This is a genomic window from Stenotrophomonas sp. Ker107b (genome assembly GCF_053847245.1).
Genome location: NZ_JBSPHX010000004.1, coordinates 1 through 115,343 on the forward strand (window position 1 = coordinate 1; position 115,343 = coordinate 115,343).

Annotated in this window: 92 protein-coding genes and 2 riboswitches (1 of these 94 running past the window's edge); of the genes, 39 read left to right on the top strand and 53 right to left on the bottom strand. The window is 67.0% G+C overall.

All coding sequences use genetic code 11. The annotated features are described in order from the left end of the window. The first annotated feature begins 133 nt into the window (after positions 1-133). Positions 134-2,128, top strand: a complete 1,995-nt coding sequence (locus tag ACWV8V_RS17325; protein ID WP_455900313.1) for a M2 family metallopeptidase — start codon at positions 134-136, stop codon at positions 2,126-2,128. A 139-nt stretch (positions 2,129-2,267) separates the two neighbouring features. Here the strand turns inward: ACWV8V_RS17325 and ACWV8V_RS17330 are convergent, their stop codons facing one another. Then, a complete protein-coding gene (locus ACWV8V_RS17330; protein ID WP_259259515.1) occupies positions 2,268-2,654 on the bottom strand; it encodes a hypothetical protein in 387 nt (128 codons plus the stop codon). Positions 2,655-2,726: 72 nt separating this feature from the next. Next, positions 2,727-3,950, bottom strand: a complete 1,224-nt coding sequence (locus ACWV8V_RS17335) for a multidrug effflux MFS transporter (protein WP_123730504.1) — start codon at positions 3,948-3,950, stop codon at positions 2,727-2,729. Positions 3,951-4,230: 280 nt separating this feature from the next. After that, positions 4,231-4,332, top strand: a riboswitch (glycine riboswitch). A gap of 89 nt (positions 4,333-4,421) precedes the next feature. On the opposite strand from ACWV8V_RS17335, the gene gcvP reads away from it, so the two are divergent. Further along, entirely contained in the window at positions 4,422-7,301 is a 2,880-nt protein-coding gene (gcvP, locus tag ACWV8V_RS17340; protein WP_259259513.1) for an aminomethyl-transferring glycine dehydrogenase, read from the top strand. A gap of 761 nt (positions 7,302-8,062) precedes the next feature. Here the strand turns inward: gcvP and ACWV8V_RS17345 are convergent. Together ACWV8V_RS17345 and ACWV8V_RS17350 are read right to left on the bottom strand one after the other, a co-directional pair. Next, positions 8,063-9,454: an amino acid permease gene (locus ACWV8V_RS17345; protein ID WP_455900314.1), complete on the bottom strand. Its 1,392-nt coding sequence runs from the start codon at positions 9,452-9,454 to the stop codon at positions 8,063-8,065. An 81-nt stretch (positions 9,455-9,535) separates the two neighbouring features. Further along, positions 9,536-10,246: an AraC family transcriptional regulator gene (locus ACWV8V_RS17350; RefSeq protein WP_123730501.1), complete on the bottom strand. Its 711-nt coding sequence runs from the start codon at positions 10,244-10,246 to the stop codon at positions 9,536-9,538. 182 nt (positions 10,247-10,428) lie between these two features. Between ACWV8V_RS17350 and ACWV8V_RS17355 the strand changes: the two genes are divergently transcribed. Beyond that, on the top strand, positions 10,429-12,519 hold the full coding sequence (locus tag ACWV8V_RS17355) for a catalase (protein WP_455900315.1): 2,091 nt from the start codon (positions 10,429-10,431) through the stop codon (positions 12,517-12,519). Positions 12,520-12,544: 25 nt separating this feature from the next. Here the strand turns inward: ACWV8V_RS17355 and ACWV8V_RS17360 are convergent, their stop codons facing one another. From ACWV8V_RS17360 to ACWV8V_RS17375, 4 genes are all read right to left on the bottom strand, one after another. Further along, a complete protein-coding gene (locus ACWV8V_RS17360; RefSeq protein WP_259259510.1) occupies positions 12,545-13,339 on the bottom strand; it encodes a hypothetical protein in 795 nt (264 codons plus the stop codon). A 94-nt stretch (positions 13,340-13,433) separates the two neighbouring features. Further along, the gene (locus ACWV8V_RS17365; RefSeq protein WP_455900316.1) at positions 13,434-14,699 is read right to left on the bottom strand and encodes a sensor histidine kinase; all 1,266 of its coding nucleotides are present in this window, start codon (positions 14,697-14,699) and stop codon (positions 13,434-13,436) included. Further along, positions 14,696-15,382 carry a response regulator transcription factor gene (locus tag ACWV8V_RS17370; RefSeq protein WP_455900317.1) on the bottom strand — a complete coding sequence of 229 codons (687 nt, stop codon included), beginning with the start codon at positions 15,380-15,382 and terminating at the stop codon, positions 14,696-14,698. The genes ACWV8V_RS17365 and ACWV8V_RS17370 overlap by 4 nt, the downstream gene beginning before the upstream one ends. A 4-nt stretch (positions 15,383-15,386) precedes the next feature. Beyond that, complete coding sequence (locus ACWV8V_RS17375; protein WP_455900318.1) at positions 15,387-16,514, bottom strand: DJ-1/PfpI family protein; 1,128 nt, start codon at positions 16,512-16,514, stop codon at positions 15,387-15,389. A gap of 189 nt (positions 16,515-16,703) precedes the next feature. Here ACWV8V_RS17375 and ACWV8V_RS17380 point away from each other — a divergent pair, with 189 nt between their 5' ends. Next, positions 16,704-17,564, top strand: coding sequence for a PA4780 family RIO1-like protein kinase (locus ACWV8V_RS17380; RefSeq protein WP_123730495.1), 861 nt, complete (start codon positions 16,704-16,706; stop codon positions 17,562-17,564). Positions 17,565-17,655: 91 nt separating this feature from the next. Here ACWV8V_RS17380 and ACWV8V_RS17385 read toward each other — a convergent pair whose 3' ends face one another. Then, a complete protein-coding gene (locus tag ACWV8V_RS17385) occupies positions 17,656-19,788 on the bottom strand; it encodes a methyl-accepting chemotaxis protein (protein WP_455900319.1) in 2,133 nt (710 codons plus the stop codon). A gap of 233 nt (positions 19,789-20,021) precedes the next feature. On the opposite strand from ACWV8V_RS17385, the gene ACWV8V_RS17390 reads away from it, so the two are divergent. Next, positions 20,022-20,966, top strand: coding sequence for a L,D-transpeptidase family protein (locus ACWV8V_RS17390; RefSeq protein ID WP_429000513.1), 945 nt, complete (start codon positions 20,022-20,024; stop codon positions 20,964-20,966). A gap of 4 nt (positions 20,967-20,970) precedes the next feature. Next, positions 20,971-21,666 (top strand): M23 family metallopeptidase, encoded by a 696-nt coding sequence (locus tag ACWV8V_RS17395; protein WP_455900320.1) that lies wholly within the window; start codon positions 20,971-20,973, stop codon positions 21,664-21,666. On the opposite strand, the gene ACWV8V_RS17400 is transcribed toward ACWV8V_RS17395, so the two are convergent. Then, complete coding sequence (locus tag ACWV8V_RS17400) at positions 21,667-21,993, bottom strand: DUF6966 domain-containing protein (protein WP_259259503.1); 327 nt, start codon at positions 21,991-21,993, stop codon at positions 21,667-21,669. A 230-nt stretch (positions 21,994-22,223) separates the two neighbouring features. Between ACWV8V_RS17400 and ACWV8V_RS17405 the strand changes: the two genes are divergently transcribed. Continuing rightward, a complete protein-coding gene (locus ACWV8V_RS17405) occupies positions 22,224-22,637 on the top strand; it encodes an EF-hand domain-containing protein (protein ID WP_455900321.1) in 414 nt (137 codons plus the stop codon). A gap of 98 nt (positions 22,638-22,735) precedes the next feature. Here ACWV8V_RS17405 and ACWV8V_RS17410 read toward each other — a convergent pair whose 3' ends face one another. From ACWV8V_RS17410 to hflK, 4 genes are all read right to left on the bottom strand, one after another. Further along, positions 22,736-24,028 (bottom strand): adenylosuccinate synthase, encoded by a 1,293-nt coding sequence (locus tag ACWV8V_RS17410; protein WP_088432983.1) that lies wholly within the window; start codon positions 24,026-24,028, stop codon positions 22,736-22,738. 305 nt (positions 24,029-24,333) lie between these two features. Further along, entirely contained in the window at positions 24,334-24,519 is a 186-nt protein-coding gene (locus ACWV8V_RS17415; RefSeq protein WP_121038863.1) for a DUF2065 domain-containing protein, read from the bottom strand. Positions 24,520-24,588: 69 nt separating this feature from the next. After that, entirely contained in the window at positions 24,589-25,452 is an 864-nt protein-coding gene (gene hflC, locus ACWV8V_RS17420) for a protease modulator HflC (protein ID WP_019186091.1), read from the bottom strand. Then, complete coding sequence (hflK, locus tag ACWV8V_RS17425; protein ID WP_259259501.1) at positions 25,449-26,570, bottom strand: FtsH protease activity modulator HflK; 1,122 nt, start codon at positions 26,568-26,570, stop codon at positions 25,449-25,451. Before hflK ends, hflC begins: the two co-directional genes overlap by 4 nt. 213 nt (positions 26,571-26,783) lie before the next feature. Here hflK and ACWV8V_RS17430 point away from each other — a divergent pair, with 213 nt between their 5' ends. Both ACWV8V_RS17430 and pilH read left to right on the top strand, forming a co-directional pair. Next, positions 26,784-27,779: a YhdH/YhfP family quinone oxidoreductase gene (locus ACWV8V_RS17430; RefSeq protein WP_455900322.1), complete on the top strand. Its 996-nt coding sequence runs from the start codon at positions 26,784-26,786 to the stop codon at positions 27,777-27,779. An 89-nt stretch (positions 27,780-27,868) separates the two neighbouring features. Next, entirely contained in the window at positions 27,869-28,252 is a 384-nt protein-coding gene (pilH, locus tag ACWV8V_RS17435) for a twitching motility response regulator PilH (protein WP_121038872.1), read from the top strand. A gap of 123 nt (positions 28,253-28,375) precedes the next feature. On the opposite strand, the gene ACWV8V_RS17440 is transcribed toward pilH, so the two are convergent. Further along, the gene (locus ACWV8V_RS17440; protein WP_282262356.1) at positions 28,376-29,272 is read right to left on the bottom strand and encodes a DnaJ C-terminal domain-containing protein; all 897 of its coding nucleotides are present in this window, start codon (positions 29,270-29,272) and stop codon (positions 28,376-28,378) included. Between the two features lie 250 nt (positions 29,273-29,522). Between ACWV8V_RS17440 and ACWV8V_RS17445 the strand changes: the two genes are divergently transcribed. Both ACWV8V_RS17445 and ACWV8V_RS17450 read left to right on the top strand, forming a co-directional pair. Beyond that, positions 29,523-30,005, top strand: a complete 483-nt coding sequence (locus ACWV8V_RS17445) for a peroxiredoxin (protein WP_102788119.1) — start codon at positions 29,523-29,525, stop codon at positions 30,003-30,005. Positions 30,006-30,034: 29 nt separating this feature from the next. Beyond that, on the top strand, positions 30,035-30,619 hold the full coding sequence (locus tag ACWV8V_RS17450; RefSeq protein WP_455900323.1) for a ferritin-like domain-containing protein: 585 nt from the start codon (positions 30,035-30,037) through the stop codon (positions 30,617-30,619). 57 nt (positions 30,620-30,676) lie between these two features. Here ACWV8V_RS17450 and pbpC read toward each other — a convergent pair whose 3' ends face one another. The 10 genes from pbpC to prpB all read right to left on the bottom strand — a co-directional run bounded on the left by pbpC (position 30,677) and on the right by prpB (position 47,166). Continuing rightward, positions 30,677-33,052, bottom strand: a complete 2,376-nt coding sequence (pbpC, locus tag ACWV8V_RS17455) for a penicillin-binding protein 1C (RefSeq protein ID WP_455900324.1) — start codon at positions 33,050-33,052, stop codon at positions 30,677-30,679. Between the two features lie 53 nt (positions 33,053-33,105). Further along, positions 33,106-38,025, bottom strand: a complete 4,920-nt coding sequence (locus tag ACWV8V_RS17460) for an alpha-2-macroglobulin family protein (protein ID WP_455900325.1) — start codon at positions 38,023-38,025, stop codon at positions 33,106-33,108. A gap of 140 nt (positions 38,026-38,165) precedes the next feature. After that, positions 38,166-39,623, bottom strand: coding sequence for a bifunctional 2-methylcitrate dehydratase/aconitate hydratase (locus tag ACWV8V_RS17465; RefSeq protein ID WP_455900326.1), 1,458 nt, complete (start codon positions 39,621-39,623; stop codon positions 38,166-38,168). 20 nt (positions 39,624-39,643) lie between these two features. Next, the gene (prpF, locus tag ACWV8V_RS17470) at positions 39,644-40,828 is read right to left on the bottom strand and encodes a 2-methylaconitate cis-trans isomerase PrpF (RefSeq protein ID WP_259259494.1); all 1,185 of its coding nucleotides are present in this window, start codon (positions 40,826-40,828) and stop codon (positions 39,644-39,646) included. A gap of 80 nt (positions 40,829-40,908) precedes the next feature. Then, a complete protein-coding gene (locus tag ACWV8V_RS17475) occupies positions 40,909-41,235 on the bottom strand; it encodes a type II toxin-antitoxin system RelE/ParE family toxin (protein WP_455900327.1) in 327 nt (108 codons plus the stop codon). After that, entirely contained in the window at positions 41,222-41,479 is a 258-nt protein-coding gene (locus tag ACWV8V_RS17480) for a type II toxin-antitoxin system ParD family antitoxin (RefSeq protein WP_455900328.1), read from the bottom strand. Before ACWV8V_RS17480 ends, ACWV8V_RS17475 begins: the two co-directional genes overlap by 14 nt. Positions 41,480-41,551: 72 nt before the next feature. Continuing rightward, the gene (locus tag ACWV8V_RS17485; RefSeq protein WP_455900329.1) at positions 41,552-42,226 is read right to left on the bottom strand and encodes a hypothetical protein; all 675 of its coding nucleotides are present in this window, start codon (positions 42,224-42,226) and stop codon (positions 41,552-41,554) included. 109 nt (positions 42,227-42,335) lie between these two features. Further along, complete coding sequence (gene acnD, locus ACWV8V_RS17490; RefSeq protein WP_455900330.1) at positions 42,336-44,951, bottom strand: Fe/S-dependent 2-methylisocitrate dehydratase AcnD; 2,616 nt, start codon at positions 44,949-44,951, stop codon at positions 42,336-42,338. Between the two features lie 139 nt (positions 44,952-45,090). Beyond that, positions 45,091-46,248: a bifunctional 2-methylcitrate synthase/citrate synthase gene (prpC, locus tag ACWV8V_RS17495; RefSeq protein WP_123730477.1), complete on the bottom strand. Its 1,158-nt coding sequence runs from the start codon at positions 46,246-46,248 to the stop codon at positions 45,091-45,093. A gap of 27 nt (positions 46,249-46,275) precedes the next feature. Further along, positions 46,276-47,166, bottom strand: coding sequence for a methylisocitrate lyase (gene prpB, locus ACWV8V_RS17500; protein WP_123730476.1), 891 nt, complete (start codon positions 47,164-47,166; stop codon positions 46,276-46,278). 163 nt (positions 47,167-47,329) lie between these two features. Between prpB and prpR the strand changes: the two genes are divergently transcribed. Beyond that, entirely contained in the window at positions 47,330-48,946 is a 1,617-nt protein-coding gene (prpR, locus tag ACWV8V_RS17505) for a propionate catabolism operon regulatory protein PrpR (RefSeq protein ID WP_455900434.1), read from the top strand. A gap of 1 nt (position 48,947) precedes the next feature. Here the strand turns inward: prpR and pdxH are convergent, their stop codons facing one another. Continuing rightward, entirely contained in the window at positions 48,948-49,547 is a 600-nt protein-coding gene (pdxH, locus tag ACWV8V_RS17510) for a pyridoxamine 5'-phosphate oxidase (protein WP_455900331.1), read from the bottom strand. Positions 49,548-49,588: 41 nt separating this feature from the next. Here pdxH and ACWV8V_RS17515 point away from each other — a divergent pair, with 41 nt between their 5' ends. Beyond that, a complete protein-coding gene (locus ACWV8V_RS17515; protein WP_455900332.1) occupies positions 49,589-50,416 on the top strand; it encodes a kinase in 828 nt (275 codons plus the stop codon). 27 nt (positions 50,417-50,443) lie between these two features. Here ACWV8V_RS17515 and ACWV8V_RS17520 read toward each other — a convergent pair whose 3' ends face one another. After that, entirely contained in the window at positions 50,444-50,647 is a 204-nt protein-coding gene (locus tag ACWV8V_RS17520) for a dodecin family protein (protein ID WP_123730473.1), read from the bottom strand. 95 nt (positions 50,648-50,742) lie between these two features. Between ACWV8V_RS17520 and ACWV8V_RS17525 the strand changes: the two genes are divergently transcribed. The 5 genes from ACWV8V_RS17525 (at position 50,743) to mdtD (ending at position 55,771) form a co-directional block, all read left to right on the top strand. Beyond that, the gene (locus ACWV8V_RS17525; protein WP_455900333.1) at positions 50,743-51,285 is read left to right on the top strand and encodes a shikimate kinase; all 543 of its coding nucleotides are present in this window, start codon (positions 50,743-50,745) and stop codon (positions 51,283-51,285) included. Next, positions 51,282-52,391, top strand: coding sequence for a 3-dehydroquinate synthase (aroB, locus tag ACWV8V_RS17530; protein ID WP_455900334.1), 1,110 nt, complete (start codon positions 51,282-51,284; stop codon positions 52,389-52,391). Before ACWV8V_RS17525 ends, aroB begins: the two co-directional genes overlap by 4 nt. Before the next feature lie 70 nt (positions 52,392-52,461). Further along, positions 52,462-52,713: a WGR domain-containing protein gene (locus tag ACWV8V_RS17535; RefSeq protein ID WP_259259483.1), complete on the top strand. Its 252-nt coding sequence runs from the start codon at positions 52,462-52,464 to the stop codon at positions 52,711-52,713. A gap of 77 nt (positions 52,714-52,790) precedes the next feature. Beyond that, positions 52,791-53,864, top strand: a complete 1,074-nt coding sequence (gene hemE / locus ACWV8V_RS17540; protein WP_455900335.1) for a uroporphyrinogen decarboxylase — start codon at positions 52,791-52,793, stop codon at positions 53,862-53,864. A gap of 503 nt (positions 53,865-54,367) precedes the next feature. Further along, a complete protein-coding gene (gene mdtD / locus ACWV8V_RS17545; protein ID WP_455900336.1) occupies positions 54,368-55,771 on the top strand; it encodes a multidrug transporter subunit MdtD in 1,404 nt (467 codons plus the stop codon). A 10-nt stretch (positions 55,772-55,781) separates the two neighbouring features. Here the strand turns inward: mdtD and ACWV8V_RS17550 are convergent, their stop codons facing one another. The 4 genes from ACWV8V_RS17550 to ACWV8V_RS17565 form a co-directional block, all read right to left on the bottom strand. Beyond that, entirely contained in the window at positions 55,782-59,312 is a 3,531-nt protein-coding gene (locus tag ACWV8V_RS17550) for an ATP-binding protein (protein ID WP_455900337.1), read from the bottom strand. Between the two features lie 87 nt (positions 59,313-59,399). Further along, entirely contained in the window at positions 59,400-62,807 is a 3,408-nt protein-coding gene (locus ACWV8V_RS17555) for a response regulator (protein ID WP_455900338.1), read from the bottom strand. Continuing rightward, on the bottom strand, positions 62,807-66,208 hold the full coding sequence (locus ACWV8V_RS17560; RefSeq protein WP_455900339.1) for an ATP-binding protein: 3,402 nt from the start codon (positions 66,206-66,208) through the stop codon (positions 62,807-62,809). The genes ACWV8V_RS17555 and ACWV8V_RS17560 overlap by 1 nt, the downstream gene beginning before the upstream one ends. A gap of 300 nt (positions 66,209-66,508) precedes the next feature. Next, positions 66,509-70,057, bottom strand: a complete 3,549-nt coding sequence (locus ACWV8V_RS17565; RefSeq protein WP_455900340.1) for a hybrid sensor histidine kinase/response regulator — start codon at positions 70,055-70,057, stop codon at positions 66,509-66,511. Between the two features lie 196 nt (positions 70,058-70,253). On the opposite strand from ACWV8V_RS17565, the gene ACWV8V_RS17570 reads away from it, so the two are divergent. Genes ACWV8V_RS17570 through ACWV8V_RS17580 form a run of 3 tightly spaced genes read left to right on the top strand, consistent with a single transcriptional unit; the run spans position 70,254 to position 72,105 of the window. Next, positions 70,254-70,967: a YceI family protein gene (locus tag ACWV8V_RS17570; RefSeq protein WP_455900341.1), complete on the top strand. Its 714-nt coding sequence runs from the start codon at positions 70,254-70,256 to the stop codon at positions 70,965-70,967. Further along, positions 70,964-71,536 (top strand): cytochrome b, encoded by a 573-nt coding sequence (locus ACWV8V_RS17575; RefSeq protein WP_455900342.1) that lies wholly within the window; start codon positions 70,964-70,966, stop codon positions 71,534-71,536. The genes ACWV8V_RS17570 and ACWV8V_RS17575 overlap by 4 nt, the downstream gene beginning before the upstream one ends. Positions 71,537-71,538: 2 nt before the next feature. After that, positions 71,539-72,105, top strand: coding sequence for a YceI family protein (locus ACWV8V_RS17580; RefSeq protein ID WP_019186059.1), 567 nt, complete (start codon positions 71,539-71,541; stop codon positions 72,103-72,105). 114 nt (positions 72,106-72,219) lie between these two features. On the opposite strand, the gene ACWV8V_RS17585 is transcribed toward ACWV8V_RS17580, so the two are convergent. Beyond that, positions 72,220-72,438: a glutaredoxin family protein gene (locus ACWV8V_RS17585; protein ID WP_455900343.1), complete on the bottom strand. Its 219-nt coding sequence runs from the start codon at positions 72,436-72,438 to the stop codon at positions 72,220-72,222. Positions 72,439-72,535: 97 nt separating this feature from the next. Between ACWV8V_RS17585 and ACWV8V_RS17590 the strand changes: the two genes are divergently transcribed. Beyond that, positions 72,536-73,918 (top strand): L-serine ammonia-lyase, encoded by a 1,383-nt coding sequence (locus ACWV8V_RS17590; RefSeq protein ID WP_123730460.1) that lies wholly within the window; start codon positions 72,536-72,538, stop codon positions 73,916-73,918. Between the two features lie 121 nt (positions 73,919-74,039). Beyond that, a complete protein-coding gene (locus tag ACWV8V_RS17595) occupies positions 74,040-75,041 on the top strand; it encodes an alpha/beta fold hydrolase (RefSeq protein WP_455900344.1) in 1,002 nt (333 codons plus the stop codon). A gap of 120 nt (positions 75,042-75,161) precedes the next feature. On the opposite strand, the gene ACWV8V_RS17600 is transcribed toward ACWV8V_RS17595, so the two are convergent. From ACWV8V_RS17600 to metX, 3 genes are read right to left on the bottom strand one after another with little or no spacing between them, the layout of a single operon-like run. Continuing rightward, positions 75,162-76,229, bottom strand: a complete 1,068-nt coding sequence (locus ACWV8V_RS17600) for a homoserine dehydrogenase (protein ID WP_455900345.1) — start codon at positions 76,227-76,229, stop codon at positions 75,162-75,164. Continuing rightward, the gene (locus ACWV8V_RS17605; RefSeq protein ID WP_259259471.1) at positions 76,226-77,470 is read right to left on the bottom strand and encodes an O-succinylhomoserine (thiol)-lyase; all 1,245 of its coding nucleotides are present in this window, start codon (positions 77,468-77,470) and stop codon (positions 76,226-76,228) included. Before ACWV8V_RS17605 ends, ACWV8V_RS17600 begins: the two co-directional genes overlap by 4 nt. Next, positions 77,467-78,498, bottom strand: a complete 1,032-nt coding sequence (metX, locus tag ACWV8V_RS17610; protein ID WP_455900346.1) for a homoserine O-succinyltransferase MetX — start codon at positions 78,496-78,498, stop codon at positions 77,467-77,469. The genes ACWV8V_RS17605 and metX overlap by 4 nt, the downstream gene beginning before the upstream one ends. A 78-nt stretch (positions 78,499-78,576) precedes the next feature. After that, positions 78,577-78,697: riboswitch (SAM riboswitch) on the bottom strand. 150 nt (positions 78,698-78,847) lie between these two features. On the opposite strand from metX, the gene ACWV8V_RS17615 reads away from it, so the two are divergent. From ACWV8V_RS17615 to ACWV8V_RS17630, 4 genes are all read left to right on the top strand, one after another. After that, positions 78,848-79,717 (top strand): M23 family metallopeptidase, encoded by an 870-nt coding sequence (locus tag ACWV8V_RS17615; RefSeq protein WP_455900435.1) that lies wholly within the window; start codon positions 78,848-78,850, stop codon positions 79,715-79,717. Between the two features lie 75 nt (positions 79,718-79,792). Then, positions 79,793-81,397, top strand: a complete 1,605-nt coding sequence (locus ACWV8V_RS17620; RefSeq protein ID WP_123730457.1) for a peptide chain release factor 3 — start codon at positions 79,793-79,795, stop codon at positions 81,395-81,397. Positions 81,398-81,503: 106 nt separating this feature from the next. Beyond that, the gene (trhA, locus tag ACWV8V_RS17625; RefSeq protein ID WP_088432947.1) at positions 81,504-82,139 is read left to right on the top strand and encodes a PAQR family membrane homeostasis protein TrhA; all 636 of its coding nucleotides are present in this window, start codon (positions 81,504-81,506) and stop codon (positions 82,137-82,139) included. A gap of 376 nt (positions 82,140-82,515) precedes the next feature. Beyond that, positions 82,516-84,498, top strand: a complete 1,983-nt coding sequence (locus ACWV8V_RS17630; protein WP_455900347.1) for an AsmA family protein — start codon at positions 82,516-82,518, stop codon at positions 84,496-84,498. 63 nt (positions 84,499-84,561) lie between these two features. Here the strand turns inward: ACWV8V_RS17630 and ACWV8V_RS17635 are convergent, their stop codons facing one another. The 3 genes from ACWV8V_RS17635 to mtgA are packed head-to-tail and all read right to left on the bottom strand — an operon-like array spanning position 84,562 to position 86,761. Beyond that, positions 84,562-84,993, bottom strand: coding sequence for a CBS domain-containing protein (locus ACWV8V_RS17635; RefSeq protein WP_123730455.1), 432 nt, complete (start codon positions 84,991-84,993; stop codon positions 84,562-84,564). Next, positions 84,953-85,972, bottom strand: a complete 1,020-nt coding sequence (locus ACWV8V_RS17640; RefSeq protein ID WP_455900348.1) for a glycosyltransferase family 2 protein — start codon at positions 85,970-85,972, stop codon at positions 84,953-84,955. The genes ACWV8V_RS17635 and ACWV8V_RS17640 overlap by 41 nt, the downstream gene beginning before the upstream one ends. A gap of 39 nt (positions 85,973-86,011) precedes the next feature. After that, positions 86,012-86,761, bottom strand: a complete 750-nt coding sequence (gene mtgA, locus ACWV8V_RS17645) for a monofunctional biosynthetic peptidoglycan transglycosylase (protein WP_455900349.1) — start codon at positions 86,759-86,761, stop codon at positions 86,012-86,014. Positions 86,762-86,840: 79 nt separating this feature from the next. Between mtgA and hslO the strand changes: the two genes are divergently transcribed. From hslO to ACWV8V_RS17665, 4 genes are all read left to right on the top strand, one after another. Further along, the gene (gene hslO, locus ACWV8V_RS17650) at positions 86,841-87,737 is read left to right on the top strand and encodes an Hsp33 family molecular chaperone HslO (protein ID WP_259259465.1); all 897 of its coding nucleotides are present in this window, start codon (positions 86,841-86,843) and stop codon (positions 87,735-87,737) included. A gap of 152 nt (positions 87,738-87,889) precedes the next feature. Beyond that, complete coding sequence (locus ACWV8V_RS17655; RefSeq protein WP_259259644.1) at positions 87,890-88,714, top strand: XOO1806 family protein; 825 nt, start codon at positions 87,890-87,892, stop codon at positions 88,712-88,714. 531 nt (positions 88,715-89,245) lie between these two features. After that, entirely contained in the window at positions 89,246-92,020 is a 2,775-nt protein-coding gene (locus tag ACWV8V_RS17660; protein WP_259259464.1) for a TonB-dependent receptor, read from the top strand. 85 nt (positions 92,021-92,105) lie between these two features. Further along, entirely contained in the window at positions 92,106-92,570 is a 465-nt protein-coding gene (locus ACWV8V_RS17665) for a hypothetical protein (protein ID WP_455900350.1), read from the top strand. A 91-nt stretch (positions 92,571-92,661) separates the two neighbouring features. Here the strand turns inward: ACWV8V_RS17665 and ACWV8V_RS17670 are convergent, their stop codons facing one another. Next, positions 92,662-93,264 (bottom strand): TetR/AcrR family transcriptional regulator, encoded by a 603-nt coding sequence (locus ACWV8V_RS17670; RefSeq protein ID WP_123730448.1) that lies wholly within the window; start codon positions 93,262-93,264, stop codon positions 92,662-92,664. Between the two features lie 139 nt (positions 93,265-93,403). On the opposite strand from ACWV8V_RS17670, the gene ACWV8V_RS17675 reads away from it, so the two are divergent. The 3 genes from ACWV8V_RS17675 to ACWV8V_RS17685 all read left to right on the top strand — a co-directional run bounded on the left by ACWV8V_RS17675 (position 93,404) and on the right by ACWV8V_RS17685 (position 97,338). Continuing rightward, positions 93,404-94,324 carry an alpha/beta fold hydrolase gene (locus ACWV8V_RS17675; RefSeq protein ID WP_455900351.1) on the top strand — a complete coding sequence of 307 codons (921 nt, stop codon included), beginning with the start codon at positions 93,404-93,406 and terminating at the stop codon, positions 94,322-94,324. Further along, a complete protein-coding gene (locus tag ACWV8V_RS17680) occupies positions 94,321-96,798 on the top strand; it encodes an acyl-CoA dehydrogenase (RefSeq protein WP_455900352.1) in 2,478 nt (825 codons plus the stop codon). Before ACWV8V_RS17675 ends, ACWV8V_RS17680 begins: the two co-directional genes overlap by 4 nt. 69 nt (positions 96,799-96,867) lie before the next feature. Continuing rightward, a complete protein-coding gene (locus tag ACWV8V_RS17685; RefSeq protein WP_455900353.1) occupies positions 96,868-97,338 on the top strand; it encodes a hotdog fold domain-containing protein in 471 nt (156 codons plus the stop codon). Positions 97,339-97,422: 84 nt separating this feature from the next. Here the strand turns inward: ACWV8V_RS17685 and ACWV8V_RS17690 are convergent, their stop codons facing one another. Together ACWV8V_RS17690 and ACWV8V_RS17695 are read right to left on the bottom strand one after the other, a co-directional pair. Continuing rightward, positions 97,423-97,779 carry a DUF1304 domain-containing protein gene (locus ACWV8V_RS17690; protein ID WP_121038995.1) on the bottom strand — a complete coding sequence of 119 codons (357 nt, stop codon included), beginning with the start codon at positions 97,777-97,779 and terminating at the stop codon, positions 97,423-97,425. A gap of 31 nt (positions 97,780-97,810) precedes the next feature. After that, positions 97,811-99,145, bottom strand: a complete 1,335-nt coding sequence (locus ACWV8V_RS17695) for an NTP/NDP exchange transporter (RefSeq protein WP_455900354.1) — start codon at positions 99,143-99,145, stop codon at positions 97,811-97,813. A gap of 200 nt (positions 99,146-99,345) precedes the next feature. Between ACWV8V_RS17695 and ACWV8V_RS17700 the strand changes: the two genes are divergently transcribed. After that, positions 99,346-100,935: a GMC family oxidoreductase gene (locus ACWV8V_RS17700; protein ID WP_455900355.1), complete on the top strand. Its 1,590-nt coding sequence runs from the start codon at positions 99,346-99,348 to the stop codon at positions 100,933-100,935. Positions 100,936-101,101: 166 nt separating this feature from the next. Then, a complete protein-coding gene (locus ACWV8V_RS17705) occupies positions 101,102-102,496 on the top strand; it encodes a serine hydrolase domain-containing protein (protein ID WP_123730442.1) in 1,395 nt (464 codons plus the stop codon). 135 nt (positions 102,497-102,631) lie between these two features. On the opposite strand, the gene ACWV8V_RS17710 is transcribed toward ACWV8V_RS17705, so the two are convergent. Next, positions 102,632-103,222, bottom strand: coding sequence for a histone (locus ACWV8V_RS17710; protein WP_123730441.1), 591 nt, complete (start codon positions 103,220-103,222; stop codon positions 102,632-102,634). A gap of 90 nt (positions 103,223-103,312) precedes the next feature. Here ACWV8V_RS17710 and ACWV8V_RS17715 point away from each other — a divergent pair, with 90 nt between their 5' ends. Continuing rightward, on the top strand, positions 103,313-103,504 hold the full coding sequence (locus ACWV8V_RS17715) for a hypothetical protein (RefSeq protein ID WP_020424295.1): 192 nt from the start codon (positions 103,313-103,315) through the stop codon (positions 103,502-103,504). 645 nt (positions 103,505-104,149) lie between these two features. Here the strand turns inward: ACWV8V_RS17715 and gcvH are convergent. The 8 genes from gcvH to nudE all read right to left on the bottom strand — a co-directional run bounded on the left by gcvH (position 104,150) and on the right by nudE (position 109,830). Next, the gene (gene gcvH / locus ACWV8V_RS17720; RefSeq protein WP_123730439.1) at positions 104,150-104,545 is read right to left on the bottom strand and encodes a glycine cleavage system protein GcvH; all 396 of its coding nucleotides are present in this window, start codon (positions 104,543-104,545) and stop codon (positions 104,150-104,152) included. 97 nt (positions 104,546-104,642) lie between these two features. After that, entirely contained in the window at positions 104,643-105,755 is a 1,113-nt protein-coding gene (gcvT, locus tag ACWV8V_RS17725; protein WP_455900356.1) for a glycine cleavage system aminomethyltransferase GcvT, read from the bottom strand. Positions 105,756-105,840: 85 nt separating this feature from the next. Beyond that, a complete protein-coding gene (locus ACWV8V_RS17730; RefSeq protein WP_259259452.1) occupies positions 105,841-106,272 on the bottom strand; it encodes an NfeD family protein in 432 nt (143 codons plus the stop codon). Between the two features lies 1 nt (position 106,273). Further along, positions 106,274-107,236: an SPFH domain-containing protein gene (locus tag ACWV8V_RS17735; protein WP_046272684.1), complete on the bottom strand. Its 963-nt coding sequence runs from the start codon at positions 107,234-107,236 to the stop codon at positions 106,274-106,276. Positions 107,237-107,332: 96 nt separating this feature from the next. Further along, entirely contained in the window at positions 107,333-107,656 is a 324-nt protein-coding gene (locus tag ACWV8V_RS17740) for a YnfA family protein (protein WP_259259448.1), read from the bottom strand. After that, complete coding sequence (gene mazG, locus ACWV8V_RS17745) at positions 107,653-108,465, bottom strand: nucleoside triphosphate pyrophosphohydrolase (protein WP_455900357.1); 813 nt, start codon at positions 108,463-108,465, stop codon at positions 107,653-107,655. The genes ACWV8V_RS17740 and mazG overlap by 4 nt, the downstream gene beginning before the upstream one ends. 16 nt (positions 108,466-108,481) lie before the next feature. Next, positions 108,482-109,285: a 3'(2'),5'-bisphosphate nucleotidase CysQ gene (gene cysQ, locus ACWV8V_RS17750; protein ID WP_121039024.1), complete on the bottom strand. Its 804-nt coding sequence runs from the start codon at positions 109,283-109,285 to the stop codon at positions 108,482-108,484. Further along, the gene (gene nudE / locus ACWV8V_RS17755) at positions 109,282-109,830 is read right to left on the bottom strand and encodes an ADP compounds hydrolase NudE (RefSeq protein ID WP_121039027.1); all 549 of its coding nucleotides are present in this window, start codon (positions 109,828-109,830) and stop codon (positions 109,282-109,284) included. The genes cysQ and nudE overlap by 4 nt, the downstream gene beginning before the upstream one ends. A gap of 50 nt (positions 109,831-109,880) precedes the next feature. Between nudE and bioA the strand changes: the two genes are divergently transcribed. Further along, positions 109,881-111,272 (top strand): adenosylmethionine--8-amino-7-oxononanoate transaminase, encoded by a 1,392-nt coding sequence (bioA, locus tag ACWV8V_RS17760; RefSeq protein WP_455900358.1) that lies wholly within the window; start codon positions 109,881-109,883, stop codon positions 111,270-111,272. Next, positions 111,263-112,000: a 16S rRNA (uracil(1498)-N(3))-methyltransferase gene (locus tag ACWV8V_RS17765; protein WP_455900359.1), complete on the top strand. Its 738-nt coding sequence runs from the start codon at positions 111,263-111,265 to the stop codon at positions 111,998-112,000. Before bioA ends, ACWV8V_RS17765 begins: the two co-directional genes overlap by 10 nt. 87 nt (positions 112,001-112,087) lie before the next feature. Here ACWV8V_RS17765 and ACWV8V_RS17770 read toward each other — a convergent pair whose 3' ends face one another. The 3 genes in view from ACWV8V_RS17770 to ACWV8V_RS17780 are tightly spaced (at most 29 nt apart) and all read right to left on the bottom strand, a layout consistent with a single transcriptional unit that may run on beyond the window. Then, complete coding sequence (locus ACWV8V_RS17770) at positions 112,088-112,561, bottom strand: chemotaxis protein CheW (protein WP_259259441.1); 474 nt, start codon at positions 112,559-112,561, stop codon at positions 112,088-112,090. 29 nt (positions 112,562-112,590) lie between these two features. After that, positions 112,591-113,913: a chemotaxis protein CheB gene (locus ACWV8V_RS17775; RefSeq protein WP_455900360.1), complete on the bottom strand. Its 1,323-nt coding sequence runs from the start codon at positions 113,911-113,913 to the stop codon at positions 112,591-112,593. Continuing rightward, positions 113,900-115,343 carry the 3' end of an Hpt domain-containing protein gene (locus tag ACWV8V_RS17780; RefSeq protein ID WP_455900361.1) on the bottom strand. Its footprint extends 5,165 nt past the window's final position, so only the last 1,444 of its 6,609 coding nucleotides appear in the window; its start codon lies off the right edge, out of view — the gene reads right to left on this strand; it ends in the stop codon at positions 113,900-113,902. The genes ACWV8V_RS17775 and ACWV8V_RS17780 overlap by 14 nt, the downstream gene beginning before the upstream one ends.

The following is a 115,343-nucleotide window of genomic DNA, read 5'->3' on the forward strand; positions in this document are numbered from 1 at the left end:
AACCACGATGCAATGATGCCTCGCCGTTGACGTTGACGTTGACGATTGAACCGAACCCTGCTGCCCTGCCCCTTGCGGTGCGCCCGGCGCTTCACTAGCCTTCGCCGGTCTGTCACCACCCAAGGATGTGCCCGTGAACCACCGCCCGCTCCTGCTGGCCCTGGCAGTCAGTGCTGCCGCACTGACGCTGGCGGCCTGCCAGAAGGAACCGTCCCCCGCCGATGCACCGGCCACGGGCACCACCCAGTCCAAGGAAACCGCGGACCAGTTCATCGCCCGCGTCAACGCCGAGTACAAAGCCATGTACCCGGAAATGACCTCGGCCCAGTGGCTGTCCTCGACCTACATCAACGACGATTCCGAGCGCGTCGCGGCCAAGGCCAACGAACGCTGGCTCACCGTCCTCAACGGCTGGATCACCCAGGCCGGCCAGTACGACGGCCAGCCGATGAGCGAAGACACCAAGCGCCAGATCCACCTGCTCAAGCTGATGACCTCCATGCCCGCCCCGCGCGACCCGGCCAAGCTCTCCGAGCTGACCCGCATCGCCAGCCGCATGGAAGGCGCCTACGGCGCCGGCAAATACTGCACCGATGAAGCCAACCCCCAGACCTGCCGCCAGCTCGGCGATCTGGAACAGGTGCTCGCCCGTAGCCGCGACTACGACAAGCAGCTCGACGCCTGGCAGGGCTGGCACGGCACCACCAAGCCGATGCGCGCCGATTACGAGCGTTTCGTCAGCCTGGTCAATGAAGGCGCCAAGGAAATGGGCTTCGCCGACGCCGGCCAGATGTGGCGCAGCGGCTATGACATGCCCGCCGACCAGATCGGCCCGGAAACCGACCGCCTGTGGGACCAGGTCAAGCCGATGTACGAGCAGCTGCACTGCTATGCCCGCACCAAGCTGGACGGCACGTACGGCAAGGACAAGGCCGAGGTCAATGGCGGCCTGATCGCCGCGCACCTGACCGGCAACATGTGGCAGCAGGACTGGTCCAACCTGTGGGACCAGCTGGAGCCGTATCCCGGTGCCGGCAATCTGGACATCACCGCCGCACTGGAAAAGCAGTACCAGACCAACCTCAGTGGCGCACTGGCCAAGGCCGGCAGCGGCGCGAACGTGGAAGCGCTGTACAAGGCGCAGCGTGATGCCGAACTGCGCACCGCCAAGCAGATGACCGAGCGCGCGCAGGACTTCTATGTCTCGCTCGGCATGCCGGCGCTGCCGAAGTCGTACTGGGACAAGACCCAGTTCATCAAGCCGCTGGACCGTGATGTGGTCTGCCACGCCAGCGCGTGGGACATGAACATGGAAGGCGACGTGCGCACCAAGATGTGCATCAAGCCGAACGAAGAAAACTTCACCACGATCTACCACGAGCTGGGCCACATCTATTACGACCTGGCCTACAACCCGCTGCCGCCGTTGTTCCAGGGCGGTGCCAACGATGGATTCCATGAGGCGATCGGCGACACCATCGTGCTGGCGATGACCCCGCAGTACCTCAACTCGATCGGCCTGGTCGACGCCCCGCAGGAGAGCCGCGAGGCGACCATCAACGCGCAGATGCGCATGGCCCTGAGCGGCGTGTCGTTCCTGCCGTTCGGCCTGATGATCGACCGCTGGCGCTGGGGTGTGTTCGATGGCTCGATCACCCCGGACCATTACAACCAGGCGTGGTGGGACCTGAAGGCCAAGTACCAGGGTGTGGCGCCGGCCAGCGCACGCGGTGAGGAGTTCTTCGACGCCGGTGCCAAGTACCACGTGCCGGGCAACACCCCCTACACCCGTTACTTCCTGGCGCGCATCCTGCAGTTCCAGTTCTACAAGGGCCTGTGCGATGCCTCCGGCTACAAGGGCCCGCTGCACCAGTGCAGCTTCTACGGCAACAAGGAAGCCGGCCAGAAGTTCTGGGCGATGCTGAGCAAGGGCGCCAGCCAGCCGTGGCAGGCCACGCTGAAGGAAATCACCGGCGGCGACAAGCTCGATGCCGGCCCGATGATCGAGTACTTCACCCCGGTCAACGAATGGCTCAAGCAGCAGAACCAGGGCCAGATGTGTGGTTGGCAGGTACCGGCGGCCACCGCTGCGGCCCCGGCCGCACCGACGGCGCCCGCGGCACCGTAACCGGTTGGGCCGGGCCCTGCCCGGCCGCAGTCCGCAATGAAAAAAACCGGCCGAAAGGCCGGTTTTTTTGTCCGTGACGCTTTGGCCTGCGTCCGGCCTCGATGGGCCGGGAGCACGTGCAACCACGCGTGGCGTGGCGCTACGACTTGGGTTTCAGGGCAGCCGCCAGCTCGGTCTTGAACTGCTCGAAATCCATGCCATCGGCCTTGGCCTCGGCGTGCGCGGCATCCTTCAACGCATCCGAGTACACCAGCCGGACAGGAGTGCCCTGCCGCTCGTGCAGCTCGGCGGCCTGCATGATCAGGGCCAGTACCCGCGCCGCGCTGGGCGTCTGACCGGCAATGCGGCCATCCATCCCCAGCACCCATTCTCCGTCGCGGCGGACGATGCCGGCCAGCAGCGTACGCTGCTGATCGCGCAGCTCTGCGTGCGGCTCAACCGGCGGGGTGGCGGCCTGCTCGCGGTTGGCGGCCTGGGTTTCACGACGCCGGCGGATGTCGCGGCGCAGTTTGGAGGTGGTCGACATCAGGGACTTCCGGACTGCATGAAAGGGCAAAGGATACCGCACGGGTCCTGATGGTCCCGCCAGCTGCGTGGCCTACTCGATGGGCGTCAGTACTTCGCGGCGGCGCTCGCAATACCGCTCCCAGTACCAGAACGAGCCGCCCAGTGCGAAGAAGCCCATGTAGCCCAACGCCAGATGTACCGGACTGCTGCTGAGCATCGGCGAGACCACACCGGCCACGACGGTGTTGATCATCAGCTGGATGAACATCTGCATCGAGGACGCCAGGCCGCGCTGGTGCGGGTACATGTCCAGCACCGCCAGCGCCAGCACCGGGAAGATCAGCGCCATGCCCACGCCGCCCAGGAAGATCGGCATCACCGCCCACGGCAGCGCGATCTGCTGCACGGACAGCACGTAGGTGATGTTGAGCACGGCCGACACTGCGCACAGACCGAACCCGATCGCGATCTGCCGCTGCGGCAGGATCCGCCCGGCCATCCGCCCGGACAGGAACGAGCCCATCGTCATGCCGCCGATGGTCGGAATGAACAACCAGGCAAAACCGCCCTCGCCCAGCTTGAGGTGCTGCATCACCAGCACCGGCGCCGAGGCGATGTACAGGAAAATGCCGGAGAAATTCAGCGCACCGGCAGCCGAAAGCCGCAGCAGGCGCGCGTTGGAGCCCATGCGGGCATAGCTGCGCAGCAGTTCACGCATCGACAGTGGCGTGCGCGCCTCGACCGGGTGGGTTTCCGGCAGCCACTTGCCCGTGGCCAGCAGCAGGACCACGCCGAACAGCACCAGGAACCAGAAAATCAGCGGCCAGTCGCCGCCGCCGAGCAGGATCCAGCCACCGATGATCGGGGCGATCGCCGGGGCCACGCCGAAGATCATCGAGACCTGGCTCATCAAGCGCTGCGCGTCGGCACCGTGGTACAGATCGCGGATCACGGCGCGGCCGACGATCACACCCACACCGGCAGTCACGCCCTGCAGTGCGCGGAACACCAGCAACGTGGTCATGTCCCGCGACAGCGCACAGCCGATCGAGGCGCCGATGAACAACACCAGCCCGCCGATGATCACCCGCTTGCGGCCGAAGGCATCCGACAGCGGGCCGTGCGCCAGGCTCATCAGGCCATAGAACAGCAGGTAGACGCTGATGGTCTGCTGCACCGCGACCTGGTCCACCTGCATGCGCTCGCCCAGCAACAGGAAGGCCGGGAAAATGGTGTCGATCGAGAACGGACCGAACATCGCCAGGCCTGCAAGCAGCAGGGCCAGACGGCGGGTCGAAGGTGAGGCGGGCGTCATGCGGGCTTCCGTCAGCGGCCATGCGCACTGCACGGCGGGCGCCTGGCCCGGAACGGGCGGCGCCAGATGAATACGAGGATCCGTTGATCATAGGCCTTTGCCGACCCCGGCACCATGCCCGGCGGCGGTTTCCGGCGTCCATGCGCCCCCGTATTCAGGTGCCGGAAAGGCCCAGTGGGCCGAAGCGCTGGGCTATAATCGCCGGGCTACATGGTGGGAGAAGCGGACACCCGCTGCCGAAGGCGCAACGCCCGTAATCGCTCAGGCCCGATACCACCCGCATCAAAACTCTGGAGAGACCGGCGAGTGCCGGCGCCGAAGGGGCACGAAGTCCGCAGATGCGCGCTTCCAAACTCTCAGGCAAAAGGACAGAGGGGCACCCAGGAAGACCGCAAGGTCCGGTGGATCGCTGTCGCCCGCGACGCGCCCTGGCCCCGGCCGCCTTCCGAACGTGCGTGCCCACTCTCCGAGATGCCAGCCATGTCCCAGAACACCCCCTCCCTGCGCGAGCTTGAACACAGCCACGCGTTCGTCGAACGCCACATCGGCCCCAACGACGCTGAAATCGCGCAGATGCTCGACGTGGTCGGCCACGCCTCGCTGGACGCGCTGACCGATGCGATCGTCCCGGCCGGGATCAAATCGCCGGCACCGCTGGACCTGCCCGAGTCGCTGACCGAAGTGCAGGCACTGGCCAAAATCCGCGCCATCGCCGACAAGAACCAGGTGTTCCGCACCTTCATCGGCCAGGGCTACTACGGCACGCTCACCCCGAACGTCATCCTGCGCAACGTGCTGGAAAACCCGGCGTGGTACACCGCCTACACCCCGTACCAGGCCGAGATTTCGCAGGGCCGCATGGAAGCGCTGATCAACTTCCAGACGCTGTGCGCCGACCTCACGGGCATGGAGATCGCCAACGCCTCGCTGCTGGATGAAGCCACCGCCGCCGCCGAAGCGATGACGCTGGCCAAGCGCTCGGCCAAGTCGAAGTCCGATACGTTCTTCGTGCACGACGCCGTGCACCCGCAGACGCTGGAACTGCTGCGCACCCGCGCCGAGCCGATGGGCATCGTGCTGCGCGTGGGAACCCCGGCCGAGGCGATGGAAGCCGAAGCCTACGGCGTGCTGCTGCAGTACCCGGATACCTTCGGCCATATCGGCGACTACAAGGCGCTGGCCGATGCCGTGCACGCGCGCGGTGGCCTGGTCGCCGTGGCCACCGATCTGCTGGCGCTGACCCTGATCGCAGCCCCCGGCGAATGGGGCGCGGACATCGTGGTCGGCAACTCGCAGCGCTTCGGCGTGCCGTTCGGCTTCGGTGGCCCGCATGCCGCCTTCATGGCCTGCCGCGATGCCTACAAGCGCTCGATGCCGGGCCGCCTGATCGGCGTCTCTGTCGACGCGCAGGGCAACGCTGCCTACCGCTTGACGCTGCAGACCCGCGAGCAGCACATCCGCCGCGAGAAGGCGACCTCCAACATCTGTACCGCCCAGGTGCTGCTGGCGGTGATGGCCTCGATGTACGCCGTGTACCACGGCCCGGAAGGCCTGACCCGCATCGCCCGTCGCACCCACCGTCTGGCCGCGATCCTGGCCGCCGCACTGCGCGGCGCCGGCGTCAACGTGGGCGAGCACTTCTTCGACACCCTGCACGTCAAGGATGTGGACGCCAAGGCGATCCACGCCAAGGCGGCGGCGGCGCGCATCAACCTGCGTGCGATCGACAGCGATGCGGTCGGCATCAGCCTGGACGAAACCGCGACCCGCGCCGACATCGTCGCGCTCGGCCAGCTGTTCGGTGCCACGGTCGACGTGGATGCACTGGATGCGGCCACCGCCGATGCGTTGCCGGCCGATCTGGTGCGCACCAGCGACTTCCTGACCCACCCGGTGTTCAACACCCACCACAGCGAACACGAACTGCTGCGTTACCTGCGCTCGCTGGCGGACAAGGACCTGGCGATGGATCGCACCATGATCCCGCTGGGCAGCTGCACCATGAAGCTCAACGCCACCGCCGAGATGATCCCGGTGACCTGGCCGGAATTCGCCAATATCCATCCGCTGGCCCCGGCCGATCAGGCCACCGGCTACAAGGAACTGATCGACGGCCTGGAAGCGATGCTGGTCGAGTGCACCGGCTATGACGCGGTCAGCCTGCAGCCGAACTCCGGCGCGCAGGGCGAGTACGCCGGCCTGCTGGCGATCCGCGCCTACCACCGCTCGCGCGGCGAAGGCCATCGCGACGTCTGCCTGATCCCGGATTCGGCGCACGGCACCAACCCGGCCTCGGCCCAGATGTGCGGCATGAAGGTCGTGGTGACCAAGACCGATGCCAACGGCAACGTCGACCTGGACGACATCCGCATCAACGCGGAGAAGTACAGCGACCGCCTGGCCGCGCTGATGATCACCTACCCGTCCACGCACGGCGTGTTCGAGGAAGAAGTGGTGGAGATCTGCGAGATCGTGCACCAGCACGGTGGCCAGGTGTACACCGACGGCGCCAACATGAACGCCCTGGTGGGCGTGGCCAAGCCCGGCAAGTGGGGCTCGGACGTGTCGCACCTGAACCTGCACAAGACCTTCTGCATCCCGCACGGCGGCGGCGGCCCGGGCGTCGGCCCGTGTGCGGTCAAGTCGCACCTCGCCCCGTTCCTGCCGAAGGTGCTGGGCGGCGAAGGCGATGTCGGCATGGTCAGCGCGGCCAGCTTCGGCAGCGCCTCGATCCTGCCGATCAGCTGGATGTACATCACGCTGATGGGCACCGCCGGCCTGCGCAAGGCAACCCAGGTGGCCCTGCTCAACGCCAACTACATCGCCAAGCGCCTGGCCCCGCACTTCAAGACCCTGTATACCGGCCGCAACGGCCTGGTGGCGCACGAGTGCATCCTGGACGTGCGACCGCTGGAGAAGACCTCCGGCATCGGCGCCGAAGACGTGGCCAAGCGTCTGATCGATTTCGGCTTCCACGCCCCGACGTTGAGCTTCCCGGTCGCCGGCACGCTGATGGTGGAACCGACCGAGAGCGAATCGCTGCACGAACTGGACCGTTTCATCAACGCGATGATCCAGATCCGCGAGGAAATCGCCGCGATCGAAGACGGCCGTCTGGACCGCGAGGACAACCCGCTCAAGCACGCCCCGCACACCGCCACGGCGGTCTCGGCCAGCGAGTGGGCCCACGCCTACCCGCGTGAGCTGGCGGCCTTCCCGCTGGCCAGCCTGCGCCAGCAGAAGTATTGGCCGCCGGTGGCGCGCGTGGACAACGTCTACGGCGACAAGAACGTGATGTGCGCCTGCATCCCGGTCGATGCGTACAAGGAAGACGAGGGCGTGGAGGTCTAAGCCTCTCTGCCCTGATGCAACAGCAGACGGCCCGCGCAAGCGGGCCGTTTTTGTTATGGGCTGCTGCCGACTCCCCGACTCCCCGACTCCCCGACTCCCCGACTCCCCGCCTCCCGGCTCCTGCGCGCCGTGGAGGAGAGCCGCCTTTGGATTCTGCCGGCTGGGCGGGGGTGTGTGGGTTCGCGGGACTCGCCGTGAATCCGTCCATGGAGGCTCATGTCGCGCCATCCATGGCGCTCATGGTCCCGCCAACCCACACACCCCCGCCCTCGACAGTTTGTCGGCCGCCCATGAAAAAACAAACGCAGATGCCCTGCGGCGGAGATGAGCGTCAGTACGTCATGCCGTCGTCGCGTCGCGTTGTAGTCAATCACCTGGGCATCAGCATCAGCATCAGCAACTGCATTGGCGTTGGCGTTGGCGTTGGCGTTGAACATCGAGCACTGTGCGTCGTGCATCGAGCACTGAGCATTGAGCTGAGCGCTGAGTATCTAGATTCGAGAAGTGAGCAGCGCAGCACCAGCTCGGCAGCGTTCTGCGTTCTGCGTTCTGCTTTTGACTTCCCATTGCCCACCAGCCCCCTGTCAAAGGGTGGGCACGGGTGGGTTGGCGGGACCGTATGCCGCCATGGATGGCGGCATACGAGCTTACATGGACGTACTTGCAGCGGGTCCCGACAACCCACCCGTGCCCGCCCAGGCAAGCGGAGTCACGAACCTGCGGCTGTTGGCTATTGGCTGCTGGCTGTTAGCAGTTGGCAATCAGCTACCCCGACCAGCACGCACCCGGCGCGCAATCTCACTGCTCGCCGCTATCACCGCCGTCAGCGCCGCCATCGACAGGAACTGCAACCGCGTATGCGCCTCGGACAACAGCAGACCGAAAATCAACGCCAACACCCCCAACCCGATCACCGTCAGATACGGATACCCCGCCATCCGGAACGGCAACCGCGTCCCATCCCGGTTCGCCCGATGGCGCAGAATCAACTGCGACAACAACGAAATCGTCCACACCAACAGACACGTCGAACCCACGATGTTGAGCAGCACCGGCAACACCTTGTCCGGGAACACCAGCTCCATCACCGTCGCCGCAAAACCGAACAGCACACTGGCCAGCACCGCGATGATCGGCACCTGGCGCGGATCGGTCCAGCCCAGCACCGCCGGCGCCTCACGACGCTGCGCCAGCGAGTACATCATCCGCGACGCGCCGTAGAGATTCGCATTGAGCGCCGACAGCAGCGCGATCACCGCGATCAGCGTGATCGCCGTCGCCGCGCCCGGAATCTTGGCCGCTTCCAGCACGGCAGCGAACGGCGACTTCAGCGCCTCGCTGGTCCACGGCACCACCGCGATGATCACGCTCAGCGAGCCGATGTAGAACACCAGGATGCGCCACGCCACGGTACGGATCGCGCGGGCGATGCTGCGCTCGGGATCTTCGGTCTCGGCCGCAGCCACCGCCACGATCTCGGTACCCCCGAAGGCGAACACCACCACCAGCAGCGCCGCGCCGATCCCGGCCAGGCCCTTGGGCATGAAGCCACCGTGCTCGGTGAAGTTGCGCAGGCCCGGCGAGGCCACGTCCGGCAGCCAGCCCATCAGCAGGGCCACGCCGATCAGGATGAAGCCGATGATCGCAGCCACTTTGAGGATCGCGAACCAGAATTCGAACTCGCCGAAGTTCTTCACTCCGAGCAGGTTGATCGCCGTGAAGAACAGCATGAAGGCCAGCGCGGCCATCGGGACCGGGATCGCCGGCCAGACCGTCGCCAGCAGCCCAGCGGCCCCCACTGCCTCGGCGGCGATGACGATCACCAGCTGTACCCACCACAGCCAGCCGACCGTGGCACCGGCGGTGGCACCCATGGCGTCGGCGGCGTAGACCGAGAACGCGCCGCTGGTCGGCTTGGCCGCGGCCATTTCGCCAAGCGCGTTCATCACGATGATCACCAGCGCGCCGGCGACCAGATACGACAGCAGCACCGCCGGTCCGGCGGCCTGGACGCCCACCCCGGAGCCGAGGAACAGGCCAGCGCCGATCGCGCTGCCCAGGCCCATCATGATCAGCTGGCGGGGCTTGAGCGCGTGCCCGAGGCGGGTATCGGCGGGCGGAGTGGCAGGAGCCGGAGTCTGGGATGCGGGCATCGGAATCGATTGGCGGGCAACAAGTGCGACACCATACCCTGTCGGCCGCGCGACGGCATAGGCCACAAGCCCCACCCCGGCTCAGGCGGCCGCGCGCTCGCTGATCTGGGCGCGGTAGGCGCGTGGCGACAGCCCGACCTCGGCCTTGAACTTGCGGGTGAACGCGCTCTGGTCGGTGAAGCCGCAGGCCTGGCCGATGCTGGCGATGCTGTCCGGGCCATGCAGCAGATGCACCGCCATCTGGATGCGCAGCCGGGTCAGCACCTGCTGCGGGGTCATCTGGAACACCTTGCGGAAGGTGCGCTCCAGTTTGGACAGCGAGAACCCGGTGATGTCCAGCAGGGTCTGCATGCGCACGTTCTCGGCGTAATGCGCATTCAGATGCGCCAGCGCGAGGCGAAGCTGTTCGTACTGCGTGCCCAGGCTGTCCTTCTGGCCCAGATCGCGCGAGATCCCGATCAGCCCGCGGATCTGCCCGTCCACCACCAGCGGCCGCTTGCAGGTCAGGCACCAGCCCGGCTCGCGGTTGGCGAACAGATGCAGCTCCATCAGGTTCTCGATGACCTTGCCGGCCAGCACCTGCTCGTCCTGGGTGGCGTAATCGGCGCCCAGCCCGGTCGGGTAGATCTCCGCTGCGGTGCGCCCGATCACGTCCTTGCGGGATTTCAGCCCCAGCCGACGCAGCATGGTCTGGTTGATGTGCGTATAGCGCCCGTCGCAGTCCTTCATGAAGAACAGGACGTCCGGGATCGCATCAAACAGGGCTTCGATGTCGGCAGGTTCAACGCGCATGCGGCGGGGAAAGACAGAAGGACACGCGATCAAGGATACCCGCCCGGGCGCCGTCGACCCAGCGCCGAAGCGCCGCATGTGAAGCGCGGGTGCAAGCGGTGCCGCCTTTTCGCACCCTCGATTAACGCCCCGGCCGCCAGTGTGAAGCGATCCCCCTTCCCGCCAGCTCCCGGAGTCGCCTCATGGCCGCCAGCAAGAAAAGCACGAAGAATGCCCCTGCACCCGCCGTCGATGTCCGTGGCGAAGGGGATGAACTGCACCAGCGCGCGGGCAACGGCCATCCTGTGCTGACCACCAACCAGGGCATCCCGGTCGGTGACAACCAGAACTCGCTGCGCGCCACGCCGCGCGGGCCGACGCTGCTGGAAGACTTCATCCTGCGCGAGAAGATCACCCACTTCGATCATGAGCGCATCCCCGAGCGCATCGTGCATGCGCGAGGAAGCGCCGCCCATGGCTACTTCGAGCTGACCCGCTCGCTCGGCGAGTACACCCGCGCCCGTATCCTCAGTGAAGTCGGCGTGCGCACGCCGCTGTTCACCCGTTTCTCCACCGTGGCTGGCGGCGCCGGTTCGGTGGATACCCCGCGCGATGTGCGCGGCTTCGCGGTCAAGTTCTACACCAAGGAAGGCAACTGGGATCTGGTCGGCAACAACATCCCGGTGTTCTTCATCCAGGACGCGATCAAGTTCCCCGACCTGATCCATGCGGTGAAGATGGAGCCGGACCGTGCCTTCCCGCAGGCGGCGAGCGCGCACGACACCTTCTGGGATTTCGTCTCGCTGATGCCCGAGTCGATGCACATGATCATGTGGGCGATGAGCGACCGCACGATCCCGCGCTCGCTGCGCACCATCGAGGGGTTCGGCATCCACAGCTTCCGGCTGATCAACGATGCCGGCGAATCGACGTTCGTCAAATTTCATTGGCGACCGAAGCTGGGCATCCAGTCCACGGTGTGGGACGAGGCGGTCAAGCTGCAGAGCGCGGACAATGACTTCCACCGCCGCGATCTGTTCGAGGCGATCACCGCCGGCGACTTCCCCGAGTGGGAACTGGCCGTGCAGCTGTTCACTGAAGAACAGGCCGAGGCGTTCCCGTTCGATCACCTGGATTCGACCAAGATCATTCCCGAGTCGCTGGTGCCGCTGACCGTGATCGGGCGCATGGTGCTGGACCGCTGGCCGGACAACTTCTTCGCCGAGACCGAGCAGGTCGCCTACTGCCCGGCCAACGTGCCGCCGGGCATCGACTTCAGCAACGATCCGCTGCTGCAGGGTCGCCTGTTCTCGTATCTGGATACCCAGCTCAGCCGACTGGGCGGGCCGAATTTCCACCAGATCCCGGTCAACGCGCCCAAGTGCCCGTTCGCCAACCACCAGCGCGACGGCCACATGCAGATGAACATCCCGAAGGGACGGGTCGCCTACGATCCGAGTTCGCTGCAGGGCGACAGCCCGCGTGAGAGTGCCGACGGCTTCCCCAGTCACGCCACCGCCCCGGATGACGGCCGCAAGGGGCGCGTTCGCGCGGAGAGCTTCGCCGATCACTACAGCCAGGCCCGCATGTTCTTCCGCAGCCTGGAGGCGCCGGAGCAGGCGCATCTGGCCTCGGCGCTGGTGTTCGAGCTCTCCAAGGTGGAGACGGTCAAGGTGCGCGAGCGCACCGTGAGTCACCTGCGCAACATCGACGATGCACTGGCCAAGCGCGTGGCCGACGGTCTGGCGATGCCCGCGCTGCCCGAGCCGGCGGCCACGCAGACCCCGGCACAGGATTTCCCGAAGGCGCCGGAAGTGCGCATCATCGGCCGCACCAAAGACCTGCTCAAAGGCCGCTGCATTGGCATCCTGTTCGACGAAGGCTCCGACGCGGCCTTGATCGCCAACCTGCGCAAGGCGGCCGACAAGGCCGGGGCGAGCGTCAAGCTGGTCGCGCCCAAGATCGGTGGCGCCAAGCTCAGCGACGGCAAGACGCTGGCCGCCGATGGTCAGCTGGCGGGCACGCCCTCGGTGGTGTTCGATGCGGTCGCCGTGGTGCTCAGCAATGATGCTGCCAAGAAGCTGAGCAAGGAATCGGCCGCGATCGATTTTGTCAGCGACGCCTGGGCCCATCTGAAGGCGATCGCTGCCGATGACGGTGCACAGGCGCTGCTGAAGATTGCCCGGGTCGGCAACGATGCCGGCGTGGTCGAGGCGGAGGACGCCAAGGCCTTCCTGGCTGCGGCGGCCACCCGCCAGTGGGCGCGTGAACCCAAGGTGCGCACGCTCGCCTGAGCCGTGCGCGGTGCGCCGTGCTGATCTAGCGCGGCGCGGGTGGCGCCGGGGCCTGTTTGGGCACCGGCGCAGGCTTCACGGGGACGGCCATCGACTGCAGCCGACGGATCGAGCCGATCGGCACGGCTTCGGCACGCCGCTGCGCCGGCCACCACAGGAACACGAATGCGCTGCTGGAGCCCAGCAGCTTCGCAGTGCCGGGCAAGGTGGCGCTATCACCGTTGAGCATCACCTGGACCGGCGTGCCTCCGTTGCCATCCCGGATGGCTTCGGCCTTGTTCAACGCATACAGTGCGGCGCCGATGGCCATGAAGCAGACCACCCCCATGCACATGCCGGTCAGGGGGCGCAGCCCGGAAAACTCCCAGTTCATCCACGGCGATTCGGAGAACAGCATCCGCCATCCCCAATGCCGCGCACGCAGGCGTGCCACTTTGGCCGGGTTGCGCCGCCGCAGTGTTTCCGGCCAACCCAGCAGCACCGCCAGCAGTGCGCCCAGCAGCAGGATCAGCACATAGGCTGGATCGCGCAGACCGGCGACCAGGAAGTCGCTGACCTGCAGGTAATCGAGAATCGACAGCCGGAACTTGAAGTAGAAGAAATAGCTCGACCACAGCCCCAGCGCGGACAGGAACACGTAGCCCGCACTCACCATCAATGCCGGTTCCTGGCGCAGCAGGCGCCAGATCACCGCGACCATCGAGTCTTCGTTGCCATGCGTGACCGGCAGCAACGACCAGTCGGTCGGCGTCTGATCCGCCGCTGATGTCTGCGACTCGCCGCCAGCGGCCGTCGCGATGCCCTCGTCCCTGTTCCCCATTCGCCCCTCCCCGTTCAGCAGAGCATCGCGCACTTTGACGGTGGACGGAAGCGGGCGTGGCAGTGGGCGGATGGGGTGCGAGGACCGCCCCGCTTCAGTGCACGCTGAAACTGGCCACCGTGGCGTGCTCGGTTCCCTCGATGCGCAGGTCGATGGCGAAGCGGTCGCACAGCCGGTGCACGATCGCCAGGCCAAGGCCGAAGCCGGCACTGCCTTCGCCTTTGGCGAAAGGCCGCACGATCGTGTCAGGGTCACCGGCCGGGGCGGTGTTGCGGATGCGCAGGCGTCCGGCCGCGACATCGATGTGCACCGCCCCCTCCCGCGTGTGCGCGAACGCATTGCCGACCAGGTTGGCCAGCACCATGTGCAGCACCGGCCCGGGTACCGCCAGGCGAACGTCACCGGGTACATCGACCCGCACCTTGACCGGCTTGCCCTCCAGCAGCGCGGCCTGCTCGACCACCACCTGTTCCAGCACCGGCAGCACCGCCAGCGGCCGCGCATCCTGTTCAACGCTCTCTTCGCGGGCCAGGGTGAGCAGGGTGATCACGGTCTGTTCGAGCTGACGCGCCGAGTGCTGCACATGCGCCAGCTGCAGCCGTCCGGCCACGGACAGCCCCGGTTCGTTGGCCAGCTGTTCGGTCGCGCTGCGGATCACCGCCAGCGGCGTGCGCAGCTCATGACTCGCATCCCGGGTAAAGGCATGTTCGCGGGCAACAAAGGCGCGCACCCGCCCGGTCAGGTTGTCCACCCCCCGCGCAAGGACGCCGATTTCATCATCGGGGAAGTCGCGCGCGAACCCGACGGGCAGTCGATCCGGTGCCATCCCATCGACCAGTGCGGCCAGTCTGGACAAGGGACGCGTGGTGCGTCGTGCCAGCCACGCACCGGCCAGCACGGCAACGACCACCACGGCCAGCCCGGACCAGGCCAACAGACCCAGAATCTGGCGGCGCATCGGCCGCACCACCAGCTGCTGGCTGACCTCGGCGACCAGCCATCCGGGTGTACCGGCGCCGCCCGGTTGCAGCGCGCGCAGGTGATAGTGCCGTCCCTGCGTACCGGCGAACTCGTGGCGCCATGGCTCGGCATCGAACGCGGTTTTCAGATCGGCCGGGAACGTGGCACTGCTCTCGTGCACGGTCATGAACGCGTTGCGCGGCGACGACCAGCTGCCACCCGCGGCCCGCTGATCCAGCTGCTGCTGCGCTTCCTGTTCGAGCATCGCATCGAAGAAGCGATCCTCCACGCTGTACACGAACACCGCCACGTACAGGCCGAACAGGCTGGCCACCGCCAGTGCGAACACCGCGAAGGCCAGCATCAACCGGTTGCGAAGGCGATGCACACGGGTCGTCATGCGTCGGCCTCCAGCTTGAAGCCGACATCGTGCACGGTCTTGAGCATGGGCCGATCGAACGGTTTGTCCAGGACCTGGCGCAGCAAGTACAGGTGCGAGCGCAGCGGGTCCGATGGTGGCGCCTCATCGCCCCACAGACGACGGATCAGCTCGCTGCGGGTCACCGTGCGCGGCCATGCCTCGGCCAGCAGCACCAGCAGGCGATACGCGGTCTGCGGCAGCCCAAGCACTTGGCCGCGGCGAGTCGCGCTGCCGCTGCGGCGATCGATATCCAGCGAGCCGATGCGCAGCACGTAACCCTCGCGCCGCTCATGCCGGTGCGCCAGCGCCAGGCACCGCGCCAGCAGCTCCTCACCGGCGAACGGCTTGACCAGATAGTCATCGGCACCGGCCTGGAAGCCGACCAGCTTGTCGGCCAACGTGTCGCGCGCGGTCAGCATCAGGATCGGGATGTGGCGGTCGGCCTGCTCGCGCAGATGGCTGCACACGCGCAGGCCATCCATGCCCGGCAGGGTCAGGTCCAGCACCAGCACGTCCGGCGGCTCGTCCAGCGCCATCTGCAGCCCGCTGAGCCCATCGGCGGCGAAGGCCACGCGATGGCCGCGCGCCTCCAGCAGCGTGGCCATGCCGGCGCGCAGCGCCGGGTTGTCCTCGATGACCAGGATGTGCAGGCCGTCATGCATGGCGTCAGCCTTCGATCGTGTCCTTGAGCTGCTTAGCTTCGGCCATGTCGGGGTGCGTTTCCAGCAGTGTGCCGAGCACGCTGCGCGCCTGTTCCACCTCGCCCAGCCGCCAGTGCGCCTGCGCGATGCCCAGCGGCAGCTGCGGCTCGCTCATGTACGGCGCCGCCAGCTGCATGATCGCCAGGGCGTCACGCACGGCCGCATCGTCCTGCGCGGCCTGCAGCTGGTAGTAGCCGAGCACGCCGATCAACTGGTCGTGATAGCCGGTGCGGTTGCTGGCCAGCTCGCGCTCGACCGCGTCGCCCTCGCCGTCGAGCAGGCGCTGCACCAGCGCCATGCTGGCTTCATCGCGCCAAGGGGTGCGGGCGACCGGGGCGCGACCGGTGGCGCGCACGATCGCTTCGGCGACCGCCGGCGTGGAGTACGGGTTCTGCCCCGTGATCAGACGCCCGTCCACCACCAGCTTGGGCATCATCAGCGGCGCCTGCTCCCAGCGCGCACCGCGCTCGCGCAGCGCGGTTTCCAGCAGGAACGGGAATTCCTTGGCCCAGCGCTTGCCGAACACGCCCTCCTCCGCATTGGTGAAGCCGGTCATGCGGCGCCCGGCGACCAGCAGTGATCCGTCCGCCAGCCGCACATCCACCAGCGCTGCCGGGCCGTGACAGACGGCCGCGACCACGCCGCCTTGATCGTGCAGTGTGCCCAGCACCGTGCGCAGCGCGGCATCAGCGGGCAGATCGAACATCGCGCCCTTGCCGCCAACCACGTAGACCGCCGCATAGTCGGCCGCACGCAGGGTCGCGGTGGCGCGGGTATCGGCGAGCAACGCGGTCGCCGCCGGATCGGCCAGCACGCGCGCGTTGAAGGGCTCCTTCGGGTCGAACTTGTCGGCTTCCACCGGCCCGCCGCGCGGGCTGGCGACCTGCACGGCCAGGCCGTTGTCGCGGAAGATCAGGTAGGCCTGGGCGAACTCGTCCATCTCGAACCCGGGGCGGGTCTTGCCGTGATCGCGGCCTTCGCCGCTGACGACGATCAGCACCGTATCGGACGCCGCGGGGCGGGCATGCAGTGCGGGGACAGCCAGCAGCAAGGTCAGAACGGCACCGGTGCGGCGCAGCAGGGACAGCATCATGGGAGCACTCCTTGGGAAGTGAGCTCAGCCTGCCGCGCGGATGTGAAGCAGATTTCAAGCGGTCGCCTGCGTGCACGCAGCTGAACAACCCGACCGCCTGGCGCCGTGTCGATGGCTCCATCGGCCCGAAGATGCGAAAATCCCTCCCCCTCCAGGGCAGGCCCCGCGCCAGCCGATTCCCGAGATACCGTGAAGACCCCCCAAGGCTTGCAGGCGCTGATCGACGACGGCGTGATCGATGAAGTGCTCCGCCCGCTCAAGAGCGGCAAGGAAGCAGCGGTATACGTGGTCCGCAGCGGCGACGATGTGCGCTGCGCGAAGGTCTACAAGGACATGGCCCAACGCAGCTTCCAGCAGCGCGTGCAGTACCAGGAAGGCCGCAAGGTCCGTGGCAGCCGCGAAGCGCGCGCCGTGGGCAAGGCCAGCAACTACGGCCGCAAGCAGCAGGAAGCGGCCTGGAAGAACACCGAGGTCGATGCGCTGTACCAGCTGCGCGATGCCGGCGTGCGCGTGCCCGAGCCGTATGGCTACTTCCACGGCGTGCTGGTGATGGAGCTGGTCACCGATGCCGAAGGTTATTCCGCCGCGCGCCTGGGCGAGGTCGAGCTCAGCCCGGAACAGGCACGCGAGTTCCACCAGATCCTGGTCCGCCAGGTGGTGCGCATGCTGTGCTGCGGCCTGATCCACGGCGATCTGTCGCCGTACAACGTGCTGGTTGGCCCGGAAGGCCCGGTGGTGATCGATTTTCCGCAGGTGGTCAGTGCCGCGGGCAACAATGCCGCACGCACGATGCTGCTGCGCGACGTCAACAACCTTACCGCGTACCTGGGCCGCTGGGCGCCGGAGCTGCTGGAGACCTGGTACGGCGAGGAGATGTGGGCGCTGTTCGAGGCTGGCGATCTGCTGCCGGACAGCGTGCTGACCGGTGAATTCGAGCAGGATGAGAGCACCATCGATCTGGATGGCGTCCGCCATGCCATCAACGATGCGCGCGAAGAAGCACTGATCCGCCAGCAGGGTCGCGAAGCAGCGGAAGAGAACGAGGACTGAGCGGGCGCGCCGCTGCGTCGGCCAGCCGGATCGGTATGAAAAAGCCCCGCCGAAGCGGGGCTTTTCTGTATTACTCAGCGCACACGTGTCGTCATGCTGCCTGCAATGCCGCCGGGCGACGCAGGCTTGCCACGCTGTTGTCCAGCTTGAACACCGCCACCGATTCGGTCAGTGCATACGCCTGTTCTTCCAGCGCGCGGCTGGCAGCGGTGGCTTCTTCCACCAGCGCCGCGTTCTGCTGGGTCACCTGGTCCATCTGCACGACCACCTGGTTGACCTGCTCGATGCCGGCAGCCTGTTCCTTGGTCGCGGCGGCGATGTCGCTCATCAGCTGATTGGTGCGCGAGCTGGCCTGGGTCAGGCGGGCGATCGCCGCCTCGGACTGCACGGTCACGCTCAGCCCGGTCTTGACCTTGCTGCTGGACTCGTCGATCAGGTCCTTGATCTCCTTGGCCGCCGTACCGGCACGCTGCGCCAGGGTGCGCACTTCGGTCGCCACGACCGCGAAGCCGCGCCCGTTCTCACCGGCACGGGCCGCTTCCACCGCCGCGTTCAAGGCCAGGATGTTGGTCTGGAACGCGATGCCATCGATCACCGAGGAGATCTCGGAGATGCGCGCCGAGGACTGGTCGATCTCGCTCATGACGGCTGCCATCTGCGCGATGGCCTGCTCGGTTGCCTTGACCGCGGCACCGGCCGCATGGGCTTCATGGTCGGCCTGGTTGGCCAGCTCGGCGTTCTGGCGGACCGTGGAGGTCAGCTCTTCCATCGAGGCAGCGGCCTCTTCCAGATTGGCCGCCTGCTGCTCGGTGCGGCGCGACAGATCGCTATGGCCTGCGGCCAGTTCCTGTGCGGCATCGTTGATGCTGCCGGCTGCCCCCTGGATCTGCTGCACGATGCCGGTCAGCTGGACAGCGGTTACCGTGGCATCGTCGCGCATCTGCGCGAACACACCCTCGTAGTGGCCGTCCATGCGCGAGGTCAGATCGCCGGTGGAGATCGCACGCAGCACCTGCGACAGGTCGGCGATGCTGCTCTGCGAGCTGGCCATCATCCCGTTCAACTGGGCGACCATCGCGCGGAACTGGAACTGGAAGCTCTGCTCGGTACCACGCACCGAGAAATCACCGGCGCGCGCAGCCGACGCCAGCGTCTCGATCTGCTGGTTGATCGCCATCAGGCTGTCCTTGACGGTCGCCATGGTGGTGGTCAGCACGGCCTTTTCGCCGGGATAGGTGTCCAGATCGCGGCTCAGGTCGCCGATCGCATAGCGCTGCATCACCTCGACCATGTGGAACTCCACGGCCACGTGTGACCCGACCAGCTCATTGGTGGCGCGGATCATGCGCCCGAAATCGCCGGGGAAGGCGGCTTCGTCCATGCGGTAGCTGATGGCGCCGGCTTCATGCTGGCGGGCCATGTCCAGCTGCGCAGTGATCGCGCCCTGGACGGTCTGGCGGACCGTGGCCATGGCGTTGCCCAACTGGGTGATCTCGTCGCGGCCGCCCAAGCGGAAGTCCTGCTCCAGGTCACCCTTGGCCATGCGGGTCGCCAGACCGACGGCGCGGGCCAGCGGGCCGGTCAGGCTGCGTCCGATCAGGATCGAGGCCGTGATGCCGACCACCAGCGCGATCGCGCCCAGCACCAACAACTGCAGGAAGGTGCGCTCACCCAGCCGGATCGCTTCGGCGGCGGCCTCGCGGCTCTGCTTTTCTTCATAGTCCACGCCATCGCCCAGCGCCTTGTTCCAGGCATTGGCGGCTTCCTGCACGGCGCCCAGGGTCAACGCAGTGGCAGACGCAAAATCCCCCTGCTTGAGCTGCTCGCTCATCTGCTTGTTGAGCGGGCGCGCCACCGCGCGGGCCGCCGCGATGGCGTCGCCGATCGCTTTGTCTTCGGCGCTGGTGGGCAACGCCTGGTAGGCGGCCCAGCTGGCTTCATAACGCTTCACCAGATCGGCGATGCGCACTTCGTCATCAGCCAAACGGTCGCCCTGGCGGATCAGCATCTCACGCCGCACCACCATCATCTGGTTGTTGGCATCGAGCATGTCCGACAGCATCCGGACCTTGGCCACATTGACCTCGACCACCTGCTGCATCGACTGTTTCTGTTCCGCGCTGCCGGTTGCGCCGATGGCGACGACCGCAGCCACCAGCAGCAACAACAGGCCGAAGCCCAGGCCAAGCCGCCAGACAACGCTGACGTTCCGCAAATAATCCATGACAACTTCCAAACGTGGGGGGTGCACTGGTATCGGCCTTCCCTGGGCGGCCTTGATCCGTGGGCGTGTTGACGGGTGAATGGGTTCACGTAGTGGACACATTGGCCGGGCCGGTGCCCACACTCAGCCGCGCGTCAGGCTTTTCACGGCCGCTGCGCATGCCCGGCAGGCATGGTGGAAGCACGTCTCTCCTGGAATCGCCGATGACCCTTCGCCTGCACCAGATCGCCCGCCTGTCCGCCCTCGCCCTGGCGCTGGCCGCCCCTGTCTGGGCGGTCGCCCAGACAGCACCTTCCGCGGCACCGGCGACCGCCACGGCCGACACGCCGCTGGCCACCGGGCCGCGCTCGGACCTGCATGCCCAGGTGCTGCTGGACCGCGCGCACTTCTCTCCAGGGCAGATCGATGGCGAAGTGGGTTCCAACCAGAGGCGCGCCGTGTCCGGTTTCCAGGCCGCACGCGGGATCAAGGTGACCGGTGAGCTGGACGATGCGACCTGGAAGGCCCTGCAGCCGGACAGTGCCCCGCCGCTGGTGCGCTACACGCTGACCGCCGAGGATGTTGCCGGCCCGTTCCAGCCCGTGCCGAAGGGGCCGGCCGAACAGGCCAAGCTGACATCGCTGGGCTTCGGCTCGGTGGAAGAAGCACTGGGCGAACGCTTCCACGCCTCACCCGACCTGCTGAAGACGCTCAATCCCGGTGTGGACCTGGGCAAGGCCGGCAGCGTGATCCAGGTGCCGAACATCGCGGTCACGCCGCTGGCCAAGGCCAGCAAGCTGGTGATCGACAAATCCGGCTCGACGCTGCGGCTGTTCGATGCCGACGGCAAGGTGTATGCGCAGTTCCCAGTGTCCTCGGGCAGCAAACATGACCCGTTGCCGATCGGCAAGTGGAAGATCCTCGGCATCTCGCGCGATCCGACCTTCCACTACAACCCCAAGCTGTTCTGGGACGCCAAGGCCAGCGACAGCAAGGCGGTGCTGCCGCCGGGCCCGAACAATCCGGTCGGCGTGGTCTGGATCGACATTTCCAAGCCACATTACGGCCTGCACGGCACACCCGAGCCTGGCCACGTGGGCAAGACCGAGTCGCATGGCTGTGTGCGCCTGACCAATTGGGATGCGCTGCAGGTGGCCGATGCGGTGGATGCCTCCGTGCCCGTCGTGATGCAGGAGTAAGCGCATGAAGACCCTGCGACTGCTGGCGGTGGGCCTGGTGATCGGTGTGGTCGGCTATTGGTTGCTGGGGCCAGGACCCTCGGCCCGCCTCGGCGCCGCCGAACCGGCCAAGGTGGGATCGGCCACGAGTTCCACCCGTGCCGGACTCGACGCACCGCCGCCGCCATCCCCCCCGGCCCGCGCACCCGCACCGATCCCGACCACGCCCCTGCCGCCCGCGCCTGATGCGGGCGGTGTCGCACCGCCCCCTGCGGATGCCACCGGCGCCCTGTTGCTGCCGGTGCAGGGCATCCGTGCGGACCAGTTGCAGGACACCTTCACCGATGCGCGCAGCGAGGGCCGCGTGCACGATGCCATCGACATCCTGGCGCCGAACGGCACGCCGGTGCTGGCCGTCGCCGACGGCACCGTCGAGAAACTGTTCGACAGCGTGCGCGGCGGTCTCACCGTGTACCAGTTCGAACCGAGCGGTCGGTACTGCTATTACTACGCCCATCTGGACCGCTACGCCGACGGTCTGGCGGAGAAAAAGACGGTCAAGCGTGGTGAGGTGATCGGCTACGTCGGCAGCACGGGCAATGCCAGCCCGGAAGCGCCCCATCTGCATTTCGAGATCCATGTACTGGGCCCGGAAAAGCAGTGGTGGACGGGCGAATCGATCAACCCCTATCCGGTGCTGACCGGCCGGCAGGCGCTCTGATCAACGCGGGCTGGCTGTTGCATCCCGGATCGCCCGTGCCAGTTCCCAGGCACGGCCGCGCAATGCGTCCAGACGCTCATTGAGTTCACCCGCGTCCGCTCGCCACTGGAAGTGGCCATTGCTGTAGCCCTGCCCGAGCGCGAGATCGTTGAACGACCCCATTCCGCCATAGGCGCGCAGCAGGCTCTCCGGCGCGCTTTGATCGCCCTGCTCAAGCTGGATGATGACCCGCTGCATCCAATCGGCCCAGTGGTTTTCGCCGTCGCCGCGCAACAGCGCTTCCAGCTCGGTGACCACCGCATGCAGTGCGCGGTTCGCGTTGCTCATGCGCGACCCCGCGCTATCTCCAGATTCCATACCGGCCCGTGTGACTATTGTGAGGCTGCCCAGCATGCCATGCGCGGCGGGGCACGAGCACTGCGGTCAGCTGACCCCGATCAACCAGTAAAACTACTGGCGCGAATGCGGAAAAATGCCGTTGTCCTGGTCACCCGCCGAGCGGACACTGACCGCTGACGGCATGCCTCACTATTCGCACCGCTCTGGAGAAGACCGTGATGATGCTCGCACCTCGCGTTGCCCTGCTCCTTCTGTCTGGCGTTGGCGCAACAGGCACCGCCGTCGCGCAGGACCTGCCCGCCACCGCACCGGACCGCTTCGCAATGCTGGATCGCAATGGCGATGGCAAGGTCAGCCGTGATGAGTACGACGGTGACGCGTTCTTCCGTCTGGTCGATGCGGATCACAACTACCGTGTGAGCGTCGATGAAGTGCAGGCGGTGCTCGGTCCGCAGCGTGATGGCGAGTTCTCGGCAGCAGAATGGGTGCGCATTGCCGATCAGAACGGCGACGGCGAGCTGAGTGCCGAGGAAATGCGCCGCTCGTCAGAGATGCGTTTCCAGAGCATGGATGCCAACCACGATGAGACTCTGGAACTGTCGGAACTGCAGATGGGCATCGGCCGGCGCTGACGCGGGCACGGGCGGGGCAACGAAAAAGCCCCGCTTGCGCGGGGCTTTTTCTTACTGCTCCACACAATGCCGGGCATGCCCCGGCACTACGCGCCTGATCAGGCGAACGGATCCTGCAGGACCATGGTGTGGTCGCGGTCCGGGCCAGTCGAGACGATACTCACCGGGCAGCCGGCCAGCTCTTCCAGCGCGCGCAGGTAAGCGCGGGCGGCCGGCGGCAGGTCGTCCCAATTGGTGATGCCGTGGGTGTTCTCGGTCCAGCCCGGGAACTCCAGGTACACCGGCGTGCATTCTTCCCAGCCCTGCGCGTCCAGCGGCGCGTACTCGGTACGCTTGCCGCGATATTCGTACGCGATGCAGACCTTCAGCTTTTCCATGCCGTCGAGCACGTCCAGCTTGGTGATGCACAGGCCGCTGATGCCATTGATGGCCACGGCGCGCTTGAGTGCGACGATGTCCATCCAGCCGCAGCGACGCGGGCGGCCGGTCGAGGCGCCGTACTCGGCACCGCGGTCGCGGATGCCCTGGCCGACTTCATCGTCCAGCTCGGTCGGGAACGGGCCACCGCCGACGCGGGTCGCGTAGGCCTTGGCGATACCCAGCACGTAGTCGATCGCATCGGCGCCGACGCCGGCACCGGCCAATGCGCCACCGACGGTGGTGTTGGAGCTGGTGACGTACGGGTAGGTGCCGTGATCGATGTCCAGCAGGGCGCCCTGGGCGCCTTCGAACAGCACGCGCTTACCCTGCTTGCGCAGGTCGTGCAGGATGCCGGCAACGTCGGACTTCATCGGCTCGACGTATTCGCCGAAGGCCAGCGCTTCGTCGTAGGTCTTCTGGAAGTCGACCGCGTCGGTCTTGAGGTAATTGGTCAGCACGAAGTTGTGGTAATCCAGCGCGGTGCGCAGGAGTTCTTCCAGCTGGGCCGGGTAATGCAGGTCGGCGATGCGGATACCGCGACGCGCCACCTTGTCTTCATACGCCGGGCCGATGCCACGGCCGGTGGTGCCGATCGCCTTGCCGCCGGCAGCGCGTTCGCGCGCCTGGTCCAGGGCGATGTGGTACGGCATGATCAGCGGCGCGGCCGGGGAGATCTTCAGGCGCGAACGCACTTCCACGCCGGAGGTTTCCAGCTCGGCGATTTCCTTCTGCAGCGCGGCCGGCGAGATCACCACGCCGTTGCCGATCAGGCACAGCGCGTCTTCACGCAGGATGCCCGACGGAATCAGGTGCAGCACGGTCTTCTTGCCATTGATGACCAGCGTGTGGCCGGCATTGTGGCCGCCCTGGAAGCGCACGACAGCGCCGATTTCCTCGGTGAGCAGATCGACGATCTTGCCCTTGCCTTCATCGCCCCACTGGGCACCCAACACGACAACTGACTGACCCATGACGGGTAACTCCTGGTTTTTGTGCGGCCATCGGGGCCGCGGGTTTGGGACCCTGCCGGGGTGGCCGCTCAGCGCGGGGTGGCGGGCTCCAGCGGGGAGCGCGCCGACGCTGGGGTACCCAGACACGGAAAAAGCCGGACGAGTGACTCTGAAACAGAGTGCCCGTCCGGCTTTTGTGCATTATCCGGGTTTCCGGTGGCCGCTGCCACCCCGGGGGCCGGTGGACTTCACCAGCCGGTCAGAACCGCCGCGGCAGGTGCCGGCCACTGGCCGGCACTACCAGCCAGCGCATGGCGGTAACCCGCTCAGTGCTTGAGCCACCACAGGGTGGTCAGGCCCGCCAGCAGGATCACCCCGCCCCAGGTGCGCAGGGCGCTGCTGCGCAGCATCAGCAGCTGCTCGGCCATCCGCTTCCAGGCCAGCGGGGCGGCGAACAGGAACAGGCCTTCGAGCACGGCGACCAGGCACAGGGCCGAGAACAGATCTTTCATGACATCTCCACAAACAAAACGGGGACCCGGTCTGCACCGGGTCCCCGTGGATGACTACCGCCTGCGGCCTCAGCGATCGCTCTTGAGGTACTGCAGGAACGGGTCGTTCTTGTCGAGCACGATCACGCCATTGCCGTCGGTCATGGAGCCACGGTAGGCCTCCAGGCTGCGGTAGAAGGCGTAGAACGAGGGGTCGGCCGAGCCGGCCTTGCCGTAGATGCGGGCGGCATCGGCATCGCCGGCACCGCGCAGCTGCTGGGCATCGCGCTCGGCTTCGGCCACGATCACGGTGCTCTCGCGGTCGGCCTGGGCACGGATGGTCAGCGACTGCTCTTCACCCTCGGCGCGCAGCTTGGCCGCTTCCTGCTTACGCTGGGCGCGCATGCGCTCGTACACATCGTTGATCACCTGGCTGTCGGTCGGCAGGTCGATCTGCTTGATGCGCAGGTCGATGATCTGCATGCCGAGCGCCTTGACCGACTCGTTGATGCCGGTCAGCTGGTTGGCGATCAGTTCGCTGCGATCCCCGGACACCAGCTGCTGCAACGAACGCGAGTTGATCTGGTTGCGCAGCGAGTCGGTGATGATCGGGGCCAGACGGGCATTGGCCACGCGGGCATCGCCGCCGGTCGCACGGAAGTACGCGCGCACGTCGGAGATGTAACCGATGGCGAAGAAGTCGACGCTGACGTCCTTCTGCTCGGCGGTGAAGTAACGCGCCGGGGCGGTATCGAGCACCTGGAAACGGCGATCGAACACGCGCACCGTTTCCACCAGCGGCACCTTGAAGTGCAGGCCCGGCTTGATGTCCGCACGGACCACCTTGCCCAGGTTCAGCACCATCGCGGTCTGGTCCTCACGGACCACGTAAACCGAACCCAGCAGGCCGAGCAGGACCGCTACGGCCAGACCAATCCACAGTGAACTTCTCATCGGCTGCCCTCCTCACGACCGGTCGGGCGCGTCGTCGGACGCTCCGCATTGCGAACGCCATCCACGGCCGTGCTGGCAGGCAGCGACGGCAGCATGACTTCCGGGGTCACCGCCGGAGCGGCATTGGTGCTGGTGCGGTTGTCGCCCGGCATCGGCACGTAGATCAGCTGGCGGCCATCGCCACCGATGATCTTGCGGTTCTCCGAGAGCACCTTCTGCACCGTTTCCAGCCACAGGCGCTTGCGCGTGACTTCCGGGGCGTCCTTGTACTGGACCTGCAGCAGGCTGAAGCGCTCGGCATCACCCTCGGCCTTGGCGACCACGGCCTGCTTGTAGCCTTCGGCGGTGGTACGGGCCCGTGAGGCCTGGCCGCGCGCTTCGGGAACCACCTTGGCGGCGTAGGCCTGGGCTTCGTTGATCAGCCGCTCCTTGACCTGCTGGGCACCGTTGACCTCATCGAAGGCCGGCTTGACCTCCTCGGGCGGACGGGCATCGGGCAGGGTCAGGCCGGTCACCGACAGACCGGTGCGGTAGCTGCCGAGCGAGGCCTGCAGGCGCTCTTCGGCGGCCACGGCCAGCGGGCCGCGGTTGTTCAGCACGTTGTTGAGGTCGGCACGACCGACCTGCTCACGCACCGCGCTCTGCGCGGTCTGTTCCAGCACCTGGTCGGCATCGACCGAGCCGAACAGGTACAGGCGCGGATCGTCGATGCGGTACTGGACGTTGAGCGAGACGTTGACGATGTTCTCGTCGCGGGTCAGGACCGGCACCTGGCTGCTGAACGTCTTGATCTCGGTGGCATTGACCTTGGTCACCGATTCCAGCGGCCAGGGCAGCTTGAAGTTCGGGCCAGGCTGCAGGATGCGATGGAATTGACCGAAGCGCAGCACGACGCCGCGCTGCTGTTCGCCGATCAGCTGGAAGCTGGAGAACAGCAGCAGCAACACCGCAGCCACTGCAACCCAGCGCAGGATGCCGCCATCGAACAGGTCTTTCAGCGGACCGGGCAAACCGCCCCAACCGCCGCCATTGCCGCCACCGCGAGGACCGAACGGCCCACGTCGATTCTCGTCGGGGCCTTGTCCGCCCTTGTTGCCGCCGGGTGTATTCCAGGCCATGCACGCTCCATCAAGGTAAGGTTGCCTGCGGGCCACTCCCGCACCGTCAACCGTTAAAACGTTGTCGATTCTACTAGATGGGGCAGATCGACAGGATTGGAAGGGGTCACGCATCTCCGGGAACGATTCATAACTGCATCCGCAAGGGCCCATGAGGGTCCCCGCACGCCGGAGCAGCAGGTAAGGTGGCGTTTTCCCCCGTCAGGCATCTTCATGGCAATTCCCGACCGGTTCAACGCTTTCCGCATCCACCAGGACGATACCGGCTACCACGCCGGGCTGGAACCGATCGGCCTGGACCAGCTCAACCCCGGCGAGGTGGTCCTCCGCGCGCAGTGGTCCTCGGTCAACTATAAAGATGCGTTGGCCGGCACCGGCAAGGGCAAGATCCTGCGGCGCTTCCCGCTGGTCGGTGGTATCGACGTGGCCGGCACCGTGGTCGCTTCGACCGACCCGGCGTACCGCGAAGGCGATGCGGTGCTCGCCACCGGGTGCGGGCTGAGCGAGACCCGCGATGGCGGCTACAGTCCGTATGTGCGTCTGGCCGCCAGTGCGGTGATCCCCCAGCCGGCTGGGCTGAGCCCGCGCGAGGCGATGATCCTGGGCACGGCCGGCTTCACCGCGGCGCTGGCCCTGGTGCGGATGCTGGACAACCGGCAGACCCCCGCCCACGGGCCGCTGGCAGTGACCGGCGCCACCGGCGGGGTCGGCTCGCTGGCGGTGGATATCTTCACCCGGGCCGGTTTCGAGGTGCATGCGATCAGCGGCAAGGCCGACCAGGCTGGCTATCTGCGGGGCCTGGGGGCCCGCGAGGTTCTTCCGCGTGAGGTGCTGGCGACCTCCCGACCGCTGGAATCAGCGCGCTTCGGCGGCGGGCTGGACAATGCCGGCGGCGCGATGCTGACCAGCCTGCTGGCGCAGACCGTGCCCTACGGTTCGGTGGTCAGTGCCGGTCTCGCCGCCAGCCCGGCGCTGGACATGACCGTAATGCCCTTCATCATCCGCGGCGTGTCGCTGCTGGGCGTTTCGTCCTCCAGCGCACCGCGTGATCTTCGCGAAGCGGTCTGGGACAAGCTGGGCGGCGCGTGGAAGCCGGCGCATCTGGAGACGATCTGCACCGGCGAGGTCGGGCTGGATGGCCTGCCCGCGGCGTTCGACACCCTGCTCGCGGGTGGCAACCACGGCCGCACGGTGGTACGAATCGACTGAGCGTGGCAGCCGGGCGACGGACGGCACGCCCGGCGCTTCACGACAATGCGAGGCCCGCACTACACTGCGGGCATCACACGGGGAACACCATGGCACGCATTCTGATCGTCGACGATTCACCGTCGCAGCTGTTGGGGATACAGCGGATCGTCGAAAAACTCGGGCACCAGATCCTGACCGCCACCGATGGCGCCGCCGGGGTGGAAACGGCCAAGGCCGAGCTGCCCGATCTGGTGCTGATGGACGTGGTCATGCCCAACCTCAATGGCTTCCAGGCGACCCGCACGCTGGCACGCGACGCGGCGACCAAGCACATCCCGGTGATCCTGGTGACCACCAAGGACCAGGACACCGACCGCATGTGGGGCATGCGCCAGGGCGCCAAGGCCTATATCACCAAGCCGTTTTCCGAAGACGAGCTGTCCGAGGTGCTGGAGCGCGTTTTCAGCCACCAGGAACCGCCGACGGCGTGAGCTGATGGCACGGTGAGCCGACCAACGGTCGGCTTCTACCGCGAAGGCAATCGCGTCCGCCCCGCTAGACACCGACCGTTGGTCAGTGCGCAACGATGACCCGGACGCCGCGCACCACCTGCCTCAGACCTTCTCGCCGAATGCCTTGGCCAGCGTCTTGTACGCTTTCTTCTGCGCCTCATCGGTGGGCGCCGGCGCAATGATCTCCAGCTCCACGATCTGATCGCCATCCGGGTTGCCCGGCAGGCCGCGGCCACGCAGGCGCAGCTTGCGGCCGGCATCGGACTCGGCCGGCACCTTCAGCTCCACCGCACCACCCAGGGTCGGCACGCTGATGCTGGTGCCCAGCGCGGCCTGCCACGGGGTCACCTGCAGGGTGTACAGAATGTTGCGGCCATCCACCTCGAACTGCGGGTGCTCGGCGTATTCCACTTCCAGCAGCAGGTTGCCGCCACCGGTGCCCTGCCCGCCCAGCCGGATCACCTGGCCCGGGCGGATGCCCTTGGGCACGCGCACATCCAGCTGCCTGCCGCCCACGTTGATGCGCAGGCTGTCGCCCTGGTAGGCGGCCTCCAACGGCACCGACAGCTTGGCACGGGTATCGCGGGTCGGCTGCGGGCCCTGGCTGGCGCCGCCGAAGCCACTGGCGCGGCCACCGCCACCGCCGCGCTGGCGCGCGAACAGGCTCTCGAAGAAATCGCTGAAGCCGCCGCCACCGGCGCCGCCCCCGAACACCTCTTCGAAGTCATAGCCCTGGCCACCGCCGTAGTTCGGCGGGGTATGGAACTCCTCGCCGGGCCGGTAGCCCTGCGCCTTGAGCTGGTCATAGGCCGCGCGCTTCTGCGGATCGCGCAGCGCCTCGTAAGCCTCGTTGACCGCCTTGAATTTGTCCTCGGCCCCGGCTTCCTTGCTCACATCCGGGTGGTACTTGCGCGCCAGCCGGCGGTAAGCGGTCTTGATCTCAGCATCGCCCGCGGTGGGTTCCACCCCGAGCGTGGCGTAGTAATCCTTGAATTCCATCCAAACACCTCGACTAAGTTCGGCCACCCGCGTGGGCGGGCGCCGTCCGCGCAATTCTAGCCGCTGCGGACCGGCCCACCGTGACGCCGGGCGCGAATGATCCTGCGCAATGCGGCGGACATGACGGACGGCTACGCTGCCCCCGTGGCCCGCCGTTCCCGCCACAGATGGGTCTGCACGGCGGCTTTTCAACGTGTTGACATGGTCATCCCATGCCCCTCACTACCCTGCCTGTGTCCAAGGAGTCCGCATGACCATCCACGTTGGCGACCGCATTCCCGAAGTCACCCTCAAGCGCATCCGCGAGGGCATGGAGACCATCGATACCCATGCCCTGTTCGATTCGCGCAAAGCGGTGCTGTTCGGCGTGCCCGGCGCATTCACCCCGACCTGTTCGGCCCGGCACTTGCCCGGCTTCATCGAGCAGTTCCCCGAATTCCGCCACCGCGGGATCGAAGTGTTCTGCATGGCGGTCAACGACCCGTTCGTGATGAAGGCCTGGGGCGAGAGCCAGCAGGTGCCCGACGGCCTGCAGCTGCTGTCTGACGGCAATGGGGAGTTCACCCGTGCGCTGGGCCTGGAAATGGATGCCAGCAGCTCGGGCATGGGCATCCGCTCGCGCCGCTTCGCGCTGTATGTCGAAGACGGTGTCGTGCGCGAGACCTTCATCGAGGAACCCGGAAAATTCGAGGTGTCTTCGGCGCAGTACGTGCTGGAGCATCTCCCCCGCTAGACCCACGCAACAGAGGAACCCGGCCAGCCATGTCAAAGCCAGCCAAGAACACCCCCAACACCGCCCCGGACAACGCCCGCCCGCCGGGCATCAGCGACACCGCCACCCTGCGGGCCAAGGCCCGCAAGGACATCGAAGACGGCGCCATCACCGACAGTTACAGCGCCGACCGCGAAGCGGTGATCAAGCTGCTCAACGATGCGCTCGCCACCGAGTACGTGTGCGTGCTGCGCTACTACCGCCATTACTTCATGGCCAAGGGCATGCTCGCCGATTCGATCAAGGCCGAGTTCCTGGAACACGCACAGCAGGAACAGGCGCACGCCGGCAAGCTGGCCGAACGCATCGTGCAGCTGGGCGGCGAGCCGGACCTCAATCCGGACACACTCACCGCGCGCTCGCATGCCGAGTACAAGGAAGGCAGCGACCTGCGCGACATGGTCCGCGAGAACCTGATTGCCGAGCGCATCGCGATCGACAGCTACCGCGAGATGATCAACTTCGTGGGCGACAAGGACACCACGACCAAGCGCATCCTCGAGGAGATCCTGGCGCAGGAAGAGGAACACGCCGACGAATTCGCCGATCTGCTGGATGGCTGGATCGGGGAGTAATGTTGGACGGTAGTGCCGGCCCGTGGCCGGCACTGCCAGACCCTGTGCACCGCATGATCAGCGCAGGATCCGGAACCGCACCTGCGTCCAGGCACCGTCAGCAGCGAGTGCGGTCAACGTGTGCTCACCCACCTCATCAAAATCGCGTTGGAACAGTCGCGCCCCTTCGGTGCGGGCAATCCAGCGGTCATCCAGCAACCAATCCACCGTTGATTCGTTGCCCAGTGCACGCAGTTGCAGGCGCACGCCGTGCTCGGCATTCGGTGCGCGTGCGAGGGTGGCGCGGTCGTTGAGCCCCTCGATATGCAGGGTGCCGCCACTCTCGCGGCCGTCGGCGCTGCAGTCCGGGGACAACGCAGGCAACTGCGAGGCCTGGCGCTGGGCCTGGGGCAACCAAGGCGACAACAGCGCTGGCCAGCGCGCGATCTCACGCGGCTCCGCCGCATGCGGCCGGCTGCACTCCGGCGACAGCCGCAGCCCCGTGCGCGCATCCACCTGGAAACGCTGCAGCCCCGGCTGCCACAGCCGCGCCTCGCGTTCGGCGAAGGTCGGCGGCACGACCCCGTCCAGCACGAAGGCCGGCATCCGGCGTTGGCACAGGGGCGCTGCGGTCTGCTCTACCAAGCCGCCGGTCGGCCAGCAGATCTCGGCCTGCGCCACGCTCGCCGGCATCGGCGCCGCACTGGCATCGCCGGCCTGGCGCGGCAGACTGTCGATCACTTCGAACATCAGCGGCAGGGCGGTCACCGCACCGTATTGGCCGGGCAGCGGCGTGCCATCCGGGCGCCCCACCCACACGCCTACCGTGTAATGGCGCGTCGTGCCGATCGCCCAGGCATCGCGGTAGCCGTAACTGGTGCCGGTCTTCCAGGCCACACGTGGGCGGCCGGTGACATCGAAGGTGCCGGTGCCGTAGCCCGGGCGTGGATTGGACTCGAGTACCTCGCGGGTGATCCACGCCGCACCGGGGGACATCAGACGCCGCTCGATCACCGCATCCTCGGCGGTGTAACGCACCCGCCCGGCGATGCCGTTACGGTTGAACGCGGCGAAGGTGCCGACCAGATCCTCCAGCCGCGCACCGGTGCCGCCGAGAATCAGCGAGAGATTGGGCGCACTGCCATGCGGAAAGCGCAGGTTGATGCCGGCATGCGACAGGCGTGCGGCGAAACGCGCCGAGCCGACCCGATCCAGCAGGTCCACCGCCGGCACGTTGAGCGACAACCGCAGGGCCGTGGCGGCACTGACCGGCCCATTGAATGCCGCATCGAAGTTGCCCGGCCGGTAGCCACCGAAGCTCTGCGGCGCATCCAACATCAGGCTTTCCGAATGGATCAGGCCATCATCCAGCGCCATGCCATACAGGAACGGCTTGAGCGTGGAACCCGGTGAGCGCCACGCCTGCACCATGTCCACATGGCCGAGCCGCTGCTTGTCGCCGAACGCCACCGAACCGACGTAGGCGCGTGCCTCCAGCGTGCGGTTGTCCACCACCAGCAATGCCGCCGAGGTGCGCTCGGGCAGCTGCGAAAAGTAGGACGACACACGCTCTTCCAGCGTGCGCTGCAGGCCGATATCCAGCGTGCTTTCGATCCGCGCCGCCCGCGGCTGTGCCGAGCGCAGCCGCTGGGCGAGCAGCGCCGCATGCAGCGGGGGCTGCAGCGCGCGCGTGACCACCGGCTCGATGCGCGCATCGTCGACCTCCTCGCGTGACCACACACCGAGTGACACCATCCGCTCGAGCACCTTGTCGCGCGCCCGCTGTGCCGCCTCCGGGTGGCGATCCGGGCGCAACCGGCTGGGCGACTGCGGCAGCACCGCCAGCAACGCCGCCTCGGCATGCGACAACTGCGAGGCCGGCTTGCCCAGATAGGCCCAGCTCGCCGCCTCCACGCCTTCAATGGTGCCGCCATACGGTGCGCGTTCCAGGTACAGGCCGAGGATCTGCGCCTTGCTCAGGTGCAGTTCCAGCTGCACCGCGCGCAGCAGCTGCTTGGCTTTGCCCCACGGCGTGCGCGTATGCGGATCAAGGATCCGCGCCACCTGCATGGTCAGCGTCGAACCGCCGGAGACAATCCGTTGTTCGAACAGCCATTGCTTGCCGGCCCGCAACAGGCCCCACGGGTTGATGCCGGGATGCCGCCAGAACCAGCGGTCTTCGTAGTTCAGCAGTGCCTGCAGATACAGCGGCGAGACGCTGTCGGCCGAGGCCGGGTAGCGCCACACCCCGTCGGCATCGGCGAAGGCGCGCAGTGGCGTGCCATCGCGCGCGACCACCAGGGTGCTGGTGTCGCGCTGCCTGGGCAGCGGTGGCGGGAACGCGAGGTCCAGCGCCAGCAGCAACGCGAGCACCGCAGCCGTGCCCCATCGCAGGGACGGCAGCACGCCGCGCAGCACCGACGCCCACCACCGCTTGGAAAAAAGAGACGTCATGTCGATTCAGCAGCGAGGCAGGCAGGCCGTCACCGGGACGGCCCGCCCTGCGATCAGGGCTGCACCACGGTCAGCGACGCCGGGAGGCTGCGCCCCACCCCGCGCAGGTCGGGACGGTACATGTCCTCCACCAGCGGCGGTGGCACGCGGTAGGTGCCCGGCGTGACCGCACGCACCAGATAGAACACCTTGGCAGTGCTGCCACGCGAGAGTTTCAGCGCGGCCACGTAGCGGTCGTCGCGGAACTCCTCGTGCTTGATGTTGGCCGCATCGCCACGATCGTTGACGCTCAATCCGTCGACCACCACATCGGCCCACTGCTTGGCATCGCCCAGGTTGAAGTTCTCGATCTCCAGCCCGGCCGGCAGCAGATCGGTCAGCAGTGCATCGGGCATGTCCACGTTCGGGGTGACGCTGACCCGCACGATCAGGGCCTCGCCTTCCTTCAGCGGACGCGGCGTCCACGGCTTGCCATCAGTGGTGTACCAGCTGCGCTCCACGCCGAGCGTTCGGCTGTCCGGTTCCGGCGGGTTGCGCGGAATGCCGGCCACTTCCAGGCTGGCGAACATCGGCGGCTCCCCCTGCGGGGTGAAGCGCACACCCTTGGCCAGCGCGGCGTAGTCGAAGCTGCGGCCGAACATGCGCCGTGCCGGGATGGTCTCGCTCTCGCCACCCACCACCAGTTCGCCGGAGACCAGTTTCTTCTGGTTGGCCGACAACGCCTTGCCCATGCGGGCCAGCGCCACCTGCTCCTGGGTGCTCAGCCACATCCAGCCACTGTTGCGGCGGGCATCCAGCGCGCGGCCGAGATCGACCGCGCGTGCATCGTAGGCCGGCTTGGACAACTTGCGCTCGTGCAGCAGCGCGATCATCAGCGCGTCATCGCGCACCGCGCTGCCGTAATCGCCGAAGTATGCCGGACGGTCAGCCGCGCTCTTGGCAAAGCCGGCGGCAATGGCCGCATCGCCGCGCTTGTGATCGCCCTGCAGCGACAGCGCGATGCCCAGGTGCACCAGCGACAGGCCGGTCAGCGACTTGCTGCGCTCGTTGTCGTACAGCGCACGCAGGGTACCCAGTGGCGCGCGGTTGACGCGCGCCAGCACGTAGCCCGAATAGGCCTGGTTGGCGAATTTCAGGTTCTCGCGGCGGTCCTCACCATAGAACTGGTTGCCACCGGACAGCAGGTCTTCACTCAGGCGGTTCAGCGCTTTCTGCAGCACGTTGTCCGGCACGGCGAAGCCGGCGTCCTTGGCGTCGAGCAGGAACTCGGCGATGTACGGCGTCAGCCAGGGATTGATGTAGCCGTCGTCGCCCCACATCGAGAAGTTGCCGTTGGCCACCTGCATCGAGGCCAGGCGGCCGAAGGCACCTTCCATGCGCTCGCGGCGGGTCTTGGCATCCAGCCCGTCCGCACCGAGCATGGCCGAGGTCGCCTCATCCAGCATCAGCGCGGCGTAACCCTTGCTGGTGGTCTGCTCGGCGCAGCCATAGGGATAGTTGAGCGCGCCGTTCAAGGCACTGGCGAACGGAATCGGCGGCAGCGCGCTGACCAGCATGCGTGCGGTCACCGAGTCGTTCATCAGGCCATCGGCCAGCCCGGCCTCCAACGTCACCGCGGCCAGCAGATCCAGTGTGCGGGTCTGCGCGCGCAGCACCTGCGGCCACGCCGCGCGCACCGGCAGGTCATAGCGGCGATCAACCTTGAAGCCGTTGCCGTCCACGCGCACGCGCACCTTGGCCACGGTGTAGCCCTCGCGCGCGGTCAGCGGGAAGCTCAGCGTGCTCTTGGCATCCGCGTTGAGCTTGAGTGTGCGGCTGGATTCGCCCAGGGTCAGCGGCCCGATACCATCGACCTGCACCTTGAACTCGCCCGGCGTGCCGGTGAAGTTCTGCACGTCCAAGGTCACGGTGCTGGTATCGCCGGGCGCCATCACGCGCGGCATGCTGGCTTCGGCCAGGATCGGCGCGCGCACCACGGTCTCCACATCACGCTTGCCGTACTGGTCATCGGCGTAGACCAGCGCCGAGACGCGCAGCGTGCCGTTGAAATCCGGCACCTTCAACGCGATCCGCGCAATGCCCTTGGCATCGAGCTTCACCGGGCCGGAGAACAGGTCCACCGTCTGCACGCGCGCGGTCGGGCGCTTGGCCTGCGGCATCGCCGCCAGCGCCATGTCGCCACCGAACTTCAGCTTGCCGCTGCTGCCGTCGAAGCTCTCGATCACGCGGCTGTAGATGTCATACGCATCCACACCCAGGCGACGCTGCGCGAAGAAGTGCGCGGCGGCATCGGGAACCGGGAAGCGGGTGATGTTGAGGATGCCCACATCGACGGCCGAGACGGTCACATGCGCGACCTTGCCGGCCAGCTGCGGGGCACTCACGGTGACCGGCAGCGTCTGCTCCGGGCGCATCTGCTTGGGGGCCACCAGGCCGACCGCGATCTGCCGCGCCTTGCGGTCCATCGGCACATGCACCACGCCGACCGCACGGGCTGGGGTGATCTTGCTCGGGGCACTGCCGCCACGGAACACCAGCGCCGTGATGTAGACGTCGTGACGTTCCCATTCGGCCGTGACCGGAATGTCGTAGGTGCTGCCCGGCTTGGCGTCGATATCCTGGACGTAGAGCATCTTGTCGCTCTCGACCATCAGCACGCCCTTGCCGGCATGCGGCGGGGTCACGGTGACGCGCACGGTATCGCCGGCTTTGTAGCCGGTCTTGTCCAGCGCCAGCTTGACCTTGTCCGGGCGTGCATCCAGGCCGCGGTTGTCGTCGTTCCAGCTCCAGCCGGCGTTGAAGGGATAGCGGCTGGTCAGCCCGGTGGCCGGATCGAACACGTCCAGCCGGTACTCGCCCCACTCCACCGGGAAATCAACGCCGACCGCCGCACTGCCGGCATCGACGGTGCGGGTGTCCTTGTTCTCGAAGCGGCGGGTGAAGTCGTAATCCCAGCGGTTGTCGTTGAAGGTCCAGTGGTAATCGCGCAGCTCGCGCACCAGCGTGACCTTCAGGCCCTTGGCCGGCTGCGGCTTGCCCGCCGCGTCCACGCGCATCAGTTCGAATCGCGCGTTGCTGTTGGCATCGGCGCCGTCCTTGGGATCGAACAGCGGGCGCACACCGACCAGCGCCGCGGCCGGCCACATCACCCGCTTCAGCGTGCGGGTCACGGTGCGCCCACCGGTTTCATACACGCTGCCGGACAGCACCACGGCGATCGGTGCGGTCGGCTTCACTTCCGCCGGCAGCTCCACGTCCTGGCGCAGCTTGCCGTCGGCCGGGAATTCGGTGTCGATGACGTCGCGCGCCTCGCGCGGCAGCGCGGTGGTCGGGTCACCGAAGAAGTACCCCGGCAGCGACTCGACCGGCGACTGCTCAGCCGCTACGGCCAATCGCGCGGTGAAGCGGTTGCCGTCGGCCGGCGCACCGTACAGATACGCCGCATCGGCCTGCAGCTTGAGCGGCTCGCCCGGCTTGAGCGTCTTCTGCGCGCTGTCCAGGTCCAGCTTCATGCGCTCGGGCAGGAACTCCTCGATGCGCAGGGTCATGCCCTGGATCGCTTCCTTGCTGGCCGGATTGGTGCGGAACTCCACCTGCCAGCGCCCGGTCGGGGCCTCGGCCGGGATCAGCTGCTCGAAGCTGAAGTAGCCCTGCTCACCGGGGGTCAGGCGGGTCTCGCGGAAGGTCTTGCCGTCGGGCTGCTTCAGGCGCAGGAAGACGGGCTGTGGCTTCACCGGCTTGCCGTCGTTGTCGCGCAGCAGGGCCGAGATGCGCACGGTCTCGCCGGGGCGGTACAGGTCGCGGCCCGACCAGGTGAACACGTCGAACCAGGCGTTGTCGCGCCCGGCCACGGCGAACTCGCTCAGGTCCAGCGCGGGCTGGTTGAACGGCAGCATGGAAGTATCGCCGCCACTGCTGGCGATCAGCACATGGCTGGCATCGAGGGTGTAATTGAGCAGCGCATTGCCGTTGCCATCGGTCGCGCCCTTGAGCACCACCTCACCCTTGCCATCCAGGATGCGCAGCTCGATCTTCTTCAGCGACGCCCCGCTCTGCAGCGAGGCGGTGTGCACGAACAGCGTGTCCTTGTAGGCGCGCGTATGCAGGCCGATGTCGCTGACGGTGAAGAAGGCGGTGTCGTACTCGCCTTCGAACGAGCCGCTGCGCTTCATCACCGCGAAATACAGGCCGGGCTGCTGCAGCTCCTTGATGTCCTGCGTCGGCAGGTAGGTGAGCACGCGCTCGTTCTGCTTGCCGCCGATCACGAAGCGGTTGACGTACACCGGCTCGGCCAACTGCGACATCGGCGTCTTGTCGCCGTACTCGCTCTCCAGCTCCCAGCTGCCGCGGCGGCCGCCGCGCTGGTACTGGCTGAAGAAGTTCGGCAGTTCCTTCTCGCGCACGCGCAGGAACTCCACGTCCACTTCCGGCACGTTGACCGACACCACCGGCAGGCCACGGCTGTCCTTGGACGGCAGCACGCTGCCCTGCGAGGCGAACCCGGCCACCGGCTTGAGCTCGCCGGTGAAGACCTTCTGGCGCAGCTCCTTGCCGATCCGGCTGCCATCGGCGGCGAGCAGGTCGGGCGAGACGATCAGGGAGTATTCCTTGGCCGCCTCCACGAACGGATAGCGCAGGGTCTTGCCGTCATCGGACAGCGACCAGCTGCTGTCCTCGGTGCCGACCTTCTCGGCAAAGCGGACCAGCGCGTCGAAATCCTGGGTGCCGACCAGCGGGCGTGAGAACTCCAGCGCCAGCGACAAGCCGTCGCTCTTCTGATCCGGGTAGGCCCGGACCAGGGTGAACTCGGTGACCGCCTCGGCCTTGGCCGTGATCGGCGCGCCGGACGGTGCGGGCAGCTGGCCGCTGTCGTTGCGCTTGCAACCCCCGACGCCGATGGCCAGGCCGGCGACCAGCGCCAGGCCCGCGATTCCCTTCCAGCTCCACTGCCCGAACCGACTGCGGCTAGCCATGACGTCACTCCTTGAACAAGGCGGCCAGTATACGGGCCGTCCCCGCTTGTTCGCGGGCGACCCCGGGCGTCATGGGCGTCATGGGCGTCATGGGTGACCGGCAGGGCCACCGCCAAGGGCAGCCGACCAACGGTCGGCTTCTACCCGGCGACGTAGAGGTCGACGTACTCGTGCACCGGCATCGCTTCCAGCGCGACCGGGTCCAGCGACGACTCCAGGATCCGGCGCTGCTGCACGGTCGGGAACACCCCGGCCAGGTGACGGCGGAATTTGTCCTCCAGCAGCGGGATGCCCTCGGCCCGGCGCCGGGCGTGGCCCAGCGGGTACTCGACCACGGCCTCCATCGTGCTGCCATCGGCGAAGGTCACATGCAGCGCGTTGGCGATGCTGCGCTTGTCCGGGTCCAGGTAGTCGGCCGTGAACTGCGGCGCTTCCACGCAGGTGATCTTCGCCCGCAGCGGATCGATGCGCGGATCGGCCGCCACGTCATCCTCGTAGTCCTCGGCAACCAGCCGGCCGAAGATCAGGCCGATCGCCACCATGTACTGCACGCAGTGATCGCGGTCGGCCGGGTTATGCAGCGGACCGGGTTTGTCGATGATGCGCAGGCAGGCCTGCTGGGTGCGCAGGGTGATCTGCGCGATGTCTTCGCTGCGTTTGCCGCTGGCGCGCATCTGCGCGTGCACCTGCATCGCCGCTTCGACCGCGGTCTGGCCATGGAACTCGGCCGGATAGCTGATCTTGAACAGCACGTTCTCCATCACGTAGCTGCCGTACGGCCGCTGGAAGCGGAACGGCTGCCCGCCGAAGGAGACATCGTAGAAGCCCCAGGTCGGCGCGGTCAGCGCGCTGGGATAGCCCATCTCCCCGGCCGCGGCCATCAGCGACAGGCGCACCGCACGGCTGGTGGCATCACCCGCCGCCCAGCTCTTGCGCGAGCCGGTGTTGGGCGCGTGCCGGTAGGTGCGCAGCGACTGTCCATCCACCCAGGCCAGCGACAAGGCATTGAGCATGCGCTCGCGATCCAGCCCGAGCATGTGCGACACCACCGCCGTGGAGGCGACCTTGACCAGCACCACGTGGTCCAACCCGACCCGGTTGAAGGCATTCTCCAGCGCCAGGCAGCCCTGGATTTCATGCGCCTTGACCATCGCCTCCAGCACATCGCGCATGGTCAGCGGTGCCCGCCGCAGCGCCTCGGCATTGCGGCTGAGCCAATCGGCGGTGGCGAGGATGCCACCGAGGTTATCGGACGGATGCCCCCACTCCGCCGCCAGCCAGGTGTCGTTGAAATCCAGCCAGCGGATCATCGCGCCGATGTTGAACGCGCCCTGCACCGGATCAAGCTCGAAGCGCGTCCCTGGCACCCGCGCGCCGTTGATCACCTGCATGCCGGGTACCAGCGGCCCGAGCAGCTTGCTGCAGGCCGGGAACGAAAGCGCCGCCAACCCGCAGCCCAGCGTATCGATCAAGCAGTGCCGCGCGGTGGTGTACGACAGCGGCGAGCTGACCTGGTAATCGCGGACGTAATCGACGATGTCGGTCAGGACCGTGTCCCAGGCGGGGCGCTGGTTGCTGTGGCTGTCATGACCGGACATCGCGATTCTCCTGTTAGGCGTTACAACGTGGTGGCAGGCACCCGTACCGCACCGTCCATCAATACGCGGGCACTGCGGCTCATGATGGCCTTGGTGACCGTCCACTGACCGTCAACACGTGCCGCCTGCGCGCCCACGCGCAGCGTGCCGGAGGGATGACCGAAGTTCACCGATTCACGCTCACCGCCACCGGCGGCCAGGTTCACCAGCGTGCCCGGGATGGCGGCGGCGGTGCCGATGGCGACCGCGGCGGTGCCCATCATCGCGTGGTGCAGCTTGCCCATGGACAGCGCGCGCGCGTGCAGATCGATATCCCCGGCGGCGATCTGCTTGCCGCTGGAGGACACGTAGTCCTGCGCGGGGGCGACGAAGGCGACCTTGGGCGTGTGCTGGCGGGTCGCGGCCTGTTCAATGGTCTCGATCAGCCCCATGCGCACCGCGCCGTGCGCGCGGATCGCTTCGAAACGCGCCAGGGCCACCTTGTCCTCGTTGATCGCCGGCTGCAGTTCGGTACCGGTGTAGCCCAGGTCAGCCGCGTTGAGGAAGATGGTCGGAATGCCGGCAGTGATCATCGTGACCTGGAAGCTGCCCACGCCAGGCACGTCGAGCGTGTCGACCAGGTTGCCGGTCGGGAACATCGCCCCACCCTCGCCATCATCGGAGGGATCCAGGAACTCCAGCTGGATCTCCGCGGCCGGGAAGGTCACGCCATCGAGTTCGAAATCGCCGTCCTCCTGCACCTGGCCCTCCACGATCGGCACGTGCGCCAGGATGGTCTTGCCGATGTTGGCCTGCCAGATCCGCACGGTGCACAGGCCGTTGTGCGGAATCCGCGCCGGATCCATCAATCCGTTGCTGATCGCGAACGGGCCCACCGCGGTACTGAGGTTGCCGCAGTTGCCGCTCCAGTCGACAAACGCCGTCTCGATCGCCACCTGGCCGTACAGATAATCCACGTCGTGGTCCGGCACCGACGGCGCGGAGATGATCACGCACTTGCTGGTGCTGGAGGTCGCGCCGCCCATGCCATCGGTGTGCTTGGCATACGGATCAGGCGAGCCGATCACGCGCATCAGCAGCGCATCGCGCGCCGGGCCGGGCACCTGCGCAGCGGCGGGCAGGTCGGTCAGCTTGAAGAACACGCCCTTGCTGGTGCCACCGCGCAGGTAGGTGGCAGGAATGCGGAGCTGGGGGAGATGGGTCATGAAATCATGTCCGTGCAGGATGGATGGGGACGAGCGGATGCTTCATCCGTTTGAATGGCGCTGCGTGCACTGGGGAACGGTCATGGCGTCTGATCCATCAATGCATCCAAACCGCGCGAGGCGTCCCAAACGCGAAGGATGTCAACGCAGTCCGGTAGGTCGAGGTAATAGATCAGATAGCGATCAAAGACGGGCAGCACCGTGAATCGCAGCGGGACCGGCAGTTCCTCGGTGACCCAGGCATGCCGAGCCGATCCGGCCTCAGGAAACGCTGCAATCCGCGCCAACGCGGCATCCACCGTTGCAATGAACCGTTCGCCCAGTGCCAGCCCGCCCTGACGCGCGAACCAGAGCGCAGCCTCGGCCACGTCCCGTTCCGCGCGTGGCCGCCACTCAATCGGCTTCACGGTCCAACCGCTCTACCAGATCCTGGCGCATCCGTTCGAAGGTCGCCGGGGTGACCGGAACACTTGGGCCAGACGCCAGGCCCTCCGCAATCAACCGGCGCAGCAGCTCTTCGGCTTTTTGCCGCTGGCGCTGGCGGATCAGGTCGCGCACGTAATCGGACGTACTGGAGTACCCGCCCTGGGTAACTTCCTCATCGACAAACTGCTTGAGCGGATCGGTGAGCGAGATGTTCATCGTGGCCATGATCAGACCTCTTTGGCAATTTTTGCCATAAAAGTGTGCACCTACCTTTCATTGATCGCAACTCCGCCTCGTTCATCCCGCCGATCTACTCTTTCCGCCCCCCGTGCTGCGACGCTCCCAGCGAAACAGCCACAGAATGGCCAGCTTGGTGCTGCCGCTGACCACAGCCAGCAGCAGCAGCGGCCAGCCCAGGCGCAGCCCCATGGCGAAGGCGAACACTATGGTGGAGATGTCCATCAGCAGGATCAGCTGGCTCATCCGCAGCGACACCGCGCCGGTGCGGCCGGAGCGCCAGATCAGCAGGATCTGGTGCGCATAGCCCTGTGCCAGCAGCACGGTAATGGCCACGATCATCGCCGAGGCGAGCACGCGCCCCTCATCCACGTGACGCTGCCCCCAGACCAGCCCAGCCAGCGCACAGAGCAGCGCGAGGCAAGCCAGCGCCAGCCCAATGGTGGCCGCGCGGCTGCGCCGGTCCATCCAGATCTCGCGCAGGATCAGCAGCACAAGTACCGAGGCAAGCAGGCGCGGCCAGACAATGAAATGGTTGAACGGCTGGATCGAGTAGCCGTAGACGAAGAACGACAGGTACGCGAGGAAACTCACCGTGAACTGGTTGATCGACAGGATGTCGGTGGCGATTGCGCCCGGCGTCCCGCTCGCGCGGCGCCGCCATACCTTGCGCAGCTGGGCCCACACACCCACCAGGCTGAGCAGGATGAAGGCGGTATTGATCGCGCCCGCCACCGTGTAAAACATGTCGCCGCCTGTCCTGGTTGTTGTGGAACCTTCGCGCCGATGGCCCCATGCCAGCGACGCGCCAGGCCCGCACCTCGCGGGCGGGCCTGGCATAGCGTCACATCGCCTGCGCCGATTCCAGGAAGTCCTGCGCGAACCGCTGCAGCACGCCACCGGCCTCGTAGATCGAGACCTCTTCAGCGGTATCCAGCCGGCAGGTGACCGGCACCCGCAGCTGTTCACCATTGCGGCGATGGATGACCAGGGTCAGCTCGGCACGCGGCACACGCTCGCCCAGCACGTCGAAGGTTTCGGTGCCATCGATGCCCAGGGTCTTGCGGTTGACGCCTTCCTTGAACTCCAGCGGCAGCACGCCCATGCCGATCAGATTGGTGCGATGGATGCGCTCGAAGCCTTCGGCGGCGATGGCCTCCACCCCGGCCAGACGCACGCCCTTGGCGGCCCAGTCACGCGAGCTGCCCTGGCCGTAATCGGCACCGGCGATGATGATCAGCGGCTGCTTGCGGCCCATGTAGGTTTCGATCGCTTCCCACATGCGGGTGACCTGGCCTTCCGGCTCCACGCGCGCCAGCGAGCCCTGCGTGACCTGGCCATCGACCACGGCCATTTCGTTGATCAGCTTCGGGTTGGCAAACGTCGCACGCTGCGCGGTGAGGTGGTCGCCGCGGTGGGTCGCGTAGGAATTGAAGTCTTCCTCGGGCAGGCCCATCTTGGCCAGGTACTCGCCGGCCGCGCTGCTGGCCATGATCGCGTTGGACGGCGACAGGTGATCGGTGGTGATGTTGTCGCCGAGCACGGCCAGCGGGCGCATGCCGGTCAGGCTGCGGGCACCGGCCAGCGCGCCTTCCCAGTAAGGCGGGCGGCGGATGTAGGTGCTCTGCGGGCGCCAATCGTACAGCGGGCTGATCGGGGCGCCGTGCTCCACCTTGAAGGTGAACATCGGGTCGTAGACCTTGCGGAACTGCTCCGGCTTGACGCTGGCCTTGACCACCGCATCGATCTCGGCATCGCTCGGCCACAGATCCTTCAGCGTGATCGGATTGCCGTCGGCATCATGGCCGAGCGCATCCTTTTCGATATCGAAACGCACCGTACCGGCGATCGCGTACGCGACCACCAGCGGCGGCGAGGCCAGGAAGGCCTGCTTGGCGTAGGGGTGGATGCGGCCGTCGAAGTTGCGGTTGCCCGAGAGCACGGCGGTGGCATACAGGTCGCGATCGATCACTTCCTGCTGGATCTTCGGGTCCAGCGCGCCGCTCATGCCGTTGCAGGTGGTGCAGGCGAAGGCGACGATGCCAAAGCCCATCTGCTCCAGCTCGGTCAGCAGGCCGGCTTCTTCCAGATACAGCTGCACGGCCTTGGAACCAGGCGCCAGCGAGCTCTTCACCCACGGCTTGCGGGTCAGGCCGGCGCGGTTGGCGTTGCGCGCCAGCAAAGCCGCGGAAATCACGTTGCGCGGGTTGCTGGTGTTGGTGCAGCTGGTGATCGCGGCGATGATCACCGCGCCATCGGGCATCAGGCCATCGGCCTGTTCCTGCTTGCCCGAGGCCAGCTTGCCTTCATCGGCGATGCCGCGCGCAGCCAGATCGGTCGTCGCCACACGCTTGTGCGGGTTGGACGGGCCGGCCATGTTGCGCACCACGGTGGACAGGTCGAACTGCAGCACGCGCTCGTACTGTGCGGTGACCAGATCGTCAGCCCACAGGCCGGTGGCCTTGGCGTAGGTTTCCACCAGCGCGACCTGCGCATCCTCGCGGCCGGTCAGGCGCAGGTAGTCCAGGGTCTGCTGGTCGATGTAGAACATCGCCGCGGTGGCGCCGAACTCCGGCGTCATGTTGGAAATGGTGGCGCGGTCGCCGATGGTCAGCGCATTGGCGCCCTCCCCGTAGAACTCGATCCACGCACCGACCACGCGCTCCTTGCGCAGGAACTCGGTCAGCGCCAGCACCACGTCGGTGCAGGTGATGCCCGGCTGCGGGCGGCCGGTCAGCTCCACGCCGATGATGTCGGGCAGGCGCATCCAGGAGGCGCGGCCGAGCATCACGCTCTCCGCTTCCAGGCCACCCACGCCGATCGCGATCACGCCCAGCGCGTCCACATGCGGGGTATGGCTGTCGGTGCCCACGCAGGTATCCGGGAAGGCCACGCCATCGCGCACCTGCACGACCGGCGACATCTTCTCCAGGTTGATCTGGTGCATGATCCCGTTGCCCGGCGGAATCACGTCAACGTTCTTGAAGGCCTTCTTGGTCCAATTGATGAAGTGGAACCGGTCTTCATTGCGGCGGTCCTCGACGGCGCGGTTCTTCTCGAACGCAGCCTTGTCGAAGCCGGGGAATTCCACCGCCAGCGAGTGATCCACGATCAGCTGGGTCGGCACCACCGGATTGATCTGCGCCGGGTCACCGCCGGCGTCGGCGATGGCATCGCGCAGGCCGGCCAGATCGACCAGGGCGGTCTGGCCGAGAATGTCATGGCACACCACGCGGGCCGGGAACCACGGGAAATCCAGGTCCTGGCGGCGCTCGATCAACTGGCGAAGCGAGGCCTCCAGCGTGGCCGGATCGCAGCGGCGAACCAGGTTTTCGGCCAGCACGCGCGAGGTGTACGGCAGCGTGGCATAGGCACCGGGCTGCAACGCGTCGATCGCGGCACGGGTATCGAAATAGTCCAGCGCGGTGCCGGGGAGGTTCTTGCGGTACTGAGTATTCATGGCTGGCGATAGCTGCTTGTTGGCGGGCCGGGGCGTCGTGACACCGGCGAAGAAGGAGTAGCGACGCCGCAACGGAGCAGACCGGCATCGCGCCGGCCTGGTCCGCAAAGCACCCGCGAACGGGTGCGGTACGTCTGTCTTACTTGCGCTGGTCGATCGGCACGAAGGCCTGGTCTTCCGGGCCGGTGTAGTTCGCACTCGGGCGGATGATCTTGCCGTCGATGCGCTGCTCGATGATGTGCGCGCTCCAGCCGGAGGTGCGGGCGATCACGAACAACGGGGTGAACATGGCCGTCGGCACGCCCATCATGTGGTAGCTGACCGCGCTGAACCAATCCAGGTTCGGGAACATCTTCTTGATGTCCCACATCACCGACTCCAGACGCTCGGCGATGTCGTACATCTTGACGTTCTGCTGCTCGGCGGACAGGTCGCGTGCGACCTCTTTGATGATGTTGTTGCGCGGATCGCTGACGGTGTAGACCGGGTGGCCGAAACCGATGACGACTTCCTTGCGCTCCACGCGGGCCTTGATGTCGGCCTCGGCATCGTCCGGGCTGTCGTAGCGCTTCTGCACTTCGAAGGCCACTTCATTGGCGCCGCCGTGCTTGGGACCGCGCAGGGCACCGATGCCGCCGGTGATCGCGCTGTACATGTCGCTACCGGTGCCGGCGATGACGCGGCAGGCGAAGGTCGAGGCGTTGAACTCGTGCTCGGCGTACAGGATCAGCGAGGTATGCATCGCCTTCACCCACGAATCCTGCGGCTTCTCGCCGTGCAGCAGGTGCAGGAAATGGCCACCGATGGAGTCGTCGTCGGTCTCCACGTCGATCGCGCGGCCGTTGTGGCTCCAGTGGTACCAGTACAGCAGCATCGAGCCCAGGCAGGCCATCAGCTTGTCGGCGATGTCGCGCGCGCCCGGATGGTTGTGGTCGTCCTTCTCCGGCGACACGCAGCCGAGCACGGATACGCCGGTGCGCATCACGTCCATCGGGTGCGCCGACGGCGGCAGTTCTTCCAGCGCGGCCTTGACCGCGGCCGGGATGCCACGCAGCGACTTCAGCTTGGTCTTGTAGGCCACCAGCTCGGCGCGGGTCGGCAGCTTGCCGTGGACCAGCAGATGCGCGATTTCCTCGAACTCGCTGGTGTTGGCCAGATCGGCGATGTCATACCCGCGGTAATGCAGGTCGTTGCCGCTGCGGCCGACGGTGCACAGCGCGGTGTTGCCGGCAGCGGTGCCCGACAGGGCGACGGATTTCTTCGGCTTGAAGCCGGGGGCGGTAGTGGTGTCGCTCATGATCCCTCCAGAAAACAGTGTGCGGTCTTACTTCTTGGCGGCGAACAACGCATCGAGCTGCTGCTCGAAGGCGTGGTAACCGATACGGTCGTAGAGTTCCTCGCGGGTCTGCATCGCCTCCACCACATTACGCTGGTGGCCCTCGCGGCGGATGGTCTCATACACGTTCTCTGCCGCCTTGTTGGCAGCGCGGAACGCGGACAGCGGGAACAGCTGGATGGCGACGCCGGCCGAGGCCAGCTCATCGCGGCTGAACAGCGGCGTGGCGCCGAACTCGGTGATGTTGGCCAGCACCGGCACCTTCACCGCATCGACGAAGCGGCGGTAGGTCTCCAGATCGTAGGCGGCCTCGGCGAAGATGCCGTCGGCACCGGCCTCGACGCAGGCGATGGCACGTTCGATCGCCGCATCCACGCCATCGACCTGGATGGCATCGGTGCGCGCGATCAGGAAGAAGTCCGGATCGGTCTTGGCATCGGCAGCGGCCTTGACCCGGTCCACCATCTCACCCTGCGACACGATCTCCTTGCCCGGGCGGTGACCGCAGCGCTTGGCGCCGACCTGGTCTTCGATATGGCAGGCGGCCGCGCCGGCCTTGATCAGCGATTTGACCGTACGCGCGATATTGAACGCGCTCGGGCCGAACCCGGTGTCGATATCCACCATCAGTGGCAGGTCGCACACATCGGTGATGCGGCGCACGTCGATCAGCACGTCTTCCAGGGTGTTGATGCCCAGGTCCGGCAGGCCCAGCGAGCCGGCCGCGACGCCGCCGCCGGAGAGGTAGATCGCCCGATAGCCGGCGCGCTTGGCCAGCAGCGCGTGGTTGGCGTTGATCGCGCCGATCACCTGCAACGGCGATTCGGCGGCCAGTGCGGCGCGGAAACGGGCGCCAGCGGAGGATACAGGGGTGCTCATGCGGCATTCCATCGTGATTGACCTGTCGATAAGCGCAAGGGCCGTGCCAGCTGGCAAGTATCTGATTTCATTGAGGCAGCGCGATGACCGAAGCGTTTCACCTTGAAACATTGAAACATCTGTAACATGGCTGGAACTGAACCATCGAAACATGCCCATGTCGATCAGCCTGCCCCGACACCGTTCCCGCCTGTCCGATCCGGATGCCGGCCAACTGCCCGTGATCTGGACGGTCAGCGTGTCGCGCCTGACCGGCCTGCTCGGCGATGTGATTCCGGAGTTCGACCGCCGCGCCCGCATCGTGCCGATCAATCTCGGCTTCGAGGAGGCGGTGGATGTGATCGGCCAACGCCTGCGGCGCGAACACTGCGACGTGGTCATCGCCGGGGGCTCCAATGCGGCCTACCTGCGCAGCCGGCTGGAGGTACCGCTGGTGCCGATCCAGGCCAACGGCTTCGACCTGATGGAAGCGCTGGCACGCGCACGCCGGATCGCGCCGCGGATCGGCCTGGTCACGCATGCCACCGATGTGCCGACCTTCGGCAGCTTCCAGCACAGCTTCGGGCTGGACATCGAGCACCGCCGCTTCGTGACCCGTGAGGATGCGCGCGACTGCATCGCCGATCTGCGTGCCAACGGTATCGAGGTGATCGTCGGCACCGGCATGGCGATCGACCATGCCGAGCAGGTCGGCCTGCCCGGCGTGCTGCTCTACTCGGCCGATTCGGTGCGGCAAGCGTTCGAACATGCCTTGGAGCTGACCCAGACCCTGGCTCGTTCCGGGGCATCGTCACTGCGGCGGCGGGTACCGGCCAAGCGCCGGGATGCGGATCACGCCCTGCTCGGCGACAGCGCGCCGATGCAGCAGGTGCGCGAACACATCGCGCTGTATGCCCCGTACGACAGCACCGTGCTGGTGACCGGCGTGACCGGCACCGGCAAGGAGCTGGTGGCGCGGCAACTGCATAGCGCCAGTGGCCGCCGGGGTCGTTTCGTCGCGCTGAACTGCGGGGCGATCAGCGAGTCACTGCTGGAAGCCGAGCTGTTCGGTTACACCGAAGGCGCGTTCACCGGCGCACGTCGTGGCGGCCGTGTCGGTCTGGTCGAAGCCGCCGAGGGCGGCACGCTGTTCCTCGATGAAATCGGCGAACTGCCGCTGCCGTTGCAGACCCGGCTGCTGCGGGTACTGGAAGAGCGCGAAGTGCTGCGCGTCGGCGCCACCGAGCCGACGCCGGTTGACGTACGCGTGGTCGCGGCCACGCTGCAGACGCTGGAATCGCTGGTGGACGCGCAGCGCTTCCGCCGCGATCTGTATTACCGCCTGGCCGCGCTGCGCATCGCGCTGCCGACGCTGCACGACCGGCGCGAGGATGTCCCCTTGCTGGTGAACCACTTCTTCCGGCAGCTGGCAGCTACGGATTCGCCCCTCTCGCCCGAGGCGCTCGCACGGCTGCGCGACTACGCCTGGCCGGGCAATGTGCGCGAACTGCGCAACATGGTCGACCGACTGCGCATCCACTGGCAGCAGCAGCCGGGTGCGCTGTCGCTGCCGCAGATGCTGCAGTGGTTGCCGGAGCTGCATGCGGTGCAGCGCCCACGGGTGCTGGCAGGCGCCGGCGCCCCGACAGCGCTCAGCGCTGCCTCGCCGGCGCGACCGGATGCGGCCGCGCTGCAGCAGTTGCTGACCGACTGCGGCGGCAACCGCGAGCAGGCCTGCGCGCAGCTGGGGGTCTCACGAACGACGTTGTGGCGTTGGCTGCGCGAGGCAACACCTGCCTAGATCAGGGAAACAGCATCCGCCTGCTCCACTGCCCGTCCGCGCCGATCTCGTAGCACCAGCGCTCATGCAGGCGGAACTGCGCGCCGTACCAGAACTCGATCCGCTGCGGCACCACGCGCAGCCCGCTCCAACCGTCCGGGCGCGGCACATCGCGGCCCTCGAAGCTGGCTTCCGTGGTGGCCACGCGCGCGTCGAATTCCTCGCGCGAGGCCAGTGTCTTCGACTGCAGCGACGCCCACGCACCGATCTGGCTCATGCGCGGCCGCGAGGCGAAATACGCATCGGCCTCGGCATCGCTGACCTGCTCCACGCGGCCTTGGATACGCACCTGGATGCCGGCGTCGCGCAGACTGCGCCACAGGAACAGCAGCGCCGCCTGCGGATTGGCCTGCAGCTCACGGCCCTTGTGACTGTCCAGGTGGGTGTAGAACACGAAGCCGCGCTCGTCGAACGCCTTCAACAACACCGTCCGCGCGGAGGGCTGGCCGCTCTGGTCGGCCGTGGCGATGGTCATCGCATTCGGTTCGACTTCGCGGCTTCCCTTGGCTTCTTCGAACAGCCCGGCAAAGGTGGACAACGCTTCGGCATACAGATCGGTCATGGCGGTTTTCTTGTCACGCGGTTTGGGTTTATTGTCGCTGCATGCCTGCACCTGCGTACATGCCCCCGACGAAAGGTTTTCCGGATGCACTGGTCGCGCAGGCGCTGGATGACGCCCTGAACTGCGGCGCGGCCATCCCAGTATTGGCGATCAGCGGCCTGCAGGGGAGCGGCAAATCGACGCTGGCGGCCCAGGTGGTCGCATTGGCGGCATCGCGCGGCCTGCGTGCGGCCATGCTCTCCATCGACGATGTGTACCTCACCCGTGTCCAGCGCCAACGTCTGGCGCGGCAGGTGCACCCGCTGCTGCTGACCCGCGGCCCGCCGGGCACGCACGATCTGGCCTTGGCCCATGCCACCTTGGACGCCGTTGCGGCCGGCGGCCCGGTCGCCCTGCCCCGCTTCGACAAACTCGCCGACGAGCGCCTGCCCGAACAGGACTGGCCGCGCATCGACGGGCCACTCGATCTGCTGGTGTTCGAAGGGTGGTTCCTCGGAACCCCCGCACAGGACGAAACCGATCTGGACCCACCGCTCAACGCCCTTGAGCGCGAGGCCGATGCGGATGGCCGCTGGCGCCGCTGGTGCAATCACGCCCTCGCCACTGACTACCCCGCGCTGTGGCAGCGCTGCGACCGGCTGTGGTTCCTGCAGCCGCCGGATTTCTCGGTGATCCCGCGCTGGCGCTGGCAGCAGGAGCAGAACCTGCAGGCGGCCCAGCCCGACCGCAGCAGCATGAGCCGCGCCCAGCTGGAGCGCTTCGTGCAGTACTACGAACGGGTCAGCCGCCAGGCACTGCGTACCTTGCCCGCGTTGGCAGACACCGTGATTGCGCTGGACGAGCAGCGCCGGATCATTCCGACGCGCTGACCACGGCCACCAGAGGGCGCGCGGGAATCAACCGACCAGGAAGGTCACCCGCAGATTCACCCGCCATTCGGTGATATTGCCCTCGCCATCGGTCACCACCTTGGTTTCATTGATCCAGGCGCCCTGGATGCCTTTGACCGTCTCGGCCACCTTCTTCAGGCCACTGCGTACGGCGTCTTCCACGCTGGTCTTGGAGGACGCATTGATCTCGATGATTTTGGCGACGGACATGGGGCGCTCCGGTGGCGCGCGGGACAGTCCGCGCCGGCCCACCATGGGGGCCGGCGCGTAAAGGCGATGGCACGGAGATGTTAGGATCGAGGGTAATGAACCCCGCTCCGAACCTCATCCTGATTGGCCCGATGGGCGCCGGCAAAACCTGCATCGGGCGCCGGCTGGCCGAGCGCTTCACGCTGGATTTCGTGGATGCCGACCAGGCCATCGTGGACAGCACCGGGGCCAGCATTCCGGCGATCTTCGAACACTCCGGCGAAGCCGGCTTCCGCCAGCACGAGCGTCAGGTCCTGCACGCCCTGCTGGACGGCCACGGTCAACTGATCTCCACCGGCGGTGGCGCGGTGCTGGATCCGGACAACCGCGCGACGATCGCCCGCCGCGGTTTCGTGGTCTACCTGCGGGTCAGCGTGCCGGCCCAGCTGGAGCGGCTGGCCCGTGACCGCGGGCGCCCGCTGCTGCAGCGCCCGGACCGCGAACAGGTACTGCACGAGATGGCCGCCGCCCGTGACCCGCTGTACCAGGGCCTGGCCGACCTCACCCTGGATACCGATCTCTACACGCCCGCCGAGGCCACCGCGCAGCTGGTGCTGCGCCTGGCCGCGCAGTGGCAGCGACAGGAAACACCCGAATGACCCCCTCCCCGCGCACCGTTGCCGTCAGCGGCGACACCCCCTACACCATCCACATCGGCCCGGGCCTGCTCGGCCAGGGCGAGCTGCTGGCCCGCCATGTGCGCGGTCGCCATGTGCTGCTGCTCAGCGATTCCTCGGTGGCGCCGCTGTATCTGGCCGGGGTGACATCGGCGCTGCTGGCCGCGCGCCCGGACCTGCTGATCGGTGAGCTGGTGCTGCCGGCCGGCGAAGCCTCCAAGACCTTGGCCCACTTCGGCGATGCGATCACCGCACTGGCCACCCTCGGCGCCACCCGCGATGCCTGCGTGATGGCGCTCGGTGGCGGCGTCGCCGGCGATCTGGCCGGCTTTGCGGCCGCCTGCTGGATGCGCGGTGTCGATTGCGTGCAGTTGCCCACATCGCTGCTGGCGATGGTCGATTCGTCGGTCGGCGGCAAGACCGCGGTGGACATCCCCGAAGGCAAGAACCTGGTCGGCGCGTTCCACCCGCCGCGCGCCGTCATCGCCGATACCGCCGCCCTGCGTACCCTGCCCCCGCGCGAGCTGCGGGCCGGCCTGGCCGAGGTGATCAAGTACGGTGCGATCCGCGACCCGTTGTTCTTCCAGTGGCTGCAGGCCGAACACGCCGCGCTGCTGGCCGGCGATGACACCGCGCTGGCCCAGGCCATCGCGCGCAGCTGCGAGCACAAGGCCGAGATCGTGGCGCGCGATCCGCTGGAAAAAGGCGAGCGCGCCCTGCTCAACCTGGGCCACACCTTCGGCCACGCGATCGAAACCGAACAGGGCTACGGCGCACCCGGCAACGACAACCTCAACCACGGCGAAGCCGTCGCGGTCGGCATGGTCCTGGCCGCGCGCCTGTCGGCCCAGCTGGGCATGAGCGGGGACGCCGACACCAACCAGCTGCGCGAGCTGCTGCTGCGCTACGAACTGCCGGTGGCCATTCCTGCCGGCCTGCAGCCCGAAGCGCTGCTGGCCCGGATGCGGCTGGACAAGAAGAACGTCGCCGGCCGGCTGCGCCTGGTGCTGTGGCGCGGCATCGGCCGGGCCGAAGTGGTCGCCGATGTCGACGAGGCCGACGTGCTGCGCGTGCTCGCCGCCGGCTGAGCCTGCGACGTTCCGCCGCACCTGCCCGTCGCTGACGGCCGCCTGCGGCGTTCACGGCTACAATCAGGGCATGCGCGTCTTCCTGCACCAACACGCCCGCGGTGCCGATCCGGCCCGCTATCTCCAGCTCACCCTGCAACCGGACCTGTTCGGTGGCTGGGAGCTGCTGCTCGAGTCCGGCCCCATCGGCGGGCGCGGGCAACTGCGCCGCGAGCTGCATCTGCAGGAAGCCCTGGCGCTGGCCGCGTTCGAGAAGGCGCGCGATGCGCACCTGCATCGCGGCTACGAAGTGACCTACACCAGTGGCGATCCGCCGCCCTGAGCGGCCACCGCTCCGCCATCGCCCTACCGCCAGAACCCCATTCGGCCCTGTGCCACCAGATCCCAAGGAAGCGTTCCGTGACCAGCCCCTCCCGCCATGATCGCCTGCTGCGCGCCCTGCGCCGCGAACCGGTGGACTGCACCCCCGTCTGGCTGATGCGCCAGGCCGGCCGCTACCTGCCCGAGTACCGCGCCACCCGCGCCAAGGCCGGCAGCTTCCTGGCGATGGCCAAGAACCCGGACATCGCCTGCGAAGTCACCCTGCAGCCGCTGCGCCGCTTCGACCTCGATGCCGCCATCCTGTTCTCGGACATCCTCACCATCCCCGACGCGATGGGCCTGGAGCTGTACTTCGTCGAAGGCGAAGGCCCGAAGTTCCGCCACCCGGTCCGCGACGCGGCCGCCATCGCCAAGCTGGCGGTGCCGGACATGGAAACCGAACTGCGCTACGTGATGGACGCGGTGCGCGTGATCCGCCGCGAACTCGATGGCAGCGTGCCCCTGATCGGCTTCTCCGGCAGCCCGTGGACGCTGGCCTGCTACATGGTGGAAGGCGGCGGCAGCAAGGACTTCGCCCGCATCAAGGCAATGGCCCTGAACGAACCGGCCGCCCTGCACCAGCTGCTCTCGGTCGTCACCGACGCGGTGATCGCCTACCTCGCCGCCCAGCGCGCGGCCGGCGCCCAGGTGCTGCAGGTGTTCGACACCTGGGGCGGCGTACTCAGCCCGACCATGTACCGCGAATTCTCCCTGCGCTACCTGACCCGCATCGCCCAGGAACTCGAACGCGGTGACGGTGCCGAACGCACCCCGCTGATCCTGTTCGGCAAAGGCACCGGCCTACACCTCGGCGCCCTCGCCGACACCGGCGCCGACGCCCTCGGCGTCGACTGGACCCTGGACCTCGCCGACGCCGTCGCCCGCACCGGCGGCCGCGTCGCCCTGCAGGGCAACCTCGACCCCACGACCCTCTACGGCAACCCCGCCGCCATCGAACGCGCCGCCGGCCAGGTGCTCGACAGTTACGCCCAAGGCAACGGCGGCTCGCGCGAAGGCCACGTCTTCAATCTCGGCCACGGCATGTCCCCCGACATGAATCCCGACCACGTGCAGGTCCTGGTGGAAGCTGTACACCGCTTGAGCCGACGCTGATCGCCGCTGGTGGATAGCCGGCCAGCGGCCGGCACTACCCGGGCATGGCCAGCGACGCACGCGTTCTGCATCCAGGACGCGTGCTTTCGGTTTTGCACCTCAAGACGACGTAAGCATCCCATCGAGTGCCTGATCGGCCCCGATCATTGCCGCGCTGCGCGCGGCCATCCACGCATGGCGTGGATCTACCCATGCCATTCCCGGCATCACGTCCATTCAGGGCATCAAGACGAACGTCTGATTTCCTGCATTTCCGCTTTTCCTGTGACAGCCAGACAACAGTCATGGGTGTGGCACGGGTGGGTTGGCGGGACCATGAGCGCCATGGATGGCGCGACATGAGCCTCCATGGACGGATGTACGGCGTGTCCCGCCGACCCACCCGTGCCGCACCCTCTCCGCGACACCGATCGCACCAATGCTTCGGCTTCGGCTTCAGCTCTTGACCACCCCCTGATCCCACATCGGCGATCATATCGCCCTCGTTGACGAAGGCCCGCACCATGATGACCAGCAGCTACGCCTCGATCCGGCCCCTGTTGTGGCTCGTATCGCTGGCCATCTTCATGCAGATGCTGGACTCCACCATCGTCAACACCGCCCTGCCCGCCATGGCCCGCAGCCTCGGCGAAAGCCCGCTGCAGATGCAGTCCGTTGTCTTCAGCTACGCCCTCGCCGTCGCCACCTTCATTCCCGCCTCCGGCTGGATCGCCGACCGCTTCGGCACACGGCGCACCTTCCTGGTCGCCATCATCCTGTTCACCCTGGGCTCGCTCGCCTGCGCCCTCGCCCAGACCCTGCACCAGCTCGTCGGTGCGCGCGTCCTGCAGGGCATCGGCGGCGCCATGCTGCTGCCGGTTGGCCGCCTGGCCGTCATGCGCTCGGTCTCGCGCGAAGAGTTCCTGCGCGCCATGAGCTTCATCGCCATCCCCGCCCTGATCGGCCCGCTGATCGGCCCCACCCTGGGCGGCTGGCTGGTCGAAGTCGCCTCGTGGCACTGGGTGTTCCTGATCAACCTCCCGATCGGCATCATCGGCTATGTCGCGGCCATGAAAATCATGCCCGACCACTACGCCGAGCACCGCACCCGCTTCGACATCGCCGGCTACCTGATGCTGGCCTTCGGCATGGTCGTGCTCTCTCTCGCGCTGGACGGCATCTCCGGCATGGCGACACCGCATGCGCTGGTCATGCTCATGACCGTCGCCGGCCTCGCCGCGCTCGTCGGCTACTGGCTGCATGCGGCCAACTCCACGGCGCCGCTGTTCTCGCTCGCGCTGTTCCATGTGCCCAGCTACCGCATCGGCATCCTCGGCAACCTGTTCTCGCGCATCGGCAGCAGTGCCATGCCGCTGCTCATCCCCCTGTTGTTGCAGGTCGGCATGGGCATGAGCCCGATGAACGCCGGCCTGTTGATGATCCCGGTCGCCGCCGCCGGCATGGTCTCCAAGCGCTACGCGGTCAAACTCGTCGAACGCTTCGGCTACCGCCGCGTGCTGATGGTCAACACGGTGCTGGTCGGTCTGGCGATGGCCAGTTTCATCTTCATGACACCCGGGCAACCCGTGTGGGTCCGTGTCGTCCAGCTGGCCCTGTTCGGCGCCGTCAACTCGCTGCAGTTCACCGTCATGAACACCGTCACCCTGCGCGATCTGGATCGCGACTTCGCCAGCGCCGGCAACAGCCTGCTCTCGATGGTGATGATGCTCGCCACCGGCTTCGGTGCCGCGGCGGCGGGCAGCCTGCTCGCCGCGTTCAACCACCTCGATGTAGCACACGGCGCCACCGCCGCATTGCACGCCACCTTCGTCTGCGTCGGCGCCATCACCCTGACCTCCACGCTGATTTTCTGGCAGCTGCCCGATACCCGGCCTTCGCCGCGCGATGTGGAAGAGGTTGCCGAGTAACGGTCCGCGGCTACCGGGTGGCGTGCAGGACGCGCGCGATCGCTTCCACCAGCAGATCACCGGTCACCGGCTTGCGCAGGAACCCATTGAAACCTGCTGCGCGCGCCTGCTCCTCGATCGCAGGGTCCGTGCGCGCCGTCACCGCGATGAACGGCATCTCGAAGCCCTGGCCGCGCAGGTGTTCGGCCAGCGCGATACCGCCCAGTCCCGGCAGATCCAGATCCATCAGCACCACGTCGAACAGCGCCTCGCTGACCTCGCGCAGTGCCGACAGGGCATGCTCGGCATGCACCACCTCGTGGCCACGCGCCGACAGCAAGCCGCGCACCACTTCGGCCACGGTCAGATCGTCCTCCACCAGCAGGATCCGCAAGGGGGTCAGCACCCACCGCTCGCCCTCGGCACCGACCACCTCGGCCGCCATGCCGGACTGCAACGCCAGCGGCAACGTCACCGTGAAGCGCGTGCCCACGCCGAGCTGGCTGCGCACGCCGATCTGCCCCTGCATCGCCAGGGCGAGTTCGCGGCAGATCGCCAGGCCCAGTCCGCTGCCGCCGTACTGCGCGGCAGTTCGTGCACCCTCGGCCTGCTCGAAACGGCGGAACAGGCGTTCCTGCTGATCGCTGCTGATGCCCGGTCCGGTGTCTGCCACCTCGATGTGCAGGCCCCGTTCGGCGGTGATCCCGCGCACGATCAGGCGGACTTCGCCATGGCGGGTGAACTTGACCGCGTTGCCCAGCAGATTGAGCAGGATCTGGCGCACGCGCAGTTCGTCGCCCACCGTACTGGTGCCCACCGGCAACGCATTGTCGACCACGAAACGCAGCCCCTTCTGCTCGGCCAGTGCCGCCATCAAGGTGCACACATCATCCAGCAGGCGCTGCAGATGGAACGGCTGCGCCTGCAGCTCCAGCCGGCCTGATTCGATCCGTGCCAGGTCCAGCGCATCGTTGACCAGATGCAGCAGATGCTCGCCGGCGTGCCGGATCGATTCGGTGTAACTGCGCTGCTGCGGATTCAAGGGCGAGGACAACAGCAGCTCGCTCATGCCCAGTACCCCGGTCATCGGCGTGCGCACCTCGTGCCCCAGATTCGCCAGGAAACGGGTCTTGGCCATCGAGGCCTGCTCGGCCAGCTCCTGCTTCTGCAGGGCCAGCTGGTACGCATGCCGGCGCTGCAAACGGCGCCGGTACAGCCAGGCGAACAGACTGAGCAACAGCAACACCGCCGAGGTCAGCAGCAACAGGCCGGTCAGACTGCGCCACCACGGCGGCTGCACGCGGAACTCAAGCACCTGCACCCGCGACCAGATGTGATCGGCCGAGCGCGCCTGCACCTCCAATCGATAACGGCCAGGCGGCAGGCGCGAGAACAGACGCTCCCCTGCCGGCCCCACTTCCACCCAGTCCGGATCGTAGCCAGCCAGCCGGTAGCGGTAATTGTTCGAGGTGGAATCGGCGAAGGACAGCAACCGCGCCACGATGCGCAGATCGCGATCACCGTCGGCGATGTCCAGCGGCGTGACGTGGGTCAGGTCGAGCACCCGCTCGCCGCGACGCACCTCCACGCGTTCGATCACCAGGGGCGCACGGCGCGTGGCCGGCTTGACCTGCTCCGGATCGAACACCACCACGCCGGCCGGGGTACCGCCGACAATGCGCCCGCTCGGCGTCAGCGTCAGCGTGCGGCGACGGAATTCCTGGCTGGGCAAGCCGTCATGCACGCCGTACGGACGCACGCTGCCGGTGACCGGATCAACGCGGATCAGCCCGCGCGCATTCGCCGCCCATACCACCCCCTGACGATCCACGACCAGCCCGGTCGCGGTCACCTCCGGATACCCGGCACTGCTGCCGATCACCGACTGCAGCGTGAGCCGACCGCTGTCCCAGCGATACTGCGAGAGCTTGCCTTCTTCGGACAGCCACACACTGTCATCCGCCGCGAAGGCGAACGCATGCACGCCACCGGATGGCCCGCCCGGTAAAGGTTCAAACCGCGAACGCGTCGGCACCCACTGCAGCATCCCCTGGGCGTTGGCTACCCACAGCTGATCCTGCGGACCACACTGGATGTCCTGCGCGATCTGCGTGGACGCCAGCCCGGCGTGACCGAGTGCGGCACGGTGCAGCACGCGCCCGTCCAGATCGCGCTGCTGCAGTCCGGTCGATGAGGACGTCCACAGGCGCTGGCCGTCGCATATCGCCATCGATTCAATCGCCCCGTCCATGGTCGCGTCAACCGCCGCCTGCCGGTCCCAGCGCCGGATCCGGTCGTGCTTGGGGTCATAGCGCAGCAGCGCATCCCACGAGCCGATCCAGACCTGTCCGCGCGGGTCTTCCAGCACCGACTGCAGCCACTGCGTGCCGTCGACCCAGGTACGATGCTGCTGGATCTCACCGCTGACCGGGTCGAACTTGTCCAATGCACCGTGGGTACCGACCGTCCACACGCCGCCATCGGCAGCCGCCCCCATGCCAAGCACATACGCATTGCGCAGCGACGCCGGGTCGTCCTCCAATCGCGACAGCACGGAGAACTGCCACCAGCGCGGCAACAGATGCCACAGCCCGCCGTTGGTGCTGGCCAGCCAGATGCCACCTTCGCGGTCTTCGTAGGCACCGGTCCAGTTCGGCCGCACCTGGCCTCGCGCCACCGCGCTGTACAGCGGCACCTGCTGGTACTGGTTGTTCATGGCCCGGCCCAGCCCGGAACGGGTATCGAGCCAGTACCCGCCCTGCTCATCACGCAGCATCATGCCCAGGATCTGGTCGCCCTCGGATACCTTCCACGGCGCCGGTTCGAAGCGGCCATCCGGTCGGCGGACGGTGACCCCGGCATTGCTGCTGATCCACAGGCTGCCGTCCGGCTCGGCGGTCAGGCCGTTGATCACGCGTGGCGTCAGCTGCGCGTCGGGAACCGGATCGAAATCATGGCCGGTCCACCGCGCCAGGCCGGCCTGGGTTCCGACCCAGAGGCTGCCATCGAGCGTGGTGGCCAGATAGCCGACCGACGCCGCCGGCAGGCTGCGCGGGTTGCCGGGTTCGGGCATGAACCGGGTCAGGGTGCCGTTGCGGTCCAGTCGATGCAGGCCGCCTTGGTTGGTCCCGAACCAGAGGGCGCCGTCCGGCGTGGAGGCCAGGCTCCAGATCGTATTGCTGCCGATCTCCGGATGGCTGTCACGATCGTAGAAACGGATCTCGCGCCGATCGGCCGACATCATGGCCAGACCGGCATTCTCGGTGCCGATCCAGACCTGGTTGCGCGCGTCCACATGCACGGTCCAGACATGGTTGTCGCGCAGGCCATCCTCGGCGCGCCAGACGCGGTAGTTGCGGCCGTCGTAGCGGGCAAGCCCATCGTTGGTGGCGATCCACAGATAGCCGAATCGATCTTCGGCCATGCGGTTGACGGTATTGGAGGGCAGACCGTCGAACACGGTGAGCTGCCGCGGCGTCGGCGGTACCGGCTGGGCCGACACACCTGTCGACCAGAGCACACACAGGCCGATCAGCAACGGCCATAGCACACGCAACACCAATGCCTCTCCCCGGGTCTGTCAGTGATTCCCTGCCGCCGCCCGGCAATGCCCGCATAGTAAACGGTTCCCCGCGCCGGCACGATCCGCTCAGCCCGGTCGCATCCGCCGCATTGCCGCCTGCAGCGCTTCGCCGGCCACGGGTTTGTGCAGCAGGCCATCGGCGCCGGCCAGCGTGACCTGCGCGACCAGGTCCGGATCACGGCGCGCAGTGACCACCAGCGCCGGCTGGCGATGGCCCTGCTGGCGGATCAGCCGCAGCAGTGACATCCCATCCATTCCAGGCAGATCCAGATCCAGCAGGATCACCTGCACGCCGCCACCGGCCAGCTGGGCGAGGGCCGACAGCGCATGGCCGGCGTGGGTGACGGTATGGCCGTGTACCCGGAGCAGACCGGAGACCACCTCGGCAACAAGCGGGTCGTCTTCCACCAGCAGCACATGCAGCGCGCCAGCAGCGAGCGGCGCGTCCGGAGTGTCGGGCTGATCCTGCTGCCAGGGCAGCGCCAGGCTGAGGCTACCCTGCCAGGTCCCATCGGCGCGCTGGAGCAGATGCAGGCGCCCGTGCTGGGCATGCACCAGTGCGTCGGTGTCAGTGAGCGCCTCGCGCAGCGTCGACAGCGCCGGCGACGGACACGCACCGGGGGTGGCGATCACATCCAGCAGCAGGCCCGCGCGTCCGGGCAGCGACGCCGCGCGGACCCCGATCCGTACCGCACCGGTGTGCGTGACCAGGGTCCACAGCAGGCTATCGAGCACATGGCGCAGCCGATCCGGGTCAGCCTCGATGCATGCACTGGCGGGCAGTTGCCGGCACAGCGCGAGTGCGCAGCCGCGATCGGCCAGCGGATCCACCAGCGCCGCCTGTACGCTGGAAAGCCACGCGGCCATGTGGACACGACGCGGCTGCAGCGGCAGCTTGCCGGCCTGCAACCGGGCCGTGTCGAGTGCGGTATCGATCACCTCCAGCAATGTGCGCCCCCCCTCCTGGATGCGCAGCACCTGCACACGTTCGCGCGGTGCGAGCGGCGCGATCAACAGCAGTTCGCTCATTCCCAGCACACCGGTCAACGGCGTGCGGATCTCGTGGCCCAGCGTGGCCAGATAGTGAGCCTTGGCCTCGGCCGCCTGCTCGGCACGCCGCTGCCCGGCTTCGGCCCGCTGGCGGGCGGTGTGACGGGCGTAACGACGGCGCGCCCGCCATAGGATGAGGGTCAGTGCGCCGGCACCGCCCAGCAGCAGCAACGCCCACGCGCCTGGATGAGACCAACCGCTGTACGCCACCTGCAGCCGGGTGGACTGCAGTGGCGACCAGCGTCCGTCCGCGCCGCGTGCCTGGTACTCCAGTACGTGTTCGCCTGCCGGCAGCCGTGGAAAGCCGCGCGTGCCGCGTTCCCCGGCACGGACCCACTCCGGGTCCTTGCCGCGCAACCGAAACCGGTAATCGCTCACCCCGCCATGGCTGCCGTTGAGCAGCCGGGCTGACAGTTGAATGTCGCGATCATCGGCATTGAACCGCAGCGGGTCCGCAGCGGGCAGCTCGATCCAGCGCCCCTGCCGACGCACCTTTACCCGGTCGATCACCACCGTCGCGGGCACCTTGGCACCGGCCATGCCTGCGGGGTCCCACGCCATCACATCCCCGTCCACATCAATGGCGAGGAGGTGACGTCCTGCTGCGATCAACCCGTGATCGAACACCATCATCGGCAGGCCATCATCGGCCGTGTAGAGCCGCACATCGCGTTGCTGCGGCTGTAGTCGCACCACGCCCCGTGCGCTGGTCGACCACAGCGCACCGTGGGCCTCTGCCAGCCCACGCGGCATCACCGACGGCAGCCCGTGTGCAGCATCGAAACGCACGACCCGACGCAAACGACCTGCGTCGTGGCGATAGGCCGCCCAGCCCTCCGCATCGGCCATCCAGAGCTGACCATCGGTGGCCAGATGCAGTACGCCGATCTGGCGCCGGGGCGCTTGGGGTACCGGCGCAAACCAGGCGTCGTCGGGACGCCATTGTTTGAGGCCTTCGCGATCCCACAGCCATGCCTGGCCGGCGGTGCCGCACGCCAGGGCGAAGGGCGCCGCCCCCGGCCGCAGCCGCGCCGCGTCGTACGACCACGTACCCAGTTCGACGCCCTGTGTGGTGCGTTGCTGCAGATGCCCCTGCCCCGCCAACCAGAGCTGGTCGCCACAGATGCGCAGCACGGCATATGCCGTGGCCACGCCCTCCGCGCCCTCCGCGTCAGGCAGGCGCCAGCGTTCGGAACGGCCGCGCAACGGATCCAGACGGGTGAGCCATGGCGCTGCGAATACCCACACCTGCCCATGACGGTCTTCGACCAGGACGTGCCGATCGGCCCGTTGTGGGTCATGCGCATAGGACCAGCGGCGCGAGTCGAATCCACGCGTGGGCGATACCTTGGTCAACCACCCGCCGCGCACGTACCACGCGTTGCCGTCGGCCGCAGGCGCCAAGGCACCCGCCGCTTCCCCGGCAGCGCCACCCGTGGCCTTGAAGCGCTCGGTGTGCCGCCATTGCGCGCCCAATCGCCACACGCCTTGATGACTGCCAAGCAGCCAGACCCGACCGTAGCGGTCTTCCACGACGCGTGCGATGCGCGGCAGCGTGCGTCCAGCGACAGCGGGCAGCGCGACCGCACGCGCATTCTGTCCCGTGCTGTCCTGCCACCACACCTGCCCGCTGTCGGAAAACCACTGCCCGCCGCCCCTGCTGTGCCCCAGCCATCGGCGGCCCGGGTTGCCCTCCCCGTTCGCTGGCTGCAGGCCCGGCAGGCGGCGCACCTGCGTGCCATCGGCGGTACTGGACCACACTGCTCCCTCGGCATCCAGGCCCAGCGCCGTCACCGGCAGCGTTGTCGCTCCCAGCAGCGTCGGCGGCTGAAACCGGTCGCCCTGCCACCGCGCCAGACCCGCCGCGCTGCCGATCCACACGCCGCCCCCGGCATCCGCGGCCAGCCTTTCCACCCGCGCCGACGGCAGGCCGCGGCCATCGGCAGCCGGCAGATACTGGCGCAAGCGCCCTTCGCGGCCGAGTCGAAACACCCCCGCTTCGCGCGTCCCGAACCACACACTGCCATCGGCCAGCGGCTGTACCGCCAGCACAGGGCTGGCCGCGGCAGTGCCGGTGCCCGGGCCGGCCCAGCGCGCAAGCTGCTGCCGGTCTGCCGACATGCGCTGAAGGTGGCCGTTGCCGGTCCCGATCCAGAGCTGGTCCTGGGCATCGAGCGCCATGCTCAGCACTTCGTTGTCGGCCAATCCCTCTTCCATCCGCCACACGCGGAAGCCGCTGCCGTCGTGCCGCGCCAGGCCATCGGCGGTGGCGAACCAGAGGTAACCCTGGCGATCCTCGACGATCTCATGGACCACGTTGGAAGGCAGGCCGTCAGCGGTGGTGACGCGCTGGGCAGGGCTGGGCAGTGCGAAGGCGGGAACCACCGCCGCCAGCCAACACACCAGTGCATACAGACAGCGCATCACCGCCGACCGGATGCCGTTCTGCGTGGGCACTGCGCCAGGCATGCCGCCAGCGTCGTCCGGCTCGCCGGCAAGCGCAGGAACATATCAAAACCTGCTGCCGCGGCGTCGCGCTCGACCGCGCTGTCCGCGCGTGGCGTGAGTGCCAGACGCCGGACTCCTGGCCACTGATACAGCAACCGCGTTGCGACCCGTTCCCCGCCAAGGAGGACATCGGGATCACTCGCGATCAGATCCCATGGCCCCATCACCACGCCCGCACCGGCAGGCTCATCGATGTCATGCACGGTCACCACGGTATGTCCAAGCGAGGCAAACAACGCGTGCAGCACCTCGGCCACCGGCGTCGCCGGCAGCACGAGCAGTACACGCAGTGGATTGACCGGCAGTGTGTCGGCGCGCACCGGCACGGCCACGTCATCGGCAATGGCAACGCAGCGCGACAGCGGTAATCGCACTTCGAAGCACGATCCCTCACCCGGCCGGCTCGACACCTCGATCTCGCCGCCCATGGCGCGGGCCAGATCACGCGATATCGCCAGCCCCAGGCCGGTGCCCCCGTAGCGTGCAGCCGTCTGTGCGCCATCGGCCTGTTCGAAACGCTGGAACAGGCGTGCGCACTGCGCCGCACTCATGCCCGGACCGGTGTCGATCACGCGCAGTACCACACCAAGACCATCCCTGCCTGCGCTCACTTCAAGGCGAACCGTGCCGCGCGCAGTGAACTTGACTGCATTGCCCACCAGGTTGAGCAGGATCTGCCGCAGATACCGCACGTCACCGTGGAAGCGTGCAGATGCCGGCAGCGTGTTGTGCCACGTCAAGGCCAATGCCTTGCGCTGCGCCACCGGCAGCAGCAACGCGTGTACCGCTTCAAGCAACGGCTCAAGCACGAACGCCGTCGGCTGCGGCGCCAGGCGCCCGGACTCGATGCAGGCCAGGTCGAGGGCATCATCCATCAACCGGAGCAGGTGCTCGCCGGCCTGGTGGATGCTGTCGACCCGACGGCGTTCGACCGGTGCAAGGGCCACCCGTGCCAGCAGTTCACTCCAGCCCAGCACGACCGTCATCGGCACGCGGATGCGTCCGCCCAGGCTGGTCAGGAACCGCGTGCGCTGCAGCGACGTCTGCTCGGCGTGGTGCTGCCGCGCGCGCAGCTGCTGCCAATGTCGCCGCCGCTTGCCGCGCCGGTGGCACAGCTGTACCGCCAACCAGACCAGAGCAAGACCGGCCGCACCTGCCCCACCTTTGGCGAGCGGTGTCTGCCACCATGCAGGAGACACCTGCAGCACCACGCGCCGAGCAGGCGACCAGCCGCCATCGCCCTGCCGTGCCTGGATGTCCAACGTGTGCAGGCCGACCGGCAACCGTTCAAACACGCGCTGACCGGCCGACCCGCTGTGCACCCAGTCCGGATCCTGCCCCTGCAGGCGGAACCGGTATGCCACGCGGGTCGGCGCGCCGCCCAGCAGACGTGCCGCCACGCGCACCTGACGGTCGGCACCGGACAGCGAGACCGGTGCCGTGCCGGTCGGCAGTGTGATCTGCCGGGACCCACGCCGCGCGGTGATCGCGTGCACGACCAGCCCGGGCATCCGCCGCGGCGGCATCACCGCCCCGGGCGCGAACAGCAGCAGACCACCTTCATGCACTGCAGCGGCCAGGCGTCCCTCGGCAGTGCGCACCAACCGCCGCGCCAGCACCTCCTGCGCCGGCAGGCCATCGTCACTGCCGAGCTGTCGCACGCCGCCACCGTGGGGATCGACACGGATCAATCCGCGCGGGCCTCCCGCCCATGCGATGCCCCGATCATCGACCACCAGCGCCCGTGCCAGCAGCTGCGGGTAGCCGTGAACAGCACTGAAACTGTCGGTCTTCCGCAGCTGCTGCCCATCCCACCGATACCGCCGCAGCATCCCCGGACCGCTTGCCCAGTAGTGCCCATCCGGCCCGCGGGCGATCGCCCCCACTTCCTCCTGGGGCGCCCCGGCGACCGCCGCGAAACGCTCCTGCGCCGGCAACCAGCGTTTGATCCCGGCACGATCGGTCGCCCACACCGATTCCCCGGCACCACACAGCAACTGGGGCCCGGCGACCGGTGGCACCAACCCCAGCGTCTGCGGTGTCGCCGACAGCTGCACTACGCCGTCAGCATCGCGTCGTTGTATCCGATCGGCCCGCGCCAGCCACAGTGCGCCATCACTGCAGACCTTCAGGTCCACGCCGCCGGCCGTGCTGCCCAGGTCCAGCAGCCAGTGCCGCATCCGGCCGGTGGTGGGCTCATAGCGGGAGAGCGTGTTGCCACTGGTCAACCACAGGCGCCCGCGTGGATCCTCCGCCATGCCGACCGCTGTCTGATGCATGCCCTCGGGCCGGTAGTCGATGCCCAGGCGGCTGGTGCCGGTGCGCAGATCCACGCGCTGCACGCGTCCACCGTCGGTGGCCACCCACAGCCGCTCGCCGCGCGAGGGGGCCAACGCCCACACATGCGCGCTGTCCAGACCGGGCAATCCATCCCGCGCAGCAGGCAACAGCGTGAACTGGTGCCAGCGCGCGGGCAGATGCCACAGCCCCTGATCGCGGCCCGCCCACCACATGCCGCCCAGCCGGTCCTGGAAAGCGCTGCCGATCGCCGGCGTCACCGTATCGCCATCGTGATCGCGAAGCGGTACCGGTTGCATCGACTGCGCGGCGCGATGCCGGGCCAGCCCTGACGGCCCGGTTGTCCATAGCTCACCCTCGCTGCTGCGCAGCACCGGCATGTCCATGCCCGATGGCGATGTGCCTAGGCTGCCGTCGTCGTCCCAATGGACCACGGTGCTGCGCGTGCGCCCCCAGACACCGCCCTGCGGATCGGGCCACAGGGAGTCGACCGGGCCGGTGTCGCCCGTCGGCATCGCGAGCACCGTGAACTGCGCACCATCCAGGCGCATCACGGCCTGCGGCGTAGCGACCCAGAGCCGCCCTGTGCGATCCACCACCAGCGCCGTGATCCTGCGCATCGGCACGCCGTCATGCAGCAGCGGCACCACGCGCCACCGGCCGTCGGGGTACCGCGCGAAGAGACCCTCCGTGCCCGTACCAACCCAGAGCGTGCCATCTGCGGTGCTGGTCATCTGCTCGATGCCGGTGCGTGGCAGCAGCACGCCCGCCGTACCCGGCTCGCTGTGGAAGACACGGCGATCGGCCGACAGTGCGATCAGGCCCTGCGACGCGGTGACAAGCCAGATGCGCTGGAGAGCATCCACATGCAGGGCGCGGAGGTCGCCGTCGGGCAACCCCTGCTCGCGCCGCCACGCACGAAAGCGATGCCCATCGAAGCGCAGCAGGCCGTCATCGCTGGCCATCCACAGATACCCCTCCCGGTCTTCGTCAATCGCGCGGATGACCGACGTCGGCAAGGCGTCGGCCGGCCCTACGCGTCGTGGCCAGGGCAGCGTGATCAAGCCCTCGGCGACCGTCGGCAAGGGCAATGACAGGACGACGATGAGCAGACGGGCTGCCCATCGCCTGCCCGCATGACTGCTTTGGCCTCCTGCCACCCGTACTCCGACACACCTCAGCTGCTCGAACAGCAAGGTATGTCGAGAGCGCGCCCGCGCCGTGCTTTGGACCGTGTGTGCGTCACACCTTGGTCAATCAACTTTCGAATTGGAAGCGCACATTCAACATACGACGCCGATAAACGACCCGCGCCGCGATCAGTACGGCATGGGGCGGCCGGCACGCGCCTGTGCGATGGCCTCCACCAGCAGGTCACCGGTCACCGGCTTGCGCAGGAAGCCATCGAAGCCAGCATCGAGCACCTGCTGCTCGGCATACGCATCCGAGCGCGCGGTGACCGCGATCAGCGGCAGCTCGTAGCCCATTGCCCGCAGTTGCCCGGCAATGGCAAGGCCATCCAGTGCCGGCAGGTCGAGATCGAGCAGACCGATATCGAACCGGTCGGCAGCCACTTCGGACAATGCCGCCAGACCGTGCAGCACGTGCACCACGTCATGCCCGCGGGTGCGCAGCAGGCCGACAATCACGTCGGCAACCGTCGCATCGTCCTCGACCAGCAGGATGCGCAGCGGGGGCAATGACGTGCGCAGTTCCTGGCCCGCCTCGCGCAGCGTGCCGACCGGCTGGACCGACCAAGGCAGGGGCAACTCCACGGTGAAGCGGGCGCCGTGACCCGGTCGGCTGTCGATGCCGATGCGACCGCCCATCGCCACCGCCAACTCCTGGCAGATCGCCAGCCCCAGCCCACTGCCACCGTACCGCGATGCGGTGCGTGGGCCATCGGCCTGCTCGAAGCGATGGAACAACCGCGCCTGTTGATCCTCGTTGATGCCAGGACCGGTATCGGCGACCTCGAACACGAGACCTCGCCCGTCATCGCACAGGTCGACGCCCAGCCCGACATGGCCGTGCTCGGTGAACTTGATCGCGTTGCCGAGCAGATTCATCAGGATCTGGCGTACGCGCATTTCATCGCCACTGGCCTGCACTGGCCCCGGCAGGGTGAAGCTGCGTTCGAAGGCCAGGCCTCGGTGGTGCGCCATGGGCTCCATCAACGCCCCCACCTGCTCCAGCAGCGACATCAGATCGAACGGGCGCAGGTCCAGCTCCAGCCGGCCCGCTTCGATGCGCGCCAGGTCCAGTGCGTCGTTGACCAACCGCAGCAGGTGCTTGCCGGCATGCTGGATCGAACCGGCATAGCCGCGCTGCACCTCATCCAGCGACGTAGCCAGCAGCAGCTCGCTCATGCCCAGCACGCCGGTCATGGGCGTGCGCACTTCATGACCGAGCGTCGCCAGGAAGCGGCTCTTCGCCTGCGAGGCCTGCTCGGCCAACTGCTGCTTGTGCACCGTGAGCTGCCATTGCTGGCGACGACGCAGGCGCGCACGGGCCACGTAGGCCACCACCGCAATCGCGATCAGGCCGAGCAGCACATACCCCACGATTGCCCAGCCGCTGCGCCACCACGGTGGGCGCACCTCCAGTGCGAGCGTGCTGGAAGGCGTCCAGTCGCCTTGTGGCGTGGCCGCCTGCACCTCGATGCGGTAGGTTCCCGATGGCAGGCGCGAGAGCAGGCGCTCGCCATCGGCCGCCTGCATCACCCAGTTCTGGTCATACCCGGACACGCGGTAGCGGTAGCGGTTGCCCTGCGGGTTGGCGAACGACAACAGGCGCGCGGACACGATCAGGTCGCGATCCCGCGGGCCGAGCACGATCGGTGCGTGCGTCGACAGCATCTGCTGGCCCTCGGCGTCATCGCGACGGACCTGCACGCTGTCGATCACCAGCTGCGAAGGCGGCAGCACCCTGTCCGGGGCATCCGGGTCGAAGCCGACCAAGCCGGTCGCGGTGACGGCCAGCACACGGCCATCGCGCGCCTGCACCGGTGGGCGGTTGCTGAACTCCACATCCGGCAGCCCGTCGCGCTCGCCATACAGGCGCAGGCGCCGTTCGGTGCCGTGCCAGCAGATCAATCCGCGCGGGGTGGTCGCCCACACCTCACCGTGCGTGCCCAGCGCCAGCCCGCCCATGGAGACAGGCGGCATGCCCTCGGCGGGGCCGACGCGCTCGCGCAGGCTCATGCTCAGCCCGTCCCAGTGATACCGTTCCAGCGCCCCCTGGCGGGCCAGCCAGAGTTCGTCCGGCCCGGTCCACGCCGCATCGTAGATGCTGCCGCGCGAGATGCCCGGCACCTGCACGAACCGGCCCTCGCGCCACCGCCGCAGGCCGATGCTGTCGCTCATCACCCACAGATCGCCACGCGGATCGAACACCATCTGTTCGATCGGGTTCTCGGTCAGCCCGCGGTCCTGATCGTTACGGATGGTATCGAGTACGTTGCCCTGCGCATCGCGCCGCTGGACACCGAAATTCATGATCGACAGCCACAGCTCGCCATTGGGTGCCTGCCGGATCAGGTCGATGCGCTGACGCACATCCGCGCCGCCGCCGATCTTCCATTCGCGCAGCGCGCCGGTCGCCGGCTGATACAGGCTCAGCCGGCCGGCACGGCCGATCCACACGGCGCCATCGTCGCGCGGCAACAGCGACCAGCCCGCACCGACGCCGATCTGCGTGTCATCGGCAATCTGCCGCAGCTGGCCCTGCGCGTCGAGACGGTACAGCCCGTGCGCGCCGGAGATGTAGAAGTCATCGCCGTGCGCGGCAGCGCCGAGCAGATAGACACTGTCCAGCGGCTTGCCATCGAGCTGGTACCAGCTGGAGAAACGCTTCCAGTCCGGCGGCAGGTACGCCAGGCCCTGAGTCAGCATCGCCACCCACAGCCCGCCCTCATGATCCTGCAGCATGTCCAGCACGCCACTGCGTGCAGTCAGGAAGCCGCTGCCGGCGTCGCCGGCGAGCAGCCGCATGGTGTTCGCATCGCCACGATACAGACCATCGGCGGTGCCCAGCCAATACCCGCCGTTGCGGTCATGAACGACATTGGCCGCGCGCACATCCGCGCTGAGCTTCCAGGGTGCCGCACGGGCCCGGTCGTCGGCATCGATGCGGAACAGGCCACCTTCGGTGCCGGCCCAGACAGTGCCGTCCGGCTCGCGGGTGAGGCGGAACACGCTCTTGCCCGCCAGCAGCGTGGGCGCGATGCGGGTGAAGCCATCGCCCTCCCAGCGGGCCACACCATTGGAGGTGCCCACCCATACGCGTCCCTGAGGATCGGACAACAGCGTGTAGATGGTGTTGTCAGGCAGGCTGCGCGGATCGTCCGGGTCGGCCTGGTACTTGACCAGCGTGCCGTCCTCGCTGCGCCGGCACAGACCATGCTGGTTGGTGCCGATCCACAAGGACTGCGCGGCATAGGCCAGCGACCAGAACTGGCCTTCGCAGGCCTCGCTCAAGGCGGAAAAACGGGTGAACGCCGTGCGTTCCGGGCCAAGCATGCTCAGGCCCACACCGTTGCTCCCCACCCAGACCCGGTCCAGCGGATCGACCAGCAGCGTTTCCACCTCGTTGCCGGGCAGCGAGCCAGGATCGGCCGGATCATTGCGCCACACCCGCAGGCCGACGCCGTCCACGCGGGCCAGTCCGTCATCGGTACCGGCCCAGATGTACCCCTGGCGGTCCTGGGCGAGCGCCAGCACCATGCGCGACGGCATGCCTTCGGCGGCGCTCAGACGGCGCAAACGTGGCGTTTCTGCCGATGTCCCTGCGGCTTCCAACACTGACGGCACTGCGCACAACCACAGCACCAACAGCACGATGCCTGCACCCCAGCGGCGCGTGCTCATCGATCCGGATCTCCCTAATGGTGAGGATTGTCACACAGCGATCAGGACGGTGTCCGCATTCTGGCCCTGCTGCCGTGGATGGAACGGGCTGTTCCCGCGGCAGGCGAGCGAGCCAGCACAGGCGGCCGGCGCTGTTGTCTGCCGCACCACGATCTGTTGCAGCCATGACGCTGCGTCCGATGACACGGCTGTGCGTATGATCGCCCCAGACCCTGATGGAGGCTGCGACGTGCTGAAGCGCCTGACACTTTCCCTGCTGCTGGCCGCCACCCCGCTGCTCGCCACTGCCGCGCCGGACCGCTATCGGCTGGACCCGGTGCACACCCGTGTGCTGTTCGCGGTCGAGCATGCCGGTTTCTCGCATGCGTTGGGGACGGTATCAGGCAGCGACGGCGTGCTGGTGTTTGATCCGGATGACTGGCGCAGCGCGCGGCTGGAGGTCAGCGTGCCGATCCAGCGCCTGGACCTGGGCGACGCCAAATGGAATACCGCCACGCTGGCGCGCAACCTGCTCGATGGCGAGCGATTCCCGGAGGCACGCTTCGTCTCCACGCATGTCGAGCCCATCGATCCGACCCACGCCAACGTTACCGGCCAGCTCACGGTACGGGGGGTGACCCGCGAGGTGACCCTGGCGGTCACCCTCAACGCACTCAAGCGGCATCCACTTCCTCCGTTCCGCCGTACCGCTGGCTTCTCGGCCACCGCCACGCTCAGCCGCAGCGCCTTCGGCGTGGATGGCTGGGCCTCGATGATCGGTGATGAGGTGCAGTTGCGGATCGAGGCCGAAGCCGTGCGTGATCGCAACGCCGGCGATCCTGCCGATACCGCTCCCACCGAGGCACCGGGAACTCCCACCGCCCCGGCCGACTCAGATACCCCACAGCCGGTCCAGGAGACCACGCCATGACCGCCAAGAACACCCCGACCCGATGGGGTGGCGTCAGCCAGACCCTGCACTGGCTGATCGCCATACTGATCCTCGCCCTGGGCATCGTCGGGCTGACCATGGGCGAACTGCCCAGGACCCCGAAGTACTTCTGGGTCTACACCATGCACAAATCGATCGGCATCACCGTGCTGGCGCTGGTCGTGACCCGCCTGCTGTGGCGCCTGTACGCCGGCACACCACACCCGGTGCCGGGCACGCCGACGTGGCAGGAGCGCATCGCCTCGGCAACCCATTGGCTGCTGTACGTGCTGATGTTCGCCATTCCGCTGTCGGGCTGGCTCTACGACTCGGCCAGCGGCCTGCGTCCATTCCGCTGGTTCGGGCTGGTCGACGTGCCGAAGCTGAGCCCGCCGGACGAACGCGTCACCCAGATCTCGCACGCCATCCATGAGTGGGGCTTCTGGCTGTTGATCGCCGTGGTCGTGGCCCATGCCGGTGCGGCGCTTTATCACCATTTTTACCAACGCGATGCCACGCTTGCGCGCATGCTCCCGCAGCGCTGGCTTGCCTCCCCCCAGAAGGATTGACCATGAACATCAAGCTCACCTCTCCCGCCGCCGTCGCTGCCGCCCTGGCCGGGCTGCTGGCCACTGCCCCGGTGCTGGCAGCCGACTACGTGCAGGCGCCCGGCTCGGTGCTGGCCTTTGCCACCAAGTACGACGGCGAAGTGTTCACCGGCACCTTCCCGGGCTTCGACACCCGGATCAGCTTTGATCCGGCCAAGCTGGACGATGCCAAGCTGGAAGTGACCATTCCGCTGGCCAGCGCCAAGAGCGGCAACAGCGACCGCGATTCGACCCTGCAGGGCGCGGACTTCTTCAACGTGGGCAAATTCGCCCAAGCCAAGTACAGCGCCACCAAGTTCCGCTCGCTGGGCAACAACCAGTACGCGGCCGACGGCACGCTGGAACTGCGCGGCGTGAGCAAGCCGGTCACCCTGACCTTCACCTGGACCCCGGGCGCGCAGCCGGTGCTGGCCGGCAAGGCCACGGTCAAGCGCCTGGACTTCGGTGTGGGTGGCGGCGACTGGGCCGACACCAAGACCATTCCGAACGAGACCGCGATCAGCACGAAGGTGGTCCTGAAGGCGAAGTAACGTCAGATGGCGGTAGTGCCGGCCGCTGGCCGGCTCCTCGCGCGATGATCGACTCCCGGGAGCCGGCCAGCGGCCGGCACTACCGCATCCAGCACCGCCAAGCGGCGCTGCGTGTCAGCCGATCCAGGCCTGCAGCCCCGCCACATCGAACGGCCAGTCCAGTTCCCGCCCCTGCGCATCGCGCAGCACCGGCACCCGCCGCCCGTAGCGGGCCTCCAGCGCGGTGTCGTCATCGATGAACACACTGTCCAGATCGGCCACCCGGGCCTGGGCCAGCACCGCCAGGGCCTGGTCGCACAACTGGCAGTCATCACGCTGGTACAAGGTAAACACCGGCCCACCCGCCTTGGGAAATGTTGCGCCGCACTCAAGGCTGGCGCCTGCGACAGCATAGAATAGCGCTCCATCCGATACCCGCAGTTTGGCAATCATGGCTGTCAGCACGTTCGACGTTTTCAAGATCGGCATTGGCCCGAGTTCTTCGCACACCGTGGGACCGATGAAGGCTGCCGAACGTTTCGTGCACCGCTGGCTGCTCGATCCGGGCCATCTGCAGGACGTGGTGCGCATCCGCGCCGACGTCTACGGCTCGCTGGCCCTGACCGGCCGTGGCCATGGCACCGACAAGGCGGTGCTGCTCGGTCTGGAAGGCCAGCGCCCGAACCTGATCGATCCGGACATCATCCCCGAGACGCTCGAGCGGATCCGCAGCAGCAAGCGCATCCGCCTGATGGGCCAGCATGAGATCGCCTTCGACGAGAAGCGCGACCTGGGCCTGAACAAGCGCCAGAAGCTGCCGTACCACACCAACGGCATGCGCTTCACGGCTTACGGTGCGGACGAGCAGGTGATCGCCACGCGCGATTACTACTCCGTCGGCGGCGGCTTCGTGGTCAACCAGGACGACGCGGCCGATGACCGCATCGTTCCTGATGAAACCCCGCTGCCCTACCCGTTCAAGAGCGGCGATGAGCTGCTCGCGCAGACCGCCCGCAGTGGCCTGAGCATCGCCCAGATGATGTTCGAGAACGAAAAGTGCTGGCGTACCGAGGACGAGATCCGCGACAGCCTGCGCGAGATCTGGAGCGCCATGCAGGCCTGCGTGGAGCGCGGCATCCGTCAGGAAGGTACCCTGCCCGGCGGCCTGCATGTATCACGCCGCGCCCCGGCGCTGTACCGCGAACTGTCCTCCAAGCCGGAAGCGGCGATGCGCGACCCGCTGACCACGCTGGACTGGGTCAACCTGTACGCGCTGGCCGTGAACGAAGAAAACGCCGCCGGTGGCCGCGTGGTGACCGCACCGACCAACGGCGCAGCCGGCGTACTGCCAGCGGTGCTGCACTATTTCGACCGTTTCTGCCCGGGCGCCAACGAACAGCGCGTGTTCGATTTCCTGCTGACCTCCGCGGCGATCGGCATCCTGTACAAGGAAAATGCCTCCATCTCCGGTGCCGAAGTCGGCTGCCAGGGCGAAGTGGGCGTGGCCTGCTCGATGGCGGCCGGCGGCCTGGTCGCCGCACTCGGCGGCAACCCGAGCCAGATCGAGAATGCCGCTGAAATCGGCATGGAACACAACCTCGGCCTGACCTGCGACCCGATCGGCGGGCTGGTGCAGATTCCCTGCATCGAGCGCAATGCAATGGGCGCGGTCAAGGCGATCAACGCCTCGCGCATGGCGATGCGTGGCGATGGCAAGCACAAGGTCTCGCTGGACAAGGTCATCAAGACCATGCGCGATACCGGCCGCGACATGCAGGACAAGTACAAGGAAACCAGCCGCGGCGGGCTGGCGGTCAACGTCATCGAGTGCTGAAACCGGACGCGGCCGCTCAGCGGCCGCTGTTCATACGTCTCGCCACGACAGCAACACGACACGGTCACGACAGCGGCCACGTGCGTCCAGTAAAGTCGGGCTTCCCCTCTTGGAGACCGCCATGCGCATCCTGGCTGCCGCCCTGCTTGCCTGCCTGCCGCTGACCACCCTCGCCGCTGAGACTTACGGCCCGCGGCTGGAAGGCTTCGACTATCCGTACCCCGTGAAGATCTTCCGGTTCGAGTCTCAGCGCCAGCCGCTGGAGATGGCCTATATCGACGTGCCCGCCGGTGGCAAAGGCTTCGCCGGGACGGTCGTGCTGCTGCACGGCAAGAATTTCTGCGCGGCCACCTGGAAGGACACCATCGCGGCACTGAGCGCGGCCAGCTACCGGGTGATCGCGCCGGACCAGATCGGTTTCTGCAAATCGAGCAAGCCCGAGCGCTATCAATACTCGTTCGGTCAGTTGGCTGCCAATACCGAAGCGTTGCTGGAGCATCTGGGCTATGGCGAGGGCAAGCTGCACATCGTCGGCCATTCAATGGGGGGCATGCTCGCCGCGCGCTTCGCGCTGATGTACCCGCAGCGCACCCTCAGTCTCTCGCTGGTCAACCCGATCGGACTGGAAGACTGGAAGGCCAAGGGCGTGCCATGGCGCAGCATCGACGCTTGGTATGCGGGCGAGCTGAAGACCAGCTTCGACAGCATCAAGAAGTACCAGCTCGACGTCTATTACAACGGCCAGTGGAAGCCCGAGTACGAGCAATGGGTGCGCATGCAGTCACGCATGTACGACGGCCCCGGCAAACAGGCGGTGGCATGGAGCCAGGCGCTGACCTCGGACATGGTGTTCAACCAGCCGGTGGTCCATGAGCTGCCCAGGCTGACCGTGCCAACCACACTGTTCATCGGCCAGACCGACCGTACTGCAATCGGCCGCGATCTGGCACCGCCCGCCCTGAAAGCGACGCTCGGCAACTACCCTGCGCTGGGCAAAGCGGCGGCGGCAGCGATCCCAGGCGCCACCCTGGTGAGCTTCGAGGATCTGGGCCACTCGCCACAGGTGCAGGACCCGGACCGATTCAATGCGGCACTGCTGAAGGCAATCTCAAAACACGACTGACCTGCCCACCACCCCGGCAGTGCCACGCCATGCGTGGCAGCGGCCGTCCTCAGCGTTCTCCGCCGACGCAGCAAGCCCACCCTTGGCGCTACCGTGTGCCTTGGTGCGATCGCACGGCATTCAGCGCCGCACGATCGCCAGCACGTCGTCCAGCAACGCGGCGGCGGTGACGTCCGCCCCGGCGCCCGGCCCCTGGATCAGCAGCGGCTGGGCGTGATACCGGTCGCTGTGGATCGCGACCCGGTTGTCGGTCTGTGCACCGCCGGCCAGCGGATGATCGCGCGGGAGCACGCGCAGCCCAACCGCCGCTCCGTCGTGGTCGAAACCACCGACGAAACGTAGACACCCTGCTTGTTCCTGCGCCTGCTGCCAGTAAGCTTGCAGCGGTGCGTCCAGCACAGAAAGCTGACCCAACGCATCCGTCGGTGACAGCGCGGCGAGCGCGTCAGGTACCAATGAAGCGACCTGCACCTGCTCGGCACGCAACGCGATGCCGCTGGCGCGCGCCAGGATCAGCAGTTTGCGACGGACATCTTCGCCGGAAAGATCCACACGCGGGTCCGGCTCGGTGTAGCCGGCCTCAGCCGCCTCACGCACCCACGCCGAAAACGGACGCTGGCCATCGTACTGATGGAACAGCCACGCCAGCGAACCGGACAACACGCCCTCCACGCGATGGATGCGATCGCCACCGGCAACCAGCGCGCGCAGGCTGCTCAGCAGCGGCAGGCCTGCCCCCACTGTTGCACTGTCGCCGTAATGCGCAGCGCCCTGCTGGCCGCTGTCGGCGATGGCCTGCGCACGGGCCAACTGTGCGCCTTGGCCGAGCTTGTTGGCGGTCACCACGTGCACGCCCCGCGCCAGCCACTGTTCGTGCCAGTTGGCGACCTCGTCACTGGCGGTCGCATCGACCACCACATCGCCACGCTGGAGGCCTTCGGCTTCCGCCCAGGGCTGCAACGCCACCGCGCCGCGTGCGGCCAGGTTGGCCTGGGCGAGTTCCTGCGCGGGGGTCTGTTCGCAGGCACGCGCCGTGCGCGAGTTGGCCAGCCAGGAGAACGACGGCAGCGTGACGCCGCGATCCTGCAGCGAGGCATAGCGCTGAACGAAGGCGGTGCCGACCGTGCCGGTGCCAAGCAGCGCCAGACGACGCTGTGCTGCCAGCGGAAGGTTCAACACGGCGCTCATGCATCCACCTGTTTACGGCGCTGCACGTCGCGGTGCTGATCGATCACGACCTGGGCGCGTTCCAGCCCGGCCTGCAGATCGGCCACCAGGTCTTCCGGCGACTCGATACCGACCGACAGGCGCAGCAGGCCCTCGCTGATGCCGGCGTGCGCACGCGCTTCCGGGGTCATGGCCGCGTGGGTCATGGTCGCCGGGTGCGCGATCAGGCTTTCCACGCCGCCCAGCGATTCGGCCAGGGTGAAGCAGCGCAGGCCATCCACGAAGGCGCGCACCGCCGCATGCGGATCCTCGCCCGGGCACGAGGCCAGTTCGAAGGACAGCATCGCGCCGAAGCCGCTCTGCTGACGGGCCGCGATGGCGTGGCCGGGATGATCGGCCAGGCCCGGGTAGTACACGCTGGCGACCGCATCGCTGGCGGCCAGCAGCTCGACCACGGCCGCCGTGTTCTCCTGATGGGCGCGCAGGCGTGCACCCAGCGTACGCAGGCCACGCAGGGTCAGGAAGGCATCGAACGGCGAACCGGTCAGGCCCAGCGCGTTGGCCCACCACACCAGTTGCTCGTGCACCGCCGGATCACGCGCGATCACCGCGCCACCGACCACATCGCTGTGGCCGTTGATGTACTTGGTGGTCGAATGCAGCACCACATCGGCACCGAAGCTGATCGGCTGCTGCAGCGCCGGCGACAGGAACGTGTTGTCGACGACGACCTTGGCACCGGCCTTGTGCGCGGCATCGATGACGAAGCGCAGGTCGGTGATGCGCAGCAGCGGGTTGGACGGGGTTTCGATCAGCACCAGGGTGGGCGACTGCGCCAGCGCATCGGCCAGTGAACGCGGATCGGTCAGGTCGGCGGTGATCAGGCCGAAGTGGCCCTTCTTCGCCAATGCGTTGAACAGGCGCCAGCTGCCGCCGTACGCATCGTGCGGCACCACCAGGGTATCGCCGGGCTGCAGCAGTGCGTTGAGCACCAGATTGATCGCGCCCATGCCCGTGGAGGTGATCACGCCACCGGCGCCGCCTTCCAGTTCGGCGAGTGCTTCACCCAGCAGATCGCGGGTGGGGTTGCCGCTGCGCGTGTAGTCGTACTGGCGCTTGTTGCCGAAGCCATCGAAGCTGAAGTTGGAGGACAACACGATCGGCGGGGTCACCGCGCCGTGGGCGGTGTCACGGTCGATGCCGGCACGCACGGCGGCGGTGACGCGGCTACAGGACGGCTCGGTACCAGCGGAACGGCTCATGCGGATTCTCCGGGGGATCGAAAAGCGGTGGCGAGGATCGCGTCGATGCGATCGGTTTCTTTCAGGAAGGCGTCGTGGCCATAGGGCGAGCGCAGCACGCGCAGGCTGCCGCGCGGGCCCAGCCCTTCCACCAGGCCGACACAGTCAGCCAGCGGGACCAGGCGGTCACCCTCCACGGCAACGACGACGGTCGGCACCTGGATGGCGGCGGGGTCGATGCGGTGCAGGTCGATCGATTCGGACAGGCGCAGGTAAGCATCGACCGGGGTGCGGGCGACGTACTGCGCACCGGCTGCATCCAGATAGTCCTCGGCGGCAACGCGCACGCGGCCATTGACCACTTCCGGCGCGGCATCGAAGCGCTCGCCGAACTCTTCCGGCGTGCGGTAGCTGAGCATGGCGAACTGGCGCGCCAGCGACAGCCCGTGGCTCTCGGCGCATTGCAGCTGACCCAGCGCGACCGCACGGCGCTGCAGCGCGCGCCAGGCCGCGGCATACGGGTGCGGGCGATGCGCACCACTCACCGCGATCAGCTTCTGCACGCGCTCGCGATGACGGATCGCGAACTGCTGGCCGACCAGCGCGCCGTAGGAGTAGCCCACGAAGCACTGCAGGCGGGCGATGCCGAGATGGTCGAGCAGCAAGGCCAGCGCGTCGGCCTGGTCGGCGGTATCGATCGGCAGGTCCAGCGCGCCGTCGGCGCCGATGAAATCGAACGCCAGGATGCGCAGCGAGGCCGGATCCAGCGCGCGACCCGTGGCCACCAGGCCCTCGGCCCAGCCCTTTTCGGGGAATTCGGCATTCGCTGCCACATGGCGATGTGCAGAGATGCCGCCGGCCAGCACCACCACCGGCGCATCGGCACGGCCGACGCATTCGTAGCGCAGGCGTACCGGCCGCGGTCCGCCGTGACGCATCGACAGCACCGCCGCGATATCGCCGCGCACGGCGTTCAGCCCGGCGTCGACGGGGACGCTGAGCGGGGCGAAGGAGTCGGTGGCGACAGGGGCGGCGGTGGCGAAGCGCATGGCGGTATCCAAAGTAGGAAAACGGCCATCGAGCTTTCGCGGAGCTCGCGTTCGAAGCGCACGTACGGTGCACGGTTCGAACCATCTTTCGGAAGACACCAACGGTCTCCGCAGGATTTGGCACCTACGCAGGTCGCTTTCGCGTCTGCGGGCTGCCCCGGCTTCAAAGGGCCTGTCCCTCTGCCGGTCTCGATGGTGGAGCCACGATGCCAGCGCTTCCGGCCCATGTCAATCCCTTCATCGGCATGAAGCGATATATATTCCGGATGATCATCAGTCGCGCATACTCCGGGATCCTCCCTGCCCGGCCGACGCCTTGCGCTGCCTACGTTTCACTGCCCTGACGCTGATGATGATCCCGGTGCTGAACGCCTGGGCCGGCCCGGGGGCGAACTGGCGGAACGGCTGGCGACTCGACCGTCCTGCTGTCGCTACCCCAGCCCAGCGCGCCGCTGGTGTGGAGGCGCCGGCCTTGGCGGTGCTGACCCTGGAAGGGGCTGGCGACCGCTGGCAGGCCCGGGTCGACAACCGCGTGGCCGGGCCGGTCCAGGTCGAACTGCGACCCGCCGCCGGCGCTGCTGCGCTACCGGGGCTCCCCCTTCAGACGGTGGTCGCCGCAGGCGCCAGCGTCGTGGTGACCCACCTGCAGCCGCCGGCCGGCAGTACCGCGATCCGGCTGGATCTGACGGCCGTTCCGGGCGACCCCGGCGCGCGCGCGCAGGACGTCACCTACCAGTTGCCGTTCGATGCCGCCCGCATCCAGGTCAGCCAGGCGCCGCGGGGGCGGTTCAGTCACCACGATGCGGAGAACCGCGAGGCCATCGACTTCGCCCTGCCCGAGGGCACGCCCGTACTCGCGGCGCGGGCAGGAACCGTCATGCAGGTCCAGGCCGGGTATCAGGGCAATGGTCAGAACCGGGACCACGATCTGGGCAGGGCCAACCTGGTGCGGGTGCTGCATGAGGACGGCAGCATGGCCGTGTATGCCCACCTGCGGCACCACGGCGTGCTGGTCCGCCCCGGCGAGCAGGTCCAGGCAGGGCAGCGCATCGGCCTATCGGGCAACACCGGCTACAGCGCCGCGCCGCACCTGCACTTCGCGGTCCAGGTCAATGCCGGGATGCGGCTGCGCTCGATCCCGGCACGGATCGTCAGCCCACACGGCGAGCTGCACTTCGCCCGGACCACGGACGAGGCCGGCGCATCCGCCCTGCCCTGACCCCGGCTACGCCCGCCCCCGTTATACTGGGCGGCTTATCTCCATGAAAAGCGCCCCGGGCGGGCGCGTCACGCCATGTCCGAAGTCGCTACCGAAGCTGCGCGCCGCCGCACCTTCGCCATCATTTCCCATCCTGACGCCGGCAAGACCACGCTGACCGAAAAGCTGCTGCTGTTCGGCGGTGCGATCCAGATGGCCGGTTCGGTCAAGGGCCGCAAGGCCGCGCGCCATGCGACCTCCGACTGGATGGCGCTGGAAAAGGAGCGCGGGATCTCGGTCACCTCCTCGGTGATGCAGTTCCCGTACGAAGGCAAGATCGTCAACCTGCTCGACACCCCCGGCCACGCCGACTTCGGCGAGGACACCTACCGCGTGCTCACCGCGGTGGACTCGGCGTTGATGGTGATCGACGTGGCCAAGGGCGTGGAAGAACGCACCATCAAGCTGATGGAAGTCTGCCGGCTGCGCGACACGCCGATCATGACCTTCATCAACAAGCTCGATCGCGAGGGCAAGGAGCCCATCGATCTGCTGGATGAAGTGGAAAGCGTGCTCGGCATCCAGTGCGCGCCCGTCACCTGGCCGATCGGCATGGGCCAGCGCCTGAAGGGCGTGGTGCATCTGATCAGCGGTGAGGTGCATCTGTATGAGCAGGGCCGCAACTTCACCCGCCAGGATTCGACCATCTTCCCCTCGATCGACTCGCCGGGACTGGCCGAGAAGATCGGTGAGCGCATGCTGGCCGACCTGCGTGACGAGCTGGAGCTGGTGCAGGGCGCCAGCCATCCGTTCGACGTGGAGGCCTATCTGGCCGGCAAGCAGACGCCGGTGTTCTTCGGCTCGGGCGTGAACAACTTCGGCGTGCAGCCGCTGCTGGACTTCTTCGTCGAGCATGCGCCGTCGCCGCAGCCGCGCGCCACCACCGGCCGCGTCATCGCACCGCAGGAAAACAAGCTCACTGGCTTCGTGTTCAAGATCCAGGCGAACATGGACCCGCAGCATCGCGACCGCGTGGCATTCATGCGGGTGTGCTCCGGCCGTTTCGTGGCCGGCATGAAGACCTTCCATGTGCGCACCGGCAAGGAAATGAAGCTGGCCAATGCGCTGACTTTCATGGCCAGCGACCGCGAGATCGCCGCCGAAGCCTGGCCGGGCGATGTGATCGGCATCCACAACCACGGCACGATCTCCATCGGTGACACCTTCACCGAAGGCGAAGCGGTCAGCTTCACCGGCATCCCGAACTTCGCGCCGGAACTGTTCCGCCGCGCCCGCCTGCGCGATCCGCTCAAACTCAAGCAGCTGCAGAAGGGCTTGGCACAGTTGTCCGAAGAGGGCGCGACGCAGTTCTTCCGCCCCCTGATGAGCAACGACCTGATCCTGGGTGCGGTGGGTGTGCTGCAGTTCGATGTGGCCGCTTATCGCTTGAAGGACGAGTACGGCGTGGAAGCCACCTTCGAGCCGGTCAGCGTGACCACGGCGCGCTGGGTCACCTGCAGCAACGAGAAGAAGCTGGAGGAGTTCCGCGAGAAGAACGCAGGCAACCTCAGCATCGATGCCGCCGGCCAGCTGGTGTACCTGGCACCGACGCGCGTCAATCTGCAGCTGGCGCAGGAACGCGCGCCGGACGTGCGCTTCGCGGCCACGCGCGAAGCCGCGCACAGCGTCTCGGTCAGCTGATTGCTCAGCCGATCTATCGGCTGAACGGCCGCGCGTGCATGCGCGGCCCATCTTGGCGATGATAGGGGGGAGCGGGCTCCCCCTCCCCGCACATCCGATCATCGCCATGACCTCTGTCGTTTCCGTTCGAGAAGAAATCGCCAGCGCCCTGACCCACGGGCTTGGCGCCGTTGCTGCACTGGCTGGCAGTGCGGTACTCATCACCCTGGCCGCCATCTATGGCGACGGCTGGCAGCTGGCCAGCGCGATCGTGTTCGGGGTGGCGCTGTTGCTGTTGTATACGGCCTCCACGCTCTATCACGCGATCCAGCATCCGGTCGCGAAGGGCCGGCTGAAGGTGTTCGATCACTGTGCGATCTATCTGTTGATCGCCGGGACGTACACGCCGTTCACGCTGATCGGTCTGCGCGGGGGTCCGTGGGGCTGGGGCATGTTCACGGCGATCTGGGCGCTGGCACTGTTCGGGGTGGTGTTCAAGCTTTTCTATACCGGCCGGTTCAAGCTGTTGTCGACGATCATCTATATCGCGATGGGCTGGATGGTGATGGTGGCGATCAAGCCGATGTGGCATTCGCTGGATGCGTGGACGCTGGGCTGGCTGTTGGCCGGCGGTGTGTTCTATACGCTGGGGACGGTGTTCTATCACCGGGAGTCGGTGCCGTATTCGCATGCGATCTGGCATTTGTTCGTGATCGGCGGGAGTGTGTGTCACTTCGTTGCGGTGACGGCGCAGATTCTCTGACTGCTGTTTTTCTGCCAGGCAAGTGAGACGGCACCCGGACCAGCGAGAGCACGAGCAACAGCAACAGCAAGAGCGAGACCAAGAGCGACTCGGGCGTCAGGAATGCGCCAGGCGGGGTCGGCACGGGTGGGTCGGCGGGACACGCCGTGAATCCGTCCCTGGAGGCTCATGTCGCGCCATCCATGGCGCTCATGGTCCCGCCAACCCACCCGCACCGCCCCGCTCACGGCTGGCTGGTGGCCTGGGAAGATCAAGGTCTGAGCTGGATCAAGTGCCTGGTGCCGCGGTGCATGGCGACGGTCGGCACGCGCCACCCTGACACTACGCTTACCAATGCTTCGCGTTGCCTGCACGATGCAAGGGCAACCATGAGGATGTGAATACTGTCCCGTCCCCTGCTCCGTCCGATGTGTCTTCCCGTTCGCGCTGGCGCTGGCGCCGTCCTGGCAAGCGGGGGCAGCGGTGGTTGGCGATTCTGGTGTTTCTGTTTGCTGCGCTGCTAATACTGATTGCGTTGTGGGATTGGAACTGGTTCAAGGGGCCGGTGGAGCGGGCGGTGCAGGCCAAGACCGGGCGGGAGTTCCATATCCATGGGGATCTGGATGTCGATCTGGGCCGGGTGACGACGGTGCGGGGCGATGGGCTGACCTTTGCGAATGCGACGTGGGCCAAGCAGACGCAGATGGCGACGGCGGATCGGGTGGAAATCGATCTGCGGGTATGGCCGTTGCTGCGTGGGCAGGTGCGGATTCCGGAGATCCGGTTGACGCGGCCGGATCTGTTGCTGGAAACAGCCCCGGAGAAGAGTCAGCCGGGCAATTGGGATTTCCTGGGGCCGAGCGACGGTGATCCGCCGGTGCTGCAGCGGTTGTTGGTCGATGATGGGCGGCTGCAGTTCCGGGATGCGGCGGGCCGGACCGATGTGCTGGTGTCGCTCGACAGTGGCAAGCCACGCGACAAGGACAGTGGTCCGCCGCTGCTGGTGAAGGGCAAAGGACGCTGGCAGGGCAATCCGTTCTCGCTGGAGGGCAACACCGAGTCGCCGTTGGAGCTGACCAATACCGGGCATCCGTTCCGCATCCATCTGGATGGGCGCGCCGGAGATACGCATGCGATCGCCAGTGGGACGTTGACCAATCCATTCCAGCTGCGCGTGTTCGATCTGGAGTTGATGCTGAGCGGGCAGGATATGGAGGATCTGTATCCACTGATCGGGGTCGCCATGCCCTCCACACCGCCTTACAAGCTCAAGGGGCAGCTCAAGCGCGACAACGCGATCTGGCGCTATGAGAATTTCACGGGTACGGCCGGTGACAGTGATCTGGGCGGGACCGCGCAGATCGATGTGAGCGGTGACCGGCCGTTCCTGAAGGCGGATCTGGTGTCCAAGCGGTTGGACTTCGACGATCTGGCCGGGTTCATCGGGGCGCCGCCGAAAACCGGTGCGGGGGAATCGGCCAATGCCGAGCAGAAGGCCCAGGCGGCTGCGCTGGCGGCCCGTGCCAAGGTGCTGCCCGATACGCCTTACAACCTGTCCAAGCTGCGTGCGATGGATGCCGATGTGCGCTGGAAAGCCCAACGGATCAATTCCCCCGTCCTGCCATTGGATGACATGGATGCCCATCTCAAGCTCAACGATGGCCTGCTACGACTGGAACCGTTGAACTTCGGTGTTGCGGGCGGTGATATCCGCAGCACCATCCGCATGGATGCGCGCAAGCAGGCCATCTCCACTCAGTTGCAGGCCACCATCCGCAAGGTGCAGCTGGGCAAGCTGTTCCCGGATGCAACGCTGGCCGAGCAGGCGTCGGGCGGTATCAGCGGTGACGTCAAATTGACGGGCCAAGGCAACTCGGTCGCGGCCATGCTGGGCAGTTCCGATGGCACGGTGGCGATCGGCATCGGCCGCGGCCATGTCGGCAATCTGATCATGGAACTGGCCGGGCTGGATGTGGCCGAGTCAGTGAAGTTCCTGTTCACCGGCGACAAGCAGATTCCGCTGCGCTGTGCGTGGGGCGATTTCGCGGTGGACAACGGCGTGATGCAGTCGCGCTCGCTCGCCTTCGATACCACCGACACCCTCATCCTCGGCGAGGGCAAGGTGGATCTGAAACAGGAACAGCTGGACCTTCTGCTGCGACCGCGCCCGAAGGACATGAGCATCCTGGCGCTGCGCTCGCCACTGCGCATTGGCGGCACCTTCAAGGATCCCTCGTTCCGCCCGGATTTCAAGGCGCTGGGCATCCGCGGGGCGATCGCGCTGGCGCTGGGCAGCATCGCGCCGCCGGCAGCCCTGCTGGCCACGATCGAGACCGGCCCGGGCGAAGACAGCAACTGCGGTGGCCGTTACGCCAAGTAAGCAGATGCGGTCATGGCCGGATGCCGGCCGCTGACCGGCCATCCGGGCAACATCCAGGGTCGCTCAGCCGGCGACGATGTACTGCTGCAGTTGATCGAGTTTCTGCGCCTGTTCGTCGATCACCGATTTGACCAGATCGCCGATCGAGATCACGCCGAGCACGCCCGTGCCGTCGACCACCGGCAGATGCCGGATGCGGTAATCGGTGACCAGTTGCAGGCAGTGTTCCACCTGCTCGCCGGGCGCTACCGTCACTACCTTGGGGGTCATGATCTCGCGCACCTCGGTCGTGCGTGACGAGCGCTCATGCAGGACGATCTTGCGCGCGTAATCGCGCTCGGAGAGGATCCCGACCAGTTGCCGGCCCTCCATCACCAGGACCGCACCGATGCCTTTTTCGGCCATCAGCCGGATGGCGTCGATCACCGCCGATGTCGGCGCTACGGCGAATACCTCAGGGGACTTGCCTTCCAACAGCTGTCGTACCGTGGTCATCTCGCTGCTCTCCACCGATGGGATGCACGGCCGAGTCTGCCACGAACGGCGCCTGCCAGGTGTCAACCAGATACAGCGGGCGCTGTTTGGATTCCTCATAGAGGCGGCCGAGGTATTCACCGATCAGCCCCAGTGCGATCAGCTGGATGCCGCCCAGGAACAGGATCACCGCCATCATGGTCGGCCAGCCCGCGACGCGGTCGCCGTACAGGGCGGCCTTGAGGACGACCACCAGTGCGAACAGGAACGCGAAGCTCGCTGCGGCCAAGCCCAGGTAGGTGGTCGCCCGCAGCGGCGCGGTCGAGAAGCCCGTGATGCCTTCCAGCGCGAAATTCCACAGCCGCCAGACGCTGAACTTGCTTTCGCCCACCAGCCGCGCGTGGCGATGATAGGGCAGCGCCTTGCGGCGGAAACCCACCCAACCGAACAGCCCTTTCATGAACCGGTGGCGTTCACGCAGCTGGCCAAGTGCCTGCAGCGCGCGCGGGGAAAGCAGGCGGAAATCCCCGGTATCGGCGGGAATCGGCGTGTTGGACAGGCGGCCGATCACCCGATAGAACGCCTTCGCGGTTGACCGTTTGAACCAGCTCTCGCCATCGCGTTTCAGGCGCGTGCCATACACGTTGTCATAGCCCTGCTGCCAGAGCGCGACAAACTCGGGAATCAGCTCCGGCGGGTCCTGTCCATCGGCGTCGAGAATCATCACCGCGCCGTCTTCGACGAAATCCAGCCCGGCGGTCAGCGCCGCCTCCTTGCCGAAGTTGCGCGACAGCCGCAGCACCCCGACACGGGGGTCCGTGTCCGCCAACCCCTGCATCACCTCCCACGAGGTATCGGTACTGCCGTCGTCGACATACAGCACCCGGCCATCGATGCCACCCAGGTCGTCGAGCACCGCGCACAGACGCACGTGCAGCATCGGCAGGGCCAAGGCTTCATTGTGGGCGGCAACCACGACGGTCAGGCGTTGGGCGTTCATGCCGCGATTGTAGCGTCAGCCAATCACGTACATGAATGCTCAGTCGTCGCCCAGGTAAGCGTTGCCGCCAAGCTGGCGGGCCTGCCGCTGGATCCAGGCCGCACGGCGCTGCACGTAGGGGCCCGGCTTGGCGGCGTTGTAGCGGCGCGGCGAAGGCAGCACTGCGGCGAGCCGTGCGCTTTCGGCCGGGCTCAGGCGCGAGGCGTCCTTGTTCCAGTACTGCCGGGACGCCGCCTGCGCGCCATAGATGCCGTCGCCGAACTCGGCGATGTTGGCGTACATCTCCAGGATCCGCGACTTGGGCCACAGCGCTTCGATCAACACCGTGTACCAGACCTCCAGGCCCTTGCGGATCCAGCTGCGGCCCTGCCACAGGAACAGGTTCTTGGCGACCTGCTGGCTGATCGTGCTGGCCCCGCGCAGGCGGCCGCCGCGTGCGTTGTGGTCGCGCGCCTTCTCGATGGCCTGCAGGTCAAAGCCGTTGTGCTCCGGGAAGCGCTGGTCCTCGGCAGCCACCAGCGAAATGGGCAGGCTGGGCGCCATCTGGTCCAGGTCACGCCACTGGTAATGCAGGCGGTAGCGCCAATCGCCCTGCCCCAGCGCCTCGCCGTAGCGCCACACCATCACGCTGGACACGGGCGGATCGATGAAGCGCAGGGCCAGTACCTGCAGCACGCTGATGCCGACGAACAGCACCGGCAGCCACAACAGGCGTTTCCAGCGCCAGCGGCGCGGCGGTGACGGTTCCAGGTCCGGCTCGACCTTGAGGTTGCTGCGCTCTGCCCCCATTACTGGTGCATCCTTTACTTGCACGGTTGTCGGCGCATTATCCGGCAACCGGCACTCCTTTCGCGCAGCCACCGAACCGATGACCGCCCAGACCGACACCCTTGCCCGTTTCCTGCTCCCCGATGCCGGCGTCCGCGGCGTGCACGTGCACCTCGATGCGACCTGGCAGGAGATCCTGTCCCACGCTGCCTACCCGCCCGGTGCGGCCGAACTGCTCGGCGAAGCGAGCGTCGCCTCGGCGCTGTTCACCGGCCACACCAAGGTCGATGGCCGGCTGTCCATCCAACTGCGCAGCAATACCGCGCTGCGCACCCTGTTCGCCGAGTGCACGGCCGCTGGCACCCTGCGCGGCATCGTCCAGCTGGCCGACGACGGTGGTGATGCCCCGCGCGATCTGACCGCCCTGGGCGATGATGCGCTGCTGGCGATCACCATCGAGAACCCCGGTCTGGACCCGCGCGAACCGCAGCGTTACCAGAGCCTGGTCGGACTGACCGCGGCCGGCCTGGACGAGGCATTCGAGGATTACTTCCGCCAGTCCGAGCAGCTGCCCACCCGGCTGTTGCTGGCCGCCGATGGCACCCGCGCTGCAGGCCTGCTGCTGCAGAAGCTGCCGGGCGATGAAGGCGACCAGGATGGCTGGTCGCGTGCCAGTGCGCTGTTCGAGACCCTGGGCAAGCAGGAACTGCTGGACGTGCCCGGTCACGACCTGCTGCATCGCCTGTTCCATGAAGAGCACCCGGAACTGCTGGGCGACAAGGCGCTGCGCTTTGCCTGCTCCTGCTCGCGCGAGCGCGTCCAGGGCATGCTGCAGTCGTTGGGCGAAGAGGAAGCACGGGCGGCCGCCGAGCCGACCGGCGCGGTCGAAGTGCGCTGCGAATTCTGCGGGCAGGAGTATCACTTTCCGTTGACGGAATTCGACATACTGTTCCGCGAGATGGATGTATCTTCGCCGGCACCTGAACGGCTTCAGTAATTTTGGTACGAGTTTTGTTCTGGGGAGAACCAAGACTTGTTAAGAAATCATAAACGCCCTAGGATCAATGTCCCGCTTCGGCGGGAACTTGTCATCACCGCGCTTGTCTGAGAGTTCCCATGCATCCCCTTCTGCGTCTACCGCTGGCCCTGATGATCGCCCTTGGCGCGGTCTCGGGCGCGCATGCGCAGGCCAAGGGCAGGCAGGACGGTACGGTGCTGCCGGTCTGGAACAAGGGCAGCGGCAAGGTCGAAGCGCTGCTGTACCTGGAGCCGACCGGCGAACAAGCCGTCGGTGCCCGCTGGCACTTCGGGCGCAGTTCGCTGGATGCGGCCTTTGGGCTGTCCTCCGGTGATTCGCTCGGCCTGCTATGCAACAGCAGTCGCGGCACCAGCATCAGCGGGTTGGCCAGTCATTGCATGCTGGCCACTCTGGGCGATGAAGAAGACACCCCCCTCAGCCGTCGGGTCAGCGGCACCGCCGCCTTCAACCGGCCCGGTGGGCGCGTAGGCATCACCGCCGGCAGCGGCCGTGACACCCTGCCAGCCTGGCTGGCGGGGCCGAACAAATCGCCGTCGCTGCGCGCCGAACAGAACGATCTGACCGTCTTCGGGCAGAAGAACATCGGCCGCGAAGGCTTCGTGTCGATCGGCGGCACGTATGCGAAGGCACGCCTGGTCCCGATCGCGGACGCCTCGCCGGCCATCGTCGACCGCTGGGACAGCAAGAGCCTCACCCTCGGTGCCGGCTATGGCAATTTCAGCGGCAACATCATCGGACGCGTGGTCGATGTTCCGGGTCAGCCCGGCAAGTGGGAAGGCTTGGGCGTCGGCTTGACCTGGCGCACTCCCTGGAGCGGCCAGCTCACCGTAGGTGCCGAGAACGTCGTTACCCGCGGCAAGAATCCGTTCGCTCCGCGCAATGAGAGCACCGACGAAGGCACCGTGCCCTACGTCCGCTACGAGCAGGACCTGTAAGCCCTCGCCGATTGGCCTGCAACGGGCCTGCAATGGCGAACGGGGGATTCCTGCCCCCGACACCTGGATGGAGTGACCGCTGCCTGCCCCACGGCGGCATTGCCGTGCGCGCGTTCACCGTGGCCCTCACTACGTCAGTCATGTAAACGATTCCTAGCATAAGGCGTGCCGAAACGCCCGCTGACGGGGTAATCACGACGCTTCAGGAACGCGGCGCCCGGTCGAGTGCGAGCCCTCACGGCCGCGCATTCAGGCGAAATCGATACAAATCGACATAAAAAATGTGCCAAAAGTCATCACATCTTAGGCACTGCCAATCGGCCCGAAGCACTGATCGAACCCGCAAAGCCATGGGGGACAAGGACTTTGCCGAATTTCACCTAAATCACATGAAGTATTAACGGGTCTTTAATTTCTCCGAATACGTGGTTACTATCGAGTCAGCTTCGCGACTTGGAGACGCCTTTCGTCTCCGCCCCGCAGAAGCCAACTTCGTGTCGTACCCAAGCCCACTTGGAGAGAGAGAGAGCAATGAATTTCAAGCACAACAAGCTGCGTGATGCAGTGGTGATCGCGCTGGTCGCGACGGCGGGCACTGCCACCACCGCTGTCGCCCAGGAGTCGGCATCGCCGACCAACCTCGATCGCATCGAGGTCACCGGTTCCCGCATCCGCTCTGTGGACGTCGAGAACTCCCAGCCGGTCTTCATCATGGACCGCGCTGCGATCGAAAAGCAGGGTCTGACCTCGGTCGCCGATGTGCTCCAGCGCATCTCGGCCAACGGCGCCGGTCTGAACACCAACTTCAACAACGGCGGTGACGGCTCGTCCACCATCAGCCTGCGTAACCTGGGTTCGGAACGCACCCTGGTGCTGGTGAACGGCCGCCGCTGGGTGTCCAACACCTCCGGTTCGGTGGATCTGAACACCATCCCGGCCTCCATCATCGAACGCGTTGAAGTGCTGAAGGACGGCGCCTCGTCGGTCTACGGTTCCGACGCCATCGCCGGCGTGGTCAACCTGATCACCCGCGGCGATTACGAAGGTGCGGAAGTCAACGCCTACGTCGGCCAGTACGGCCAGGGCGACGGTCAGCGCACCTCGTTCGACGCCACCGTCGGCACCAGCAGCGATCGCGGCAACCTGGTCATCAGCGTGTCGCGCGTTGAAGAAGACGCCGTCTCCGCCGGTGACCGCGCCATCTCGGCCGTGCCGGAATTCGGCCGCGGCAGCGCCACGTACAGCAGCTACTCGGCCAACGGCAAGATCAACGCCTCGGCAGCTGCAGGCGGCAATCTGGCCCTGCGCCCGGGCGCCATCGCCAGCGGTCTGGCCAGCGATCCGTACTACGCGCTGAACCAGTACATCCCGTACACCAGCGACTTCAACTACAACTTCGCCAAGGACAATTACCTGGCGACCCCGCAGAAGCGTAGTGCTCTGTTCGCGCAGGGCAGCTACAACCTGTCGGACAACATCACCTTCAAGATGGATGCGCTGTACAACGAGCGTCGCTCGGCCCAGCAGCTGGCCGGCTTCCCGCTGAGCACCATCAACACCGGCCTGAGCCTGAGCGGCGACAGCTACTACAACCCCTACAACGCCGCTTACGGCGGTGATGGGCGTGATGTCAGCTGGACCCACCGTCTGACCGAAGCGTCGCGTCTGTACGACCAGAACACCAAGACCAGCCACGTCTATCTGGGCCTGGATGGCTTCTTCGAGTTCGCCGGCCGCCAGTTCAACTGGGATGCCGGTTACGCGTTCAACAAGACCAACGAAGTTGAGACCCAGGTGGGCGACGCCAACCTGCTGTCGCTGGAAGCTGCCCTCGGCGCGTCCGAAGTGCGTGGCGGCCGCGTGGTCTGCGTTGACGGCCCGGGCGGCGACATCATCAGCGGCTGCACCCCGTTCAACCCGCTGTCGCCGGCCGGTGGCGTGAGCCAGGAGATGCTGGACTACATCCTGTTCACCGCACACAACACCTACCAGTACCGCAACGAAAGCGTCACCGCGAACCTGTCCGGTGAACTGTTCGAACTGCCGGCTGGCTGGCTGAGCTTCGCGGCTGGTTTCGAACACCGCAAGGAAAGCGGCTATTCCTCGCCGGACGCCTTCATCGCCAACGGCCTGACCTCGGGTAACTCCTTCACCGCGACCTCCGGCGAGTACTCGCTGGATGACGCGTACATCGAAGTGGCGATCCCGCTGCTGAAGGACCTGCCGGGTGCCCAGCTGCTGGAACTGAATGCTGCCACCCGTTACTCGGACTACAGCAACTTCGGCAACACGCTGAACAGCAAGTTCGGCTTCAAGTGGAAGCCGCTGGACGAAGTGCTGGTCCGTGGTAACTGGGCCGAAGGCTTCCGTGCACCGTCGATCACCAATCTGTACCGTGGTGACTCCGACACCTTCGCCACCTACTCCGATCCCTGCTCGGGCGACGGTCGCTTCGCCGGCAACGCTGGCGTGCAGGCCAACTGCGCCGCCCGCGGCGTCCCGGCTGGCTTCGTGGCCGATTACAACAGCGGCGGCGGCGTCAACGGTGGCCAGACCATCTATCCGTTCACCCTTGGCGGCAACCCGGATCTGACCCCGGAAACCGCCACCAGCAAGACGCTGGGCGTGGTGTACAGCCCGTCCTGGGCGACCGGCCTGAACATCTCGCTGGACTGGTGGTCCATCGAGCTGGAAAACCGCATCAGCAGCTTCGCGGCCAACACGATCCTGGACAAGTGCTACGTTGACAACATCTCCAGCTACTGCGACCTGATCACCCGTGATGCGACCGGTCTCGTGACCGGCATGTTCATCGGCCCGATCAACGCCGGCTTCCAGGAACTGGAAGGTTACGACCTGACCGTGAAGTACCGCCTGGCAGACACCAGCGTCGGCACCTTCGGCTTCACCCTCGATTCCACCTACGTCACCAAGAACCGCTCGCGCGATTCGACGCAGGACGACTGGGAAGCGCTGAACGGCAAGTACTTCGAGTCCGATCCGTACTGGCGCCTGCGTGGCAACCTGACCACCGACTGGACCTACGGTGATTTCAGCGCCAGCTGGATGATCCGCTACCGTTCGGGCCTGACCGAAGATGTGAGCGAAGGCACGCTGGAATCGATCACGTACCACGATCTGCAGCTGAGCTACAACCTGCCGTGGAATGCGACCGTGCGCGTCGGTGCCAACAACATCTTCGCCAAGGACCCGCCGGTCACGCTGGATGCGTTCGCCAACTCGTTCGACCCGCAGTACGACATCCCGGGTCGTTACATGTACATGCAGTACACCCAGCGCTTCTGATGGGTCTGAGGTAGTAGCAACCGCTTGAGGATGGCCCGGTTCGCCGGGCCATCCTTTTTTCCTTCCAGGACCGAGGATGAGCTCCATGAAAAAAAGGATGTTGACCGGCCTGCTGCTGGCGTTCGCCGTCTCCGGCGCCGCTTGGGCGCAGGGCAAGAGCGTGATCGATCTCAACCACTCGTTCGCCGAACAACGCAAGACGGTCATGGCCGATCTTGAGAGCGACAAATATCGCGAAATCTCGCTGGAACAGAAGAGCTCGGTGGTGGCGGCGCTCAACCGCATCCAGGCCAAGCTCGGCACGGCCGACGATGTCTCGCGCCTGCACCAAAACGACCGCGTTGCGGTCATGAACGACCAGTCGCAGATCAATACGATCCTCACGCAGGCCGCCGCGGACAGCCGCCTGGTGTGTCGCCGCGAGAAGACCATCGGCAGCAACCTGCCGCAGAACAACTGCCTCACCGTCGCCGAACGCGCCCGCCTGAAGCTGCGCGCGCAGGACGACACCGTCCGTGCGCAACAGCGGATCGGTCAGAGCCAGAAGTAAGTAAACGCACTACCGCTGATACGCAAAGGCCTGCCCCTGATCGGGGCAGGCCTTTTTTATGCATGTGATGACCAGGCGCGCCGCGCCTCCCTCACCCGATCGGAATCAACGTCTCGATCACATGCTCCACGTAGGCCTCGAAATCTTCGCGCGCCTGCTTGGGCTGCTGCAGCTGCAGCGACAACTGCAGGAAGCCGACATAGGCGGCATAGGCCAGGCGTGCACGATGCTGCGCGTCGGTACGGCTCAGGCCGGCCTGGCGGAACGAGGCGACCAGATACTCCAGCCGGCGATGCGAAACGCGGTCGATGACCGGGCGCACCATCGGGTGATCGAGCGCCTTGAGCAGCTCGCTGTAGATGATGTGCGGCTGCACTTCATGCGCCACCACCTGGAACAGCTGGCGCAGACGCACGCGCGGGTCGGTCACATCGGCCAGGCTGCCGAACACCTGTTCCTGCTCGAACAGTTCCCAGCGCTCCAGTGCGGCCTGCAGCAATGCATCGCGCGAGGGGAAGTGCCAATAGAAGCTGCCCTTGGTGACACCGAGGCGACGCGCCAGCGGCTCCACCGCGACCGCGCCCACGCCTTGTTCGGCAATCAGATCCAGTGCGGCCTGGGCCCAGTCTTCTGCACTGAGGCGGCTGTTGCGGCCGGCACGTGGCTCGCCGGCGGAAGCTTCGGGTTCATTCATAGGTGGATTTAACCATACGCCGGGGTTGGTTGCAGTATGTGTATCGGTACAGGACCGCTTCGCGCCTGCTGGCACAAGGGATGGGGCCACCATACTCCGAAGTATTGACATCGCACAGGGCAGGTCCATACTAGCGAGTATGGTCACTCCTTCTTCTACCCTGCCCCGCTTTGACGATGAGCGACTGACCGGCGCGCATGACGCCGTGCTCGCAGCCACGCGTTCGGGCCAAGGGCGCCGCGGCACCGTCCTGTTCGCCCACGGCTTCGGCCAGACCCGGCATGCCTGGAACGCCACCGCGAACGCGCTGGTCGACGCCGGCTACCAGACCCTGGCCTATGACGCGCGCGGCCACGGCGATTCCGACTGGAACCCGGCCGACCTTGCGTATCACGGTGAACAGTTCGCCGATGATCTGATCGTGCTGGCCGGTGAACAGCCGCAGCCGCCGATCCTGATCGCCGCCTCGATGGGCGGTCTGTTCGGCCTGCTCGCCGAGTCGCGCTGGCCGGGTCTGTTTTCGGCGATGGTGCTGGTGGACATCACCCCACGCTGGGATACCGCCGGTGTCGAAAAGATCCTGATGTTCATGACCGCGCACCCGGAAGGCTTCGCGTCGCTGTCCCAGGCCGCCGACGTGATCTCCTCCTACCTGCCACACCGCCCGCGCAAGTCTGAAGATTCCCTGCGCGCATTGCTGCGCGAGGACGGCCACGGCCGCTGGCGCTGGCATTGGGACCCGCGCCTGGTCGCCGAACTGGCGCGTGACAGCGAACACCACCAGGACGCGCTTGCCGACGCGACGCGCCAGGTGAAATGCCCATTGCTGCTGGTCAGCGGTGGCCGCAGTACCCTCGTCACCCCGCAGACGGTGGCCGAGTTCCTCGCGTTGGTGCCACACGCACGCCACGTGCAGTTGCCGGAGGCCACGCACATGGTCGCCGGTGATGACAACAACGCCTTTACCGCTACTGTGTTGGACTATCTGGACGTGTTGCCCTCGGCCTCCGCCGTCGCATCGTCCGCCATTACCGAGCACGTCACCGGAGCACGCTCATGAGCATTGTCGTTCCCTTCCTCGCGATCCTCCTGGCAGGTGCGTTCGTCGCCTACCACCGGATGCGCCTGATCACCTGGACGATCATCAGCCTGGTGCTGCTGGCCGCCTGCTGGTTCATCCCGTACGTCAACCAGACCGCCACCATCGTGGCTGCGGCCATCGTCGCGGTGATCGCCGTGCCGCTGCTGCTGCCCTTCATCCGCAAGCCGCTGCTGACCGCGCCGATGATGAAGGTGTTCCGCAAGGTGCTGCCGCCGCTGTCGCAGACCGAGCGCATCGCGCTGGAAACCGGCTCGGTCGGTTTCGAAGGCGAGCTGTTCACCGGTGATCCGGACTGGAACATCCTGCTCAACTACCCCAAGCCGCAGCTCACTGCTGAGGAACAGGCGTTCCTGGATGGCCCGGTCGAAGAGCTGTGCAAGATGGTCAACGACTGGGAAATCACCCACGTCTACGCCGACCTGCCGCCGGAGCTGTGGAGCTTCATCAAGAAGAACAAGTTCTTCGGCATGATCATTCCGAAGGAATACGGCGGCCTGGGCTTCAGCGCGCTGGCCCACCACAAGGTCATCCAGAAGCTGGCCTCGGTGTCGAGCGTGGTCAGCTCCACCGTCGGCGTGCCCAACTCGCTGGGCCCGGGTGAACTGCTCAACCATTACGGCACCCAGGAACAGAAGGACCAGTACCTGCCGCGCCTGGCCGATGGCCGTGAAGTGCCGTGCTTTGGCCTGACCGGTCCGTTCGCCGGCTCGGACGCCACCTCGATTCCCGATTACGGCATCGTCTGCAAGGGCGAGTGGAACGGCGAGCAGGTGCTCGGCGTCAAGCTCACCTTCGACAAGCGCTACATCACGCTGGCCCCGGTGGCCACGCTGATCGGCCTGGCCTTCCGCATGTACGATCCGGACGGCCTGATCGGCAGCACCCGCGACATCGGCATCACGCTGGCGCTGCTGCCGCGTGACACCGCCGGTGTGGAAATCGGCCGCCGCCACTTCCCGCTCAACTCGACCTTCCAGAACGGCCCGATCCGCGGCAAGGATGTGTTCATCCCGCTGACCCAGCTGATCGGCGGCGCCGAGAAGGCCGGCAAGGGCTGGAACATGCTCAACGAGTGTCTGGCCGTGGGCCGCTCGATCACCCTGCCCTCCACCGCCAGTGGCGGTGCCAAGGCCGGCGCGGTGGTGACCGGTGCCTACGCGCGCATCCGCAAGCAGTTCGGCCTGTCGGTCGGTCGCTTCGAGGGCGTCGAAGAAGCGCTGGCCCGCATCGGTGGCAAGGCCTACGCGATCAGCGCGCTGTGCCAGGCCACGGCGGCTGCGGTGGACCGCGGCGACGTGCCGTCGGTGCCGTCGGCCATCGCCAAGTACCACTGCACCAGCATGAGCCGTGAAGTGATCTCGGACGTGATGGATGTGATCGGCGGCAAGGGCATCATCCTGGGGCCGCGCAACTTCGCCGGCCGCAGCTGGCAGGCCGCGCCGATTGCGATCACGGTGGAGGGTGCCAACATCATGACCCGCAGCCTGCTGATCTTCGGCCAGGGTGCCATCCTCTGCCACCCGTGGGTACTGAAGGAAATGAAGGCCGCGCAGGATCCGGACACCCGTGCCGGCCTGCAGGAATTCGACCGCAGCCTGTTCGGCCACATCCGCTACGGCATCTCCAACGCCGTGCGTTCGTTCTGGTTCGGCCTGACCGGTGCCCGTTTCGGTGCCGCCCCGGGCGATGCCTACACCCGCCGCTACTTCCGCAAGCTGGACCGTTACTCGGCCAACCTGGCGCTGATGGCCGACATCTCGATGATGACGCTCGGCGGCAAGCTGAAGTTCAAGGAATCGCTGTCCGGCCGCCTGGGCGATGTGCTGAGCCACATCTACATGACCAGCGCCATGCTCAAGCGTTACCACGACGAAGGCGCACCGGTGGCCGACCAGCCGCTGCTGGCCTGGGCCTTCCATGACAGCGTGCACAAGATCGAAGAGTCGCTGTCGGCCGCCCTGCGCAACTTCCCGGTGCGTCCGATCGGCTGGCTGATGTGGGCGCTGATCTTCCCGTTCGGCCGCCGTGCCGAGGCCCCGGGCGACCGTCTGGGCCATCGCGTCGCCGCGCTGCTGATGGCGCCCAACGAAGCCCGCGACCGTCTGGCCAGTGGCGTGTTCCTGACCCCGTGCGAGAACAACCCGGGTGGCCGCATCAACAGCTACCTGTCCAAGGCGATCATGGCCGAGCCGGTGGAGCGCAAGTTCATCAAGGCGCTCAAGACCAAGGGCATCGAAGCGCTGGACTTCGTTACCCAGCTGGACGAAGCCGTGGCCGAAGGCGTGATCACCCAGGACGAGCGCACCCTGCTCGAGGAGCTGCGCACGCTCACGCTGGAAACGATCACCGTGGACGACTTCGATCCGGAAGAACTGCGCTCGGCGGGCTACTACAAGCGTGCCCAGCAGGACGCGCAGTCCGAAGCTGCCTGATCCCGATCCTGGCACCAGGTAAACGACAACGGCGGACTTCGGTCCGCCGTTTCTTTAGGGAGATCTCCGATGTCCGCTCCACTGCTCACGCTTTATCGCCGCATGCAGCGCTGGCCTGCCGGCAACTGGCTGTTCTCGCGCGCGGTGTGTTTCAAGGCACCCTACTTCGCCAGCATCGCCCCGCGCATCACCCTGCTTGAACCGGGCCGCTGCGAAGGCCGCATCGCGCACCGCCGCAAGGTCACCAACCACATCGGCACGGTGCACGCGATCGCACTGTGCAACCTGGCCGAGCTCACCGCCGGGCTGATGGTGGATGCCTCGCTGCCCAAGGGCATGCGCTGGATCCCGAAGGGCATGGAGGTGCAGTACCTGGCCAAGGCGACGGGCACCCAGCATGCCGTGGCCACGCCGGAGCAGCCGATCGTGGCGGCCGAGGCGGGTTACGCGCTGCCGGTGAAGGTGCAGGTGCTCGATGACGCCGGCACGGCGGTGTTCGAGGCCCGGATCGCGATGTGGGTGTCGCCGGTCAAGCGATGATCGTTGGCGCAGCCACCCATGGGGTGGCTCTACATCCGATCCGTCTGTCGCAGGAAGCGCCACGCCATGCGTGGCTGTCGCCTGTCAGGCCGGCACCATCCACCATGCCGCCACGGCCAGGATCGCCGGCACAGCCTGGATGAAGAAGATCCGCTTGTTGACGCTGTACGCGCCATAGCAGCCGGCCACGATCACGCAGCCCAGCATGAAGTTCACCAGCATCGGCAGGTGATCGAACAGGCCCCAGAACAGGCCCGCGGCGAGGAAGCCGTTGTACAGCCCCTGATTGGCCGCCAGCACCCGCGTGGCCTGCGCTTTTTCCGGCGTATTGCGGAAGGTCTTCAATCCCAGCGGCTTGGTCCACAGGAACATTTCCAGGACCAGGAAGTACACGTGCAGCAGGGCGACCAGCAAGGTCAGTGACAGCGCGATCCAATACATGGGCAGGCTTCCAGAACGTAATGCAGAGAGCTTACTCCGGGCGCTCGCCCGGCAGCTTCTTTTCTTCGCGCAGCACGCCGAGGGCGGCAATGGTCATGGCACCGGCCACGACCAGGCCACCGACGAACACGATGTGCGAGCCGAACAGGGACAGCCCCTTGTGGACCCAGGCGAAGGTCAGGTCGCCACCGCGGTAGACCACGGTGTCGATGGCCGCGCCGGCCTTGTATCGCCACTCGCGGTCCACACGGGTATAGATCGTCTCGCGCGCCGGCTTGGCCAGTGAGAATTCGCTGGCGCGGGTCATCACCTGCACCATCGCCACCATCAGCGGCAGCGGCGAGGCAGCCAGGATCGAGAACCCGATGATGATGGCGGCACCTGGAATCAGCAGCGCCGGGGCGATGCCAAACCGCGACAGCAACCAGCGCGTGAAGCCGAGCTGGATGATCAGGGTCAGCGTGTTCACCGCCAGATCCACGCGCGAGAAGAATGCCGTGCTTGCCGCGGCATCGGGGTACAGGCGGCGCACGATCGAGGCCTGCTCGTTGTAAAGCATCGTGCCCACGCCCACGCCGAACAGCACCAGCACGGCCAGCCAGCGCAGCAGCGGCTCACGCACGATCAGCTTCAGGCCGTCCAGCACGCTGCCGCCCATCGGGGTTTCACCTGACACCAGCTGCTGCTCCTGCTCCCGCGCCACTGCCCACAACCGCAGCCGCCAGATGCAGACCAGGCAGGCACTCAGAAAGCCGGCCGAGACCAGCATCAGGTTGGCAATACCCACCCGCTCCACCAGCACCGCAGTGATGATCGGCCCCAAGAACGCACCGAGAGTGCCTGCCGCGCCGATGTAGCCGTATACCTCGCGTGCCTGGGCGTTGGAGAACACGTCGGCCATGAAGCTCCAGAACACTGCCACCGCAAACAGGTTGAACACGGCCGCCCAGAAGAAGAACGCCATGCCACGCCCCGGCACGCCACTGTCGAACAGCAGGTAGAAGCCCAGCAGGGAAACGATGAAGAAACCATACACCGCGGGCAGGAATATCCGCCGCGGATAGCGGCTGACCACCGCGCCGTAGAGCGGCTGCAGCAACAGCATGATGAAGAACACCCCGGTGAACAGGAACTGCAGCACGAAGTCCTGTACCGCGATGCCATGCGCACTGAGCCAGTCGATCAGTACCGGCGGGAACACCGCCTTCGCGTCGGCCGAGGCAGCCATTGCCTCGCGCACCGGGCGTAGCACGTAGTAGCCGCTCAAGAGGCAGAAGAAGTACAGGCACGCCCAGATCAGGGGCGGCGACTGCCGCAGCGCCCCACGCAGGCCCGATTGCACCGGTGCTGCTGCGGCAGCACTCATCGCACCCACTCCCGGCTTGGGCGGCGTGACAACGGCGGCATCGTGGAAACTCCGGGCAGTAAAGCGCGCAAGGTAAACGATGCACCGCAACATCGCCAGCCTCCGGCACGCCCATCGGCGCAACGCTGCGTGGCGCACCCCGCAGCCCCTGCCTGCCCCAACCTGTCTTATGCTCGGTGCGCACCCCGGCAAGGAGCGGCATGTACGACTACATCGTGATTGGAGCCGGCTCTGCCGGCTGCGTGCTGGCCCACCGGCTCAGCGAAGACCCGGCCTGCCGGGTACTGCTGCTGGAAGCGGGCCCACGCGATACCAACCCCTTCATCCATATGCCGGCCGGCCTGGCGCGGCTGGTCAACAACCGCCGCATCAACTGGAATCTGGAGACTGCGCCCGAGCCTGGGCTGGACGGCCGTCGCCTGTGGTGGCCGCGCGGCAAGGTGCTGGGCGGCTCGAGTTCGATCAATGCGATGTGCTACGTGCGCGGCGTGCCGGCCGACTACGACGGCTGGGAAGCGGGTGGCGCCACCGGCTGGGGCTGGGACCAGGTGCTGCCCTGGTTCCTGCACAGCGAGCGCAACAGCCGCGGTGCCAGCGCGCTGCACGGCGCCGCAGGACCGCTGTCGGTGTCCGACCTGCGCCACCACAATCCCCTCTCGGCTGCGTTCATCGCCGCCGCTCAACAAGCCGGCCATCCCCACAATGCGGACTTCAACGGTGACCAGCAGCTCGGCGTAGGGCTGTACCAGGTCACCCAGCGCGACGGTGCGCGGTGTTCGAGCGCGGACGCCTACCTGCGCCCGGCACGCCACCGACGCAACCTGACGGTGCTCACCGGCGCGCAGGCGACCGCGCTGAGCTTCGAGGGCACGACAGCGACCGGCGTGCACTATCGACGTGGCCGCCACCACCTCCATGCACGCGCGGCGGCCGAGGTGATCCTCAGCGCCGGCGCCATCCATTCCCCGCACCTGCTGATGCTCTCCGGCATCGGCGAGGCGGACACGTTGCGTTGCCACGGCATCACCCCGCGCGTGGATCTGCCCGGTGTCGGCCGCAACCTGCAGGACCACCTGGACATCTGCACCGTCGTGCACACCACACCCGGCGTCAGCTACGACCGCAGCAACGAGCTGCGCATCGCGGTGGACTACTTTCTGCGCGGTCGTCGCGGTGCCGGCACCAGCAACCTGGCTGAGGCCGGCGGCTTCGCCCGCTCATCGCTGGCCACCGATACCGGTGCCGACATCCAGTTCCATTTCGTCCCGGCGATGCTGGACAACCACGGCCGACACCGGCTGCCGGGCGATGGCTACACGCTGCATGCCTGCCCGCTGCACCCGCGCAGCCGCGGGCAGCTGCGTCTGCGTGATGCTGATGCACGCTCACCGCCGCGCATCCACGCCAACTACCTCGGCGATGCGGACGGTCACGACCTGAAAATGATGCTCGAATGCGCGCGCCTGTCGGCCCGGATACTGCACCAGCCCGCCTTCGACCGTTGGCGCGGCGCGCCGGTCTTCCCCCCGCACGACGCGCTGGACGACGCCGCACTGGAAGCCTTCATCCGGGCCAAGGCCGAGACCATCTACCACCCGGTCGGCACCTGCGCGATGGGGCAACATGCCGAGGCCGTGGTCGATCCGACCCTGCGCGTGCATGGCACGCAGCGGCTGCGGGTGGTGGACGCATCGGTGATGCCGCGCCTGGTCAGCGGGAACACCAACGCCCCGACCCTGATGATCGCCGAGCGTGCCGCCCATTGGATCCGGACCGCTGCAACTGCCTGAACAGGGGTGCGCTGGACCGTCCTTACCGCGCGGGTGACGGATCCTTTGGAGATCGGCAAAACCCGCGTATTTTCAATGCGATACGCATTCATCTTCGTTTCGTTTGTGCAATCACGAAAAGCGGCGCTAGAATCGGTCACAGCAGTCGCGCACGGGCACCCACACGATGAACCAGAACAACAGGCGCCGACCGATCCGTTCGGCGGCAACCGGGTTGTTGGGCATGTTGATGCCCATCGCCATGTCTTCCACTGCACAGACACCTGCCGCTGCGCCCGCCGGGTTCCCGGTCAATATCGAGGAATCGGCGCCGAGCGCCGCCCCGCATACCCAGCCTGCCGCGTATCGCACCACGCCGGCCGGCCTGAAAGTGCAGCCGCCCGCGCAGAGCTTCAACGTGGCCTCGATCGAATCGATGGCGCAGCAGCTCACCTACGGCGAGCGCGTGCCCGGCATGGCCGTTGCGATCGTCCAGGGTGGCCGCGTACTCAGCGCGCGCGGCTACGGCGTCACCGACGTCAACAACCCGCAGCAGGTCGATGCCCACACCGTGTTCCGGCTGGCCTCGCTGTCCAAGGCCTTCGCCGGCACCATGGCCGGCCTGCTGGTCAACGATGGCACCCTGCGCTGGGACAGCAAGGTTACCGACTACGTGCCCGGCTTCCAGTTGAGCACGCCCGAAGCGACCGAGCGCCTGACCGTGGCCGATCTGCTCAGCCACCGCGTTGGCCTGCCCTACAACGCCTACGACCGCGACGTCGAAGCCAACGCCGAGTACTACACGCTCACCCACAAGCTGGCGGCCACCTCGCTCAAGTGCCTGCCCGGCGACTGCTATGCCTACCAGAACGTGGCCTTCAGCCTGATCGGTGATGTGGTCTACGCCGCCTCCGGCAGCTTCTACGAACAGTCCGTCGAGCGCCGCCTGTTCAAGCCGCTGGGCATGGATGACGCCAGCCTCGGCCTGGCCGGCATCCAGGCCAGCTCGCGCTGGGCGCGCCCGCACGTGCGCAGCCGCAACGGCTGGGTCGCGCTGACGCCCAAGCCGACCTATTACCGCCTCGCCCCGGCCGCCGGCGTCAATGCCAGTGCCAGCGACATGGCGCAGTGGCTGCTGGCACACACCGGCCATCGCCCCGACGTCCTGCCCGCTCCGTTGCTGGCCACGCTGCACGCCAGCCTGATCAGCACCCCCGGTGAGATGCGCTCGGGCTGGCGCCGCGAACGCCTGAACTCGGCCGGCTACGCGCTCGGCTGGCGCACCTTCGATTACGCCGGCCATGAAGTGATCTTCCACGCCGGTGCCGTCCAGGGTTACCGCGGTCTGGTCGCGCTGGTGCCCGAACGCGACCTCGGCATCGCCATCATGTGGAATGGTGAAAGCAGCCTGCCCAGCGGCCTGCTGCCCACCGTACTGGACCAGGCCATGGGCCTGCCGACCCAGCGCTGGCTGGACGTGGACACCGACTTCGGCAGCGACAGCCTGATGGCCGAGGATGCCGCCCCGCAAGGCAAGCGCAAGGGCGTGTCGTCGAACCGCGCGGTCGCTTCACCGCGCTGATCCTGCCTGCACGTGGCATCGAAAAAGGCGGCCGGATGGCCGCCTTTTTTGTGGTTTTTGGTACCGCCCATAAAAAAACTCCTTCCCCGCTGGGCTGCCAGGGAAGGAGTCTCAGGTACGGCTATCGGGAAAAACTCAGATCAGCGGTGCCGGGGTTGCCGGCAGTGCGACCGGTGCGGCCTTCTTCTTGCGAACGGCCGGCTTGCGCTTCGCGACCTTCTTCACTGCCTTCTTCGCGGATGCCTTCTTGGCCGGAGCCTTGCGGGCAGTCGCCTTCTTGGCGGTGGCCTTCTTGGCTACCTTGCGGGTGGCCTTTTTGGCGGTCTTCTTCGCGGTCTTCTTGGCAGCCTTCTTCGGAGCGGCCTTCTTGGCTACCTTGCGGGTCGCCTTCTTGGCCGTCTTCTTTACCGCCTTCTTCGCGGTCTTCTTGGCAGCTGCCTTCTTTGCAGTCTTCTTGACGGCCTTCTTCGCCGTCTTCTTTACTGCCTTCTTCGCGGTCTTCTTGGTGGCGGCCTTCTTCGCAGTCTTCTTCACTGCCTTCTTTGCCGTCTTTTTCACTGCTGCCTTGCGAGCGGTCGCCTTCTTGGCCGCCTTCTTCACCGTCTTCTTGGCAGCCGCCTTCTTGGCTACCTTCTTCACGGCCTTCTTGGCAGTCGCCTTTTTAGCGACCTTCTTGGCTGCCTTTTTGGCGGCCGGCTTTTTCTTCGCAGCTTTCTTGGTTGCCATGGGATGGCTCCTCGTCAGTGATCTATGGAGTGGAAACGCCCAGGTAAAGCAAACCCGCCGTTGCTGCGTCGCGGGGACCGCCGTCGCGTCATGCGCGTCGTGACGGATACGGTGACACCCGCCGCATGTGGCCAGGCAGGTATCGAAGAGGAAAGGAACTTGCGGTTCGCCGGAGGAAGCGAAGCCATCTCCACCGTCATGGGACGCGAGGTGGATGTCCAGGTTGTGCTTCGCGACTTGATGTCGATTCTGCTCACTCTGTTCGCAGGCAAGGTCTGCTGAGGCGAAACCTAATCACGCTTTTTTTCACTGTCAACAACCCCGGCGAAAAATTTTCACACCGGCGCCTTGCGGCGCGCCCCTTGCCGTACCCGTCAGCGCCCCGACCAGACCGCCATGCCACCGCCAGCGCGAACACCCCGCGCAATCAAACGCTGACAACCCAGAAAAGAAAAACACTTAAAAGAAGCACTTTCGTGTAGCGACATCGCAACATCGCCGTGCGCCGTCCCGCAACGCCACGCGCGCATCGCATCCGATTACCCCCGCCACGGGACTCCCCGTGCGCACCTTAAACAGACCGCAAAACTTTTCACATCTGCCCGCGCTTTTTTCGACCCGATTCGCGTAACTGCGCAAACTTTTGGCCGTTCGGGACCGACATGTTCGCGCCTGGCGTTCGCCATTGAACGTCGCCGCACGCCGACTTGGATGCCTGCTCGGCGTCCCGTCGGCGCGTCGCCGCAGACCAGATCACCGGCGCGCATCAGCACCGAACCGATCGTCATGCACCTGCCGTCGCGACCACCCCCCATCGCACGCGCACTGCAATCCTCACGCACTACTAACGCGATCGGCGCGCGCCCAGGTGAGCGGGCAAAAAAAAACGGCCGCACCCAGGCGGCCGTTCTTCAGCGGAAACGACGATCAGTGATCTTCGTTTTCCAGCAGCTCAGCGTAGTCGTCCGGACCCAGCAGGTCGTTGACTTCGTCCAGGCCGGCCACTTCGACGACATAGATCCAGCCGTCGCCGTAGGCGTCTTCGTTGATGGTTTCCGGCTTGTCGCTCAGGGCCGAATTGACCTCGACCACCGTGCCGGTGATCGGGCTGTACACGTCCGAAGCGGCCTTGACCGACTCGACCACGGCCGCCTGTTCGCCGGCCTTGACCTCCTGGCCAACCTCCGGCAATTCAACATAGACCAGGTCGCCAAGCAGGCCCTGGGCGTGGTCGGAAATACCGACGGTGACGCGGCCGCTGCCTTCAACGCGTGCCCACTCGTGGGACTTGAGGAATTTGAGGTCGCCGGGGATCTCGCTCATGGGACTGCTCCGAGGAATATCAGGGGGGTCAAGAAACGGGGGTAGTGTAACCAACCGGCGCGGACACGAACGCGTCCGCACCGGATACATCACGGCATCAGCCGTCGATCAACACGCCGGGCTGGGCCTGGCCTTCGCGCACGAACGGGAACTTCACCACGCGCACCGGAACCTGCTTGCCGCGGATGTCCACATGGACGTCGCCCAGTTCGCCGCCCGGCACGCGGGCGAACGCGATGCCCTTGCCCAGGGTCGGCGAGAAGGTACCGGACAGGATCTCGCCCTCGCCGCCGGCGGTGAGCACCGCCTGGCCATGGCGCAGCACGCCCTTCTCGTCCATCACCAGGCCGATCAGCTGGCGGGCGTTGCCGGCCGCCTTCTGCGCCTCGAGCACATCGCGACCGATGAAGTCGCGGCCTTCGTCCAGTGCGACGGTCCAGGCCAGGCCGGCTTCATACGGCGTGATCTCCTCGTCCATGTCCTGGCCGTAGAGATTCATGCCCGCCTCCAGGCGCAGCGTATCGCGCGCACCCAGGCCGGCCGGACGCACACCCGCGGCGCTCAGCGCATTCCAGAAGGCGACCACGGCGGTCTGCGGCAGCAGGATCTCGAAGCCATCTTCACCGGTGTAGCCGGTACGCGCGACAAACAGCGCGGTACCGTCGGCGGTGGTGGTTTCCAGCGCGGCGAATCGACCCAGCTTCTCCAGCGCAGCGCGGTCACTCTCGCCCAGCAGGCCGATCACACGCTCGCGTGCGGTCGGGCCCTGCACGGCGATGATGGCCAGGTCTTCGCGCTCGATGACCTCCACGTTGAAGGGGGCGGCCTGCTCGCGGATCCAAGCCAGATCCTTTTCGCGGGTCGAGGCGTTGACCACCATGCGGAAGAAATCGTCGGCCATGTAATAGACGATCAGGTCGTCGATCACCCCGCCGCGGGCGTTGAGCATGCACGAGTACAGCGCCTTGCCGGTGGCCTTGAGCTTGTCCACCGAGTTGGCCAGCAACGTGCGCAGGAACGGCTTGACCTGCTCACCGCGCAGGTCGACCACGGTCATGTGGCTGACGTCGAACATGCCGGCATCGCTACGCACCAGATGGTGCTCGTCCAGCTGCGAACCGTAATGAATGGGCATGTCCCAACCACCGAAGTCGACCATCTTGGCGCCGAGTGCGCGGTGGGTATCGTTGAGAAGCGTCTTCTGGGTCATGACCGGTTCCGGGGGAATGAAGGCAAGCCATCATTATCCCAGAACCGTCTTCACAACGCCTGCGGCGGTGCGGGAAAACCGCGGATCAGGCCTGCTGCACCTTCAGCGTCATCCCTTCCACCGCGACCACGCGTACCGGACTGCCGGCCGGCAGATCCGGCCCGGCGACCACCCAGAACGCGTCGTCGATCTTGGCCCGGCCCTTGCCGGCCACGATGCCCTGGTCGAGCACGACCACCCGCCCGATCAACTGCTCGGCGCGCCGGTTCAACAGCGGCTGATCACTCTGGCGATCGTGCGATCGCCCCCAGCGCCGGTAGCACTGGATGGAGACCACGCTGAGCACCACGAAGGCGACCACCTGCCACAGCAGCGGGATGTCGGCGAACACCGCGACCAGCACGAATACGGCCGCGGCGCCAATCCCGATCCACAACATGAAGGCGCCGGGCGCGAGCGCCTCGGCGGCGAACAGCACCAGTGCCAGCGCGCCCCAGGCCACCACTTCCCAGCGCATGTCAGCCTCCGATCCGCGGCGGGACGCCGCGCGTGGCTTTCTTCTCTTCCTGCTTGGCGAACGCCTCGCGCGCCAGTTCGGCCACGCCGGCGATCGAGCCGATCACGCCACTGGCCTCCATCGGCATCAGCACCAGCTTCTGGTTCGGCGAGGTCGCCAGTTCCTTGAATGCTTCCACATACTTCTGCGCGATGAAGTAATTGATCGCCTGCACGTCCCCCTGGGCGATCGCCTCGGAGACCATCGTGGTCGCCTTGGCCTCCGCCTCGGCCAGGCGCTCGCGCGCTTCGGCATCGCGGAAAGCAGCTTCCTTGCGGCCCTCGGCCTCCAGTACGGTGGCCTGCTTCTCGCCCTCGGCGCGCAGGATCTCGGACTGACGCGAGCCTTCGGCTTCCAGGATCTGCGCGCGCTTTTCGCGCTCGGCTTTCATCTGCCGCGCCATCGCATCGAGCAGATCGCGCGGCGGTTGGATGTCGCGGATCTCGATGCGGTTCACCTTCACGCCCCACGGGTTGGTGGCATGGTCGACCACGCTCAGCAGCTGGGCGTTGATCACCTCGCGCTGGCTGAGCGATTCATCCAGGTCCATCGAGCCGATCACGGTGCGGATGTTGGTCTGCACCAGCGCGATCATCGCCACCTCCAGGTTGGCGACCTCGTAGGCCGCCTTGGCCGCATCGAGCACCTGGAAGAACACCACGCCATCCACGCGCACGGCGGCGTTGTCCTTGGTGATCACTTCCTGGCTGGGCACGTCCAGCACCTGCTCCATCATGTTCACCTTGCGGCCGACCCCATAGACGATCGGGATCAGGAAATGCAGGCCGGGCGACATGGTGTGGGTGTAGCGGCCGAAGCGCTCCACGGTCCATTCGTAGCCCTGCGGCACCATCCGCACGGCCTTGAACAGAATGACAACGGCCACGAAGGCCAGCACCAGCGAGAACAGCATGGTCGGAAACATCAGGTCACTCCCTTTCCCCGGAATCGTAGGCCCGAGTATAGCCACGCCGTCTTCACACCGGCGTCGGGGAGTGTCCTGGGTGCCCGTCAGGCAGGATCAGGCGGTGCGCGGGGCGAACATGATGACCATCATGCCGGCCAGGCACAGGCCGACGCCGAGCAGGTCCCAGCGGCTGGGACGGATGCCATCCACCAGCCACAGCCACATCAGTGCAGTGCCGATATAGACCCCGCCATAGGCGGCATAGACGCGGCCGCTGGCGGTCGGGTGCAGGGTCAGCAGCCAGGCAAACAGCGCCAGGCTGGCGGCGGCCGGCAGCAGCAGCCACGCACTGCCGTCCTTGCGCAGCCACAGCCAGGGCAGGTAGCAGCCGACAATCTCGGCCACGGCGGTGAGGACAAACAGCAGCAGGGTGTTCATCCCGTGCGCTCGGCATCCTTGGCCCGCTGCCAGAGCGCTTCCTGCGCCTCCAGATCGAGCGCGCCCATGGACTGTCCGGCCGCCTCGGCCTGGGCTTCCATCGCGCGGAAACGCCGTTCGAATTTGTGGTTGGCCAGGCGCAGTGCCGCGCCCACATCGACCTTGGCGTGACGGGCCAGGTTGGCGCAGACGAACAGCAGATCGCCCAGCTCTTCCTGCAGGCGTGCCTGATTCTCCTCGACCGGGCCACGCGCGAATTCAGCAGCGACTTCGTCCAGTTCTTCGCGCACCTTGTCCATCACCGGCGCGGGGCCCGGCCAGTCGAACCCGACCCGCGCTGCGCGTGCCTGCAGCTTCACCGCCCGCTGCCACTCCGGCAGGCCACCCGAGATGCCGGCCAGTGCCGAGGTATCGGTGTGGCCCTTGGCGGCGCGCTCGGCGCGCTTGATCGCTTCCCAGTTGCTGTTGACGTCATCGGCCCCGTCCACCTGGACCTGGGCGAACACGTGCGGGTGGCGGCGCTCCATCTTGTCGCTGATCGTGCGGGCCACGTCGGCAAACCCGAACGCGCCCTGCTCCTGCGCCATCTGCGCGTGGAAGACCACCTGCAGCAGCAGGTCGCCGAGCTCATCCTTGAGGTCATCCAGATCGCCGCGGTCGATCGCATCGGCGACCTCATAGGCTTCTTCGATGGTGTACGGGGCGATGCTGGCGAAGTCCTGCTGCAGGTCCCAGGGGCAGCCCTGCAACGGGTCGCGCAGGCGCGCCATGATGCCCAGCAGGCGGTCCAGTTCGGGGGTGGCAGGCATCGTTGCTCCAGTCAGGTCAGGCAGGCAACCACGCGCGCCACGGCAGGCGGGTATCGCCCAGCGCGATGAAGTCGCCGTTCAAGAGGCTCTCGCGGCGGTTGTAACGGAACGGTTTGCCGGTCTCGGCCGAGAGCACCGCGCCACCGGCGGCGTGCAGCACGCACTGCCCGGCGGCGGTATCCCACTCGGAGGTCGGGCCCAGCCGCGGGTAGACGTCCAGCGTGCCTTCGGCCAGGCGGCAGAACTTCAGCGAGGAGCCTTGGGCGAGCACCTCGATATCGCCCATGCGGTCCAGCAGGGCCTGCGTCTGCTCGCTGCGATGCGAGCGGCTGGCGGCCACCCGCAGCGGCGCCGAGGCGGGCGTGCGGGTCCGCAGCACCGAATCGCGCATGCCGTCGCGGCGGTAGGCGAGTTCGCCGCGCATCGCATGCCAGATCTGGCCGGTGGCCGGGGCGAGCACCACGCCGAACGCCGGCGCGCCCTGATAGATCAGCGCGATGTTGACGCTGAACTCGTCGTTGCGTTTGACGAATTCGCGGGTGCCATCCAGCGGATCGACCAGCCAGTACGCGCCCCAGTGCTGGCGGATCTCCCACGGCACCTGCGCCGATTCCTCGGAGAGGATCGGCAGCTCCGGAGTGAGCTGGGCCAGCCCACGCTCGATCACCTGGTTGGCGCCGAGATCGGCCGCCGTGACCGGGCTGTGGTCGGATTTGATCTCCACATCGAACGGCGTGGCATACACCGCCATGATGGCGGCGGCCGCGTCCTGGGCGATGGCGATGACGGTTTCGCGCAGATCCGTCGTGAGTTTGATCATTCCTTCCGTCCCAGCCACTCGCGGGCGATGAACAGCGCCGCCAGCGATCGGCCTTCGGAGAAATCCTCGCGCAGCATCAACTGATCCAGATCGGCCAGCTTCCACGGCACGACCTCCAGCTCCTCCGGCTCATCGCCGACCAGGCGCTCGGGGTACAGATCCCGCGCCACCACCAGCCAGGACTGGTGGCTCATATAGGTGGGGGCCAGGGTCATCGCGCGCAGCACGTCGACCCGGCGGGCGCCGTAACCGGCCTCTTCCTTCAACTCGCGGTCGGCGGCCTGTTCGGGGGTTTCGCCGGCATCGATGCGGCCTTTCACCAGCCCCAGCTCATAACGGTGCATGCCGGCGGCGTACTCGCGCACCAGCAGCACGGTCTCGTCATCGAGCATCGGCACCACCACCACGGCCCCATGGCCGCGGGTCACCAGCCGTTCGAAGCGGCGGCGTTCGCCATTGGAGAATTCCAGATCCAGATGCTGGCGCTGGAACGGCCCGCTTTCCTCGTCCGTGATCTGGTGGATGATGGGCAGGCGACGGCTCATGCGAGCATCTCTAGAATGGGTACTGGTGAAAACGTGTTCATGAGCCCGAAATGCTAGCAGACCCAGCCCCTCTCACGCTGGCCGATCAGTGGCGGCAACGCGATCTGGCCGTCCTGTGGCACCCGTGCACGCAGATGCGCGAGCACCCGGACACCCTGCCCCTGCTGCCGATCGCCCGTGGCGAAGGCCCCTGGCTGATCGACCATGACGGCCATCGCTATCTGGATGCGGTGAGCAGTTGGTGGACCAATCTGTTCGGCCATGCGCAACCGCGCATCGCCGCGGCCATCGCCCGGCAGGCCACCCAGCTGGAACAGGTGATGCTGGCCGGCTTCAGTCACGCGCCGGCGGTAGAGCTGGCCGAGCGCCTGCTGGCGATTGCGCCACGCCAGACCGGACGCGACCCGCTGGCCAAGGTGTTCTACGCCGACAACGGCTCGGCCGGGGTCGAGGTGGCGCTGAAGATGGCGTTCCACTACTTCCGCAACCGGGGCGAGAACCACCGCACCCGGTTCGTCGCGCTGGAGAACGGCTATCACGGCGAAACCCTGGGCGCGCTGTCCGTCGGCGATATCCCGCTGTATCGGCGCGTGTATGCGCCGTTGCTGACCGAAGCGCTGTTCGCGCCCTCGCCCGATGCCTACCTGGCCGAGCCGGGCCAGAGCGCCGCGCAGCGCGCGCACCAGGCCGCCGATGCACTGGCCACGCTGTTCGACCAGCACCCGGGAGAAATCTGCGCGGTGATCCTGGAGCCGCGTCTGCAGTGCGCGGGCGGCATGCGCATGTACGACCCGGTCTATCTGCAGCGTGCGCGCGCGCTGTGCGATGCCAATGGTGCCGTCCTGATCGCCGATGAAATCGCCACCGGCTTCGGCCGCACCGGCACGATGTTCGCCTGTGAGCAGGCCGGGGTGATGCCGGATCTGCTGTGTCTGTCCAAGGGCCTGACCGGTGGTTTCCTGCCGCTGTCGGCAGTGCTGGCCACCCAGGCGCTGTACGACGCCTTCCTGGATGATTCACGCGAGCGCGCCTTCCTGCATTCGCACAGCTACACCGGCAATCCGCTGGCCTGCGCCGCCGCGCTGGCGACCCTGGACATCTTCGCCGGTGAAGACGTGATCGCACGCAACCGCAGCACCGCCGAGGTGATGCGCACCCTGGCCGCACCGTTCGCCGACCACGCGCATGTCGCCGATGTGCGCCAGGCCGGGATGGTGGTGGCCTTCGAACTGACCCGCAACGGCGACAAGCGCACGCCGTTCCCGGCCGAGGCCCGGATCGGGTTGCATGCGTATAAAGCCGCGCTCAAACGCGGGGTGGTGCTGCGCCCGCTGGGCAATGTGCTGTATTGGATGCCGCCGTACTGCGTGGAGGATGAACAGTTGGATCTGCTTGCTTTGACCACTCTGGCCGCCATCGACGAGGCCGTCGCATGCGCGTGACCCGCAGCCATATCGATCATCCGCTGGCGGTCGGCCAGACGCTGGCACTGCCCGAGGACGCCGCCAACCATCTGGTCCGCGTGATGCGCCTGCGCGAAGGCGACGGCTGCGTGCTGTTCAACGGCGATGGCCAGGACTACAGCGCCACGCTGGTGGCCGTCGGCAAGCGCGATGCGCAGGTGCGGATCGAGGCCGCCACCGCGCTGGACAACGAGTCGCCCTTGCATATCACCCTGCTGCAGGGCATCGCGCGCGGGGAGAAGATGGACCTGATCCTGCAGAAGGCCACCGAACTGGGGGTGCAGGCCTTCATACCGGTCAACGCCGAACGCACCGAGGTGAAGCTGGATGCGGCGCGTGCCGAGAAGCGGCTGGCGCACTGGCACAGCGTGGTGGTCTCGGCCTGTGGTCAGTCCGGCCGCGCCCGCGTGCCGACGGTGGCCGCGCCGCGATCGCTGCAGGACGCCGCCAACGCGCTCCCGGCCGAGGCCGTGAAGTTGACCCTGGACCCGCAGGGGGAGCATCGCTTGTCGACGCTCTCGGCCGCACCGGGCGGCGTAGTGATCGCAATCGGCCCGGAAGGCGGCTGGTCGCCACGCGACCGCCAGACGCTGGCCGCGGCGGGCTTCCAGGGATTGCAGCTGGGTCCGCGCGTGCTGCGCACCGAGACCGCGGGGTTGGCGGCGATCGCTGCCGTGCAGGCGCGGCTGGGCGATCTGGAAAAATAACGGGGACTGAAAAATAACGGGGACGGGGGTAGTTAATCGGCGCGATTAACTACCCCCGTCCCCGTTATTACAGTCCCCGTTATTACATCACCCCGCGACGGGGAAGGCCTCGTCCAGCGCCGCTTCCAGCGCATCCAGGTCCGGCAGCAGCGCGCTCTGTTCGCCCAGCAGGACGCGCATGTGCACGCCTTGCGGCAGGGTTTCCTCGGAGGCATCGGCCAGCAGGCCGTCGCGCGGCACTGCGATCAGCTGCGGGAAGGTCTGGGTCAGCAGGGCAAAGTACGGGCGGCGGGCATTGCCACCCAGCGCCTTGAGCACCACCACCTTGTTGTTGGTCACGACCGGTTCGTCGCCCTGCCCGGACAACCGGGCGAACGACAGCAGCGGCACGTCCCAGCCGTGCCAGGCGATCTGACCGACCAGCCAGGCCGGTGCGTCGGGTACCGTTTCGACCGGCACCTTGGACATCATCTCGGCGACGGTGGCGTTGGGCAGCAGCACGCGTTCGTGCCCGGCCTGGATCAGGACACCGCGGATTTCGTCGTTGCTGGCGTAGCTCATGGGTCTTCCTTTAAAGGAGCGTGACGCGCTTACGCGTCCACGCCCCAGCGTTCGGCGATGGTGGCGGCAAGCTGCGGCGGTTCACCGGCGTCCTGCCCTGCGACCACCACGGCACTGGCCGCCGTCGGGTCGTAGCAGCCTTCGCCCACCTGACCGGCAACCCAGGCACCTGCAGCCGCCAGCGCAAGCACGGCATCCAGCTGGGCGGCGTCCGCGCCACTGAGCAGGACCACGCCACTATGCGCCGCCGGCAAGGCATCGATCTGGATCCCGGCGGTGTCGGCAATGAACTGCAGGCCGCCCTGGCTGGCGACGACGCCGACGTCGTCCGGCAGGATGTAGACCTGTCCGGCGTCCACCGGCTGTGCCACTTCAGCGAGGACCACCGGCAACGCAGACACACGCGCCATCTGCTTGACCAGATTGCCGTAGCGACCACCGTCCAGGCGCATGTGCACCAGGATCGCCGTGCTCAGCGCTTCGGGCAGCGCAGCGAGCAGACGACGCAGCGCGTCCGGCCCACCGATACCGGCCAGGACCAGCACGGCACCGGGGCATCCGCCCTCGATTCCCGTATCGCGCTCAAGCTCGACCAGCGACAGCCGGTCGATATCGAAGCGCTCCGGCACGGCCTCGGCCGTTGATGCGGCGGGCGAGGTCACGACATGCTCCTCCACCAGCGACCAGCGGCTGTGATCGCCGATCGCGGTGATCGGCGCGACTGCTGCGGCGACGTCAGCGGGCGGTGCCGCAGCGGGCATCGCGGGCGGGTACGGTTCGTCCTGGGTGGGCAGCAGCGCAGCCAGCGCGTCCTCCAGCGAGACCGGCTCGCGCAGGTCCTGCGGCGCCTGGTACAGGCCATCGGCGGGAACCTCAGGGGCGGCATCGGCGGCTTCGCGCAGGTAGAATTCCAGCGGCGCATCGGCATGCAGCTCGGCCGGGGTCACCGGCAGGCCCGGTTCGGGCTGCAGATGCTGGTCCTGCTCCGCGCCCGGCGGCAACACATCCTGATGGCCGTGCAGCTTGGCCACCAGATGCCGCGCCCAGCGTTGCGCCTCCCAGCCATCCCGACGCGCGGCCAGTTCGGCCTCATCGAAAATCAGGGTCAGCGATGGCGAGCCCAGCACCGGGTCCAGCCGTTCAAGGGCATCCTCGATCGCCGGCTCCAGCGCGATCAGCACGGCACCGGGATCGGCGTCGCGCAGGGTCTGCAGCTCGAGCGTGTTCGGATCGTCCTCCAGCACCACCTGCGCGCCGGCATGATCCAGCGCTTCGCGCAGTCGGTCACGGGCCGCACCCGGACGGGCCAGCAGCGCGATCGTCAACAAGATGGGGCCATCACTCGCGGACACGGGCGATCCCCAGCAGGTCGTACACGTTGCGCATCAGATCCAGCTCCTGGTACGGCTTGCCCAGGTAGCGCTGGACACCGATTTCGAAGGCGCGCTGACGGTGCTTGTCGCCGCTGCGCGAGGTGATCATCACGATCGGCACCCCCTGGTAACGCGGGTCCGCACGCATCACGCTGGCCAGCTCGTAGCCGTCCATGCGCGGCATCTCGATGTCCAGCAGCATCAGATCGGGCACGCGCTCTTCCAGGCGCTCCAGGGCTTCGATGCCATCGCGCGCGACGGTCACATCGAAGTTGTGGCGCTCCAGGATGCGGCCGGTGACCTTGCGCATGGTCAGCGAGTCATCGACCACCATCACCAGCGGTGCATCGCGGTCGCTGACCTGGGTGGTCGCGGCGATCGGTTTGTGCGGATTGGCGATGTAACGGCGCACCAGCGGCGCAACGTCGAGGATGACCACCACGCGGCCGTCGCCGGTGATCGTCGCACCGTAGATACCCGGCACCGAAGCGATCTGCAGACCGACCGGCTTGACCACGATTTCGCGGTTGCCGAGCACCTGGTCGATCGCCACGGCCACGCGCAGGTCGCCTGCACGCACCAGCAGCAGCGGCACCTGGGCCTGGCCTTCGGCACGGGCCTGGGCCTGGCCGATCAGCGTCCCCAGATCGTGCAGCGCGAACGCTTCGCCGCCGTAGTGGTAGTCGCCATCGGCGGTTTCAAAGCGCTCGCGCGAGATCCGGCCGATACCGCTGACCGAGGCCACCGGCACTGCGAACGTGGTGTCGCCGATCTGCACGAACACCGCCTGGGTGACGGCCAGCGTCTGCGGCAGGCGCAGGGTGAAGGTGACGCCCTGCCCGCGCACGGAGTGGATGTCCACCGAGCCGCCGAGCTGGCGCACTTCGTTGTGCACCACGTCCATGCCCACGCCACGGCCGGCCAGCTGGCTGACCTGGTCGGCGGTGCTGAAGCCGGGCGAGAAAATCATCGCGTCCAGTTCGGCATCGCCCAGCACCGCATCGGCGGCGATCAGGCCCCGCTGTTCGGCACGGCGACGGATCGCCTCGCGGTCCAGCCCGGCGCCATCGTCGGCGACTTCCAGCACGATTTCCGAGCCTTCGCGGCGCAGGCGGATGGCGATTTCGCCTTCCTCCGGCTTGCCGGCGGCACGGCGCTGTGCGGGGGTTTCCAGACCATGTGCCACCGAGTTGCGCAGCATGTGTTCCAGCGGCGCGACCATGCGGTCGAGCACGTTGCGGTCCAATTCGCCGTGGGTCCCTTCCAGGGTGACGTGGACCTGCTTGCCGGTGTCCTGGCCAGCCTGCCGCACGACCCGGCGCAGGCGCGGCACGAGGCCATCGAACGGCACCATGCGCGCGCGCATCAGGCCGTCCTGCAGTTCCGAACTGACACGCGACTGTTGTTGC

Bases quoted from the DNA above. Each gene is read 5' to 3' on its own strand.
- ACWV8V_RS17525 (WP_455900333.1), top strand. From the start codon at position 50,743: ATGAACCCCGCTCCGAACCTCATCCTGATTGGCCCGATGGGCGCCGGC.
- ACWV8V_RS17710 (WP_123730441.1), bottom strand. From the start codon at position 103,222: ATGGCAACCAAGAAAGCTGCGAAGAAAAAGCCGGCCGCCAAAAAGGCA.
- ACWV8V_RS17580 (WP_019186059.1), top strand. From the start codon at position 71,539: ATGAACATCAAGCTCACCTCTCCCGCCGCCGTCGCTGCCGCCCTGGCC.
- prpB (WP_123730476.1), bottom strand. From the start codon at position 47,166: ATGAGCACCCCTGTATCCTCCGCTGGCGCCCGTTTCCGCGCCGCACTG.
- hslO (WP_259259465.1), top strand. From the start codon at position 86,841: ATGACCGCCCAGACCGACACCCTTGCCCGTTTCCTGCTCCCCGATGCC.
- ACWV8V_RS17675 (WP_455900351.1), top strand. From the start codon at position 93,404: ATGGTCACTCCTTCTTCTACCCTGCCCCGCTTTGACGATGAGCGACTG.
- ACWV8V_RS17685 (WP_455900353.1), top strand. From the start codon at position 96,868: ATGTCCGCTCCACTGCTCACGCTTTATCGCCGCATGCAGCGCTGGCCT.
- ACWV8V_RS17465 (WP_455900326.1), bottom strand. From the start codon at position 39,623: ATGTCCGGTCATGACAGCCACAGCAACCAGCGCCCCGCCTGGGACACG.
- ACWV8V_RS17635 (WP_123730455.1), bottom strand. From the start codon at position 84,993: ATGACCACGGTACGACAGCTGTTGGAAGGCAAGTCCCCTGAGGTATTC.
- cysQ (WP_121039024.1), bottom strand. From the start codon at position 109,285: ATGATCAAACTCACGACGGATCTGCGCGAAACCGTCATCGCCATCGCC.
- ACWV8V_RS17700 (WP_455900355.1), top strand. From the start codon at position 99,346: ATGTACGACTACATCGTGATTGGAGCCGGCTCTGCCGGCTGCGTGCTG.
- pilH (WP_121038872.1), top strand. From the start codon at position 27,869: ATGGCACGCATTCTGATCGTCGACGATTCACCGTCGCAGCTGTTGGGG.
- hflK (WP_259259501.1), bottom strand. From the start codon at position 26,570: ATGGCCTGGAATACACCCGGCGGCAACAAGGGCGGACAAGGCCCCGAC.
- ACWV8V_RS17670 (WP_123730448.1), bottom strand. From the start codon at position 93,264: ATGAATGAACCCGAAGCTTCCGCCGGCGAGCCACGTGCCGGCCGCAAC.
- ACWV8V_RS17350 (WP_123730501.1), bottom strand. From the start codon at position 10,246: ATGCGCGTTGAACCTGCCGACATCGAAGCCCTGTTTGATGCGATCCCG.
- ACWV8V_RS17330 (WP_259259515.1), bottom strand. From the start codon at position 2,654: ATGTCGACCACCTCCAAACTGCGCCGCGACATCCGCCGGCGTCGTGAA.
- ACWV8V_RS17370 (WP_455900317.1), bottom strand. From the start codon at position 15,382: ATGCATGACGGCCTGCACATCCTGGTCATCGAGGACAACCCGGCGCTG.
- ACWV8V_RS17375 (WP_455900318.1), bottom strand. From the start codon at position 16,514: ATGATGCTGTCCCTGCTGCGCCGCACCGGTGCCGTTCTGACCTTGCTG.
- ACWV8V_RS17430 (WP_455900322.1), top strand. From the start codon at position 26,784: ATGGCAATTCCCGACCGGTTCAACGCTTTCCGCATCCACCAGGACGAT.
- ACWV8V_RS17515 (WP_455900332.1), top strand. From the start codon at position 49,589: ATGCCTGCACCTGCGTACATGCCCCCGACGAAAGGTTTTCCGGATGCA.
- ACWV8V_RS17440 (WP_282262356.1), bottom strand. From the start codon at position 29,272: ATGGAATTCAAGGATTACTACGCCACGCTCGGGGTGGAACCCACCGCG.
- acnD (WP_455900330.1), bottom strand. From the start codon at position 44,951: ATGAATACTCAGTACCGCAAGAACCTCCCCGGCACCGCGCTGGACTAT.
- ACWV8V_RS17600 (WP_455900345.1), bottom strand. From the start codon at position 76,229: ATGAGCGCCGTGTTGAACCTTCCGCTGGCAGCACAGCGTCGTCTGGCG.
- ACWV8V_RS17590 (WP_123730460.1), top strand. From the start codon at position 72,536: ATGGCTGTCAGCACGTTCGACGTTTTCAAGATCGGCATTGGCCCGAGT.
- gcvH (WP_123730439.1), bottom strand. From the start codon at position 104,545: ATGAGCGAGATCCCCGGCGACCTCAAATTCCTCAAGTCCCACGAGTGG.
- ACWV8V_RS17565 (WP_455900340.1), bottom strand. From the start codon at position 70,057: ATGAGCACGCGCCGCTGGGGTGCAGGCATCGTGCTGTTGGTGCTGTGG.
- ACWV8V_RS17770 (WP_259259441.1), bottom strand. From the start codon at position 112,561: ATGAGCTACGCCAGCAACGACGAAATCCGCGGTGTCCTGATCCAGGCC.
- mazG (WP_455900357.1), bottom strand. From the start codon at position 108,465: ATGCCTGCCACCCCCGAACTGGACCGCCTGCTGGGCATCATGGCGCGC.
- ACWV8V_RS17535 (WP_259259483.1), top strand. From the start codon at position 52,462: ATGCGCGTCTTCCTGCACCAACACGCCCGCGGTGCCGATCCGGCCCGC.
- ACWV8V_RS17460 (WP_455900325.1), bottom strand. From the start codon at position 38,025: ATGGCTAGCCGCAGTCGGTTCGGGCAGTGGAGCTGGAAGGGAATCGCG.
- ACWV8V_RS17445 (WP_102788119.1), top strand. From the start codon at position 29,523: ATGACCATCCACGTTGGCGACCGCATTCCCGAAGTCACCCTCAAGCGC.
- ACWV8V_RS17715 (WP_020424295.1), top strand. From the start codon at position 103,313: ATGCGCGTCGTGACGGATACGGTGACACCCGCCGCATGTGGCCAGGCA.
- mdtD (WP_455900336.1), top strand. From the start codon at position 54,368: ATGATGACCAGCAGCTACGCCTCGATCCGGCCCCTGTTGTGGCTCGTA.
- ACWV8V_RS17555 (WP_455900338.1), bottom strand. From the start codon at position 62,807: ATGCGCTGTCTGTATGCACTGGTGTGTTGGCTGGCGGCGGTGGTTCCC.
- pbpC (WP_455900324.1), bottom strand. From the start codon at position 33,052: ATGACGTCTCTTTTTTCCAAGCGGTGGTGGGCGTCGGTGCTGCGCGGC.
- ACWV8V_RS17335 (WP_123730504.1), bottom strand. From the start codon at position 3,950: ATGACGCCCGCCTCACCTTCGACCCGCCGTCTGGCCCTGCTGCTTGCA.
- ACWV8V_RS17365 (WP_455900316.1), bottom strand. From the start codon at position 14,699: ATGACGACCCGTGTGCATCGCCTTCGCAACCGGTTGATGCTGGCCTTC.
- ACWV8V_RS17620 (WP_123730457.1), top strand. From the start codon at position 79,793: ATGTCCGAAGTCGCTACCGAAGCTGCGCGCCGCCGCACCTTCGCCATC.
- ACWV8V_RS17360 (WP_259259510.1), bottom strand. From the start codon at position 13,339: ATGGGGAACAGGGACGAGGGCATCGCGACGGCCGCTGGCGGCGAGTCG.
- ACWV8V_RS17400 (WP_259259503.1), bottom strand. From the start codon at position 21,993: ATGAGCAACGCGAACCGCGCACTGCATGCGGTGGTCACCGAGCTGGAA.
- ACWV8V_RS17410 (WP_088432983.1), bottom strand. From the start codon at position 24,028: ATGGGTCAGTCAGTTGTCGTGTTGGGTGCCCAGTGGGGCGATGAAGGC.
- ACWV8V_RS17705 (WP_123730442.1), top strand. From the start codon at position 101,102: ATGAACCAGAACAACAGGCGCCGACCGATCCGTTCGGCGGCAACCGGG.
- gcvT (WP_455900356.1), bottom strand. From the start codon at position 105,755: ATGACCCAGAAGACGCTTCTCAACGATACCCACCGCGCACTCGGCGCC.
- ACWV8V_RS17695 (WP_455900354.1), bottom strand. From the start codon at position 99,145: ATGAGTGCTGCCGCAGCAGCACCGGTGCAATCGGGCCTGCGTGGGGCG.
- ACWV8V_RS17405 (WP_455900321.1), top strand. From the start codon at position 22,224: ATGATGCTCGCACCTCGCGTTGCCCTGCTCCTTCTGTCTGGCGTTGGC.
- nudE (WP_121039027.1), bottom strand. From the start codon at position 109,830: ATGAGCCGTCGCCTGCCCATCATCCACCAGATCACGGACGAGGAAAGC.
- ACWV8V_RS17480 (WP_455900328.1), bottom strand. From the start codon at position 41,479: ATGGCCACGATGAACATCTCGCTCACCGATCCGCTCAAGCAGTTTGTC.
- ACWV8V_RS17345 (WP_455900314.1), bottom strand. From the start codon at position 9,454: ATGCCCGCATCCCAGACTCCGGCTCCTGCCACTCCGCCCGCCGATACC.
- ACWV8V_RS17605 (WP_259259471.1), bottom strand. From the start codon at position 77,470: ATGAGCCGTTCCGCTGGTACCGAGCCGTCCTGTAGCCGCGTCACCGCC.
- metX (WP_455900346.1), bottom strand. From the start codon at position 78,498: ATGCGCTTCGCCACCGCCGCCCCTGTCGCCACCGACTCCTTCGCCCCG.
- ACWV8V_RS17730 (WP_259259452.1), bottom strand. From the start codon at position 106,272: ATGCGCTGGGAAGTGGTGGCCTGGGGCGCGCTGGCACTGGTGCTGTTC.
- mtgA (WP_455900349.1), bottom strand. From the start codon at position 86,761: ATGGGGGCAGAGCGCAGCAACCTCAAGGTCGAGCCGGACCTGGAACCG.
- ACWV8V_RS17595 (WP_455900344.1), top strand. From the start codon at position 74,040: ATGCGCATCCTGGCTGCCGCCCTGCTTGCCTGCCTGCCGCTGACCACC.
- trhA (WP_088432947.1), top strand. From the start codon at position 81,504: ATGACCTCTGTCGTTTCCGTTCGAGAAGAAATCGCCAGCGCCCTGACC.
- ACWV8V_RS17680 (WP_455900352.1), top strand. From the start codon at position 94,321: ATGAGCATTGTCGTTCCCTTCCTCGCGATCCTCCTGGCAGGTGCGTTC.
- ACWV8V_RS17690 (WP_121038995.1), bottom strand. From the start codon at position 97,779: ATGTATTGGATCGCGCTGTCACTGACCTTGCTGGTCGCCCTGCTGCAC.
- ACWV8V_RS17385 (WP_455900319.1), bottom strand. From the start codon at position 19,788: ATGGATTATTTGCGGAACGTCAGCGTTGTCTGGCGGCTTGGCCTGGGC.
- bioA (WP_455900358.1), top strand. From the start codon at position 109,881: ATGCTAGCAGACCCAGCCCCTCTCACGCTGGCCGATCAGTGGCGGCAA.
- prpC (WP_123730477.1), bottom strand. From the start codon at position 46,248: ATGAGCGACACCACTACCGCCCCCGGCTTCAAGCCGAAGAAATCCGTC.
- ACWV8V_RS17450 (WP_455900323.1), top strand. From the start codon at position 30,035: ATGTCAAAGCCAGCCAAGAACACCCCCAACACCGCCCCGGACAACGCC.
- ACWV8V_RS17355 (WP_455900315.1), top strand. From the start codon at position 10,429: ATGGCCGCCAGCAAGAAAAGCACGAAGAATGCCCCTGCACCCGCCGTC.
- prpF (WP_259259494.1), bottom strand. From the start codon at position 40,828: ATGACCCATCTCCCCCAGCTCCGCATTCCTGCCACCTACCTGCGCGGT.
- hflC (WP_019186091.1), bottom strand. From the start codon at position 25,452: ATGAGAAGTTCACTGTGGATTGGTCTGGCCGTAGCGGTCCTGCTCGGC.
- ACWV8V_RS17570 (WP_455900341.1), top strand. From the start codon at position 70,254: ATGATCGCCCCAGACCCTGATGGAGGCTGCGACGTGCTGAAGCGCCTG.
- ACWV8V_RS17735 (WP_046272684.1), bottom strand. From the start codon at position 107,236: ATGTTTCCGACCATGCTGTTCTCGCTGGTGCTGGCCTTCGTGGCCGTT.
- ACWV8V_RS17395 (WP_455900320.1), top strand. From the start codon at position 20,971: ATGAAGACCCTGCGACTGCTGGCGGTGGGCCTGGTGATCGGTGTGGTC.
- ACWV8V_RS17575 (WP_455900342.1), top strand. From the start codon at position 70,964: ATGACCGCCAAGAACACCCCGACCCGATGGGGTGGCGTCAGCCAGACC.
- ACWV8V_RS17765 (WP_455900359.1), top strand. From the start codon at position 111,263: ATGCGCGTGACCCGCAGCCATATCGATCATCCGCTGGCGGTCGGCCAG.
- ACWV8V_RS17640 (WP_455900348.1), bottom strand. From the start codon at position 85,972: ATGAACGCCCAACGCCTGACCGTCGTGGTTGCCGCCCACAATGAAGCC.
- ACWV8V_RS17660 (WP_259259464.1), top strand. From the start codon at position 89,246: ATGAATTTCAAGCACAACAAGCTGCGTGATGCAGTGGTGATCGCGCTG.
- ACWV8V_RS17615 (WP_455900435.1), top strand. From the start codon at position 78,848: ATGATGATCCCGGTGCTGAACGCCTGGGCCGGCCCGGGGGCGAACTGG.
- aroB (WP_455900334.1), top strand. From the start codon at position 51,282: ATGACCCCCTCCCCGCGCACCGTTGCCGTCAGCGGCGACACCCCCTAC.
- ACWV8V_RS17740 (WP_259259448.1), bottom strand. From the start codon at position 107,656: ATGAACACCCTGCTGCTGTTTGTCCTCACCGCCGTGGCCGAGATTGTC.
- ACWV8V_RS17665 (WP_455900350.1), top strand. From the start codon at position 92,106: ATGAAAAAAAGGATGTTGACCGGCCTGCTGCTGGCGTTCGCCGTCTCC.
- ACWV8V_RS17655 (WP_259259644.1), top strand. From the start codon at position 87,890: ATGATCGCCCTTGGCGCGGTCTCGGGCGCGCATGCGCAGGCCAAGGGC.
- pdxH (WP_455900331.1), bottom strand. From the start codon at position 49,547: ATGACCGATCTGTATGCCGAAGCGTTGTCCACCTTTGCCGGGCTGTTC.
- ACWV8V_RS17520 (WP_123730473.1), bottom strand. From the start codon at position 50,647: ATGTCCGTCGCCAAAATCATCGAGATCAATGCGTCCTCCAAGACCAGC.
- gcvP (WP_259259513.1), top strand. From the start codon at position 4,422: ATGCCAGCCATGTCCCAGAACACCCCCTCCCTGCGCGAGCTTGAACAC.
- ACWV8V_RS17415 (WP_121038863.1), bottom strand. From the start codon at position 24,519: ATGAAAGATCTGTTCTCGGCCCTGTGCCTGGTCGCCGTGCTCGAAGGC.